The 115,343-nt window shown below is 51.9% G+C and carries 106 protein-coding genes, 2 pseudogenes and 1 riboswitch (1 of these 109 running past the window's edge); of the genes and pseudogenes, 70 read left to right on the plus strand and 38 right to left on the minus strand.

The window, feature by feature from the left end:
• Nucleotides 1–786 (minus strand): annotated as a pseudogene (locus OOT00_RS08770) (hypothetical protein); the annotation flags it as partial.
• 78 nt (nt 787–864) lie between these two features.
• Here OOT00_RS08770 and OOT00_RS08775 point away from each other — a divergent pair.
• The 3 genes from OOT00_RS08775 to OOT00_RS08785 all read left to right on the plus strand — a co-directional run bounded on the left by OOT00_RS08775 (nt 865) and on the right by OOT00_RS08785 (nt 3,643).
• Entirely contained in the window at nt 865–1,584 is a 720-nt protein-coding gene (locus tag OOT00_RS08775; protein WP_265424996.1) for a ParA family protein, read from the plus strand.
• Nucleotides 1,585–1,676: 92 nt separating this feature from the next.
• Nucleotides 1,677–2,111 (plus strand): hypothetical protein, encoded by a 435-nt coding sequence (locus tag OOT00_RS08780; RefSeq protein ID WP_265424997.1) that lies wholly within the window; start codon nt 1,677–1,679, stop codon nt 2,109–2,111.
• Nucleotides 2,112–2,167: 56 nt separating this feature from the next.
• Nucleotides 2,168–3,643, plus strand: a complete 1,476-nt coding sequence (locus tag OOT00_RS08785) for a type I DNA topoisomerase (RefSeq protein WP_265424999.1) — start codon at nt 2,168–2,170, stop codon at nt 3,641–3,643.
• Between the two features lie 127 nt (nt 3,644–3,770).
• On the opposite strand, the gene OOT00_RS08790 is transcribed toward OOT00_RS08785, so the two are convergent.
• From OOT00_RS08790 to OOT00_RS08800, 3 genes are all read right to left on the minus strand, one after another.
• The gene (locus OOT00_RS08790) at nt 3,771–4,172 is read right to left on the minus strand and encodes a PaaI family thioesterase (RefSeq protein WP_265425001.1); all 402 of its coding nucleotides are present in this window, start codon (nt 4,170–4,172) and stop codon (nt 3,771–3,773) included.
• A 402-nt stretch (nt 4,173–4,574) separates the two neighbouring features.
• Nucleotides 4,575–5,825 (minus strand): GAF domain-containing sensor histidine kinase, encoded by a 1,251-nt coding sequence (locus OOT00_RS08795; protein WP_265425003.1) that lies wholly within the window; start codon nt 5,823–5,825, stop codon nt 4,575–4,577.
• Nucleotides 5,826–5,840: 15 nt separating this feature from the next.
• Nucleotides 5,841–6,992 (minus strand): tetratricopeptide repeat protein, encoded by a 1,152-nt coding sequence (locus tag OOT00_RS08800; protein WP_265425004.1) that lies wholly within the window; start codon nt 6,990–6,992, stop codon nt 5,841–5,843.
• A gap of 339 nt (nt 6,993–7,331) precedes the next feature.
• Here OOT00_RS08800 and mqnE point away from each other — a divergent pair, with 339 nt between their 5' ends.
• The 4 genes from mqnE to OOT00_RS08820 are packed head-to-tail and all read left to right on the plus strand — an operon-like array spanning nt 7,332 to nt 11,562.
• The gene (gene mqnE, locus OOT00_RS08805; RefSeq protein ID WP_265425005.1) at nt 7,332–8,438 is read left to right on the plus strand and encodes an aminofutalosine synthase MqnE; all 1,107 of its coding nucleotides are present in this window, start codon (nt 7,332–7,334) and stop codon (nt 8,436–8,438) included.
• Nucleotides 8,422–9,507: a cyclic dehypoxanthinyl futalosine synthase gene (mqnC, locus tag OOT00_RS08810; RefSeq protein ID WP_265425006.1), complete on the plus strand. Its 1,086-nt coding sequence runs from the start codon at nt 8,422–8,424 to the stop codon at nt 9,505–9,507. Before mqnE ends, mqnC begins: the two co-directional genes overlap by 17 nt.
• 16 nt (nt 9,508–9,523) lie before the next feature.
• Nucleotides 9,524–10,690: an amidohydrolase family protein gene (locus tag OOT00_RS08815; RefSeq protein WP_265425007.1), complete on the plus strand. Its 1,167-nt coding sequence runs from the start codon at nt 9,524–9,526 to the stop codon at nt 10,688–10,690.
• Nucleotides 10,687–11,562 carry a menaquinone biosynthetic enzyme MqnA/MqnD family protein gene (locus tag OOT00_RS08820; RefSeq protein ID WP_265425008.1) on the plus strand — a complete coding sequence of 292 codons (876 nt, stop codon included), beginning with the start codon at nt 10,687–10,689 and terminating at the stop codon, nt 11,560–11,562. The genes OOT00_RS08815 and OOT00_RS08820 overlap by 4 nt, the downstream gene beginning before the upstream one ends.
• Here OOT00_RS08820 and OOT00_RS08825 read toward each other — a convergent pair.
• The gene (locus OOT00_RS08825; protein WP_265425009.1) at nt 11,528–12,349 is read right to left on the minus strand and encodes a S1 family peptidase; all 822 of its coding nucleotides are present in this window, start codon (nt 12,347–12,349) and stop codon (nt 11,528–11,530) included. The two genes, OOT00_RS08820 and OOT00_RS08825, sit on opposite strands and share 35 nt — an antisense overlap.
• Nucleotides 12,350–12,463: 114 nt before the next feature.
• Nucleotides 12,464–13,168 carry a TetR/AcrR family transcriptional regulator gene (locus OOT00_RS08830; protein ID WP_265425010.1) on the minus strand — a complete coding sequence of 235 codons (705 nt, stop codon included), beginning with the start codon at nt 13,166–13,168 and terminating at the stop codon, nt 12,464–12,466.
• A gap of 282 nt (nt 13,169–13,450) precedes the next feature.
• Here OOT00_RS08830 and lptF point away from each other — a divergent pair, with 282 nt between their 5' ends.
• From lptF to OOT00_RS08860, 6 genes are read left to right on the plus strand one after another with little or no spacing between them, the layout of a single operon-like run.
• Entirely contained in the window at nt 13,451–14,596 is a 1,146-nt protein-coding gene (gene lptF / locus OOT00_RS08835; RefSeq protein WP_265425011.1) for an LPS export ABC transporter permease LptF, read from the plus strand.
• The gene (lptG, locus tag OOT00_RS08840; RefSeq protein WP_265425012.1) at nt 14,593–15,672 is read left to right on the plus strand and encodes an LPS export ABC transporter permease LptG; all 1,080 of its coding nucleotides are present in this window, start codon (nt 14,593–14,595) and stop codon (nt 15,670–15,672) included. Before lptF ends, lptG begins: the two co-directional genes overlap by 4 nt.
• Nucleotides 15,673–15,685: 13 nt before the next feature.
• Nucleotides 15,686–16,900, plus strand: coding sequence for a 3-deoxy-D-manno-octulosonic acid transferase (locus OOT00_RS08845; protein WP_265425013.1), 1,215 nt, complete (start codon nt 15,686–15,688; stop codon nt 16,898–16,900).
• On the plus strand, nt 16,894–17,985 hold the full coding sequence (lpxK, locus tag OOT00_RS08850) for a tetraacyldisaccharide 4'-kinase (protein WP_265425014.1): 1,092 nt from the start codon (nt 16,894–16,896) through the stop codon (nt 17,983–17,985). The genes OOT00_RS08845 and lpxK overlap by 7 nt, the downstream gene beginning before the upstream one ends.
• Nucleotides 17,982–18,950, plus strand: a complete 969-nt coding sequence (locus OOT00_RS08855; protein ID WP_265425015.1) for an ELM1/GtrOC1 family putative glycosyltransferase — start codon at nt 17,982–17,984, stop codon at nt 18,948–18,950. Before lpxK ends, OOT00_RS08855 begins: the two co-directional genes overlap by 4 nt.
• Complete coding sequence (locus OOT00_RS08860) at nt 18,932–20,104, plus strand: glycosyltransferase family 4 protein (RefSeq protein WP_265425016.1); 1,173 nt, start codon at nt 18,932–18,934, stop codon at nt 20,102–20,104. Before OOT00_RS08855 ends, OOT00_RS08860 begins: the two co-directional genes overlap by 19 nt.
• 40 nt (nt 20,105–20,144) lie before the next feature.
• Here OOT00_RS08860 and OOT00_RS08865 read toward each other — a convergent pair whose 3' ends face one another.
• The 4 genes from OOT00_RS08865 to OOT00_RS08880 all read right to left on the minus strand — a co-directional run bounded on the left by OOT00_RS08865 (nt 20,145) and on the right by OOT00_RS08880 (nt 24,211).
• Nucleotides 20,145–20,942, minus strand: a complete 798-nt coding sequence (locus tag OOT00_RS08865; RefSeq protein WP_265425017.1) for an undecaprenyl-diphosphate phosphatase — start codon at nt 20,940–20,942, stop codon at nt 20,145–20,147.
• Nucleotides 20,943–21,290: 348 nt separating this feature from the next.
• A complete protein-coding gene (locus OOT00_RS08870; RefSeq protein ID WP_265425018.1) occupies nt 21,291–22,148 on the minus strand; it encodes a glycine betaine ABC transporter substrate-binding protein in 858 nt (285 codons plus the stop codon).
• Between the two features lie 19 nt (nt 22,149–22,167).
• Nucleotides 22,168–22,995, minus strand: coding sequence for an ABC transporter permease (locus tag OOT00_RS08875; RefSeq protein ID WP_265425019.1), 828 nt, complete (start codon nt 22,993–22,995; stop codon nt 22,168–22,170).
• Nucleotides 22,988–24,211: a quaternary amine ABC transporter ATP-binding protein gene (locus OOT00_RS08880; RefSeq protein ID WP_265425020.1), complete on the minus strand. Its 1,224-nt coding sequence runs from the start codon at nt 24,209–24,211 to the stop codon at nt 22,988–22,990. Before OOT00_RS08880 ends, OOT00_RS08875 begins: the two co-directional genes overlap by 8 nt.
• 411 nt (nt 24,212–24,622) lie before the next feature.
• Between OOT00_RS08880 and OOT00_RS08885 the strand changes: the two genes are divergently transcribed.
• On the plus strand, nt 24,623–25,693 hold the full coding sequence (locus tag OOT00_RS08885; RefSeq protein WP_265425021.1) for an AI-2E family transporter: 1,071 nt from the start codon (nt 24,623–24,625) through the stop codon (nt 25,691–25,693).
• Nucleotides 25,694–25,892: 199 nt separating this feature from the next.
• Nucleotides 25,893–26,435: a hypothetical protein gene (locus OOT00_RS08890; protein ID WP_265425022.1), complete on the plus strand. Its 543-nt coding sequence runs from the start codon at nt 25,893–25,895 to the stop codon at nt 26,433–26,435.
• A gap of 63 nt (nt 26,436–26,498) precedes the next feature.
• Here OOT00_RS08890 and OOT00_RS08895 read toward each other — a convergent pair whose 3' ends face one another.
• The gene (locus tag OOT00_RS08895) at nt 26,499–27,902 is read right to left on the minus strand and encodes an OmpP1/FadL family transporter (protein WP_265425023.1); all 1,404 of its coding nucleotides are present in this window, start codon (nt 27,900–27,902) and stop codon (nt 26,499–26,501) included.
• Nucleotides 27,903–28,227: 325 nt separating this feature from the next.
• Here OOT00_RS08895 and OOT00_RS08900 point away from each other — a divergent pair, with 325 nt between their 5' ends.
• Nucleotides 28,228–29,001 (plus strand): MBL fold metallo-hydrolase, encoded by a 774-nt coding sequence (locus OOT00_RS08900; RefSeq protein ID WP_265425024.1) that lies wholly within the window; start codon nt 28,228–28,230, stop codon nt 28,999–29,001.
• 82 nt (nt 29,002–29,083) lie between these two features.
• On the opposite strand, the gene OOT00_RS08905 is transcribed toward OOT00_RS08900, so the two are convergent.
• The 3 genes from OOT00_RS08905 to OOT00_RS08915 form a co-directional block, all read right to left on the minus strand.
• Nucleotides 29,084–30,571 (minus strand): leucyl aminopeptidase, encoded by a 1,488-nt coding sequence (locus tag OOT00_RS08905; protein ID WP_265425025.1) that lies wholly within the window; start codon nt 30,569–30,571, stop codon nt 29,084–29,086.
• A gap of 19 nt (nt 30,572–30,590) precedes the next feature.
• On the minus strand, nt 30,591–31,574 hold the full coding sequence (gene glpX / locus OOT00_RS08910) for a class II fructose-bisphosphatase (protein ID WP_265425026.1): 984 nt from the start codon (nt 31,572–31,574) through the stop codon (nt 30,591–30,593).
• Nucleotides 31,575–31,763: 189 nt separating this feature from the next.
• Entirely contained in the window at nt 31,764–32,546 is a 783-nt protein-coding gene (locus OOT00_RS08915) for an alpha/beta hydrolase (protein ID WP_265425027.1), read from the minus strand.
• Between the two features lie 109 nt (nt 32,547–32,655).
• On the opposite strand from OOT00_RS08915, the gene rlmD reads away from it, so the two are divergent.
• Both rlmD and OOT00_RS08925 read left to right on the plus strand, forming a co-directional pair.
• A complete protein-coding gene (rlmD, locus tag OOT00_RS08920) occupies nt 32,656–34,050 on the plus strand; it encodes a 23S rRNA (uracil(1939)-C(5))-methyltransferase RlmD (RefSeq protein WP_265425028.1) in 1,395 nt (464 codons plus the stop codon).
• Nucleotides 34,051–34,216: 166 nt separating this feature from the next.
• Complete coding sequence (locus OOT00_RS08925; protein ID WP_265425029.1) at nt 34,217–36,025, plus strand: ABC-F family ATP-binding cassette domain-containing protein; 1,809 nt, start codon at nt 34,217–34,219, stop codon at nt 36,023–36,025.
• Between the two features lie 70 nt (nt 36,026–36,095).
• Here the strand turns inward: OOT00_RS08925 and OOT00_RS08930 are convergent, their stop codons facing one another.
• Nucleotides 36,096–36,725, minus strand: coding sequence for a LysE family translocator (locus OOT00_RS08930; protein ID WP_265425030.1), 630 nt, complete (start codon nt 36,723–36,725; stop codon nt 36,096–36,098).
• A 14-nt stretch (nt 36,726–36,739) separates the two neighbouring features.
• Nucleotides 36,740–38,728, minus strand: a complete 1,989-nt coding sequence (locus OOT00_RS08935) for an acyl CoA:acetate/3-ketoacid CoA transferase (RefSeq protein ID WP_265425031.1) — start codon at nt 38,726–38,728, stop codon at nt 36,740–36,742.
• A gap of 249 nt (nt 38,729–38,977) precedes the next feature.
• Between OOT00_RS08935 and OOT00_RS08940 the strand changes: the two genes are divergently transcribed.
• On the plus strand, nt 38,978–39,442 hold the full coding sequence (locus OOT00_RS08940; protein ID WP_265425032.1) for a chemotaxis protein CheX: 465 nt from the start codon (nt 38,978–38,980) through the stop codon (nt 39,440–39,442).
• A gap of 6 nt (nt 39,443–39,448) precedes the next feature.
• On the opposite strand, the gene OOT00_RS08945 is transcribed toward OOT00_RS08940, so the two are convergent.
• Nucleotides 39,449–40,219, minus strand: a complete 771-nt coding sequence (locus tag OOT00_RS08945) for a prepilin peptidase (RefSeq protein ID WP_265425033.1) — start codon at nt 40,217–40,219, stop codon at nt 39,449–39,451.
• A gap of 546 nt (nt 40,220–40,765) precedes the next feature.
• Here OOT00_RS08945 and lon point away from each other — a divergent pair.
• Together lon and tsaB are read left to right on the plus strand one after the other, a co-directional pair.
• A complete protein-coding gene (gene lon / locus OOT00_RS08950; protein ID WP_265425034.1) occupies nt 40,766–43,204 on the plus strand; it encodes an endopeptidase La in 2,439 nt (812 codons plus the stop codon).
• Nucleotides 43,201–43,878 carry a tRNA (adenosine(37)-N6)-threonylcarbamoyltransferase complex dimerization subunit type 1 TsaB gene (gene tsaB, locus OOT00_RS08955; RefSeq protein WP_265425035.1) on the plus strand — a complete coding sequence of 226 codons (678 nt, stop codon included), beginning with the start codon at nt 43,201–43,203 and terminating at the stop codon, nt 43,876–43,878. Before lon ends, tsaB begins: the two co-directional genes overlap by 4 nt.
• A gap of 73 nt (nt 43,879–43,951) precedes the next feature.
• Here the strand turns inward: tsaB and OOT00_RS08960 are convergent, their stop codons facing one another.
• Nucleotides 43,952–44,812, minus strand: a complete 861-nt coding sequence (locus tag OOT00_RS08960; RefSeq protein ID WP_265425036.1) for a FecR domain-containing protein — start codon at nt 44,810–44,812, stop codon at nt 43,952–43,954.
• A 565-nt stretch (nt 44,813–45,377) separates the two neighbouring features.
• On the opposite strand from OOT00_RS08960, the gene OOT00_RS08965 reads away from it, so the two are divergent.
• From OOT00_RS08965 to OOT00_RS08980, 4 genes are all read left to right on the plus strand, one after another.
• Nucleotides 45,378–46,490: a YcjF family protein gene (locus OOT00_RS08965; RefSeq protein ID WP_265425037.1), complete on the plus strand. Its 1,113-nt coding sequence runs from the start codon at nt 45,378–45,380 to the stop codon at nt 46,488–46,490.
• Nucleotides 46,474–48,060 (plus strand): GTPase, encoded by a 1,587-nt coding sequence (locus tag OOT00_RS08970; protein WP_265425038.1) that lies wholly within the window; start codon nt 46,474–46,476, stop codon nt 48,058–48,060. The genes OOT00_RS08965 and OOT00_RS08970 overlap by 17 nt, the downstream gene beginning before the upstream one ends.
• Nucleotides 48,061–48,174: 114 nt before the next feature.
• Nucleotides 48,175–48,633, plus strand: a complete 459-nt coding sequence (locus tag OOT00_RS08975; protein ID WP_265425039.1) for a YkvA family protein — start codon at nt 48,175–48,177, stop codon at nt 48,631–48,633.
• Between the two features lie 4 nt (nt 48,634–48,637).
• Nucleotides 48,638–49,738: a tRNA nucleotidyltransferase/poly(A) polymerase-related protein gene (locus OOT00_RS08980; RefSeq protein ID WP_265425040.1), complete on the plus strand. Its 1,101-nt coding sequence runs from the start codon at nt 48,638–48,640 to the stop codon at nt 49,736–49,738.
• On the opposite strand, the gene OOT00_RS08985 is transcribed toward OOT00_RS08980, so the two are convergent.
• Nucleotides 49,714–49,860: a hypothetical protein gene (locus tag OOT00_RS08985; protein ID WP_265425041.1), complete on the minus strand. Its 147-nt coding sequence runs from the start codon at nt 49,858–49,860 to the stop codon at nt 49,714–49,716. The genes OOT00_RS08980 and OOT00_RS08985 overlap by 25 nt on opposite strands.
• Before the next feature lie 42 nt (nt 49,861–49,902).
• Entirely contained in the window at nt 49,903–50,520 is a 618-nt protein-coding gene (locus tag OOT00_RS08990; RefSeq protein ID WP_265425042.1) for a LysE/ArgO family amino acid transporter, read from the minus strand.
• Between the two features lie 158 nt (nt 50,521–50,678).
• On the opposite strand from OOT00_RS08990, the gene OOT00_RS08995 reads away from it, so the two are divergent.
• The 3 genes from OOT00_RS08995 (at nt 50,679) to rsgA (ending at nt 53,916) form a co-directional block, all read left to right on the plus strand.
• Entirely contained in the window at nt 50,679–51,578 is a 900-nt protein-coding gene (locus OOT00_RS08995) for a LysR family transcriptional regulator ArgP (RefSeq protein WP_265425043.1), read from the plus strand.
• A gap of 43 nt (nt 51,579–51,621) precedes the next feature.
• The gene (locus tag OOT00_RS09000; RefSeq protein WP_265425044.1) at nt 51,622–52,728 is read left to right on the plus strand and encodes an SLC13 family permease; all 1,107 of its coding nucleotides are present in this window, start codon (nt 51,622–51,624) and stop codon (nt 52,726–52,728) included.
• Nucleotides 52,729–52,833: 105 nt separating this feature from the next.
• On the plus strand, nt 52,834–53,916 hold the full coding sequence (rsgA, locus tag OOT00_RS09005) for a ribosome small subunit-dependent GTPase A (protein ID WP_265425045.1): 1,083 nt from the start codon (nt 52,834–52,836) through the stop codon (nt 53,914–53,916).
• A gap of 63 nt (nt 53,917–53,979) precedes the next feature.
• Here rsgA and OOT00_RS16550 read toward each other — a convergent pair.
• From OOT00_RS16550 to OOT00_RS09040, 8 genes and pseudogenes are all read right to left on the minus strand, one after another.
• A pseudogene (locus OOT00_RS16550) lies at nt 53,980–54,268 on the minus strand (DUF3024 domain-containing protein).
• A gap of 277 nt (nt 54,269–54,545) precedes the next feature.
• On the minus strand, nt 54,546–55,349 hold the full coding sequence (gene trpA / locus OOT00_RS09010; protein ID WP_265425046.1) for a tryptophan synthase subunit alpha: 804 nt from the start codon (nt 55,347–55,349) through the stop codon (nt 54,546–54,548).
• Nucleotides 55,350–55,360: 11 nt separating this feature from the next.
• Nucleotides 55,361–56,593, minus strand: a complete 1,233-nt coding sequence (gene trpB, locus OOT00_RS09015) for a tryptophan synthase subunit beta (protein ID WP_265425047.1) — start codon at nt 56,591–56,593, stop codon at nt 55,361–55,363.
• A gap of 10 nt (nt 56,594–56,603) precedes the next feature.
• Entirely contained in the window at nt 56,604–57,227 is a 624-nt protein-coding gene (locus OOT00_RS09020) for a phosphoribosylanthranilate isomerase (protein ID WP_265425048.1), read from the minus strand.
• Nucleotides 57,224–58,036 carry an indole-3-glycerol phosphate synthase TrpC gene (gene trpC, locus OOT00_RS09025; RefSeq protein WP_265425049.1) on the minus strand — a complete coding sequence of 271 codons (813 nt, stop codon included), beginning with the start codon at nt 58,034–58,036 and terminating at the stop codon, nt 57,224–57,226. Before trpC ends, OOT00_RS09020 begins: the two co-directional genes overlap by 4 nt.
• On the minus strand, nt 58,026–59,054 hold the full coding sequence (gene trpD / locus OOT00_RS09030) for an anthranilate phosphoribosyltransferase (protein WP_265425050.1): 1,029 nt from the start codon (nt 59,052–59,054) through the stop codon (nt 58,026–58,028). Before trpD ends, trpC begins: the two co-directional genes overlap by 11 nt.
• A gap of 3 nt (nt 59,055–59,057) precedes the next feature.
• Nucleotides 59,058–59,654, minus strand: coding sequence for an anthranilate synthase component II (locus OOT00_RS09035; protein ID WP_265425051.1), 597 nt, complete (start codon nt 59,652–59,654; stop codon nt 59,058–59,060).
• Nucleotides 59,655–59,665: 11 nt separating this feature from the next.
• Nucleotides 59,666–61,153: an anthranilate synthase component I family protein gene (locus OOT00_RS09040; protein WP_265425052.1), complete on the minus strand. Its 1,488-nt coding sequence runs from the start codon at nt 61,151–61,153 to the stop codon at nt 59,666–59,668.
• A 774-nt stretch (nt 61,154–61,927) separates the two neighbouring features.
• Between OOT00_RS09040 and OOT00_RS09045 the strand changes: the two genes are divergently transcribed.
• From OOT00_RS09045 to OOT00_RS09100, 12 genes are all read left to right on the plus strand, one after another.
• A complete protein-coding gene (locus tag OOT00_RS09045) occupies nt 61,928–62,434 on the plus strand; it encodes a CinA family protein (RefSeq protein ID WP_265425053.1) in 507 nt (168 codons plus the stop codon).
• The gene (locus OOT00_RS09050) at nt 62,434–63,324 is read left to right on the plus strand and encodes an ABC transporter ATP-binding protein (RefSeq protein WP_265425054.1); all 891 of its coding nucleotides are present in this window, start codon (nt 62,434–62,436) and stop codon (nt 63,322–63,324) included. The genes OOT00_RS09045 and OOT00_RS09050 overlap by 1 nt, the downstream gene beginning before the upstream one ends.
• A gap of 41 nt (nt 63,325–63,365) precedes the next feature.
• Nucleotides 63,366–64,397, plus strand: a complete 1,032-nt coding sequence (locus tag OOT00_RS09055; RefSeq protein WP_265425055.1) for an ABC transporter permease — start codon at nt 63,366–63,368, stop codon at nt 64,395–64,397.
• A gap of 62 nt (nt 64,398–64,459) precedes the next feature.
• On the plus strand, nt 64,460–66,565 hold the full coding sequence (locus tag OOT00_RS09060) for a response regulator (protein WP_265425056.1): 2,106 nt from the start codon (nt 64,460–64,462) through the stop codon (nt 66,563–66,565).
• A 108-nt stretch (nt 66,566–66,673) separates the two neighbouring features.
• On the plus strand, nt 66,674–67,087 hold the full coding sequence (locus tag OOT00_RS09065; RefSeq protein WP_265425057.1) for an iron-sulfur cluster assembly scaffold protein: 414 nt from the start codon (nt 66,674–66,676) through the stop codon (nt 67,085–67,087).
• Between the two features lie 319 nt (nt 67,088–67,406).
• On the plus strand, nt 67,407–68,060 hold the full coding sequence (locus OOT00_RS09070; protein ID WP_265425058.1) for a TetR/AcrR family transcriptional regulator: 654 nt from the start codon (nt 67,407–67,409) through the stop codon (nt 68,058–68,060).
• Nucleotides 68,061–68,147: 87 nt separating this feature from the next.
• Nucleotides 68,148–68,331, plus strand: a riboswitch (cobalamin riboswitch).
• A 291-nt stretch (nt 68,332–68,622) separates the two neighbouring features.
• Complete coding sequence (locus OOT00_RS09075) at nt 68,623–69,477, plus strand: ABC transporter substrate-binding protein (protein ID WP_265425059.1); 855 nt, start codon at nt 68,623–68,625, stop codon at nt 69,475–69,477.
• Entirely contained in the window at nt 69,465–70,253 is a 789-nt protein-coding gene (locus OOT00_RS09080; protein WP_265425060.1) for an ABC transporter ATP-binding protein, read from the plus strand. The genes OOT00_RS09075 and OOT00_RS09080 overlap by 13 nt, the downstream gene beginning before the upstream one ends.
• A complete protein-coding gene (locus tag OOT00_RS09085; RefSeq protein ID WP_265425061.1) occupies nt 70,250–71,242 on the plus strand; it encodes a FecCD family ABC transporter permease in 993 nt (330 codons plus the stop codon). The genes OOT00_RS09080 and OOT00_RS09085 overlap by 4 nt, the downstream gene beginning before the upstream one ends.
• Nucleotides 71,243–71,288: 46 nt before the next feature.
• The gene (locus OOT00_RS09090) at nt 71,289–72,068 is read left to right on the plus strand and encodes a DUF4465 domain-containing protein (RefSeq protein ID WP_265425062.1); all 780 of its coding nucleotides are present in this window, start codon (nt 71,289–71,291) and stop codon (nt 72,066–72,068) included.
• 1 nt (nt 72,069) lies between these two features.
• Nucleotides 72,070–74,013, plus strand: coding sequence for a TonB-dependent receptor (locus tag OOT00_RS09095; RefSeq protein WP_265425063.1), 1,944 nt, complete (start codon nt 72,070–72,072; stop codon nt 74,011–74,013).
• Nucleotides 74,014–74,078: 65 nt separating this feature from the next.
• On the plus strand, nt 74,079–74,876 hold the full coding sequence (locus OOT00_RS09100; RefSeq protein ID WP_265425064.1) for a hypothetical protein: 798 nt from the start codon (nt 74,079–74,081) through the stop codon (nt 74,874–74,876).
• A 163-nt stretch (nt 74,877–75,039) separates the two neighbouring features.
• On the opposite strand, the gene OOT00_RS16225 is transcribed toward OOT00_RS09100, so the two are convergent.
• Nucleotides 75,040–75,666 carry a peroxiredoxin-like family protein gene (locus OOT00_RS16225; RefSeq protein ID WP_272502270.1) on the minus strand — a complete coding sequence of 209 codons (627 nt, stop codon included), beginning with the start codon at nt 75,664–75,666 and terminating at the stop codon, nt 75,040–75,042.
• A gap of 177 nt (nt 75,667–75,843) precedes the next feature.
• On the opposite strand from OOT00_RS16225, the gene OOT00_RS09115 reads away from it, so the two are divergent.
• Entirely contained in the window at nt 75,844–76,725 is an 882-nt protein-coding gene (locus tag OOT00_RS09115) for an RNA polymerase sigma factor (protein ID WP_265425067.1), read from the plus strand.
• Between the two features lie 138 nt (nt 76,726–76,863).
• Here OOT00_RS09115 and OOT00_RS09120 read toward each other — a convergent pair whose 3' ends face one another.
• The 6 genes from OOT00_RS09120 to OOT00_RS09145 all read right to left on the minus strand — a co-directional run bounded on the left by OOT00_RS09120 (nt 76,864) and on the right by OOT00_RS09145 (nt 82,537).
• The gene (locus OOT00_RS09120) at nt 76,864–78,585 is read right to left on the minus strand and encodes a methyl-accepting chemotaxis protein (protein WP_265425068.1); all 1,722 of its coding nucleotides are present in this window, start codon (nt 78,583–78,585) and stop codon (nt 76,864–76,866) included.
• Nucleotides 78,586–78,942: 357 nt separating this feature from the next.
• The gene (locus OOT00_RS09125; RefSeq protein WP_265425069.1) at nt 78,943–79,695 is read right to left on the minus strand and encodes an MlaA family lipoprotein; all 753 of its coding nucleotides are present in this window, start codon (nt 79,693–79,695) and stop codon (nt 78,943–78,945) included.
• Between the two features lie 32 nt (nt 79,696–79,727).
• Complete coding sequence (locus OOT00_RS09130) at nt 79,728–80,414, minus strand: MlaC/ttg2D family ABC transporter substrate-binding protein (RefSeq protein WP_265425070.1); 687 nt, start codon at nt 80,412–80,414, stop codon at nt 79,728–79,730.
• Between the two features lie 22 nt (nt 80,415–80,436).
• Nucleotides 80,437–80,883 carry an outer membrane lipid asymmetry maintenance protein MlaD gene (gene mlaD / locus OOT00_RS09135; RefSeq protein ID WP_265425071.1) on the minus strand — a complete coding sequence of 149 codons (447 nt, stop codon included), beginning with the start codon at nt 80,881–80,883 and terminating at the stop codon, nt 80,437–80,439.
• A gap of 82 nt (nt 80,884–80,965) precedes the next feature.
• Entirely contained in the window at nt 80,966–81,721 is a 756-nt protein-coding gene (locus OOT00_RS09140; protein ID WP_265425072.1) for an ABC transporter ATP-binding protein, read from the minus strand.
• A gap of 6 nt (nt 81,722–81,727) precedes the next feature.
• Nucleotides 81,728–82,537 (minus strand): MlaE family ABC transporter permease, encoded by an 810-nt coding sequence (locus OOT00_RS09145; protein WP_265425073.1) that lies wholly within the window; start codon nt 82,535–82,537, stop codon nt 81,728–81,730.
• 392 nt (nt 82,538–82,929) lie between these two features.
• Here OOT00_RS09145 and rnhA point away from each other — a divergent pair, with 392 nt between their 5' ends.
• The gene (gene rnhA / locus OOT00_RS09150; RefSeq protein ID WP_265425074.1) at nt 82,930–83,649 is read left to right on the plus strand and encodes a ribonuclease HI; all 720 of its coding nucleotides are present in this window, start codon (nt 82,930–82,932) and stop codon (nt 83,647–83,649) included.
• A 73-nt stretch (nt 83,650–83,722) separates the two neighbouring features.
• On the opposite strand, the gene OOT00_RS09155 is transcribed toward rnhA, so the two are convergent.
• Both OOT00_RS09155 and OOT00_RS09160 read right to left on the minus strand, forming a co-directional pair.
• Nucleotides 83,723–84,976: an AAA family ATPase gene (locus tag OOT00_RS09155; RefSeq protein ID WP_265425075.1), complete on the minus strand. Its 1,254-nt coding sequence runs from the start codon at nt 84,974–84,976 to the stop codon at nt 83,723–83,725.
• A gap of 283 nt (nt 84,977–85,259) precedes the next feature.
• On the minus strand, nt 85,260–86,450 hold the full coding sequence (locus tag OOT00_RS09160) for an exo-beta-N-acetylmuramidase NamZ family protein (RefSeq protein WP_265425076.1): 1,191 nt from the start codon (nt 86,448–86,450) through the stop codon (nt 85,260–85,262).
• A gap of 144 nt (nt 86,451–86,594) precedes the next feature.
• Here OOT00_RS09160 and OOT00_RS09165 point away from each other — a divergent pair, with 144 nt between their 5' ends.
• From OOT00_RS09165 to sppA, 11 genes are all read left to right on the plus strand, one after another.
• Nucleotides 86,595–87,005: a response regulator gene (locus tag OOT00_RS09165; protein WP_265425077.1), complete on the plus strand. Its 411-nt coding sequence runs from the start codon at nt 86,595–86,597 to the stop codon at nt 87,003–87,005.
• An 8-nt stretch (nt 87,006–87,013) separates the two neighbouring features.
• Entirely contained in the window at nt 87,014–87,292 is a 279-nt protein-coding gene (locus tag OOT00_RS09170) for an STAS domain-containing protein (protein WP_265425078.1), read from the plus strand.
• A gap of 15 nt (nt 87,293–87,307) precedes the next feature.
• A complete protein-coding gene (locus OOT00_RS09175) occupies nt 87,308–87,688 on the plus strand; it encodes a response regulator (protein WP_265425079.1) in 381 nt (126 codons plus the stop codon).
• A gap of 1 nt (nt 87,689) precedes the next feature.
• Entirely contained in the window at nt 87,690–89,660 is a 1,971-nt protein-coding gene (locus OOT00_RS09180) for a chemotaxis protein CheA (RefSeq protein WP_265425080.1), read from the plus strand.
• Between the two features lie 33 nt (nt 89,661–89,693).
• Entirely contained in the window at nt 89,694–92,363 is a 2,670-nt protein-coding gene (locus tag OOT00_RS09185) for a methyl-accepting chemotaxis protein (RefSeq protein WP_265425081.1), read from the plus strand.
• Nucleotides 92,356–92,865, plus strand: a complete 510-nt coding sequence (locus tag OOT00_RS09190; RefSeq protein WP_265425082.1) for a chemotaxis protein CheW — start codon at nt 92,356–92,358, stop codon at nt 92,863–92,865. The genes OOT00_RS09185 and OOT00_RS09190 overlap by 8 nt, the downstream gene beginning before the upstream one ends.
• A complete protein-coding gene (locus tag OOT00_RS09195) occupies nt 92,855–93,322 on the plus strand; it encodes a response regulator (RefSeq protein WP_265425083.1) in 468 nt (155 codons plus the stop codon). The genes OOT00_RS09190 and OOT00_RS09195 overlap by 11 nt, the downstream gene beginning before the upstream one ends.
• Before the next feature lie 96 nt (nt 93,323–93,418).
• Nucleotides 93,419–94,522: a histidinol-phosphate transaminase gene (gene hisC, locus OOT00_RS09200; protein ID WP_265425084.1), complete on the plus strand. Its 1,104-nt coding sequence runs from the start codon at nt 93,419–93,421 to the stop codon at nt 94,520–94,522.
• Between the two features lie 58 nt (nt 94,523–94,580).
• A complete protein-coding gene (cmk, locus tag OOT00_RS09205; protein ID WP_265425085.1) occupies nt 94,581–95,264 on the plus strand; it encodes a (d)CMP kinase in 684 nt (227 codons plus the stop codon).
• 150 nt (nt 95,265–95,414) lie between these two features.
• Nucleotides 95,415–97,130, plus strand: a complete 1,716-nt coding sequence (locus OOT00_RS09210) for a 30S ribosomal protein S1 (protein WP_265425139.1) — start codon at nt 95,415–95,417, stop codon at nt 97,128–97,130.
• Between the two features lie 150 nt (nt 97,131–97,280).
• A complete protein-coding gene (gene sppA / locus OOT00_RS09215; protein WP_265425086.1) occupies nt 97,281–98,168 on the plus strand; it encodes a signal peptide peptidase SppA in 888 nt (295 codons plus the stop codon).
• 41 nt (nt 98,169–98,209) lie between these two features.
• Here sppA and OOT00_RS09220 read toward each other — a convergent pair whose 3' ends face one another.
• Nucleotides 98,210–98,818, minus strand: a complete 609-nt coding sequence (locus OOT00_RS09220; protein ID WP_265425087.1) for an L-threonylcarbamoyladenylate synthase — start codon at nt 98,816–98,818, stop codon at nt 98,210–98,212.
• 418 nt (nt 98,819–99,236) lie between these two features.
• On the opposite strand from OOT00_RS09220, the gene guaB reads away from it, so the two are divergent.
• The 17 genes from guaB to rlmB all read left to right on the plus strand — a co-directional run.
• Complete coding sequence (guaB, locus tag OOT00_RS09225) at nt 99,237–100,700, plus strand: IMP dehydrogenase (protein ID WP_265425088.1); 1,464 nt, start codon at nt 99,237–99,239, stop codon at nt 100,698–100,700.
• A 472-nt stretch (nt 100,701–101,172) separates the two neighbouring features.
• The gene (dnaE, locus tag OOT00_RS09230) at nt 101,173–104,727 is read left to right on the plus strand and encodes a DNA polymerase III subunit alpha (RefSeq protein WP_265425089.1); all 3,555 of its coding nucleotides are present in this window, start codon (nt 101,173–101,175) and stop codon (nt 104,725–104,727) included.
• Nucleotides 104,672–105,877, plus strand: coding sequence for an aminotransferase class I/II-fold pyridoxal phosphate-dependent enzyme (locus OOT00_RS09235; RefSeq protein ID WP_265425090.1), 1,206 nt, complete (start codon nt 104,672–104,674; stop codon nt 105,875–105,877). Before dnaE ends, OOT00_RS09235 begins: the two co-directional genes overlap by 56 nt.
• A gap of 289 nt (nt 105,878–106,166) precedes the next feature.
• Entirely contained in the window at nt 106,167–106,844 is a 678-nt protein-coding gene (locus OOT00_RS09240) for an alpha/beta hydrolase (protein ID WP_265425091.1), read from the plus strand.
• Entirely contained in the window at nt 106,841–107,803 is a 963-nt protein-coding gene (locus OOT00_RS09245; RefSeq protein WP_265425092.1) for a methyltransferase domain-containing protein, read from the plus strand. The genes OOT00_RS09240 and OOT00_RS09245 overlap by 4 nt, the downstream gene beginning before the upstream one ends.
• A complete protein-coding gene (gene bioD / locus OOT00_RS09250; protein WP_265425093.1) occupies nt 107,773–108,408 on the plus strand; it encodes a dethiobiotin synthase in 636 nt (211 codons plus the stop codon). The genes OOT00_RS09245 and bioD overlap by 31 nt, the downstream gene beginning before the upstream one ends.
• A 337-nt stretch (nt 108,409–108,745) precedes the next feature.
• Nucleotides 108,746–109,051, plus strand: coding sequence for a hypothetical protein (locus tag OOT00_RS09255; RefSeq protein WP_265425094.1), 306 nt, complete (start codon nt 108,746–108,748; stop codon nt 109,049–109,051).
• A gap of 7 nt (nt 109,052–109,058) precedes the next feature.
• On the plus strand, nt 109,059–109,298 hold the full coding sequence (locus OOT00_RS09260; protein ID WP_265425095.1) for a hypothetical protein: 240 nt from the start codon (nt 109,059–109,061) through the stop codon (nt 109,296–109,298).
• A 6-nt stretch (nt 109,299–109,304) separates the two neighbouring features.
• Nucleotides 109,305–109,967 (plus strand): DEAD/DEAH box helicase, encoded by a 663-nt coding sequence (locus tag OOT00_RS09265; RefSeq protein WP_265425096.1) that lies wholly within the window; start codon nt 109,305–109,307, stop codon nt 109,965–109,967.
• A gap of 1 nt (nt 109,968) precedes the next feature.
• Entirely contained in the window at nt 109,969–110,157 is a 189-nt protein-coding gene (locus tag OOT00_RS09270) for a hypothetical protein (RefSeq protein WP_265425097.1), read from the plus strand.
• A 132-nt stretch (nt 110,158–110,289) separates the two neighbouring features.
• A complete protein-coding gene (bioA, locus tag OOT00_RS09275) occupies nt 110,290–111,588 on the plus strand; it encodes an adenosylmethionine--8-amino-7-oxononanoate transaminase (protein ID WP_265425098.1) in 1,299 nt (432 codons plus the stop codon).
• A gap of 81 nt (nt 111,589–111,669) precedes the next feature.
• Nucleotides 111,670–112,401 carry a 3-oxoacyl-ACP reductase FabG gene (fabG, locus tag OOT00_RS09280; protein WP_265425099.1) on the plus strand — a complete coding sequence of 244 codons (732 nt, stop codon included), beginning with the start codon at nt 111,670–111,672 and terminating at the stop codon, nt 112,399–112,401.
• Nucleotides 112,402–112,731: 330 nt separating this feature from the next.
• Nucleotides 112,732–112,917: a Trm112 family protein gene (locus OOT00_RS09285; protein WP_265425100.1), complete on the plus strand. Its 186-nt coding sequence runs from the start codon at nt 112,732–112,734 to the stop codon at nt 112,915–112,917.
• Nucleotides 112,918–113,805, plus strand: a complete 888-nt coding sequence (locus OOT00_RS09290; protein WP_265425101.1) for a YicC/YloC family endoribonuclease — start codon at nt 112,918–112,920, stop codon at nt 113,803–113,805. It abuts the gene before it with no gap.
• A gap of 91 nt (nt 113,806–113,896) precedes the next feature.
• On the plus strand, nt 113,897–114,196 hold the full coding sequence (locus tag OOT00_RS09295) for a DUF370 domain-containing protein (RefSeq protein ID WP_265425102.1): 300 nt from the start codon (nt 113,897–113,899) through the stop codon (nt 114,194–114,196).
• Entirely contained in the window at nt 114,183–114,812 is a 630-nt protein-coding gene (gene gmk, locus OOT00_RS09300; protein WP_265425103.1) for a guanylate kinase, read from the plus strand. Before OOT00_RS09295 ends, gmk begins: the two co-directional genes overlap by 14 nt.
• 12 nt (nt 114,813–114,824) lie before the next feature.
• A protein-coding gene (gene rlmB, locus OOT00_RS09305; RefSeq protein WP_265425104.1) for a 23S rRNA (guanosine(2251)-2'-O)-methyltransferase RlmB crosses the window boundary here: on the plus strand, nt 114,825–115,343 show its 5' portion. 249 nt of this gene lie beyond the right edge of the window; 519 of the gene's 768 nt are visible here — the first part of the coding sequence; the start codon lies at nt 114,825–114,827; its stop codon lies beyond the right edge, outside the window.

Consider the following 115,343-nt stretch of genomic DNA (forward strand, 5'->3'; position numbering starts at 1 on the left):
CACCAGTTCTTCATCGTCAGCAAGCTCGATGCTTTGTGTTTCTTCCATGTCTTCCTGATCCACCAGTTCTTCATCGTCAGCAAGCTCGATGCTTTGTGTTTCTTCCATGTCTTCCTGATCCACCAGTTCTTCATCGTCAGCAAGCTCGATGCTTTGTGTTTCTTCCATATTTTCCGTGGAATCAGGGATTACTTCTTCTTGATCCTTTGTCTCTGTGCCGCTATGATCTTCGGGTATTTCTTCCGTGGAAGGTTTGTCTGCATTATCGATACTTTCGAGCAGTTTTTTGAGCTCCTGAAGTTCTTTGCCTTCCGGATCGTCAATACCTTTTTCCCGGCGGTTAAGAAAATCCTTCACAAGGCCGAGAAGTTCATACAGATGGGATATGGATATCTGGCTCCCACCTCCAGCAACCATTCCCGAAACGGTCTGAAGTATTTTTTCCCGCATGGTGTCGGCCATTTCAAAGGTGTTGTTTTTCCCTATGATAACGCCTTCGGGATTGCGCCCTTCCTCCATCATCTTTTTTAGATCTGCATTGATGGCTGTGCGGAGACTGGCAAAATTTTTTCTGCGGCTGCGGATATGTTGCTGGTCATTTCCGGTTTCCCAGATGTCCGGTATTAAGGTCTCCATGGCAAGATCTGGTATAAGCGCGAGATCAGCGTCGGATGTAAAGTGTTTACGGATGGTCATGATCAGGCGGTACTTGGGTGTGTTGGGATTGCGGTAGGGAAGATTGTCAAGGGCCTGATCAATACCCTTAAGGGACAGATTCAGATTCATGGAACCCCCGTAAAAAGGGAAAGGGCTTAGAGGCAGAAAAGGGATCTTTATTTTGATGTTTATATAAAGGTGGCTTCTATGGTATCTTCGGTCATGCATTCTGTGTTTTGTTTTATTAATCATAACAGAGATACGGGTAAAACTGCAACGGTGAGAAATATTGCCGCAGCCATGGCTCTTTCCGGAAAGCAGGTGCTTGCCGTTTTTCCTCCGGCTGCCGCTTGCCATGAAGGATGGTCCTCTTCCCTGTCTGTTGGAAATGAAATGGCAGAGGATGAAGTCATCAAGGGTCTTTATTTTTTGACTCCGGATTTTGGATTTCCGGAAGAGGATCTTTCATGGCCCATGATCTGTCAAAAAATAGAAACGATTCTTACGTCGTTGCCTGCGGATATGGTTGTTCTTTTGGATACACCTTCGGCTTTTTCGGCTTTTACCAGAGCTGGCCTCTTCCTCGCCCGTGGAGGGCTGATTCCTTTGCAGCTTGACGCCAGTTCCTTTGACCGTCTGGGACCTACCCTTGGTTTGCTGGAGTGGGTTCGCAGGGAAAAGCAGCAGGCACTGCCACTTCTTGGCATGATACCTGTACGTGTCAGGCCTCAACAGTCTTTGTCCCGCATATTTTCCGGTCCTGCTCTCAGTTTATTTAGAGCCAAAATGGCACCGTTCCCCGTTCCGGAAGATCCTCTGGTATCCAGGGCGGAGTTAAATGGAAAACCTGTTTTTTATGAAGATATCCTGTCTCCTTCCGCAAAATCCTATGGTATGCTTGCGGCGTGGATAGGGAGGTTTCTGTAAAAATAAAGAGAACAGGATGCTGCAAGGATCCCCCCCTGATGTGTGGTATAAGGGATGACGGCCGCTTTCTGTATCAGAAAAGGAGTGGATCTGTGAAAGTCAGTGATACCAGTGTAATTCAAAGCAGTGAACGGGAATTGATGGATACCATTATTGCGGAACTGGACTGGTCCGCCATTGAAACACTTCTGCGTAAAAAACACAGAATCGGTTTGCAGGACGATGTGAATTTCCGTGAAGGAGATATTGTGGTGCATGAAGGAAAGGTTGCCTATAAACTTTCCTTTGACGTGAAAATTACCCTTGATGTTGTTTTTGACCGTAAGGGGGAGTGTATCCACCTTTCTGCTTCGGGAAGTGATGAAGAAGGAACGGAAGAAGAGGATCTGCCGGACATGGAGCCGCGTATCCGATCAGGAGAGGTCCCTTCTGATCTTGTGGATATGCTTGAAGAAATTAACGATGGTGAGGAGAACGAAGAAACAGGATCACAGACTGATTCCCGCCATTCTTCAGAAACTTCCTGATCTGAACACAGGATACCCGGATTCCTTGATGGGGTTCCATGGAACGAGGTTCTTATATGTCTGATTCCACAGATGCTCTTACGGTAGTACGTGCCCACTTTGATGAGGTCCTTGGGGAGCATATTACTACAATTCTGGACATGGATGCCCTGCCGGCGGGGCTTGTTCTGAATATTGCCACCATTGTCTCTTTGGTATTGTTTGTGGAAAGGGAGTCGGAAAGAGATGAGTTTTCTGATTCTCCACCACTGCGGTATACGCGGGATAGTTTTTTTCTTGATATCCGCGAGATTGGTTTGGGAGCCGATTCAGGAGTTATGGGCGGGCTTGAGCCCCTGCTCAACTCCGGTCTTGTTAAGGAGACGGAGGACGGTTTTCTGAAACCCGAGCCTTTGGCTCATAAAATGCTTCAGGTGATCAATACTCTTTTCCCGGGTATGCAGGGAATGAATTTTGTGGCTTATGTGGTGCAGACCATTGACGAGGTGGTGTCAGACCGTAAGGATCTGCATGATGCTAAACGCTTTTTTCTGCAGACTCTGCAAATGCATTCGCTGGCAGGCCAGGTATCGGAGCTCTCCAGGGACAGAGTGGCAAATCCGAAAAAAGGGACCGTCGTTACGAGGGATAAGAGGGCTGTTTCCACGGAGTGGAACCGGAATGTGCTGCAGAAGCTAAGCCGCCTGCGAAGTCAGCGGGGTGCTTCTCGAACTGAAGAGTTGCAGATACGGGAGGTTTTTATTCCAGACAGGAATGAAGATGAGGACCCAGAGGCACCTTCTTCCGGTTCCGGTGAAAAGGAGGAGCTGGTCTCTCCTGTTTCCTCGGAAGTTCATGCTTTTGCAGAAGATTTTTCTGTCCCGTCCCCGGTTATAGAACTTTCAGAAATGGAAGAGTCAGCCGATGAATCGCTGGCAGAAGATTCCGCAGTCCCAGTCCAGACCGGGGTTCTTTTGGCGGATCCTGTTACGGAGGTACCCGATGAGGAAGAGCTTGCCCCATCATCTGAGGAGCCTCCCGCTTCCTCCGATAATGAAGAGGTCGCTGTTCCGGATTTTGACCCAGAGCCGGTTTCTGTGCAGGAGGCTTCCGCACCTTCAGAGGCTTTTCTGCCTCCGGAAACGGATGTCGGAAGACCTGAAGAAGAGAACCAAGAATCTCTTGAAGAAGTTATGGATGATAGAGATATAGAGGCTAGGATTGCGGCTTTTGAAGAAACGCTGGCCCTTACATGCCCTTTGTGCAAAACGGGGAAGTTGCAGGAAAACCAAACCGAAAAAGGGAAAGTTTTCTATGATTGCAGTCAGTCCAGCTGTCATTTTATCAGCTGGTCGCAACCCTTTCATTATCCCTGTCCCACATGTGCCAATCCTTTCCTTATTGCCTTTACTTCGGCCGATGGAAAGGAGGGGCTGAAGTGCCCGAGGGCTACCTGTGACTACTCGCAGGATGAACGGATTAATCCGGAGGAGTATCAGCGTAAAAAGAAGAAAAAGCGTAAGATTGTCCGGAGAGTCAAGCGGAAAGCATGATGCGACAATATATTGTTGCCTGAATGGAATAATAAAGGTTTTTCCGTAAAGGAAAAACCTTTATTGCGTGGCGGGTAACCATTGTGTTCTGGATGGCTGTATGGGATTTCGGTTGCCATTTTTTGGGCTATGCCGGACCGGCTCCATTAGAGAGAACATGTTTTTCCGGTATAAAACAGATAAATGTGCCTGAGAAAACAATTTTGGAAGCCACCCTGAGGGAGACAGCCACCTCATGTTTTTTTCCTTTGGAATGGAGTATTCTGGCTTCTGCTGTGATGCTATCTCCCAGTACAACGGGCTTTAGAAAACGGCATGAGCTTTCTCCGAGTACAACATTGGGGTGGTTGACTGCGAGCATGGCAGCATGATCCGCAAGTCCGAAAAGAAAACCACCATGGATCAGCCCGCTGGAATCAGCCACCATACAGTCCAGTGTCTGCATGGATAAGAGAGAGGTGCCGTTTTCTACCCGTTCGGGAGTACCACAGAGCTGGGTGTTCATGCTCTGATGTGTCTGGATATTCATTGACAATCAAAAACTCCTTTTTCATAAGTTGAGCGTAATGATTTTATGTTACATTGTAATCACAGATTGTACGATGAAGAAAAAGATCCTTTGTCCGGGGTCTTTGTTTTGTGTTCTGTACCTTAAGCGAAAGCGGATCTGCTGTTACGGGCGTCCGGTAAAAGCACTGATCGGTTCAGGGGCGTAGTCCAAGTGAGCGCATGCAGCCTTATGGACTGTAGGGGTAGAATGTTCCTGCTTTGACAAAAAATGGAGTTGCGGTTTCAGAGATATAAAATTCAGCTGCTCTATGGGGCCTTTATGATTCGGACCTTTCCATTGTCATACCATTCTGTCGACGGGTCACCCAAATCATGAAAGCAGAAAAAAGGCAATGGTTTTTACCCCCATCCGCAAAAATAATTAATAAAAATCCTTTATCTCCTGTATCACCGGCAGGGTGAACCGGAAACTGCTGCCTTCTGTTTCACTGGCGACCATAAAAATGGTTCCTTTATGGGCCTTTATGGCGAGATAACAGAAGTTGAGCCCGAGGCCGGTGGAATGGCCCTGGGTTCTGTTTCTGTTACCTATCTGCATATATTTATCAAAAATTTTTTCTCTGTTTTCCGGGGCAATGCCTGGCCCTTCGTCATCAATATAAAAAAGAATGGTGCCGTTTTCTGTCCAGTATCCTGCTGTGATGGTGCTTTGATCTGGAGAATGGGCAATGGCATTGGTAAGCAGGTTCTGAAAAACCCTCAGCAGAAGGCCCCGGTCACCGATAAAGTGAGGAGAGGGAGTCTCCTCGGATTCCATGGCGTTACGGATGGATATCTGTCTGATTCTGGCCTGTCCATGGATCATGGACAGCGCTTCTTTCAGTAGATCGGCTGCCTCCAGGCGTTCTGGAATGAGCTGGATCATTTTGTTTTCAAGCCGGGTAATGTCGAGAAGGTTGGATATCATTCGGAACATGGTTTCACAGCTGGACTGGGCGGCCTCCACAAAGGAGAGGTTGTCTTCTTTTGTGGTGTAGGAAAGGATGTCCAGATTGGCCACAACCTCTGCAATGGGCGCTTTGAGATCATGGACAAGGAGGTTGAAAAATTCCTGGCGGATCCTTTCATATTCCCGCAGCTGTTTATTCTTTTTTTCCAGCTGGCGGCGCTGTTTTTTGAGGCGCTCATTCAGGCGATGATTTTCTATGGCACTGATAATGAGACCGGCAAGCTGAAGAATGATTTCCCTGTCCTTAACGGAAAAGCTGCCGTCTCCTTCTTTATCCGTCATGGAGAGGACTCCCATTACCCTGTTGGCTGAAAAAATGGGTACCAGAAAAAAAACATCGGTTTTATAGCCGCCTTTGAAGGAAATGCCAGGGTTTAGGGTGTCTTTGTCCATGTAGAGGGCTTTTTTATTACGGATAACCCAGCAAGAAGGGCTGTCGGAGCTTACGGGCTGGCGGAGTCCTATGATTTCAGGTCGTGTGGAGGCAACAACTTCCAGAAACCGGTTGCCCCGTTTGAACATGATGGATGCTTTTTCTGTTTTAACCAGAAGGCACAGGGCTTCCAGCAGATGCTGAAGCTTCTGATGATCATCCAGGCTGGCACTGCTAGAGATGCTTGTGATGAGGGCAAGGGTTTCCAATATGTTTTGGTCTTTGTGCATGGAAAACTCCGCAGATCAGAGGTTTTTGGCTATGAGGCGACGAACCTCCTGGTGTTCCGGGTCCATACGCTGCAGTTTTTGCAGTATTTCTTCGGCCCGGAAGGTCTGTTTCATCGTCACATAAATCTTTGCAATGCGTAGATGGAGGTCAAAATCATCGGGCTCTTTTTCCGCGACCTTGAGGAACAGGGCAAGGGCTTCCTCATCATTGCCGGTGCTGCTTTTAGCTATGCCCATCATTTTCATGATGTCAAACCGCTTGGGAAACTGCTTGAGAATCACTTCAAACTGGTTGATGGCTGCATGGAAGGCACATGCATTCAGGCAGGATCTGCCCACATCTTCTCGTAGTTCCATTGGGCTTCCGGAGAGCCGAACGGCATTTTCAAAAACCGTTCCGGCCTTGTCGACTTTTCCTTTCTGTAACAGAACTTTGCCGAAATTGATGGCCCTGTCCACATGGCGAGGGCTGATTTTCATGGCTTTCTCATAAAAACGGAAAGCCTTGTCCAGGTCATTGCGCCGCAGGTAAATGTCGCCAAGATGGTGGAAGGAAAAGACATCCAGATGATTCATCTGCGCAGCTTTGACAAACCAGCGTTCGGCAAGATCAATTTCTTCGTTTTTAAAGAAGATTTCTCCCATAGTACGGATGGGTCGGGATGAGGTTGGGTCAGCCTCAATGGCTTTTCTGCATATAGGAATGGCTTCATCAAACTTCCGGGCCTCCATGAGGTTGCGGACTTCTTTGAGGAGACTCAGGGCCGGGGGAGGGTTATTGGCTCTCTCCACAACCTTTTCGATTTTGGAGCCGAGGGATTTCACCGTAATGGGCTTCAGCAGATAGGCGTCGATGTCGGATTCCGCGGCTTCGGCTACGATTTCACTGTTGGCTTCTGCTGTGATCATAATGACGGGCATATCTCTAAGTTCTTTGTCTGCCCGGATGCTGTCCAGCAGCTCTATGCCGGTCATAACCGGCATGTTCCAGTCTATAATGGCAAGGTTTACGGAAAATTGGCGGAGAAGCTGAAGCGCCTCTTTTCCATTACCGGCAAGGCGGTAACTGCTGCCGTAGTCAAGGATTTTGAGCATGCTCCGGATGGATCGACACATATTATCCATGTCATCCACGATGAGAAAACTCATTTTTTTGAGGTCGATCATGTTCGTCTCCGGTTATCTGGGGGAGCGTGAAACAGATGACAGGGGATGGGCGCCAGCTGTGTGACAGGTTTGTTAACAGACTCTATACGTGTTAACGGTCTTCCATCGGAAAAAACCTGTTTTCAGGTGAAGCATAAATTAAGTAACAGCACTGATATCCTAATTTTTATAAATTAGCAAAAAAGCCAGCATGTATCAATTGGCGAATGTATTTTTTCTGGGAAGAAGACAGTTCAGAAAGGAAAGGTGCTGCGGATCTTTTTCTTGCCACTTGCTGCGGAGTGGCGTATGAGGATGAAAAATATATGACCGACCGGTCACAAAGTGTAAGGAGTCCCCATGCGCCTATCCGATCCTCTTTTGAGGAAAACAGCCGAAAAAATAACAGCCGGTGAGCGCCTTGATTTTGAAGACGCCATGGTTCTTTACCGTAGTTCTGACCTGAATGGAGTTGGGCTTCTGGCCCACAGGGAGCGGTTGCGACGTCATGGCCTTAAGGCTTTTTTTATCCGGAACCAGCACCTCAATTACTCCAATGTATGCAGAAATCGCTGTGTATTCTGCGCCTATGCAAAAAATGAGGGAGATCCGAAAGCCTATACTCTCAGCCTTGAAGAAGTCAGGGACCAGCTGACTTGCCGGGCATCGGAGTCCATACGGGAAATCCATATGGTGGGCGGGCTGAATCCCCGACTTGATTTCCAGTATTTTGAAAATCTGCTTCTTCTTATCAGGGAGGTTCGCCCTGAAGCGGTTATCAAAGCTTTTACGGCTGTAGAGCTGGATTACCTTTCCGGAATAACTGGTTATTCCATAGAGAAAGTTGTGCTGCGTCTGAAAGAGGCCGGTCTTGCCATGATGCCGGGCGGAGGGGCCGAAGTGCTGAATGACCGCATTCATAAAGCCCTTTTTCCTAAAAAAATTACCAGTGAACGCTGGCTGGAAATTATTGAAACTGTTCATGATCAGGGAATCCCCACCAATGCCACCATGTTATACGGCCATCTGGAAACCCATGAGGAACGGGTAGAACACCTGCTGCGCCTTAGGGATTTGCAGGACAGAACAGGGGGGTTCTCTGCTTTTATCCCTCTGGCCTTTCATTCCGCCAATACCCCTCTTGCCCACCTGCCACCCACTTCCGGGGTAGACGATCTTCGCACCATTGCCGTGTCCCGGCTGCTTCTGGATAATTTTGATCATATTAAGGCTTACTGGGTCATGCTGGGTGAAAAGCTTGCCCAGACAGCTCTCTATTTCGGAGCAGATGATATGGACGGAACCATCGTTGAAGAGCGCATCACCCATACGGCAGGAGCTACTTCGCCGAAAGGAATGAGCCGTGAAGCCCTGATGTACCTCATCGAGAGCGCCGGTATGGTTCCGGTCGAAAGAGACAGTTTTTATAACCCGATCAGCGGAGAGAGCCATGGAAACCTTATCTGACAAGCTTTTGGATAAAGCTGTTGCCGGAGATCGTCTTTCAGAAGAGGAGGGGCTTTACCTGCTGCGCCATGCAGCACTTCCTGATCTGGGGGCATCGGCCCATGCGGTACGCAACCTGCGCCATGGGCCAAAGGTCAGTTATGTTGTGGACCGCAACATCAATTATACCAATGTTTGTGTTTCCGGCTGCCGGTTCTGCGCATTCTACAAAGATCGGGCTGAGCAGGGTGCCTATGTGCTGGATGATAAGGCCTTTTTTCAGAAAATTGAGGAAACCTTTGCCATGGGAGGCAGGCAGATTCTTTTGCAGGGTGGCATGCATCCGGATCTTGATATCCGGTGGCAGGAGTCCCTTCTCCGAAAATTGAAGGTGCATTTTCCCCGTCTGCATGTGCATGGATACTCACCCCCGGAGATTGCCTATTACGCGGATAAAGAAGGTATTTCTGATAAAGAATGCATACAGAGACTGGTTAAGGCAGGCCTGGATTCCATACCGGGAGGAGGGGCGGAGATTCTTGTGGATCGGGTCCGTCTGGAAGCTTCTCCCCGCAAATGTCTTACGGACCGCTGGCTTTCCGTAATGAAAGATGCCCATGAAACTGGGCTCAGGACCACTGCCACCATGATGTTTGGTCATTTGGAAACGGATGCGGAAATTATTGAGCACATGGAACGCCTGCGCAGGTTACAGGATGAAACCCAAGGGTTTACGGCGTTTATCCCCTGGACTTTTCAACCTCTTCATACCCGTATGGAAGGCAAATCGGCTACGGCTGTGGAGTATCTGAAGGTTCTGGCTTTATCCCGGCTGTATCTGGATAACATTGACAATATTCAGGCATCCTGGGTGACTCAGGGGGACAAAATTGCCCAGACAGCATTGTTTTTTGGTGCCAATGATATGGGAAGCACAATGATTGAAGAAAATGTTGTGGCAGCAGCGGGTGTTTCCTATCGCTTGCCTCTGACAACCATTCAGAGGCTGATTCGGGATGCCGGATTTGAAGCCGTGGAGAGGGATTGTTTTTATCGCTATGCGGAATGCAATTCGCATGAAACCATCTGATTTTTACAGGTAGATCATGAAAGATGCGGGTAGAAAGGTGCACAGAGCCCGGATAATCGTGCAGAATGGTGGCCGGGTTCTGGAAAATGCCTGGCTGCAGGTGGCCGGTGGCCGGATTCTGGATATGGGACGAGGTCGTACTCCTTCGGGTTGGGATGTACAGGATCATGGAGAAAAAGCTCTTTTCCCATGTTTGGTGAATGCCCATACCCATCTGGAGCTTACGGCTACAGGCCTTGTGGATGCACGGGGAGGGTTTGAGCTCTGGATTAAGCGGCTGATGGCGGCACGCAGTGATTGCACCAGAGACGAACTTCTGATGGGTGTCCGTAAGGGGATTGCTTTCATGAAGGAGCGGGGAACTGCTGCTGTAGGAGACATTGCAACTCTGGGAGTTTCGGAGGCAGAGTGCTGCGCGTCCACACTTGGCGGTGTGGTTTTTCATGAGGCTGTTGGCTGCAGACAGATGGATACAGTACCCGAAAAAAATGTTACCCATGGGCTGAGCCGGAGTGTTGCCGGTCATGCAACCCATAGCACAGCCCCTTCTGTTCTCCAGGCCCTGCACCAAAGAGCCAGAAGAGCGGGGTTGCCCTTTTCCATTCATTTGGCCGAATCCACAGGTGAAACAGCATTTATCTGTGGAGAGAATGCTTCGTGGACAGAATTTCTGGAAAGTCGCGGAGTGGATATTTCTGGCTGGCCTTTACCCGGTATATCCTCTGTCCGTTATGCGGCAAATCTTGGAATCATCGGGCCCGGAACCCTTTGTGTTCATCTTCTGCAGGCAGAAGCCGAAGATATTCGGCTGGTTGCCGATAAAGGTTCATCCGTGTGCCTCTGTCCCAGAAGTAACGTATATCTCCATGGCATGCTGCCGGATCTGGCCACTATGGTGAATGCTGGCCTGAGACCCTGTCTTGGTACGGACAGCCTTGCCAGTACACCCTGTCTGGATATGGTCCATGAACTGGCCTTTGCCGCCAGGCGCTGGTCTTGGCTGGAGCCTGCATTTCTCCTCAATATGGCCAGTCTGTACGGAGCGCAGTCTCTAGGGATTGCAGATGCCTATGGTTCCCTTGAGCCGGGTAAGCGGTCCTGTTTCATGGCTGTGGATACGGACGGTAATGATCCTGTGGGTGATTTTATTGAGGGGAAAGGGGAGCGGGAGGTGTACGGATGACCTCTCCCCTTCGTATCGGCCGTATCGACTATCTGAATGTATGGCCTGTTTATCACGGATTTGATCTCTGGGGTCCGCCGCCGGACACTCTGGTTCATACGGCTCCTCCTGCTGAACTGAACCGGATGCTGGAACAGGGTGAGCTTGATGTGTCGGCCGTATCAGCCTTTGCCTACGGGCAGAATTACCGGCACTGGCTTCTGCTCCCCGGGCTGGGTATCGGTTGCGATGGTCCTGTGATGAGTGTGCTTCTGGTCAGTAAACGGCCCATTCATGAGCTGCACGGTGCCAGGCTGGGGCTGAGTCGGGAATCTGCCTCTGCAGCGCATCTTCTTCGCTATGTTCTCTCCATGGTCGGCGTGCATTGCTTTCTGGACACCATCCGGGTGAGGAGTCAGGAAGATCTTAGGGGCTTGGACGGTGGCCTGGTTATCGGAGACGCCGCACTCTGCGGTCACTGGTCTGCAGTATTCCCATGGGTGTATGATCTGGGCAGTATGTGGAAGGAAATGACGGGCCTTCCTTTTGTTTTTGGTGTATGGGCCGTGCGCCGCAGTGTGCTGGAGGAAAGGCCTGCTGCCGTGCAAAAGGTCATTGCTGCGTTTCTGTCATCCATGGCTCAGGGGGAGAAATCCCTTGCCGCCATAGCCCGGCGTTCCGTTAAGGAAAAGGGTCTGGATCCCGGGGTGGCAGCTGCCTATTTCCGGTGCCTGCAGTATGATCTGCCGCCCTCCCACATTCAGGGATTAAACAGATTTTTTCTTTGCATGACAGAAATGGGAGTGATGGAGGAGTGTCCTGCCCTGGATTTTGTCTGTCTGCGAAGTGCGGATTCCATCAGGCAATGTCCGGATTGTTTTTATGCTCTCTGACTCTGTTGTTGAATGATGGGTGACAGGGCAGCTGGCAGGGAGCCATGGAAAGGGCACTGACAAGGTAGTGGCCGGGTACGGCATAGGTGATGGAGGTGGGCATGGCATAGGTTGCGGTTCCCTGATCCAGAACGCCAACATCCTGCAGGCTTGAGAAAAGGAGCCCCAGGGTTTTACCCGTATGGGGATCAAAAACAGGCGATCCACTGGCTCCGCCGTGGCTCATGACGCTGATGGCGAAAGCCGATGGTTTTGGCTTGGGGAATGGGATGATGGCACTGATGATGCCCTTTTGAAGGGTCGGTCCCAGCTGAATGCCAGCGGGGCTTTCCAGAGCCCTTTTCCCGGAAGGAAACCCTGCGGTGGCTACCGTCATTCCTTCCTGCAGGTCGGCATGTTCCTCAAGGTCGAGAAAGGGCGTTTCCGAAACGGCCATGTGTACAAGGCCGATATCCGGAGCCTGTTTTGTGGAATCAGCATCCTTGGCCAGGGTGTCCATACGGAGGACGGCTGCCACATCAATGCGTAAGGCCATCATTGCCGCCTTATCTCTGACCAGAAAAAGCCCCTGTATGCACCAGTCGCTATCCGGAATGCCGTCAGGCCGGAAAACTTCCCTGAAAGCATTGATAACATGGGCATTGGTCATGGCCAGGCCGTCTTCCCGTACGAGAAAACCCGTTCCGATTATGGGGGGCAGTGGTCCTCTCTGACCGGGTGCCCTGTATTTCGGAATAAAGGCGAAGATGCCGGGTCGAATGCTTGCGTAATGATCCTGCAGGGACATGGAAACTCCGGATATAGTTAGGACATAAGGGTTTCTGCCTTTTTGGATGACTCCACGGCTGATCGGTATCTTGATTATCCTGAATGGGATGGAAGGTAAAGAGTGGTGTGAACTTCAGGCTTTGAAAGCCCGGGAGAGGGCAGGTATGGCAGGATGATTCCGACGTTGTACTGTTGGCTGATGGATCATTTTCTCTCTGGGGAGATCCTGACTGGCAAAGAATATCGTAAGAACGGTTTCTGCTTCTACCGGATTGGGGAGGCTGATTTCTTCTTCGGCACTGAGCAGGGAATTGCAGATTCCGTCCAGAGCAATGGCAAGAACAATGGGTTCCCCCATGGGAGGAAGCAGTTGTTTTTCCATGGCGCCGGCAAAAAGAGCCGCCAGATCTTTACGTAGCCTGTGCTGTTTTTCTTTGAGGAGCATGGAAATCTGAGATCTGACAATGGCATTGATACCAAGGGTTTCGGAAAGAAAAAGCCGAAATATTCCTATGTTTTCTCTGTAAAGGTCAATTTTTTTGGCCACCCACAGGCATATTTTTGTGAAATCATCCAAATCACAGCGGGCCACATCTTCCAGCTGCCGACACATTTCTCCCGTTTTTTCGAGAATCATGGCTTTGTACAGGGCTTCTTTGTTTGGAAAAAAATTATAGAGAGAACCTACAGAGAATTCCGAATCCCTAGCTATTTCACTCATGGACACTTTATGGAAGCCCTTTTTTGCAAAAAGATCCAGAGCTGTATTGAGTATGGATTCCCGCCGTTGTACAAATTCCCTTTCTTTGCGGGATGGGGGCTGGGCAAAAGCCGACATAGGAAATCTCCTGGATAGGGTAATTGGTAGGTACGGTGTTTTTATATATAAAACACATCTTTTTGCGATTTGTCAATTCTATGTTTTGAACGCTGTTCTTGGGGGTTGCGGAAAAATCCATGGAAATAAGGCCGCTGCCTTACTTGTGCGGATCCTGTAAATTCGTTACAAGGTTAGGAACAGGGCCCTCGCCATCTTATCCTGGAGCGGAGGGACTGACAGTTCCAGCTCTTCTAGTTGAAAGGGGTGATGGCATGGATATGGGTGGGAAGGACCTTTTGTATGCGCAGAGTGGATCGTTATTTTTTTTCTCAGATGCTGTTACCATTTGTTCTGAACATTCTTTTTTTCACCTTTATTTTTCTGGTCACACAACTTCTTGAAATAGCCGATCTTGTCGTGAATTATGGAACGGGCCTTGGATCCGTGGCAAGGCTTTTGGCCTATGCGGCTCCTTTTTTCCTCCAGTTTACCATTCCTATGGCTGTAATGATGACAGTTCTTGTTACCTTTCTGCGCATGTCCGGTGACAGGGAAATCCTCGCCCTCAAGGCGGGAGGGTACACCATATGGCGGTTTCTGCCATCTGTGGTTGTGTTTTGTCTGCTTGCGGCCCTTCTTACTGCCCTGATGACACTGTACGGGCTGCCATGGGGTAAGCTTGAGTCCCGGCAGCTGATCACGCGGCTGGCCATGGAGCACGGAAGCATGGCCTTAAAGCCCATGGTTTTTAACGACATGTTTTCAGGGGTAACCCTGTATGCGGGGGAAGTTGATCGCACAGGCGGGAAGCTTGGGAATGTTTTTGTTGAGGATTACAGAGAGGAGGGGGTGGGAACGGTTATGGCCCCTGAGGGCCGTCTGCAGATGGACGGCAACACGGGAGTGGCCCTTCTCCGTTTGGTTAATGGCGTGATTCTCCGGGGGGAGGATGGTGAGAAGGAGGTTCATGTGACCGCCTTTGAAAGCTATGATCTGACATTGGATCTTACCCGTGAAAAAGCAGAGGCCATGGCCCGGAAGCCAAAAGATAAAGAAGAAATGGGTTTTTACGAACTGAGGACCTATACGGCAGGGCTTCCTGAAGGAAGCAAACGATACAATGCGGCTGTGATCAAGATTCATGAAAAATTTTCACTGCCAGCGGCCTGCCTTGTGCTGGGAGTTCTGGTTTTTCCCCTGAGCATCAGTTCCATGGACAGAAAGCGTTCCGCAGGGCTTGGCAGCGGCCTGCTGGTTTTTATGCTGTATTACACGCTGCTGACCATGGGCTGGTCCTTTGGGGAGAGCGGTATGCTGCCTCCCGGATTTGCCATATGGTTGCCCAATATTGTGCTGGGGTGTCTGGCTGTCTGGCTGCTTGTACGGGTGGCGGCTGAAAAACCCCTTCTCCCTGCTGTTCTCCGCTATGGAAGGAGGAAGGCATGACCCGCCTGGACCGGTATATTGCCGGTGAGATATTGCGGTATTTTTTAATGATCCTCCTTGTTATTTCCGTTATTTTTGTTGTGGTGGATTATCTGAGCAATGCGGATAAATTTTTTGCCGCCGGTCTCTCCCTGCCAAGGGCTGTAACCTATATTGCCCTGAGGCTTCCAAGGGAAATTGCCCAGCTCTTACCTCTGTGCTTTTTTTTAAGTGTTCTCGCCGTGCTGGGTCTGGTGAACCGTTCCAATGAGCTGATTGCCCTTAAAGGAGGGGGAATAGGTCCCTGGGTTCTGCTGCGTCCTGTTCTGATTGGATCTGTCGGTATGAGTCTGCTGGGACTTTTCATGGCCGATACGGTGGCGCCCATGGCTGCCTCCGAGGTGAATGCCATACGATTCAACGAACTGAGCCCCGCCAGTATCAAGGTAAAGCGTAAGGAAAACATACGGATCCGTCAGGATGATTTTTTTATTTCCATCCGTCAGGTGGATCTGGACAGAGGGCAGTTGCAGGGGGTGCGCATTCACGAAGTGACAGAAGCCGTATTTTTGCCGAAGCGGCGGATTCTGGCGGAGAGGGGTTTTTTTACGGCTGACGGATGGTTGCTTGAAAAGGTCCTGGTGCAGGAAATGAACCCGGAAACGGGCAGTTTCACCAGCCAGAGTTATGCATCCCTGCATGTTCCGGTTGCACTGACCATAGAAGATTTTGAGCGTATCCGAAAAGCGGCCGAAGAAATGGGGATTCGTTTCCTCTGGGACTATATTCACAAGATCCAGAAGGAAGGCTATGATGTGACAGGGTATCGCGTGGATTTTTTTGGAAAGACCGCCTTTCCTTTTGCCAGTCTGGCCCTGTGTTTCCTTGCTGTATTTATCAGTCTGCGGCCTGCCATGAAGAACAATATGGCCATTGGCATGGGCTATGGTATCGGCATCGCTTTTTTGTACTGGGTCTGTTACAGTTTTTCCCTTTCGCTGGGTCATGGGGGCGTACTTCCGGCTGTTTTTGCGGCCTGGATGCCCAATCTGCTTTTTGGTGCCTTAGGTGTGTACGCCCTTCTGGGTCTGGACTGACAGGATGGAATCAATGCCTTTCTCCTTTTTTTCCCCGCATGTTCAACAGCGAATCTGGCCTTCCCGGGTGAGTCTTCCGACAAAAAAGGGGCCTCTGATCTGGATTCATGCCCTTTCCCTTGGGGAAGTGCTTTCGGTCTTTCCTCTTGTGGACCTTCTGATGGAGAAGAGGCCGGATATGCAGATCTTTTTTACGGTGTCTACCCGAAGTGGCATGGATGCGGCCATGGATTCTTTGGCACAAAAGGTGGCAGATATCCGGTATTTCCCGCTGGATCACCCTCTGGCCGTCAACAGAATGTTGAAGGATGTCGAGCCGGATGTTTTTATTCTGGTGGAAACGGACGTATGGCCCTTTTTCATGCGTGCCATTCAAAAGAGAAATATTCCTTCGCTTTATGTGAATGCCCGAATATCCCAGAAAACCTTTGCCGGTTACCGTCGTCTTGCACCAGTCATGGGACCTGCCCTGAAAGCTTTTCACAGCGTGTTTCCCCAGAGTTCTGTGGATGCAGAACGGCTGCTTGCACTGGGGCTTGATCCGAGAGTGCTGGAAGCCTGCGGAAATATGAAGCATGATCGTTCCCTGCCGGACCCGGAACAGTCTGCCCTTGATCCTGTCCGTACCCTGATAGGCCGTCAATCCCCTTCGTTTGTATGGGTCTGCGGGAGCATCCACCCCGGAGAGGAGCAGGTTGTGGCCGAAGCGCTGCGGCACAGAGCCCTTGAAGGAAGAAAAATTCTGACTTTTCTTGTTCCGAGACACCCGGACAAGGCTGTTCAGTTTTGTGAAAGTTTGCAATCCATGGGTCTGGATGCCTGCCTGTTGTCATCACTCCCGAAGGACAATCAGCGGATTGTGGTGGTGGATTGCATGGGGATTCTGAAGGATCTTTACGGGTTGGGACAGGCTGCACTGGTAGGCGGTAGTTTTCTTCCCCTGAGGGGACATAATCCCCTGGAACCTGCCATGGCCGGGATCCCTGTTGTGATGGGCCCCGGTACGGAAGATTTTCATGAAAGCTGGCAGGGGCTTTGTGAGATTGGGGCGGGTTTTCCTCTGAAAGACGGCGCCAGTCTGGCTGCAAGAATTCTTTTCTGGATGGATCATCCGGAAGAGAGAACCAGAGCAGGCCTGGCAGGAAAATCTTTTGTGATGAGAGGAAGGGGAACAACCTTGCGCATTTTTCAACGGATATGCAGCCTGTCGGGAGGTAGCTGGTGCTGAAACAGAAAATGGCAGACCGACTCCGCCGTTCTGGAAAGAACCGGGACGCGGGCGACTATGTTCTTTCCGGCCTGGCTTCTCTTTATAACGCAGGCCTGACTTTCAGAAACCGGCTTTTGGACAGAAAGAGGGGGGTTCGATATCTGCCTGTACCCGTTATTTCCGTGGGTAATATTGTGGCTGGCGGTACGGGTAAAACTCCCATGGTCCGGACCCTTGCCCGCATGCTGAGTAAAATGGGTCTGAAGGTGGCCATTCTCAGCCGGGGTTACGGGGGAGGACTGGAAAAAAAGGGAGGGCTTGTATCGGACGGAAAGGAGATTATCTGTTCTGTCTCGGAAGCCGGTGATGAGCCTTTTTTGCTTGCCGAGACAAGCTCCGCCATGGTCTATGTGGGAGCGGATCGCTTCAAAAACGGGCTGGATGCCGTGGCAAGGGGAGCGAATATCATTCTGCTGGATGATGGTTTTCAGCACCGCAGGCTTCACAGAGATCTGGATCTTGTTCTGGTGGACAGCCGGTACCCTTTGGGTAATGGCAGGCTCCTTCCCAGAGGAATCCTGCGGGAAGATCCCGTGGGGCTGCTGCGTGCCCATGCCCTGATTTTCACTCACTGGACTTTTTGTGAAACCATACCCAGGGAAAGGGCCGAAGCTCTGTGCGTATGGGCGGAGCAGGCTGAATTGCCCTGCTTTTTCTGCCAGCACAGACAGGTGGACCGGGCCCTTCCTCTCCCCCCCCCTGAAAAGGCAGGAAAGCTCATGGTTTTTTCTGCCATCGCTGATGGAAGGGGCTTTGCCGATACACTTCGCCAGCAGGGACTGACTGTGGTGCTGACCCTTATTTTTCCGGATCATCATTCCTATGGCCCTTCCGCCATGCACCAGCTGGAGGCAAGGGCCAGGGAGGCTGGTGCGGATGCTTTGGTAACCACCGCCAAGGATGCGGTGAAACTACCGGTTCCTTCAGAGTGGTCCATGCCTCTTTACGTGAAAGATGCGGAAGTGAGTTTTCGGGATCATGCGGCTTTTGAGGAATGGCTGGAAGGCCGGATACAGGATTTTCTTGAGGAGGAACAGTCATGATCCCAGATCCACTGCGGGTTCTCTGCATAGGAGATAATCGGCCCGGTCATGAAAAGCAGACACAGGCCATGCTGGATGCTTTCGGAAAAAGGGCTCCCGTAGAGTTTCGATGGTTCCGGGTTCCCGATGGACGACGGTTTGCTTCTGTTTCGAGGCTGCAGGCTCTGGTTGCAGAAATTCTTCCCGTATCAGCGGATGGCATACTGGAAAGCTGGGGTTGGAATACAAAGGCTTTCCATCCCCATCTGGTGATGGCTACGGGCAGCCATACCCATGGTGCTCTACTTGTGCTGGGCCGTTACTACAGGGCCAGAACCCTTGTGTGCATGACTCCGGATTTTTTTGTACGGAAGACAGTGGACCGGATTCTTTCTCCCATGCATGACGGAAAAGAAGAGGACTCCCGCCTGCGTGTTACTCTGGGGCCTCCGTGCAGGCAGATTGTAAGGGATAAAAGGTGTTTGGACAGAGGTCTGATCCTTGTGGGGGGAACGGATGCCTCCAGTCATGTGTGGGATACTGGTCAGCTGATGAAAGCAATTGGAGACGTGCTGAATCAGAGTCCTATGGACAGCTGGGAAATCGGCTCTTCACCCAGAACTCCGGAAGAAACGGAAAGGGTCCTTGCCGAATATGCGCGGGAGCGGCCTGATGTTTCCTTTCAGCCCTTTTCAGTTGCTCCACGTGGATGGGTCGAACAGGCCTATGCCCGGAGCACGGAAGTCTGGATCAGTGCCGACAGTATCTCCATGGTGTATGAAGCCCTTACGGCTGGATGCAGGGTAGGAATTCTTCCTGTGCAGTGGCGTAAGAGGAAAAATAAATTTCAGAAAAGCCTGGATTTTCTGCATGCAAAGGGCTGGGTCGTGTATCCCGGAGAAATGTTCAAGGAGGATATGCCCCTGCTGGATGAAGCTGGAAGGGCGGCAGAGGAGGCCGTGACGGAATGGTGGGGAAAAAAATAACCGTTTTACAGATATTGCCGGATCTGGAAACCGGTGGCGTGGAGCAGGGAACCCTTGAGCTGGGCAACTTTCTCGTAGCCTATGGTCATACATCTCTGGTTATTTCCAGAGGAGGACGCATGGTGGAGGATCTCGTATCCGGAGGAAGCCAGCATATTTTCATGCCTTTTATCGGAGAAAAATCTCCCCGTCCCCTTGGGCATATACCCGCACTGAGAAGACTTCTGCAGAAAGTGGATGTGGTGCACCTGCGTTCCCGCGTTCCCGCATGGGCTGGCTGGCTGGCGTGGAAGAGTCTGCCGGAAAAAAAACGTCCTCTTCTTATCACAACCTTCCATGGGGTGTATTCCGTTAACAGCTACAGCGCCATCATGACAAAGGGAGAGCGTGTCATTGCCGTTTCCGATGCTATCCTGCAACATATCCTTGCCAATTACTCCATGGATCCCGAAAGGCTGATCCGAATTCCAAGGGGTGCGGACAGTCGGCGTTTTGATCCGGGCCTGGTTTCCGCAGAGAAAAGGGAGGCTATCCGGAAAGAATGGGGGTGCGGTCAAGATTCGCCCCTTATTCTTGTTCCTGGGCGTTTTTCCCGGATTAAAGGACAGGATTTTGTCCTTCAGGCCATGGAGGGTTTGAGAGAGCTCCCATGGCAACTGGTTTTTGTGGGGGATCCTGCTGAAAATCCAGCCTATGCGGAAGAACTTGGCAGAATGGCTTCCGGTTTTGGAAAAAGAATAGTTTTGGCTGGCTATCGCAAGGATATGCCGGAGGTCATGGCTGCATCCGATCTGGTTCTGTCTCCTTCCCGGCAGCCGGAATCTTTTGGCCGTGTTCTTGCCGAAGCGGGCATGATGGAAAAGCCTGTTCTGGCTTCTGCCCATGGAGGCAGTCTTGAAATTGTGGAGGATGGCAGGACCGGGTTGCTGTTTTCTCCGGAAGACGAAGATGATTTCAGAAAAAAACTGCAGATACTGCTGCAAAATGATGCGGTGAGGGAATCCATGGGTAAAGAGGCAGGCAGAAGAATTCGGGCGCATTTTACCATCGAAGCCATGTGTTGCAAGACACTGGAACTGTACCTTACCGTGTTGGAAGAAAAAAAGGGGCCGGGCTGGCAGCAGGGGGGGGAGAACCGGAGAATACCCCAGTGAACGCAGGCAGGGTGGCTGGCACCTCTGCCTGTTGTTGTGTTTAGAAGAAAAGAAAAAGACAAAGGCCGATACCCAGGGCGAATCGGTACAGCACAAAGGGCAAGAGCCCCATTTTTTCGATGATTTTCAGGAAGAAATGAATGCACAGAAGGGCGCTGACAAAAGAAAGGGCGGCTCCGGACAGGAGGGCTGCTATGTCATAGATGGCGGGTTCCCGGACAAGTTTATATCCCTGATAGAGGGTAATCAGTGTAATAATGGGAATGGACAGCAGGAAGGAAAAGCGGGCCGCACTTTTGCGGTCAAAGCCCAGCATCAGCCCTGCGGTGATGGTAATGCCGGACCGGGATGTGCCCGGTATAAGGGAGACGGCCTGAGCAAGTCCGATGATCATTGCCTGTTTCAGATTCATACCTTCCATGGCAAGTTTTTTTTGACCCCGCACATCCGCCAGCCAGAGAAGGGCTCCGAAAATAAGGGTGGTTCCGGCAATCACAGCGGCTGATCGCAGGGTTGTTTCAATGAATCCTCCTGCCAGAAGTCCTGCCAGCCCAGCCGGTATGGTGGCAAGAATGAGAAACCAGGCCATTTTCCCATAGGTAGTCATGTTTCCGGAAAAAGAGTTCACCCATCCATGGAAGAGCTGGCGGATATCGTCTTGGAAATAGATGATTACGGCCAGAAGGGTGCCGGTATGCACGGCGATATCAAAGGCCAGGCCCTGATCTTCCCACCCCAGCAGGGCAGCGGGCAGAATGAGGTGGGCAGAGGATGATATGGGCAGAAACTCCGTGAGCCCCTGAATCAGAGATAAAAAAATAATTTCTGCAGCTCCCATGGGCAGGTCCTTTTGAATAGGTAAGAATGAGAAGGGCGGTTTGTTTCCGTCACCCATAGAAAGACCCTCAAGGGCCGGTTTGTCAATGGAAAAAGGCTGTCCGCGATGGCCTTGTCCCTATGGCAGGACGCTTTGGATGAATGCCAGAGTATGCCATAACCCCGAGACAAAAGGCCGCTCCTTCAGGAGTGGCCTTTTGTCATGGATCGTTTCCAGCTTCAGCGAGTATGCAAACAGGGTTGTTTCCCACTCGATATCGTTACGGTGTCAGATTTTTACAGATCGGACTTGCTCAGCCTGGAAGAACAAGCGTTTTCGGTAACGTTTCACACGGCTTCGCATTTTCTGTTACCGGATCCAGCCGTTTACCTGCTCTTCGTTTTCAGCAATGAACCGCTTGGCGTTTTCATAACGGTCGGAGTTGGGTTGCTGGTCCCATGCCATGACCATCTGAAGCTGGTTGGGGTCTTCCCATGCAAAGTTGTTCAGAAGGTTGTATACTTCCGGCATATCTTTTTTCAGTCCTTTGCGGACAATGGTGTGAATGAATTCTTCTTCACCCAGTGAACCCCTGGGGTCGTCAAGATATTTGAGATCCCAGGTTCCGAACATCCAGTGAGGGGACCATGCCGTAACCACAACCCACTCATTCCGGCGGATAGCCGTACTCAGGGCTGCTGTCATGGTGGCACCACTGCCTTCAACAAGCTGGAGTCTGTTCAGCTTGTAATCTTTCATGGCCTGTTCGGACAGGCGCATGAGACCTGCGCCGGGATCAATACCCACGATACGGTTTTTGAACTTGGCAGCATGCTCATTGATTTCTTCTATGGAATCAATGGTTACATAGGATGGAACTGCCCAGCCCAGCTTGGCTCCGCCAACAATGGGACCCAGGTCTTCAATGCGGTTTTGGAAGCTGTTGTAATAATCTGCATGGGTAGCGGGCAGCCAGCCTGTGACCATGCCGTCCACGTTGCCTGTTGCCACAGCCTGCCACATTGCGGCAGCTGCCACGGGAAGAATTTCCACATTATAACCCATTTTTTCCTGAAGCACGGCCTTCACTACGTGGGTGCTGGCTGCTGCGCAGTCCCATTCAACGTAAGCCAGACGGACTTTCTTCTGCGCAAAGGCCATGCCTGTGCCAGACAAGGTAAGAACCAGCACGGATGCCAGAATGGTTAAAGCTGTTTGTTTTTTCATGAAAGGGCTCCTTTTTTGTTTAATGTTTGTTGGCTCCAAGGTGCTGCAGCACCCGGTCCAGAATGATGGCCACAATGACGATACCGATACCCGCTTCAAAACCGCTGCCCATCTGAAGGCGCTGAATGGCTCGCCATACTTCGCCGCCAAGTCCCCTGGCTCCGATCATGGCGGCAATGACCACCATGGAAAGAGCCAGCATTACGGTCTGGTTGACTCCGGCCATGATGGTGGGAGTTGCCATGGGCAGTTGCAGTTTCAAGAGTTTTTGCCACTTGGTGGATCCGAAGGCATCCGCACACTCCACAAGGTCTTTGGGCACCTGCTGAATGCCGAGACAGGTAAGGCGGATGGCCGGAGGCATGGAGAAGATGACAGTGGCAAAAATGGCAGCCACCTTGCCAAGGCCGAAAAATGGTATGGCGGGAATCAGATACACAAAGGCAGGCATGGTCTGCATAACATCCAGAATGGGCTGGACTGCACGATTTACACGGGTGCTCAACGCGGCAACAATGCCGATGGGAATGCCTATGAGAAGTGCTGTAAGGGTGGCGATGAGCACCAGAGTAATGGTGCTGATGGTTGCCGCCCAGAGTTGCATGTTCCAAATGAGCATAAGGCCGGCAAGGGTAAAAATGGAGAGCCCCCGTTTACGGGTGAGCCAGAATACAAGCCCGGCAGCCATGAGAATAAAAAGCCATGGCGGCAGCAGCATGAGGGTGTTTTCCAGAAAGGCAATGACCCTTTCCATGACCCGGGTAAAGGCAATGGTAAGGAATGAAAAATTGGTGACAAAAAAATTAATGGCTCCTTCAATGATCTGTCCCAAGGGAATTCTAGGCATTGTCCGTGCTCCTTCCTCTTTCTGCCAGGGCAGCCAGCAGGGATCCCCGAATAATGATTCCTTTCATTTTTCCATTTTCCAGTACGGGCAGGGGATAGGGGATATCGGCAAGGATGGGGATAAGGTCTGCTGCGGGGGTATCCGGTGCAACATGGAGAAAATCCTGCTGCATGATGGCAAATAAATTTTTTTCACCCCTGGCACTGGCTTCCGATGCCGCTTCGGCAGAGACAATGCCAATGACCTGATGGTTTTTATCGTGAACGAAAATCTGGGAAAAGCCTTCCTTCTGCATGAAGCGAAGGGCTGATTTGGGGCCGTGGGTAGTGGGAGAAACCATGGCTTTGGGTCGTATCATAACGGATTCAGCCGTCAGTACTTTGGTGATATCCACGTTTTCCACGAATCTTGCCACATAATCCGTTGCCGGGTTGGTCAGAATTTCTTCCCCGGTTCCGCTCTGAACTATAACCCCGTCCTTCATCAGTATGATTCTGTCCCCCAGTTTCAGAGCCTCATCCAGATCATGGCTGATGAAAACGATGGTTTTCTGCAATTTTTGCTGGAGACCGATCAGTTCGTCCTGCATATCGGAACGGATCAGCGGATCCAGAGCACTGAACGCTTCGTCCATAAGCAGAATGTCAGGGTCCAGGGCCAGAGCCCTTGCCAGCCCCACCCGCTGCTGCATGCCACCGGACAGGTTGTGGGGGTAATGGTTTTCCCATCCTTTCAGCCCCACCTGTTCCAGTGCGGTCATGGCTTTTTTTTGTCTGGATTCCGGGTCCATTCCCTGAATTTCAAGACCGTATTCGGCATTCTGACAGACGGTTCTGTGGGGGAAGAGGGCAAAGTTCTGAAATACCATCCCCAGCTTGCTGAGCCGTACTCTGCGCAGGGCATCCGGAGTCAGGGCGGTGATATCTTCATCATCAATGAAGATTTTTCCTGATGTGGGGTGGATGAGGCGGTTGATGCAGCGAACAAGGGTGGATTTACCACTTCCGGAAAGACCCATGATCACAACAATTTCACCCTCTGTTACCGTGAAACTGACATTGGAAACCCCAATGCCGCATTTCGTTTTTTTGAGTATGGTTGTCTTGTCTTCCCCCTGCTGCAGCAGGTGAAGTGCTTCCGGTATGCGTGCTCTGGGGCCGAAAACTTTGGTAAGGCCCTCCACACGAATTTTAGATTTCTGTTTGGATTCTGTCATAAATATCCTGTCTTTTCGGGAGCAATACGAGGCCTTTGGCAGGCATGGCCCATCCAAAACCCATGGGGCTCATTTGTTCTAAAGAAAGTACTCTATGCATATTATGTATCGTATGTCAAATTATTGGCGGATATTATTTTTTTCTATCATCCTGTTATTCTTTTTTATTTAATTGTTTATGCTAAAAAATCATGATGTAGAAAGTGTGAGGGTCGTGGTGGAATAGGGGTATTATGATTTGAACACTATGGATATTCGGGAGGGGTGAATGTGACCTTGCCGGTTTCATGAAAAGAGGGTGTGTCTGCAGCACAGCTTGCGGAAATCCCCTGAAATCTGTTAGCAAGTAGAAAGCAGAATGCATCATGTCTGCGGGGAAGCTGATGGATCCATATGTGACAGGAGAGAAACGTGTTCAGAGCAATTGTAAATAAGTGGATGCAGCGCTACTTTTCCGATGAAGAAGCCATTATTTTTACCTTTCTGATGGTGTTGTTTTTTGTCGTGATTATTTTTTTCAGTCGTATGCTGGCTCCTTTTCTGGTTTCTCTGGTTATAGCCTTTCTCCTGCAAAGTGTTGTCAGTGCCATGGAGCGATTACGGCTGCCGCGCATGGTAGCCGTGATTGTTGCATTCAGTTTCTTTCTGGGGTTTCTGATGGCCGTTCTCTTCTGGTTGTTGCCGCTGATCTGGCAACAGCTCCTGAGTCTCACCCGGGAGCTGCCGGGAATGGTAAGGGCGGCTCAGGTATGGTTTGTGGAAATGCAGGCAGCCTATCCACAGTTTTTATCGCAGCAGCATCTGGATCAGCTGTTTACGGAAGCCAGTGGAGAGTTGCGTAAGCTCGGACAATGGCTGGTGGGCCTTTCCCTGTCCAGTATTCCCAGTCTTGTGGCATGGCTGATTTATCTGATTCTTGTTCCTATTCTGGTATTTTTTATGCTCAAGGATAAACAAAAGCTGATTGCCTATGTGTCTTCATTGATGCCGGAAAAAAGATCCCTGATCAGCCGTGTATGGCGGGAGATGGATGAACAGATCACCAATTATATACGAGGAAAATCCATAGAGATTTTTATAGTGGCTTCTGTTACCTGGGCGTCCTTTGTGTGGCTGGGGCTGGGGTATGCCGAACTGCTGGCTCTGCTGGTGGGATTTTCTGTGCTGGTTCCCTATATCGGAGCTGCCGTTGTTACCATTCCCGTAGCTCTGATTGCCCTGTTTCAGTTTGGTATTAGCTCTGATTTTCTCTGGGTAATGGCTGTGTATGGTATCATTCAGGCTTTGGATGGTAATGTTCTGGTTCCGCTTCTTTTCTCCGAAGCGGTAAACCTGCATCCTGTTTCCATCATCCTTGCGGTGCTTGTTTTTGGTGGTCTTTGGGGTTTTTGGGGTGTATTTTTTGCCATTCCACTGGCAACCTTGCTGAAAGCCATTTTCAATGCCTGGCCCAAATTGCATGGGGATGACAGAGGTCTCTGAAGAATTACGGGGAAGGGCGGCTGCTGCGGTCAGCTCGTGTTATCCTGTATGGAATGAATGCCTGACTGACAGTGAGGGGGAGGTTTTTGTGAAGCCTTGGGATAAAGAAGGGTTCTTGCAGGGGGTGCGGGAGAAGCTTTGCATAAGGAAAGCAGGGAAAAAACCTGTAGCGGATAAGAATTGTCCGGACCGCAGGCATATGGAAGCTCTTGTTGCATTGCAGGATCAGGGTGGCAGAGAGCTTGTGCAAAGGATGCTGCAGACAACGGAGCTGCCTGCCTGGGCCACGTTGCTGCAACAGCGTTTTCATGAGGTGCTGGAAGAAAAAGCGAGTTATCTTGCTGACCGGAGCGCCTTGCCCTATCCCGAGTCCTGGATGCGACTGGCATTTAAGGTGCAGGCACTGCGCTGTATTTCAGCGGGGCAGGATTCCCTGCTGGATGCCATAGGGAAGGGACTCGATCATCTTGCCTGCTTTCAGCCCCTGAATCCTCTGGACAGGGAGTCTCTCACCCTTGTGGAACGGTACAGGGATGAAATCCGGCAAGCGGGTGTTTCTCCGGGAGCGGAAGACGGGATATTTCTTTCCGATGGTACTACCCTCCGGGAGGTACTGCAGGGCTATACCAAGGCTCTCCCCGTATTCAATCGCTACCATGATCGGGTGGAGGCTTCCAAAAAAATGTACAGGGAAGAGCTGGGGGCCTTTATTGCTGTTGTACGGGTATCTGTTAGGCCATAAAGGGGATGGCAGGTAAAGGGCAGGTAATGGAACCTGCCTTTTACCATGGCAGAAACATGAATATCAGAAGCGGTAACTCAGGGTCAGGCCGGCACCCAGCAGATGACCGCCTGCTTTGGCGAATACTCGTGGATCGTTTTGTTCAATAACGTCGATATAGCTTTTGTTGAAGTTGTCCGATTCTCCACCGACAATGCGGTCCTGTTCCACGGCGGTGTACTGCAGCACCGTATCCAGAGTGAAGTTGCCGAAATGGAAACCGGCTCCTATGGAGTAGGTTTTTTTATCGGCGTCGGGCCACATCAGATCAAGGGTGTCATCGGGGATGGGGCTGGGGTCGTAGAAATAACCGCAGCGTAGGGTGATCAGCTCACTGAGTACGTACTCTGCGCCAAAGCGGATCTGACGTGTGTTGTCCCAGTTACGATCATAGGCAAGATCGAATGGTGCGCCCGTATGGGGGGTTATATGCTCCACCTGACGCTTGTTGATGCTCCACTCCGTCCATACCAGGTCAAATTCCATGGAGAAACGATCATGGGGAGCATAGCGGATACCGGCCTGTATCTGCTGGGGGTGATTGTAGTCCATGGTGGCCTTACCAATTTTCACGCCATTTCTTTTCAGATCTCCGTCAAAATCCGTACTGGTCTCACTGCGGTAGGTCAGACCGAGGGTGATGGTATCCATGGGCTTGTACATGATGCCGAAATTGAAGGAATAGTTCAGATCGTCGGAAAGCTCCAGTTCAAGAACCTGCCCATGCATTTTGAGAGCGTTGTCTAATCGAATGCGGGCTGCTTCCTGTTGGGGCGTGATTATGTTAGCCGCTTTTAGTGCCTCTAAGTTCGCAAGTGTTCCTTGAGCAACTGGGATGCTACTATTTGAGAAATAATAGGGTATTTTCTTTCCCCCGGCTTCAGACCGGCCTATGGAAACCCCAAAGCCCAGTGATACATGCTCATTGATTTTGTAGGCCAGTGTGGGTGTCACGGTAATGCGTTTGTAATAGGAGTGGTAGGAGGAGTGAACGCCAGGATTTTTTGCCGGATCGTTGGGCCATTCCACTTCGAGACCCCAGGGTGCGTAGGCTGCTACGCCCAGCGCTATCCTGTCTGTGAGCGGCATGGCAAAGCCTATGTGGGGGGCTGCCAGTGTGGGAAAATCATCACTCACAGTAAAGCTTCTGCCCTGAAATGAAGGGTCCTGAGTGCCTTCAATACGCAGTCCCTTGGCTTCAAGGTCCGGTTCGATGACATGAACTCCCATGGCCAAGGTGGGAGAGGTAATCTGTGTCAGGCCTGCGGGATTGTAGTAAACCGCAAAGGGGTCATCGGCATAGGCGGAATAGGCCCCACCCATGGCGGTGGCCTTGGAGCCGATGCCAAAGGTGTCCACACAGCCTGCATAGGCTGTAGTGACGATTAAGACAAGGCCGGCGAAGAGAGCTGTGAGACACTTTTTCACGAATAACCTCCTTGGAAATAAGTGGAAATACGGGGGTAGAAACGAGTGTCTTTTTTTCATGAACCGCTCCCGTCATAAAAGGGAAGGGCAATGAAATGAGCGCTTGGTATGAATGCCGTTTATTATTCGATAGCAGTGTTCGCATTGCATATCGGGGGCTAACCAGGATGTCAAGAAAAAAGACCCTGTTTATGTTTTCATATTCAGCTTTTAGGGCGGACATGATATAAAAATTGTCTGCCCATTCTGCTGTTTCGAGGTTTTTCAAAAAATTTCCGGGTTTTCGGGCAGGCTGGTTGTTGTTTTGTCAAGGGAGGGGCTTCAAATGCGGATTTATGCGGGGGATGGCTATATACAGATGCTATTATTTGCACTGTATCCCGATGGGAGAGTTCTGGCCCTGGATGGAGGGTGTCGTTGCGATATTCCGGTTATGGAGAGAATGCTGGAAGAAGGAATGGGAAGACGGTGGTCGGATGTGGGGCTGCAGATTGTTTCCCACATTCATCCGGACCATGCTGGAGCGGCACCTCTGTTACAGCGTCGTTATGGACTCAGACTGGCGGCCCCGGAGGGGATTAACCGCTGGTATGCGGGAATGGGGGGATTTCTGCAGCATAAAATTGATATTTTTCTAGGGTATTTTGTGGTTTATGTGATGAAGAAACCATGGAAAAATTTATTCTACAGAAGAAAAATATCTATGGACCATGCATTAAGAGATGGTGATCGTCTGCCGGGTTTTCCGGACTGGCAGGCACTTCTCACCCCCGGGCATACGAATCATGATATGGTTTTTTATCATGCAGAGACAAAAACTCTGTACGCGGCGGATGTAATTCTCTATGTAAACCGGCGGTTTCAGCTTCCTTTCCCCGTATCCTTGCCGGATGAAATGGAAGAAAGCCTTCTTCGTATCCGAAACCTGGATGTGAAAACCCTGATTCTGGCTCATGGAGGTATTCTTGAGGTGGAGGGCGTGGCGCCAATTGTGGATATCCTTCTGGCACGGCTCTCGGAAACCACTATAAATCCGATGCTCAGGCGTATCCGGCCCCTGACACGGTTTTCTCCGGCTTTGCGCGATCACCTTCTTTAAAGCCGTTTTTCATGGGAAATCCGGGGCCTGAGCGGCCCCGGACTAGAGATTCACGCGGGTATGGGCTGTGGGCCTTTTTGGGTTACAGCATTTTTGTTTCTTCAAGGTCCGTGAGCAGCCCGTGCAGCAGCCTCACCCCGAAACCGCTTCCTCCAGCAGGGCAGTATGCAGAGGCCTTGGAAAGATAGGCCGGTCCCGCAATATCTATATGTGCCCAGCGGGTTTTCCCCGTAAATTCCTGCAGGAAAAGGGCTGCGGTGATGGCACCGCCGTTTCTTGTTGTGGAAACATTACGCAGATCTGCCAGTTCGCTTTTCAGGAGCTTCTTATAGTCTCTGGGAAGGGGCATGGGCCAGCAGCGTTCAAAGGTTGCTTCTCCTGCTTTTGCCAGCGCCTGGGCCAGGGTGCTATCCTCCGTAAAGCCTCCTGCCATATCCTCTCCCAGAGCCACCATGCAGGCTCCCGTAAGGGTAGCCATATCTATCATCAGATCTGGTTTTTCAACTTCTGCAAGCCATGCAAGGGTGTCGGCCAGAATCAGGCGACCCTCTGCATCGGTGTTCATGACTTCTATGCTTTTACCGTTGTAGGCCCGGAAGACGTCACCCGGCCGGTATGCCGTTGCAGAAGGCATATTTTCTACAATGGGAATAGCGGCAATGAAGCGGAATGATGGCCGGGTTCTGGCAAGGGCAATGGCGGCTCCTGTAACGGCGGCTGCACCTGCCATATCCATTTTCATGCCTTCCATGCCCGCAGGTGGTTTCAGATCCAGTCCGCCGGAATCAAAGGTAACCCCCTTTCCCACAAGGGCAACGGTTTTGTCTGCAGCCTTTTCAGGGTTGTAATGCAGAGTAAGCAGGCAGGGCTCTGCATCGCTACCCTGAGCGACGGCAAGCATGGCACCAAATCCCAGCTGCGTGAGCTCCTTTCTGCCCATGCGCCGAGTTGCAAGCCCCTCGTTCACGGCCGCCTTTTCAAGCATGTCCGCAAGGGCCTGGGGTCGTTTGTCATTGGGGGGGATGGATACCCAGGAGCGGGCGAGGTGGGTGGCCGTACAGACGGCCTGAACTTCCGCAGCCATGGCTGTAAGATGGCGCAGTGATGCCGTGTCCGTCAGAATAAGAATTTCCTGGAGGGCTTTGATTTCGCTTTCTTTTTTATAGGCATCAAAGCGGTAGTTAGCCAGGACGAGGCCCTCAAGCAAGCCTTTTACCAGATGGTTTTCCAGCAGACTTTTTTCCGCATCCGGCAGAAAAACCCCCATCACTTCCTCTTTTGCTTCCATGGCTGCTTTGACAGCAGCAGCGGCAGCTCTGCGGAAGCTTTCGGCGTTCAAATCTTCTTTTTTACCCACACCTGCCAGAATGACCCTGGGGGAGGGCATTCCTTCCGGCATGGAAAGAAAGTAAATTTTTTCAGCTCTGCCACCGAATTCTGGCAGATTTCTGATTTTTTCACAAAGGGTGGCTTTGTCTCCGTCTTTATATAATGGTTTGTCTTCACAGACAAAAAGTATTCTGGTGTAAGGTTTTTCCGTTATGGACGGGTAAGGATGAACAGCAAGCATGGAAGCTCCTTTTTCCTGGTTAGCCGTAGTTTACAGCACTGAACTGCTGTAGTTTTGTGAGATTGTGGATGGAGCGGACATAGCGCATGGTACCCGTACGACCCCGGATCACCAGAGAATCCGTAGTGGCACTGTTCCCAGTGTAGCGAACACCGGGAAGAAAGGTGCCCCCGGAAATACCCGTAGCCGCAAAAAAAACATCATCGCTTTTCACCAGATCCCGGACGGAGCGGATTTTTTTCATATCAATGCCGGCTGCATGCAGAGCTTCCCGTTCTTCGCTGCTCTGGGGATTCAGGCGGGTGAGCATTTCTCCGTTGAGTCCACGTATGGCACAGGCAGCAAGTACACCTTCCGGTGTCCCTCCCGTACCCATCATGATGTCCACTTCGCAGTCCGGGTCAATGGCCATAAGGGCACCGGCCACATCTCCGTCCGTATGCAGCTGAATTCGGGCACCGGCTTTGCGGATGGCTTCAATGAGTGGTTTGTGCCTGGGCTTATCCAGTACAAAAACAACCAGATCTTCCACGTCTTTGCCAAGGGCTCTGGCAATTTTGTGGAGGTTCTCGGGAACGGGTGCGTCCAGGTCTGCCACGTCTTTAGCCGTTTCCGGCACTACGAGCTTTTCCATGTAAAAACTGGGGCCGGGGTTGAACATGGTGTCATAGGGAGCCAGCCCCACAACGGAAATGGCATTGGGTCTGCCAAAGGCAAGAAGGCTTGTACCTTCCACCGGATCCACAGCCACATCCACCATGGGGCCTGTGCCGTTCCCGACCTTTTCTCCGTTATACAGCATGGGGGCTTCATCTTTTTCACCTTCACCGATCACAATGCGGCCTTCCACGGGAACGGCGGCGAAGGAGAGCCGCATGGCATCTACTGCGGCCCGGTCTCCAGATATCTTGTCGCCACGTCCCAGCCAGCGGGCCGAGGCCAGCGCTGCGGATTCCGTAACGCGCATGAGATCCATGGCAAGGTTGCGCTGGGGTATTTCCATGGTACTTCCTTTCTGTTCATTCAGGTGGTTTTGCCTTATCCACCCGGTGTATGATGATCTGTCGGTTTCAGCCATGTGCGGTCAGATTCAGAAAAAGACTGCTGGCAGATTACTCCTGAGGCAGCCGTCACGGGCAGAATACCGGCTGCCCCAGAGATGGGCAATCGACTCAAACAGGCAGTGCGGGATTCACATGCCGCAAGTTCTGGCTTTAAGGGTCAGTTTTTCTTCGAAAAAATCAACAGCCCTTTTTAGCATAATTTTCTGGTGGCCCGGATGGCTGATGCGGTGATCGCCTCCTTCAAAGGCAATGAAGCGTTTGGGTTCTGCTGCCAGCTCATATACTCTGTGCCCTTCTTCCACCGGAACAACTTTGTCATCGGTTCCGTGTACAACAAAAAGATTCCGCATGGCGGGTATGCGTTCTGTCAGGTCGAAATGGAGATTTTTCGTAAAAAAAGTTTCAGGGAGTCCGCTTTCCTGCAGAATGGCGGCCATGTCTGCTGGCTCCTGCTGGGTCAGCACCCGCCCCTTGATCAGGGGGGCAATCAGGAAGGTGGCCGCAGGCCGTATGGTAGACCAGGCACTGATACAGGTGGCCCCGCCCATGCTGCTGCCGAAAAGGCCGAAGGGTCTTCCGAGGTCTTTCCGGAGGGACAGCATTTCCCAGGCAGCAACCATGTCTTCCACCCGGGTGTCCAGGCTGCTTTCTGCAAGATGGCCTTCCGAATTTCCGGAACCTCTGTGATGAAAGCGGAAAAAACCCACGCCACAGGCAAGCAGACTGCTGGCAAGGTCCCGTTGCTTGCTGGAGTCCGCATCACTTAAAAGACCGTGGGATCCAATGACAATGGGTGGGTTTTTGATATCAGGCAGGTGGAGAAAGCCGGAAAGGGAAAAACCGCCGGAGGTAAAGCGAAGAGCTTCGCACGGCTCCTGGCCTGTTATTGTTTTTTCAGATGTTTCTTGCATGATTTCCTCATAGTGTTCATTCTTGAATGCTTGATTTTTCATCAGACAAAAGATTATATAGAAAACTTTTTACCTTGTCACTTCCCGGAACCTTAAATAGCGGAACCCTATGAGCGATATCAGAAAAAAGCAGGAAATAGAACTGGATGTTACGGACATGGCTTTTGGCGGCAGGGGACTTGCCCGTGTGGATGGTCTGGCCGTGTTTGTGGATGATGCTGTGGCAGGAGACAGGGTAAGGGCCAGGGTGGTGAAGAAAAAGAAACGCCATGCTGAGGCAAAAACCCTGGAAGTTCTGTCTCCTTCCGCAGACAGGGTGATACCGGTTTGCTCCTATGCCGCCCATTGCGGAGGCTGTAAGTGGCAGCATCTTCAGTATGAAAAACAGTTGCATTATAAAACTCTTCAGGTGGGGGAAGCCCTTGAGCATATAGGTGGCATAAAAGGAGTTTCCGTTCTTCCTGCTCTGGCTTCTCCACGGTCTTTTCATTACAGAAACAAGATGGAATTTACCTGTACGGACAGCCGGTGGCTTCTGCCGGAAGAACTTGCCAACCCGGATGTGAAGAAGGATGCGGCCATAGGTCTGCATGTACCCGGAGCTTTTGACCGGGTGCTGGATATTCACAAATGTCATATACAGCCTGAAAGGGCCACCCCGCTTTTAGACTTCATTCGTAGAGAAATTCTTGCCTCGGGTCTTCCCATGTACGGGTTGAGAAGCCATGAGGGTTTCTGGCGTTTTGTCATGCTGCGTCATAGTCTGGCGGATGATGTTTTTATGGTCAATCTCGTGACAAAAGACCCGGACGCGGATGTGCTCCTGCCCATGGCAGAGCGTATCCGTCAGGCTTTTCCGGAAGTTGTGAGTGTGGTGAACAATGTGACCCGCCGTAAGGCAGGGGTTGCCATTGGTGAAGAGGAATTTCTTTTGTCAGGGGAACCGGCCATCTATGACGCCATTGGTTCCTTTCGCTTTAAAATTTCAGCCAATTCTTTTTTTCAGACCAATACGGCGGGTGCGGAAAAACTGTACGCTCAGGTGGCCGCCTATGCGGAGCTTCGGGGAGGGGAAAAGGTACTGGATCTCTATTCGGGAACAGGCACCATTCCCATTTTTCTTTCAAAAGCAGCTTCGGAAATTATTGGCATAGAAATTGTTGAAAGTGCTGTGGCCGATGCCAGAATGAATTGCCTTGAAAATGGTGTGGAGAACTGCCGTTTTATTCTGGGAGATATGAAAGATGTCCTGCCCGGTCTGGATGCAAAGCCTGATGTGATGATCATTGATCCGCCCAGAGCGGGCATGCACCCGGATGTGGTGAAGCGCATTCTGGAGCTGGCACCGGAGCGTATGGTCTATGTATCCTGCAACCCTGCCACCATGGCAAGGGACCTGGCCATGATGCAGGGTGCCTATGAAATTCTTGAGGTACAGCCTGTGGACATGTTTCCCCATACCTTTCACATTGAGGCTGTGGCAAAGCTGAGGAGAAAATTGTAGGGAAAGCATGGTGCGGGGGGATGGCTGAAAAGCTTTGAAACGAAATCTGGTTCACCTGATTTTTTAAAAAGACTTGAAAACCATGCAAATCCATCAGCGGTCTCTGCATGGCTACTTTTTTTGATGCCGGCGTTCAACCGGCACAGAATACAGATAAGGATTGTTTATGGCAGCACTGCTTACGTGGAAGGGACTTTCCAAAACCTACGGAGAACAACTTCTTTTTGAAGATCTTCAGATTGCCGTGGAAGAGGGGGAAGCTCTGGGGCTGATCGGTCCCAATGGGTCGGGCAAAAGTACCCTCCTCAGCATCATGGGCGGTCTTGTGAGCCCGGACAGGGGAGACAGGCTCATGCGGAAGGGGTTGAAGGTTGCCTTTCTTTCTCAGGACGACTCCTTTACGGAAAATCACACTGTCCGAAGAGTACTGGAAGAGGCGGCGGCGGCGGGTCCGGAAGATCCGGAGGCTTACGGCCGGATCCGCCGTATCATGGGAGAAGCCGGATTTCCGGATCTGGATGCGGAGGTCGGTACTCTTTCCGGAGGGTGGCGCAAGCGTCTTGCCATTGTCCGTGAGCTGGTGAGGCTTCCGGAGCTGCTGCTGCTGGATGAACCCACCAACCATCTGGACGTGGAGGGGATCCTGTGGCTGGAAGACAGACTGAAGACGGCTGATTTTACCTTTATCAGCGTTTCCCATGACCGTCGTTTTCTGGACAGGGTCTGTCGGCGCATCATGGAACTGGGCCGGTATTACCCGGACGGTTTTTTTTCCGTTATGGGCGGGTATGAACGGTTTACGGAGCAGAGAGAGCTGTTCTTGCAGCAGCAGGAAGAAAGGGAAGCCAGGCTGCAAAACCGTATGCGAAGGGAGACGGAGTGGCTGCGCCGCATGCCCAAAGCCCGGACCACGAAAGCACAGTATCGCATTGATGCAGCAGCCAGACTCGAAGATGAACTGTCTTCCGTTCGTTTTCGCAATCGTCAGCAGACCCGTGTAGAGATAGGGTTTGATACCACTCAGCGCAAAAGCAGAAAGCTGGTGGAGGTCATGGATCTGGGGGGCCGGGTGGAAGGCAGGGAATTGTTTTCCCATATTTCCCTTGTACTTGCACCGGGCATGCGTCTGGGGCTTGCGGGAAAGAATGGTGCGGGAAAATCCACTTTTATGCGTATGCTGGCTGGAGAGCTGAGGCCGGACTCCGGAGAGGTGCGTTGGGCGGAAGGGCTTTCTGTCGTCTATTTTGACCAGAGTCGTGAAAATCTGGATCCGGATATCTCCCTCAAGCAGGCCCTCTGTCCGGATGGTGACAGTGTCATGTATCAGGGCCGTAATTTTCATGTGGCCAGCTGGGCTGCAAAGTTCCTTTTTAAGGCGGATCAGCTGTATCAGCCTGTGGGAAAATTATCCGGCGGAGAAAAAGCAAGGATTCTTCTTGCCAATCTCGTGCGGCGTCCTGCGGATGTACTGCTTCTGGATGAGCCTACCAACGACCTGGATATCCCCTCCCTTGAAGTTCTGGAAGACAGCCTGCAGGAATTTCCCGGAGCCGTTGTGCTGGTCTCCCATGACCGTTATCTCATGGACAGGGTCTGCCAGCGGGTTCTGGGCTTTGACGGTAAGGGCAATACGGGTCTTTTTGCTACCATGGATCAGTGGCTGGCTGATATCCGGCTGAGTGAAAAACCAAAAGAAAAAAAAACGGGGAATCAGACTCCTAAGAAAGAAAAGAAAAAAAGCGGCAAGCTTTCCTATAAACTTCAGCTGGAGCTGGATGGTATGGAACAGCGGATTCTTGAGGCGGAAGCAAGACTTGAGGACTGCAACCATCGTATGGGTGCTGACGAGGTGCTGGCAGATGGGAACGCCCTGCAGTTTCTGTGTGGGGAGCTGGAAGAGGCAGGCCGTGAAGTGGAGGCCCTTTATGCCCGCTGGGAAGAGCTGGAGCAGTTGCGGGAGGAGGCAGAACGCTAAACGGCTCCATGTTCCTGACAGATTGGGTAGGGAGGCAAAGGGCTTTTCAGCGGAAAGGCCCTTTGGTTTGTCAGCGTTCTGAGCGTACAAGCATGAGGGCCAGACCTATAAAAACCGTTCCGGCAAGACGGTTCAGAGTTTTCTGAATACGTTCCGACCGATTCATCCATTGGCCGAGGGTGCCTGCGGTGAGAGCTATGCTCCCGAAAACAAGGAGGGTGGCAAGAATGAATAAAAGACCCAGAACCAGGATCTGTGAAGATACAGAGCCCCCTGCAGGAGAGACAAACTGCGGGAGAAAGGCCAGAAAGAAGATGGCAACTTTGGGGTTGGTGACATTCATGATGATGCCCCGGCAGTAAAGACGGAAAAGTCCGGGCCGGTTCTCCTGATGGATAGGGACATCCGTGCCGGAAGCCCGGAAAGCCTGTATGGCCAGCCAGATAAGATAGGCCCCTCCAATGCATTTAAGCAGGGAAAAGGCCGTGGCCGAGGTCTGAAAGATGACGGCCGCTCCAAAGGCAACAGCCGCGCTGTGGCCTATAAGTCCCGTACAGAGTCCGGCCATGACCATCAGCCCTGCAATCCTTCCATGCAGTGCGGACTGGGTAAGAACAAAAATATTGTCCGGACCCGGTGCCAGTGCGAGGAGAAGGGATGCGGTGAAAAAAGGTAAGAGGATTTCAAGGGAGACGGGCATGTCGTTTTTCCGATTCAGGGTTTCAGTATCTCAAGGGCCTTTCGGGCTTCTTCCGGGCTTTCGTATATGTGGGGAGCCACCTGTCGTCTGATGAGGGCATCGCCCAGCTTCATACGCATGAAGGCACTGGTGGTGTAACGGGTAACGCCCGTGTAGAAGCGTTTTACCAGTCTGTCCACCATTTCGATATAGGTGTCCAGCAGTTCCGGGTGAATGCGGAAATTATCGTAGTTGACAATGGCCGCAACCTTGTGTCCCAGAGGAGCCAGTATGGCGGATGCCGTTTCCTCGATTTCAAGAATATCTTCTTCCCTCCAGATGGAAAAGCCCTCAAAATTGACAAAGAAGGTATTGTCTTCACTTTGATATTGCAGCCTGTGGGCAAGGGGAAGTTCCAGCAGCTCTTTTTTAAGCCCCATGGGTTCCGTCAGGAAGATGCGAGTGTCCATGGTTATGAGCTTTTCTGCGATTTGTGGACGGAAGTCCATCTGGCTGAGGATATCCTTCTCGATGTCCATTCCGGGTGCAATTTCCGTTAGTAGAAGGCCCTGATCCGTAAGCTGAAAAACACATCTCTCCGTAATATACACTACGTGCTGTCCTTTTTTGGCAGCAACCTTACCGCTGAAGGTGATCTGTTCCACATCCCGGACAAATTTTTTGGATTTTCCTTCCTGAAGGATACGCAGCTGACCGTTATCAATGCTTACATCAAGGCCGCCAGCCGTAAACGATCCCAGAAAAACCACCCGTTTGGAGTTCTGGCTGATATTGATGAAGCCGCCTGCTCCTGTGAGACTTTCGCCAAACCGGCTCACGTTGAGGTTGCCGAAGCGATCCGCCTGTGCCAGCCCGAGAAAGGCGATGTCCAGACCGCCCCCGTCATAAAAGTCAAACTGAGAAGGCTGGTCAATGATGGCGTCTGTGTTGATACCCGTTCCGAAATCAAGGCCTCCGGAAGGAATGCCGCCAATGACCCCGGGCTCTGCCGTAAGGGTCAGATAATCCAGCACCTTTTCTTCATGGGCTACGGATGCTACGCCTTCGGGCATACCGATACCGAGGTTCACCACGCTGTTGGCCCTCAGTTCCAGTGCCGCCCTTCGGGCAATCACTTTGCGCAGGCCCATGGGCATGTCTTCCATGGACTGGGAAGGCACACGGATTTCACCGCTGTAGGCGGGGTTGTAAAAGGAGGAAAGGGTCTGCCAGTGATTTTCCGGGCTGGCCTGCACCACACAGTCCACAAGAATTCCGGGTATTTTAACGGCTCTGGGAGACAGGCTGTTGCGCTCGGCAATGCGCTCGACCTGCACAATAACAAAACCGCCTGAGTTGTGGGCTGCCATGGCCATGGCCTGGGCTTCCAGTGTGAGGGCTTCTTTCTCCATGGTGATATTGCCGTCAAGATCCGCCGTTGTTCCCCTCAGTATGGCCACATGGATGGGAAAGGTTTTGTAGGCCAGGTATTCTTTTCCGTCAAATTCTATGAGCTCCACAAGATCTTCCGTGGTGCATGCGTTTACCTTGCCACCTTCCAGCCGTGGATCCACAAAGGTACCCAGCCCCACAGGGCTGATGGTGCGGGGTTTGCCTGCGGCTATATCCCTGTACATATGGGCAATCACTCCCTGGGGGAGGTTGTAGGCCTCAATACGGTTTGCCATGGCAAGTTTCTGCAGCTTCGGTACCAGCCCCCAGTGGCCACCAATCACTCTTTTCAGTAGTCCTTCATGGGCGAGGTGGTTCATTCCCTTGTCTTTCCGGTCTCCGATGCCTGCCGTATAGACAAGGGTCAGGTCCCTCGGCTTGCCAGTTTCCAGAAATTCACACTGAAGAGCCTGTATGATTTCTTCGGGTATTCCCGTTGTGACAAAACCGCTGATGGCCAGCGTATCACCATTGCGTATGACCCGTATGGCTTCTTTTGCGGAAACGATTTTGCCTTTTTTTACCCTGCTGGAAGCAAGGTTGGAAATGATGGGATGGCGGGGCTGTGTCATTCTCGCTCCTTGAAGAATACTGGATGGATAAAAAACTTTGGATGGTACTCAGAACAGACATATTTATAATCCTATACCATCGGAGAGTGGGATGGTATAGGATTATGAATATGGCGGCAGGCAAAAGGGTAAAGGTTTCGGGTTGCAGGGTCTGTCCGGTATTTGTCGGGAGCCGCTGATGGCTGCCATAGGGTCAGAGCGTGGAAGCCCGGTGGAGCTGCTAAGGAAATACAGCAGAAAGGAGGGGGGGTGGAAGCCGCACTGATCAATCCATTTATTGAAGCCAGTCTGAATGTAATGAAAACCACAGCTACCCTTGAGGGGCGGACCCAGGCGCCTTTTATCAAGAAAGACAGCCTGGCTCTGGGGCCTGTAACGGGATGCATACGCCTGACCGGTTCTCCGAAGATATCTTTGACGCTGAGCTTTTCGGAATCCTGTATTTTAACCGCCGTATCCCGTATGTTCGGTGAAGACCTGACGGAACTCAATGATGAGATTCAGGATGCGGTGGGAGAAATGATGAATATGATCTGTGGGCAGGTGAATAATTCCTTTGCTCAGTCCGGTATATCAAGGAAGGCAGCCTTTGACAGGGTGATTGCCGGAGAGAAGCATGTGATCGACCACGGTGGCACAGGATCGGTTCTGGCCGTACCCATTCAGACGGAATCCGGTTCGTTTACCATGGAAGTATTTTTTCAGAAGGCATGATTTTCTTTATCCATGGCCCAGGCTCCTCAGATAGAGCTGAATTATTTCAGGGCCGAAAAAAAGATATAGCAGGGCACCCGATGCAAGGAAAGGACCGAATGGGATGGCAAGGCGCATGCCTTCCTTCTGTTTGATCATGGTCAGAAGACCGATGAGAGTACCCGTAAGGGATGAGGCAAAAATGGTAAAGAGAACCCCTTGCCAGCCGATGAAAGCCCCGATCATGGCCAATAGTTTGATATCCCCTCCACCCATACCGTCCCTGCCGGTAAGAATCCTGTAGCCAAGGGCCACAGCCAGAAGGCTGCCCCCTCCTGCCAGAATGCCGATGGCGGAATCCATAAAACCGATGACAAAATAGCCGCTTGCCAGAAAACCTGCCGGAATGCCGGGAAGGGAAATCACATCGGGAATGATGCGGTGGTCAATGTCAATAAAGGTGATAACCACGAGGGCCGCGGCAAAGAAGAAAAAGAGAATGGCTGCTGGCTGAAGACCGAATTTCCACATCAGCCCGGCAGCCAGTGAGCCTGTCAGCAGTTCCACCAGCATATAGCGTGGGGATACGGGCTCTTTACAGTTCCGGCATTTCCCCCTGAGCAGCAGCCATGAAAGAATGGGAACATTGTCATAAAAGGCTATGGGCCTTTCACAGGCCGGGCATCGGGACGGTGGGTGGACAATGGACAGGCCGACAGGAATCCTCAGGATGCATACATTGAGAAAACTGCCCACAAGAGCACCAAAAATAAAAGCAGAAATTGTCAGAAAGGTCACAGGGTTTTCCTCGGGGGTAAAGAGTCCGCGTCATCTTCAGCCTGTCTATTATGAAAGCAGCTTGGTTAAAAATCAATCCCCTGATTTGCCATGGCGGATTCATGGGTAGAACGGCAGAGTGCATTTTTGAGAAAAATCGGAGGACAGCCCTTGATGTACCTGACTCAGAGCCGGTCACAGGGGCGTAAGGGTTGGACAGGACCGGGAACTTTCCTGGTCTTTCTGTGTGAAAATCTGGTTTTTACGGGAATCTTTTTGGTGTCAGCCCTTGCGCACTGATCATTCTTCACTATAATAAAAGGTTGGTGTCCGGAAGGAAACCGGATAAAAGGCCGGTGGTGGTGCTTCTGGTTTTTTCCGTGGATACCTCCTGTTTTATGGTGAAGGAAGAGGGTGGCATCTCCTTCACTTTCAGGAGTGATAAAGGGCATAGTCAGTTTGTAATTTTTTATTATCATTGCTTTTCTCTGGCATGGTACCCCGGCCAGAGGGGCCTGCTCATACATGTGAGATTCCTTTTTTTAAGGATAAGCGCAAGGAGAATCAATGGCAGAAATCGATAAGGACGATCTTATCAGCATCATAGAAGAAAATCATGATGTGGAGGATGTTCCGGAAACCCTTCCTCTCATGCCCGTACGGGATGTGGTTATTTTTACCGATATGCTGCTGCCGCTGTTTATCGGAAGAGAGCGTTCCATAGAGGCAGTGGATAAGGCCCTTAGCTCCAACCGCTACCTGATGCTGGCTACTCAGAAGGATCCGGCCAGTGAAGAGCCCGGTCCTGATGATATTTACGGTGTGGGTACTGTCTGCCGTGTTCTGCGTATGCTGAAACTGCCCGATGGTCGCATGAAAACGTTGGTTCAGGGGATCTGTAAAGCACGGATTCTTGAATTTGTTGGAGAAGAGGGGCCTCTTTTTGTCCGCATTGAGCGTATGGAGGAGAAGGAGGTCGAAGAGCTTTCCATGGAAGCGGAAGCCCTTGTCCGTACAGTGCGGGATCAGAGTGAAAAGATTCTGGCTTTCCGGGGTGAGTTCTCCGGAGATGTGGGCAGTATTCTGGACAGTATTGAAGAGCCGGGACGGCTTGCGGATCTGGTGGCTTCCAACCTCAGGCTGAAGCTGTCGGAAGCCCAGGAACTTCTGGAAATCGAAGACCCTGTTGCCCGCCTGCGGCGGGTCAGTGATCTTCTGATCCGCGAGGTGGAACTTTCTGCCATGCAGGCCAAGATTCATTCCGAGGTGCGGGATGAGATTTCTAAAAATCAGCGGGATTATTTTCTGCGGGAGCAGGTCCGGGCCATCCACAAGGAGTTGGGAGAAGCGGACGAGCGCACTCAGGAGATCGAGGAATACAGAAAACGTATTAAAAAAGCCAAAATGCCCAAACCCGCCCAGGAGGAGGCCACCAAACAGCTGCGCCGTATGGAGCAGATGCATCCGGATTCATCGGAAACGGCTGTGGTGCGGACCTATCTGGACTGGCTGCTGGATATGCCGTGGAATAAAAGTACAAAAGATGTGCTGGATATCAAAAAGGCCAAGCAGCTTCTGGATAAGGAGCACTTTGGACTGGAGCGGGTGAAGGAAAGAATTCTGGATTATTTGAGCGTGCGCAAGCTCAATCCTTCCATGAAGGGTCCTATTCTCTGCTTTCTCGGACCTCCCGGTGTGGGAAAAACCTCTCTGGGCCGGGCCATTGCGGCGGCCATGGGCCGGAAATTCTACCGTCTTTCTTTGGGCGGAATCCGGGATGAGGCGGAAATCCGGGGACATCGCAGAACTTATATCGGTGCCATGCCCGGCCGGATTTTGCAGGGATTGAAGCAGTGCGAGTCTAAAAATCCCGTTTTCATGATGGACGAGATCGATAAGGTTGGTTCCGATTACAGGGGCGATCCTTCCTCTGCCTTGCTGGAGGCACTGGACCCGGAGCAGAACGCGGAGTTTTCCGATCATTATCTGAACCTTGCCTTTAATCTTTCCTCCGTTATGTTCATTCTCACGGCCAATATGACGGATACCATTCCGTCGGCACTGCTGGATCGCATGGAGATTATTGAAATCCCAGGGTATACACCGGAAGAAAAGCTTGAAATAGCAAGGCGTTATCTTCTGCCCCGTCAGATTAAGGAAAACGGGTTGCAGAAAGACGCCCTGATACTCGGGGATGCGGCTATCAAATTGATTATAGAGGAGTATACGGCAGAAGCCGGTGTGAGGAATCTGGAAAGGGAGATCGGCACCATCTGCCGTAAAGCTGCCCGGAAAACCGCCGAAGGGCATACGGGTAAAATCCGTGTGGACCGGGCCAACCTGTCAAAATTTCTGGGTATTGCCAGATTCCAGCCTGAAATGGATAAGGATGAGAATCAGATTGGCCTTGCTACGGGTCTTGCCTGGACTTCCGTTGGTGGTGAGGTGCTCTACATTGAGGCCTCTTTGCTGCCGGGTAAGGGTGAACTCATCATGACAGGTCAGATTGGTGAGATTATGCAGGAATCGGCCCGGGCTGCCCTGACCTATGTGAAGGCCAATCTGGGGCGTATGGGTAAGGGCGCCTCCTATCTGGATGATCTGGATATCCATATTCATGTGCCTGCGGGAGCCATTCCCAAAGATGGCCCTTCGGCTGGTGTGGCCATGATTACAGCCCTTGCTTCGGCCATTACGGAAAAGCCGGTGAATCAGGATTTTGCCATGACAGGGGAAGTCACCCTCCGGGGCCGTGTGCTGCCCATAGGCGGATTGAAAGAAAAGGCGCTGGGGGCCTTGCGCGGCGGAGTTACGACCATCCTGATTCCTGAAAAAAACCGGAAGGATCTTGCGGAGATACCTTCTTCTCTGAAGCGGAAAATGAACTTTATCGCCGTAAAAGACGTGGAGGAAGTGCTGAAGAAAGCTATTTCCGAGGATGTCCTTGCCGCGACTCCGCCCCCTTCCGTAAAAAAGGTAAAAAGCAAAAAGAAGGCAACTCCATGAAACTTCTGGCTGCGGATACCACAACGGCTGCGGCCAGTGTCTGCATACTGGACGGGCAGAGGGTGCTGGCCGCCTGTTTCCGGAATCCCGGTCAGACCCATTCCCGCCATCTGCTTGTGATGCTGGAGCAGGTCATGGCCGATGCGGGGGTTAGGGCCGGTGAGCTGGATGCGTTGGTTACGACTCTGGGCCCCGGTAGTTTTACGGGACTGCGTATTGGTGTCAGTACTCTGAAAGGTCTGGCCGTATCCTGTGGCCTTCCCATGTTTGGCTTCTCCACCCTGGAGGTGCTTGCCGCCCGGTTTCTATCTTTTTCCCGGCCGGTCTGTGCCATGGTGGATGCCCGGAGGGGGGAAGTTTATGCCCAGTTGTTTGATGTTTCAGGGCCTGTACCCGAGGCCCGGTCGGAGGCCTGCGCCGCTTCTCTCGGAATGGTTTTGGAACAACTGGAAGGCAGCTGTCTTTTTGTGGGGAGCGGGGCTGTTTTTTATAAAGAGCAAATTCAGGAGGTCATGGGGGAGAGGGCATTGTGGCCGGGCTGTTTCAGTCATGATCCCGATGCCAGGGAAGCCGGGCTGCTGGCCAGGATAAAAGGCCCGGAAGGAGCCGTGGACCCCTCTTTCATATTGCCTCTGTATCTCAGAAAGTCTGATGCGGAAATGAACTGGAAGTGATGTACGGATTGAGAAAGCAATATTGTCCGGGCAGACATGGTGACCGCCCGGACAAAAAAAGAGCCAGAATTGTTTAATTCTGTATGGAAGGCATGTCGGGCCGTGTTCGGGTCTGGGATGCCTTTTGTTTCCACAGGTGCAGAGACTGGGCGTTCTCTTGGGTGATCCTGTCCACATCCGCTTCCACAGCTTCAGGGGTTTCTCCACTACCCATGGTCAGTCTTTTACCGGGGGTCAGGTCGATCTCTTTTTTAAAGTCCCTGAATTCTGCGGCCATGGTGGCTTTGTAGTCGGAAAAATCCTGCATGAGTGCCTTGCGGTAATCTCCGAAACTCTGCCTCTGGAAAGTCACATATTCGGAAAAGGTCATGTCCCTTGGGCTTTTGGCCTGATAAAAGGCCATGGGCTGCTGGTCTTCCCTTTCAATTCCCACCCGTCCTTTGAAAAGGGCCACATCTTCACGGTGTTCACCAACTGAAACCATAAAACGGGTTCCTTTGACCCCGATCACCACCAGTGGTGTGCGGGCTGTCACGCGTTTGCCGTCCCTTGCCGTAATTTCATAGAGAGCGGTACCGGACTCCAGCTGTGTGCCTTCGGATTCCAGCACATGGAGCATGCTGTCGCTGTCCAGGATCAGTTCTCCGTCCGGAGAAAAAATCAGGGCTCTGGCGTTGCGCTGGGTCTGCACCCTGTCTCCGGTCTGAAGAATACGGGGCAGTTCTCCAGGTGCCTTGGGAAAGGGAGAGGATGGGTCAAGAATACGGACGGATCCTTCCGTGTGGGTGAGCACGATACCTGCGTGAGATTTGGGTTTCGGTGCTGTCTCCGCCGTGTCGGCAAGGGCAGAAGCGGCGTAAAGAAGGCAGAAAGAGCTAAAAACGCAGCCGATGAACAGTGGTATGGTGCGGATATGAAATGTGGGGAAGGACATGGCGGGCTCCTTTGTGGTTTGCATCCCTGAGATGCCTGGGGGCAGGACGGGTGGAACAGGACATCTCTCTTTCAGATTCTGGTCTTGCTGATTTCTGATCATGGCAGAAATCTGTTTTCCATGCAAGAATAGGAAATGTCAGCACGGAGGCAAAGGCAGGGGGAGGCAGGAAAACAAGGGCATTCCTTTAGGGTGCCGGAGAAGGAAAGGGAGACGGATGCGGTATGGTTTGTATCGTTTTTACGGCAGCATGGCAGGCTGACAGTCTGCCTTTTGTCTATCCCCTGCTTTACCAGCGTTACTTTCCAGCTTCGGGGCATGTCATGAAGCCGGACCAGTTAGTTGTTTTTCAAGCAAGACAAGATTTTTTTATAAAGAAAATGATAGGGTTAATAGGGAGGATCCTTTCCGCAGCCTGCTGATTGAAGTGCAGGCATATCAATGAGGTTTTTCTGTGGTAGTACCCGGACTGAAAAAGATTCTTTCCAACGGGTACGGTTTACAGAGGCCCCCTACGGGCTATAGTCTATTGTAGTAAGCTGAACGCTGATAAGAGGAGGTTGTCATGCTGCTGCAGCAATCTGTACAGAAACTGGCTTCACTGATGTTTCCGGAGAAGAACCCGGAACTGAAACCCGCTTTTCAGTACAGCCGTGAGCACCTGCCCACTCTCTGGCTTCTGGGTAAAACGGGAGCAGGAAAGTCCTCTTTGATTCAGGCTGTGACAGGGCTGGATGGGGTGGAGGTGGGCAATGGATTCCGCCCCTGCACGCCCTCATCCCGGCGTTATGTTTTTCCGCCGGATAAACCCCTCATGGCTTTTCTGGATACCCGTGGTCTGGCCGAGGCCGACTATGATCCTTACGAAGATATCCGGGCCTGCAGTGCTGCCAGCCACGCCCTCATTGTGGTGATGCGGGCGGAGGATCCGGAGCAGAGCGAGGTTCTGCGCGCTCTGGAACAGATTCGTGCATCCGGATCTGTCCGGGACCTGCTTCTGGTGCATACGGGTATTGAACTCGTGGATACGGTGGATGAGAGGCAGCGCTGCATCCGTCATAACCGGGATCAGGTGGAGAGGGTCTGGGGACTGGCGGATCAGGTAGCCGTTGATTTTGTGGGCAGGGAGGGCTTTCCTTCTGGCATTGGAGATCTTGTGGGTAAACTGCAGGAACATCTTCCGGTGATTGCCGCTCTCTTTGAAAAGGAAATGAACGCAGGTGTGGAAGAGGAAAATTTCCTCCGGCTGAAGAAAGACGTGATGTGGTATGCCGGTGCCGCAGCCGCCACCGATGCCGTACCGGGTCTGGGTTTTTTTGCCGTTCCTGCCATTCAGTCCAAGATGCTGCACAGTCTGGCAGGACAGTACGGCCTGGAGTGGAACCGGACTCTTCTCAGGGATTTTTTCGGAGCCATGGGTGCGGGTTTTGCCGTGCAGTATGCGGCGGCCTTCGGTCGCAGGCAGCTTGTGAAACTCATTCCCGTTTACGGTCAGATCATCGGCGGTGTTTCCGCAGGTGTGGCGAGCTATGGGTTTACCTATGCCATGGGCCGGGTTGCCTGTATGTATTTTTACGGCAAAAGCAGCGGAGATCCTCCTTCTCCTGAAGAGATGCGGGAGCGTTTTGACAGGGTCTTTGCCCGCATGACCAAGGTGATGCATGATGAAAATAAGTAAGGGATATAAGGCCATGGCCGGTCTTATGGATCGTTTTTTTCCCTTAATGCTGGCCTCTGCGTTTCTTCCCGTTCTGGTACTGGCTGCTTATGGTCTGTATGCGGTTCTTATGGGTGGGTATATCCTGTACTTTGCCCTGATTCTTCTGGGCTTCAGCCTGTGCATGACCCTTGTCATACTGATCATGGCAAGACGGGACAGACAGACGAAGCAGGCTATGGCTGTGGATCCTGTCATAAACGGTGAGGTGTCTCTGCCCCCCCACTGGCTGCCCGCAGACAGGGATGTCCATGCAGCCATTCTTCCTGAGATCGGGGATCTTCTGAAGGAAAAGCCGGAGTGGATCCGGTTTCACGAACAGGGGCTGGAGGTTCTCCGCCGGGTGGCGCGGCAGTATGGCAGAGAGGGAAGGCACGGAGAATGGTCCTTTACGGTACCGGAAATTCTGTCGGTGGGTGAAACCATCAGCAGGCGTTATCGCAAGGTGCTGAAAGAGCATGTCCCCGGTATTGACCATATCCGGATTTCCTCTTTTTTTCTGATTCATGACCATAAAGAACATTTCCGTAAGGGAAAGCGTCTCTACGATGTGTACCGCGCCCTGCGGCTCCTCACGCCGGAGGGCTGGATCGCCGAGCTGCGCAGTTATATCTTTCGTCAGGTTTTCCGTGATATGAGCGAGGAGGTGCAGCAGAAACTGCGCTATCTTTTTCTGGTGGAAGTACTGCGAACGGGTATTGACCTGTATGGGGGGCATTTTCGGCTGGATTCCGAGGAGTTGGAAGAAAGTAAGGTCGCCCGTAAGGATCAGAAGCGTCTGGCACCGCCTCCAGAGCCTCTGCGCATCTCCATGCTGGGACAGGTCAGTGCCGGTAAATCCACTCTGATCAATGCACTGACGGGAGCCATGCAGGCGGAGGTGGACATCCTTCCCGCTACGGATCGGGGTCAGGTGTACTGCTGCCGCATGGATGACGGTCAGGTCCTTACCATGGTGGATCTGCCCGGTCTGGATGGCAGTGAGGCGGGGCAGAAGTTTCTGCTGGAGGAAGTGATGAGCTCTGATCTCGTGCTGTGGGTACTGAAGGCTAACCAGCCTGCACGGAAACTGGACACGGATTTCAGGGAACGTTTGCGGAAATGGCAGGAGGATGAAAAAAACAGGGGCAGAAGAAGGCCTGTCCTGCTCGGAGTGCTGCATCAGGTGGACAGGCTGGGACTTCCGGGCCGCTGGCAGCCACCGCAGGATCTTGAGGCAGATTCTTTGCTGGCAGCCACCATCAGGGATGCGCTGACATACAACCGCTCACTTATGGATTTGGATGAAATACTGCCCCTTGCCCTGCCTGCAACGGACCCTCCCTTCAATCTGGATTCTCTGAAGGTTGCCATACAGATCCACTGCATGGCGGCGGTTCATGTACAGATGAACAGAAGGCGTATGGATACGGATGTTTTTTCTCTGAAAAAGGAATGGGAGCGGACAAAAAGCGGGTTTGCGCGTATGGTCCATATATGGCGGGATACGGAAGAAGCGGATTCTTCGTCCGAAGAAGAAAAGGAAGGGTAGGGTTCTTCTCTGTGTTGCATTTCAATGGTTTGATTTCTGTATGATGGGCCTCTGCCTGGCAGGTACGGCAGTCGGCAGATAAAAACAGGCCTGACCAGCTTAAAGGAGGGTGAGATGAAGGCACCGGATCAAGAGAAACAGGATGATTTTTACCGGAAAATTCGGATGAAAGTGAAGGCGTGGGCGGAATCCGGCAAGGGGAAACAAAGCCGGTGGTCGGAATATATTCTGCTGGCTCCGGATATGTTTTATCTTCTCTGCAAGCTGGTGGTGGACCCGGATGTCCCGGCAGGAGAAAAGGCCAAGCTTGCCTTTGCCATTGCCTATTTTATTTCTCCGGTGGACCTTCTGCCGGAAGCCATTTTAGGGCCTGTAGGGTATCTGGATGATATTATTCTCGCTACCTATGCTCTGAACAGTGTGGTCAGCCGTACACCGGAGCATGTGGTGCGCAGGCACTGGGCCGGTGATGGGGACATCCTTGAGGTGATGCAGCGCGTTCTGGCTGTGGCCGATGAAATGATCGGTGCCGGTCTGATACGGAAAATAAAAGCTTTGATGGCTGGAAAGTAACCGGGTGAAGATTTACAGCGTGGGTGGTGCCCTGAGGGACAGAATACTGGGACGCAGGGTTACGGATCGGGATTATGTGGTTCTGGGCACGGATGAGCAGTGTTTTATGGCAGCCTTTCCCCGGGCCCGGAAGCAGGGGAGGGAGTATCCCGTATACAGGGTGGGGGCTTCGGAGTATGTACTTTCGCCTTTTGAAAGCATAGAACATGATCTCATGGCAAGAGATCTTACCATCAATGCCCTTGCCGAAGATGAGGAGGGGCGTCTGTTCTCCCATCCCATGGCCCTGCAGGATCTGGCCTCCCGTACCCTCAGGCCCGTTAGCGGGGAAAATTTTCTGAAGGATCCGGTCCGGGTGCTGCGGGCGGCCAGATTTGCCAGTATGATGCCGGAATTCATCCTGTCCGGTGACTTGAAAGAGGCCATGGCTTCCGCCGCAGCCCGGCTGGATGGATGCACGGCGGAGCGGGTGGGCAATGAGCTGGTACGGGCGCTCCATTCCACTCTTCCTTCCCGGTTTTTCCGTACTCTTGCTGATACGGGCTGTCTTGTTCCGTGGTTTGAGGAAATGGAAAAGGCGAGAAAGGTGCCCGCCGGTCCTCCGCCCTGGCATGACGGTTCTCTTTTTGATCATATTCTGGATGTAATGGATGCCCTTCATGGGAAGGTCCTATGGGCGTGGATGGGTCTTTGCCATGATCTTGGCAAACTTGCCAGTCCCCCGGAAAAATGGCCTTCCCATCATGGGCATGATGAGGGGGGAGTGGTGCTGGCTAAGGGGCTGGGACAAAGGCTCCGGCTTCCGAAAAGGTGGGTGGAGGCGGGGATGACCGGGGCGCGTTTTCACATGAAGGCTGGCCTCTATGATAAACTGAGACCGGGAACCCGTGTGGATATCCTTTCCGCCCTGCATCGGCTGGATCTGGTGGAGGCTTTGTTTGCCCTGGTGCGGGCGGACCACGGTGATGACTTCTATGAAATGGCTGCAAGGGATCTCCGGTTAATGCTGGCTGTCCATCTTCCGGCAGGCCACGGCCTGAAGGGCCCGGAAGCGGGACGTCAGCTTCGTAATCTGCGTTGTCAGGCACTGGCCGCAGCAAACTGATGCCATGGTTTTTCGCTTGTCTGGGCGGCAACGGGAGAGTTCGGTACTTTTTCAGGGAAAATCCCAGAACCGATGGCACAGGGGCTGATCCTGCGGGGATCAGTTTTTTTATGTTCCTCCATTTTCTCCTTCAGGGGTAGGGAAAGGGCCATGGAACGTCAGGTTCAGAGGGTCCGGGCCTGCTGTACCAGGGCAGCCGCAATACCCCACATGATGATGCATACACCTGCATCCAGTATGCGCCATGCGGCTGCTTTCCGGAAAAAGGGGGCCAGTCTGCGGGCTCCCAGGGTCAGGGTGATAAACCAGAGGCTCGAGGCCGTGACCGCACCCAGCCAGAATCCCAGTCTCTCTGTTCCCATGAAGGGGGCGGAAAGTCCGCCCATGAGTACAATGGTATCCAGATAGGTGTGGGGGTTGAGGAAGGTGACGCCAAGGGTGGCCAGAATAAGGGAAGACTTTGTCATGTTCCCGCTGTTCGGGGTCTGGAGTGTGCCGCCTCCCCGGATGGAGGAGCAGAAGGCCCGGAATCCGTAGACCATAAGAAAGGCTGCCCCTCCCCATGTGGCCCAGCGGACAAAGTCCGGTCGGGAAACCAGTAGACTGCCCAGCCCTGCCACGCCGATACCGATGAGCAGGCTGTCGCAGAGAATGCAGGTGAAGGCGATGAGAAAGGGACGGTTGTTTTTGATGCCATGATTCAGGACAAAGGCGTTTTGTGCGCCGATGGCGATAATCAGTCCCAGACAAACGGAAAATCCGTAAATGGCAGGTGTCAGCATGGTCAATTCCTCTGTTCTATGCGGTTGCTTCCCTCCCTTTCTTTATCTCTGAATAAGCCAAAAGCAAAATTCATTATTTTTATGATTCATAATTTTTTGTTATAATCCTGTCCGGAGCAGAGACCGGAAAAAAGGCTGCTAAAGGGGGATACCTTGCCATGCTGGACTATAAGCTGTTGGAAGCGCTGGCTTCCGTTGTGGAAGAGGGAGGCTTTGAACGGGCGGCTCAGGCGCTGCACATCACCCAGTCTGCGGTTTCCCAGCGGATTAAACTTTTGGAAAACCAGACAGGTCAGGTACTGCTGGTACGGAGTTACCCGCCACGGGCTACAGAGCCCGGAGTCAGGCTTCTGAAACACTACCGGCAGGTGGCCTCTCTGGAGGCAGACCTGGAAGACGCTCTTCTTCCCAGGGGGCCGGGTGTTTATCGCAGCCTGAAAGTAGGCCTGAACGCAGACAGTCTTACCACGTGGTTTCCTGGGGCTGTGCAGTCCTTTCTGCTTTCCCGTGATATTTTGCTGGATCTCTGTACCGATGATCAGGATGTGACCCACCGCCTGCTGCAGGACGGAGAGGTGATGGGGTGTATCACAAGCAGGGAGAGATCCCTTCAGGGCTGCCGCGTTCAGGCTCTGGGCAGCATGCGCTACCGCATGCTGGCATCGCCAGCCTACATGGAGCGGTGGCTTCCGTCCGGACCGGAGGGTCTGGGGGATTTGCAGGCACCTGTGTTGATCTTCAACCGCAAGGACCGCCTGCAGGATTATTTTTTTACTTCGGTAACAGGGCACACCATTCGCCATCCTGTGCATTATATTCCTTCTGCCAGCAGCTTTCTCCAGTTCATACTGCTGGGGCTGGGCTGTGGCATGGTACCGGATCTGCAGAGTGATCGATATCTTGGGTCCGGTGCCCTTGTGGAGGTGGTGCCGAATAGGCCCATGGATGTTCCCCTGTACTGGCACTGCTGGGATATTGGTTCCGCTTTGCTCAGGGATTTTACGGAAGTGCTGGTGCTGGAAGCGGGCAAAAGGCTGCCGTGTATAGTGGGGCAGTAACAGCGGTCGGGCAGACAGACAGGTAACTTATAAAGGAGCAGGCATGCCGTCGGTCCGGTATGGTTTAAGGATTATTGGGAATAACAAGCTTCTTCTGTTGCTGACGGCGGCACTCATACTGCTGCTGTGGGAGCGGCCCGAAAAGGTAGGGGAACTGGGTACCTTTATACATTGGCCAACCATTGCGGCCCTTACGGGGTTGATGATTCTCAGCAGGGGATTGGAAGACAGCGGTATGCTGGCCAGAGCAGGCCATGTTCTTCTGGGCTGGGCACGTGGTCAGCGGCGGCTGGCCTGTCTGCTGGTTCTGTTTTCAGCCCTGCTGTCGGCCATTGTCACCAATGATGTGGCGCTTTTCATTGTAGTGCCGCTGACACTGGCGCTGCGGACCCTAACGCCGATTCCCATTGGCCGGATGGTGATATTTGAAGCCTTTGCCGTGAATGCGGGCTCTGCCTTGAGTCCTGTGGGCAACCCCCAGAACCTGTTTCTGTGGCAGGCTTCGGAAGTCGGTTTCATGGAATTTCTTTTTGTCATGATGCCGCTGGGCGCCATACTTCTGCTGCTGGTTCTGTTTCTGATTCCCTTTGCCTTTCCAGCACAGTCCATTGAGTCGGCAGACCTTGGCAGCTCCCGGCCCGTGAAGATATCCATGGCCGGTGTTTCCCTGCTGTTTTATCCCCTTTTTCTTGTAATGCTGGAGCAGGGGTGGTCAGTGAGTGCCCTGATTCTGACAGCTCTGGTCTATCTTATTTTCTGGCGTGGAGTGCTGCGTGGGGTGGACTGGCTGCTGCTGCTGGTTTTTGTGCTGATGTTCATGGTAACCGGTCTGCTGGCATCCCTGCCGTGGCTGCATGGTGCTGCCACACTGGCCGAAAGGTTGCCGGGCGGTATCTTTACATCCGCCATGCTCCTTTCTCAGGCAATCTCCAATGTACCGGCTACCCTTTTTCTTCACCATTTTACCCACGACTGGCAGCTTCTGGCCTGGGGAGCCAATGTGGGAGGATTTGGTCTGGCCATAGGATCCATGGCCAACCTTATTGCCCTGCGACTGGCCAGAAATCACCGGCTCTGGTGGTCCTTCCACTTTTGGTCCCTTCCGCTGCTGGTGATGGGGTGGTTGGCGGGTATGGTGTTGATCCGGTGAAATCCCGTAGGGGAATCAGAAAAAGCCTGCTTGACGCTTTGCGTATCGTCCACTAGGAGAAAGATGGCCGGACAGTGGAAATCGTGCAATCGATGGATGGAGCCCATGGTAAAAATGAGAGATCTGGGATTTGACGACTGGTTTCAAGAAAAGTCCGCTGAACTTTGCGGCATGGATAACAGTGTAGCCAGAGTGGCGGCCGTTGATCGCCATTATTTCACCATCAGGAATGAGCACGGTGAGATTCCCGCAGAGCTGGCAGGCAGAATGTATTTTCAGGCTGGTTCACCGAGTGATCTGCCATGCGTGGGAGACTGGGTCTGTGTACAATATCATAGTGATGATACATACGCCATCATTCACGGTGTCTTTCCCAGAAAGAGTTTTGTAAGACGAAAACGGGCCGGATCCGAAGTGGAGTATCAGATGATTGCGGCCAATGTGGATGTGGCTTTCATTGTGCAGTCCTGCCATTTTGATTTCAATCTGGCCCGGTTGAACCGTTATCTGGTCATGGCCGCTGACGGACATGTGGAGCCCGTTGTGATTCTCGCCAAAACCGATCTGATTTCCCATGAAGAACTTCAGGAGAAGCTTGCAGCTGTGAAACAGGCGGGTATCACGGCGAGAATTATTCCCCTCAGCAATGAAACGGGTAAGGGACTGGATGTCTTTCATGAGGTGCTTGTGCCCGGTCGAACCTATTGCCTGCTGGGATCATCCGGAGTGGGCAAAACCACATTGATTAATGGTCTGGCGGGCCGCGATGCTTATGCGACCCGTGCCGTCAGTGCCACGGGAGAGGGTACCCACACCACAACACGACGGCAGCTGATTGTGCTGAATACGGGGGTTCTGTTCATAGACACACCGGGCATGAGGGAGCTGGGTCTGATGGACAGGGGCGAGGGAATCAGAAGGGAGTTTGATGATATTCTTGAGCTTTCCAGAGCCTGTCGTTTTACGGACTGCAGCCATACTCAGGAGTCCGGCTGTGCTGTTCTTGCGGCCATAGCAGATGGGAATATCAGCGAGGAACGTTTTCATTCCTATGCCAAACTCAGAAAAGAGTCGGAGTTCCACGAGATGTCCTATCTGGATAAGCGCAACAAGGATAAGTCCTTCGGGCGTTTTCTGAAAAAGGTCGGGAAAGGTGCCAAACGGCGCGGGAATAAAAGGGAGAGGTAGAAAAAATCCTGCGGGTTTCTGCCCTTCCTCAAACTCCGGCATCGGGGCTCTGCCATCCCGCCGTCATCCCCAGAAGCAGCCGAAAGGCTTCTTATCAATTTCAAGAATTATTTCTTCAAGAGCGCTGAAAGCCCATAGGGGATCATACCGATACCACTTGAAATCGGATCGCATCCAAAAGAGATTCCACTCTTTTTTTTGACAAAAGTTGCTCTGGCTATGGGGTGTTCGCATGAATGCCCGGGACTGACCATGGCTCCCGGATTTCAAAAATCTCAAAGCTCTGGCCGGAAATTCGGAAGAAAAGATCCACCTCGTGTCGGATTCCCACAGGAGGCCGTATTTTTTTAATGAACTAGCCAACTATTTTTTGAATTCGTATGATTTCAAATTCGCGTAAGATCATGATGGTATACCCACCTTTTTTATGTGATTGCAGGGGTTTATGGCTTAAAGCGAGGAAACGTTTGAGGCGGCAGCCTCGTTCCCCTGACCCATCTCCCATGGGTTCTCACCGTTTCTCCCGGAGATATCCAGAAATAAATACGGGCTACTGCGGGTCGGAGAGGGAGCCTGTTCTGTCGAAACTCCGGAGAGCGGGGGAATTACCTGTCTCCGGAGTTTGGTATTCAGCGGGAATGTGTACAGGCTTTTTTGAATTCTTTTGTCATTTTTCCAAGTATGGCAGGAATTTTTTCCCTGTCGGCTGTTTCTCCGATAACCCGGACAAAAGCGGAACCAATGACAATGCCATCGGCATGGGGGACGAGGGCAGCCACCTGAGAAGCTTCGCTGATGCCAAAGCCCAGAGCCACGGGAACGGGGCTTACGGCCCGTACTTTCCGGGCCATGGCTCCGGCCCCGTCGGTATGGAGACCGCCGGAACCGGTGACGCCCGTCATGGAGACCAGATAGATGAAACCCTTGGCATTCCGGCAGATTATCTCCATTCTGTCTTCCGGCGTGGTGGGGGCCACAAGGGGTATGGAAACAAGGCCTGAGGCTTCTAGAAAAGGAAGAAGCTCGCCCGATTCCTCAAGGGGCATATCCACCACCAGCACACCATCTGCCCCGGCCGCGGCAGCATCCTTGCAGAATTTTTCCGGGCCGTGGGCAAGGATGGGGTTCAGGTAGGAAAAGAGTACAATGGGGGTTGGGTAATGCTCCCGGATTTCCTTTACCATTTTTAAAGCGGTGCCAAGGCTCACTCCTGCCTTAAGTGCCCTCTGGGAAGCCAGCTGAATGACAGGACCGTCTGCCGTGGGATCGGAAAAGGGGATGCCGATTTCAAGGAGATCCATGCCATGGTCCAGCATGGAAAAAATAATTTTTCGGCTGGTTTCCATGTCCGGGTCACCAGCGGATACAAAACCGATGAGGGCAGCCTCTTTGCGGTTTCTGCACTGCTCAAACATGTTGCGGATGCGGTTCATGATCCAATTCCTTATGCCTTCAGAAGAAGTTCTGCGTTGATGACGGCAAACTCCGGATGATTGGTGGCATTGGCCATGTCTTTGTCACCTCTGCCGGAAAGATTCACAAGAATACTCTGGGTTTTCGGCCTCTTTTTTGCCTCAAGGATGGCAGCTGCCAGGGCATGGCTGGATTCCAGCGCCGGAAGAATGCCCTCGCTTAGGGTCAGAAGCTTGAAGGCGGAAAGGGCCTGTATGTCCGTAATGGCTGTGTACTGTACCCGTCCGCAGTCCTTGAAAAGGGAATGCTCCGGCCCCACACCGGGATAATCCAGCCCTGCGGATACGCTGTGGGCTTCCAGAATCTGGCCGTCTTCGCTTTGCAGCACATAGGACTTGGACCCATGGAGAACACCCACGCTCCCCTTGAGAAGGGTGGCCGCATGTCGTCCTTCAAGGCCTTCACCGGCGGCTTCCACTCCCAGCATTTCAACCTTCGTGTCCAGAAAGGGAAAGAAAAGCCCCATGGCGTTGGAGCCGCCGCCTACGGCTGCTACCAGGAGGTCGGGCATGCCGCCGGTTCTGGTCAAAAACTGCTCCTTTGCTTCTTCACCAATCACTTTTTGAAATTCCCGCACCATCAGGGGATAGGGATGGGGGCCTGCCACGGAACCAATCACATAAAAAGTGTCTTCCACACAGGCTGTCCAGTGACGGAGTGCGGCGTTCATGGCATCCTTCAGGGTGGCGGTTCCTTCTTCAACGGAAATGATGTCTGCACCGAGAAGTTTCATGCGGGCCACATTGGGAGCCTGCCGTCGGATATCTTCTTTTCCCATAAAAACCGTACACGCCATGCCAAAGCGGGCGGCTGCCGTGGCCGTGGCCACACCGTGCTGACCGGCTCCGGTTTCCGCGATGACCCGGCGTTTTCCCATGCGATGGGCCAGCAGCACCTGCCCAAGGGTATTGTTGATTTTATGGGCACCTGTGTGAGTCAAATCTTCCCGTTTGAGAAAAATCCTTGCTCCTCCGGCCATGTCCGAAAGGCGGTCGGCGGCATAGAGGGCCGTTGGCCGTCCTGCATAATCCTGAAGAAGAATCAAAAGCTCCCTTTGAAAGTCCTTGTCCTTCCGGATGGACTCAAAGTTTTTTTCCAGCTCCAGCAGGGCGGGCATGAGGGTTTCTCCCACATAGCGGCCGCCGAAAATTCCAAAATGGCCCTTTGCATCGGGCAGGGCAGAGAAATCCGGGTAAGCTGTCATGGTTTTCCTTTCATATATAATTGCGAACAGCCTCCACAAAGGCCTTTATTTTTTCATGATCCTTGATACCGGGCGAAGATTCAACGCCGGAGCTTACATCCACGCCAAAGGGCTTTGCTTCGATGAGGGCATTTTTTACATTGTCCGGATGGAGACCACCGGCAAGCAGGGCAGGATAACGCTGGCAGAAATCCTTGGCCGCTGTCCAGTCCCAGCTTTTGGCGTTGCCGCCGGGCATGGTTCCTGCGACCGCTTCCACAAGAAAGCGGTCTGCGGGATAAGCTGCAGCCTCAGCCACCGGAGGTTCCTGAAAGAGATAAAGTCCCTTAATGACATAAAAACCCTCCTGTCGCAGGGATTCCACCAGAAAAGGACTTTCTTTCCCATGGAGCTGTATGGCATTGCAGCCTGCCTTTGTTGCCGTATCCACAGCTATCTTGAAATCGGGATCGACCATGACAGCCACTTTCAGCATGGTTTTAGGTACAGAATCTGTAATTGTTTTTGCCATCTTCACATCAAGGTGCCTCGGGCTTTTGGGAAAAAAGACGCATCCTATGGCATCCACCTTAAGGTCTGCACAGAAACGGGCCGTATCCGGACGGGTGATGCCGCAGATTTTGATGAAGGTCATGGAAGAACCCCGCTTTCCACCATGGCCTTCAGGTCTTTTTCCGGATCATGGCTGAGCACAAGGCTTTCGCCCACAAGAAAGCTGTGCACCCCCAGTTGTCTGGAGACGGCTATGTCCTCAGGTCCCCGGATGCCGGAAAGGGCCACGGGAATCACCCCCCCAGGCAGGAGGGCCGCCATGAGGGGCGCCATACGGATGTCTGTCGTGAAGGTGGCAAGATCCCTGTTGTTGATGCCAACAAATCTGGCCCCTGCATCCAGTGTCTGGGGGATTTCTTCTTCTCCATGAATTTCGTGCAGCACAGCAAGACCCAGCTCAGAAGCCAGAGCCGCCAGTTCCTTGTGGAGTTTTGGCTCAAGAATCCGGGCGATGAGGAGAATGGCATCTGCCCCCAGAACTGCCGATTCCAGCACCTGATAGGGGTGAAAGATAAAATCCTTGCGCAGTACGGGAAGGCGGGTTGCCGTTCGTGCCTCCTTCAGATCCTCAATGCTGCCGCCGAAGAAATCCGGTTCCGTGAGAACGGAAAGGGCTACAGCTCCGCCATTTTCATAGGCCTTTGCAAGGGATGCGGCATCAAGGTCTGGATTAAGATCCCCCTTGGAAGGGGACCTGCGTTTGATTTCAGCCATGATGGCAGCTGGTTTTTCAGGATTTTGGTGCAGACCGGCCCCAAAATCCCGTATTACGGATCTTTGGGAAAGCATATCCGATAAAAGGGCTTCCGGCTGCTTTCTCTGGGCCTGTTCAATGCGGAGTTTTCGTTTTTCAATAATCTTTTTCAAAATGGATGTCATGTTATCGACCACCGGCGGCCTCCTGAGTAAATTGAATCAGGGCCTCCAGTTTTGCCAAGGCTGCACCGGAATCAATGGCTTCTCCGGCAAGTTTGATGCCATCTTTAATGTCTTTTGCCTTGTCACAGGCCACAAGGGCGGCCGCACTGTTGATGAGAACAATGTTGCGTTTTGCTCCCTTTTCACCGGAGAGAACAGCCCGGGTAATGGCCGCATTGTTTGTAGCATCCCCACCTTTCAGGTCTTCAGGATCGGCGGGTTCACCAAAATATATTTCCGGATAAAGATCATAGGTTTTCAGCCTGCCATCGGCTGCCTCCGTCACCCTTGTGGGAGCGCATACGGAAATTTCATCCAGCCCGTCATGGCCGTGCACCACAAAGGCTTTGCGGGTACCCAGATCCAGCAGGGCCTGTCCCATGCTTTCCGTAAGCTCCGGTTTGAACACACCGATCACCTGACAGGATGCCGCCGCAGGGTTGGCCATGGGACCGATGGCATTGAAGAGGGTACGGATGCCAAGGGCTTTTCTGGCAGGCCCTGCATGGCGGACAGCGGCATGGAAGTTCGGGGCAAAGAGAAACCCTATATGGATTTCAAAGAGGGCTTCCTCCACGGCTTCCGCAGGGATGTCGAGCCGAACACCGAGTGTTTCCAGTACATCGGCACTGCCGCATTGGCTGGAAACGGAACGGTTGCCGTGTTTGGCCACCACCGCACCGCAGCCTGCCACCACAAAGGCGGCTGTGGTGGAAATATTGAAGGTATCTGCCCCGTCTCCGCCCGTACCGCAGGTATCCACCGTAAGACTGGCCGGTGTCTGGATGCGCTGCATGTTACGCCTCAGAACACGGGCCGCACCGGTCAGTTCGCTGGCGCTTTCTCCCTTTACCGCAAGGGCGGCAAGAAAACCGGCCACCGTGGCAGGATCGGTTTCTCCGGTGAATATGGCCTCCAGGGCTTCGCCGCATTCCTGTTCCGTGAGATCTTCATGGCGGATGATTTTTTCCATTAGCTTTCTGAACAGCATGATTCACTCCTTTATATGGCCTGCGGCCTGATCCAGAAAATTACGAAGAAAGCGTTTGCCCATGGGGGTCATGATGGATTCGGGATGAAACTGTATTCCTTCGGTGGGGTGTTCCCGATGACGCAGCCCCATGATTTCCCCGTCTTCTGAGCGGGCCGTGATGTCAAGGCAGGCGGGAAGGCTTTCTTCCCGTACGGCCAGAGAATGGTAGCGCATGGCCTTGAAGGGCCGGGTGACACCGGTAAAAACTCCCTTTCCGTCGGCTGTGATTTCAGAAACCTTGCCATGCATGAGCCGCTTTGCATGCACCACTTCCGCATCAAATACCCTTGCAATGCTCTGATGCCCCAGACATACGCCGAGTATGGGTTTTTTCCCGGAAAAGCGGCGGATAAAATCCATGGAAACACCTGCCTTTTCAGGCCGCCCCGGGCCGGGAGAAATGACAAGGCCGTCAATATTCATAGTTTCAATCTCTTCGGCTGTTATATTGTTGTTTCTGAAGGTTAGAACTTCAGCACCCAGCTCTTCAAAATACTGCACCAGATTGAAGGTAAAGGAATCAAAATTATCCACCATGAGAATCCGGGTTTTCTGCATGATTCTTCTCCTTATAGGGGCTTGGGGCCTGCCAGCATGGCAAGGGCCATCTGAAGGGCTCTGGCCTTGTTCAGGGTTTCCTGTCTTTCGGTTTCAGGGTCGGAGTCTGCCACTATACCGGCACCGGCGCGTACGGTGAGGGTTTCACCACGGATGATGGCAGTGCGGATGACAATGGCCAGATCCATGTTGCCGTTGAAGCTGAAATACCCCACAGCTCCGCCATAGGCGTCTCTGGGCTGGTCTTCGTTTTCCGCTATAATTTCCATGGCCCGGATTTTGGGTGCTCCGGAAAGGGTACCGGCGGGGAAGGTGGCTGCCACAAGGTGCAAGGCATCCAGTTCCGGCTTCAGCTGGGCTGTAATGTTGGAAACCAGATGCATGACATGGGAGTAGCGTTCCACCATCATAAGATCTGTTACCTGAACCGAGCCCGTTCGGGCAATGCGGCCAAGGTCGTTGCGGCCAAGATCCACCAGCATGAGGTGTTCCGCCTTTTCCTTTTCATCCTTTAAAAGATCATCTGCAAGGCGGCGGTCTTCCGAAGGATTGAGGCCCCTTGGCCGGGTGCCTGCGATGGGTCTCAGTGTGGCAAGGCCTTCTTCAAGGCGTACCATGGTTTCCGGGGAAGAACCCACAAGGGTCTGGCCCCCGGCCCTGAGAAAGAAAAGATAGGGTGATGGATTGGTGTAACGCACAGCTCGGTACAGAGCTATGGGATCATCCGGAGCCGGACCTTCAAAGGACTGGGAGATGACGGCCTGAATGATATCGCCTTCCATGATATGTTGTTTCACCTTTTCCACCCGCTCCCGGAAGATATCCGGCGGTGTCACGGGCTGGAGAACCGTAGCCGGTCCCTGAAAGATACCTTCTTCAGGGGCAGGCTTTCTGACGGTTTCAAGCAGGGTATCCAGTCTGGCTTCTGCTGTGGTATAGGCGCTGTCCGCACTGGCTCCGTCTTCTGAAAAGGCAAGGCAGATGCAGGTCAGGGTGTGGCGGTGGTTGTCAAAGACCATGAGGGTGTCGGGGATGAGAAAGACTCCCAGTGGCCTTGATGGGGGAAGGCTGTGGGGAATTTTTTCAAAACTGCTTACCGCCTCATAGCTGAGATATCCCACAAGACCGCCGGGGAAGGGGGGCAGGTCTTCCAGCTCTGCCAGCCTGTAGCGCTGGAGAATCTGCCTCAGGGCAGGGGTGAAATCACCCTTGTGGGGAAGGATTTCTGCTGGGCCGGGACCGTGTTTTTCTATGCGGTCCTGATAAATCCGGACTTCAGACCGGAAACTGGTGCCAAGGAAGCTGTACCTTGCCCACCGCTCCCCACCTTCTACGGACTCAAACAGGAAGATGGGATCCTGGGAATTGTGAAAACGGCGCAGCATGGAGACGGGCGTTTCACTGTCCGCAAGGATGCGGGCACATAAAGGAACGACATTACATCCTTCCCTGATTTTTTCGTTGAAAAAGGATTTTTCCGGAAAGCGTTCAAGGAGCATGGTATTGTATCCTTCAGGTTATGGGAATGAAGGGCTTTTGCATCCGGTCCGGAGACGGTTCCGGAGTTCACGCAAATGCCTTACAATAAAAAAAGGGGCCGCGGATTTCCCGCAGCCCCTGATACCATATTGATAAAACTGTTCTGGCCTGCGGTGTCATGGGACACCCACGGGCCATCTGATCTCAGTCAGCCTGTGCCGTGGTGTCCGAGGGATACGGGCCACCACCAGAGTGTAGGAATACATATGGAATGGCAAAGGCTTTGCATGATATTGTCCTGTTTTTTGTCAGTTTGTTATCTGGCCTTGTTTCTGTACATAGAAACATTTTTATGTATTTACCATATGGGAAGGAGCTGTCAAGATTTTTTTGGCTGCGTGGTGGTGCAGCCATGGCAGAGTGTTTTCCGGCAAAGGCGGGGATACGTAACAGTTCATTTTCTGCTCAACGCAGATAAAACGGCCTGATCGTTGTGTTCGGATGGTAAAGAGCGGGTGCTTTGCCGAGAGCGTTTCGATCTTATTCAAATGTTTTACGGTGTGCGGGCTTGCAGCTTGGTAGAAAAAAATAGATTGTGCCGGTATTCGGTGAAAAAGGGGGCTGCTTTGGGCGCCATCCTTGTCAAGGGTCGTTTTTTATGCCAGACAGATAAGCAATTTTGGGTGGATGATGTTGTTCCTTATTTACCCGTTTTGCCGGATACCCCCAGTGCCACTGTCAGCCGGAAATCATGGGGGCCAGAGTCATGGGTAAAGAGGATAAATGGAAAAAGGATGATGATGAATGAACGGCTGGACCCTGATGACTACGCAAAAGAGATTTCCTGTCTTCTGAGGAGGAGAGGCCGGACTCTGGCCCTCGCAGAAAGCTGCACAGGCGGCCTCATGGCCAGCCTGTTTACCTCCTATCCGGGAAGTTCTGATTTTTTCAAGCTTTCGGCGGTAACCTACGCCAATGATGCCAAGCAAAGGATACTGGGCGTACGTTCCGAAACGCTTGTCCGGGAAGGCGCTGTCAGTGAGGCCGTAGCCGCAGAAATGGCAGCAGGAGCCCGTGGAGCAGGTGTGGCGGATTTGGGTCTCGCCACAACGGGTATTGCCGGTCCGGGAGGGGGAAGCAGCGAAAAACCAGTGGGTATGGTCTGTATTGGACTTGCCGATCACAACAGAACGCTTTCCTGGACATTCGTGCGAAATGAAGGAGAGCGGAGATCCAATCAGCGTGTTTTTGCCGCTTTGGCATTGAAACAGCTGTATCATTATCTCCTGGAGGAAAACTGATGGATACTCCGGTTCTTGAGATCCGGGATCTTGTAAAGAATTTTGGTAAGGTGGAAGCGGTAAGGGGCATCAGTTTTGCCATTCGTCCTGGCATCTGTTTCGGTCTTCTGGGGCCCAATGGTGCCGGTAAAACGACTACCATTGAAGTAATAGAAGGGATTCTTTCCCCCACATCCGGCGAAATTCTGTACAAGGGAAAACCCAGGGGCAGGGCATTCCGGGAAGAGGTGGGCATACAGCTGCAGAGCACCGAGCTGCTGCTTCTCCAGACGGTTCGTGAAACCCTTGAGGTTTTTCGCAGACTGTACCGCCGGAGGGCCCCGCTGGAAGAACTGATTCAGACCTGTCAGCTGCAGGATATTCTGGATAAGGACAATGCCCGCATATCCGGAGGACAGAAACAGCGCCTTCTGCTGGCCATGGCCCTTGCCAATGATCCGGATCTGATTTTTCTGGATGAGCCCACCACAGGGCTGGATCCCCAGGCGAGGCGTCATCTCTGGGATATTGTAGGACGAATCAAGAGATCGGGTAAAACCCTGGTACTGACCACCCATTATATGGATGAGGCAGAAATTCTCTGCGATGAAATTGCCATCGTGGATGCCGGCCGCATCATCGCCATGGGCAGGCCCGCTGATATGCTGGCTGCCCATGGCGATGGAACGGTGATGACCCTTGGCCCCGGAGCCCTTGACGGTTGCTTGCCGGATCATTTCCCGTGGACACTGCGTCAGGGTGAGGGCGGAGTCGCTATCCATACCCGTGAACCGGGAGAAACGCTGAAAACTCTGGTATCTCTCGGTGCGGATCTCAACCGGCTTTCTGTCCGGGCTTTTAACCTTGAGGATCTTTTTATAGAGCTGACCGGCCGGGAACTGAGGCCCTGACCCATTCAGTCTTTTTTTGTCGCGTTCTCACAGGAAATCATATGATTCGACGGATTTTTATTATTGCAAGAGCCCGTATTCGAGAATTCTACAGGGATAAAACCAGCCTTGGATGGAATTTTCTTTTTCCTCTGCTGATTATTGCCTCTTTCAGCGTGTTTTTTTCGGCGGATACCCGGAATTTTGCCAGGGTTGGGATTGTGGATCTGCCTGCTGACTCCGCCATTGAAGAGAGCCTTGAACGCTTTCAGAAAAGTCGGCATCTGCATCTTCTTGTTTTTGACAGTCTGGAGAAGGGCAGGCATGCCCTGGAAAGACAGCGTGTTGATTTTTTGCTGAATCCGGCGGATGGCCGGTATTGGGTGGCGGAGGGGGCACCCGGAGGATATGTGGCGGAGCGTTTTCTTATGGCTGCGGAACACCCGGATCCGATATATTTTTTACGGACTCCCGTAGCCGGCGGAAGCCTACCCTATGTAGAATGGCTTTTTCCGGGCATCATCGGCATGAATATCATGTTCGGTTCCCTTTTCGGGGTGGGGTATGCTATTGTGCGGTATCGGAAAAACGGCGTATTAAAACGTTTGAGTGTAACCCCGCTGCGTCCATGGGAGTTTCTGACAGGGCAGGTTGTTTCCAGAATTTTTCTGTTGCTGGTCAGTACCGGTATTGTTCTGGCGATTTGCAGTCTTCTCTTTGGATTTAGGGTAAAAGGGTCCATTTTTGCGCTTTTTATGATCTTTGCCATGGGTAGTTTTGCTCTGGTCAGTCTTTCGGTGATTATTGCATCCCGGACGGAAAGTGAGGAGTTTGCCGAAGGTGTTCTGAATCTCATGGCATGGCCCATGATGTTTTTTTCAGAGGTCTGGTTTTCTCTGGAAGGTGCGGATGAATGGGTGCGGCAGGTGGCATTTTTTCTGCCCCTTACTCATGTCATAACGGCGGCACGTCAGATTATGAACGAGGGGGCCGGTATTCCGGATGTGTATCACCATATGCTGGCCCTTGCAGGGCTTTCCCTGATATTTATGGTTGTGGGAGCCGGTCTTTTCCGGTGGCATCGGGAAAAATAAGAAAAACATCGGGTTTATGCCCGTTTTAGCTGCGGAAGATACTGCCGGAAAGGATAGTCTGAATGAAGGGGAAGTCTTTGCAGGAAGATCCCTGCCTTTTTCAGCCGGAGTGTATGACCGGGGCCTCCGGAGAGGAAAGGGCGAAAGAACGTCTGCTGCCTCCATGGAAGGTTCTTGTGGCCGATGATGACCCGGAAGTGCACCGGCTGACCCGTCTTGTTCTGGCTGATGTGATGTACGAGGGAAGAAGGCTGCAGCTTCTGGAGGCCTCTTCCGCACTCCAGACACTGGAACTTTTGGAGCTCCATAAAGATATGGCCGTATTGGTGCTGGATGTGGTGATGGAAAGTGACACCGCAGGCCTGGACATTGTTCCCATGATTCGGGAGAAAAAAAAGAATGCCTGCCTGCAGATTATTCTGCGGACAGGCCAGCCGGGCATGGCCCCTGAGTCTCTGGTGGTTTCCGACTACGGTATCAATGACTACCAGTGTAAAAGTGAACTGACTTCCCAGCGTTTTGTGAGCTCAGTCATCATGGCTCTGCGGGCATACAGAGACTGTCATGCCCTCCATGATCTGAATACCAGACTGAAGTGCGCACTTCAGGAGAATCTGCGTATCCGCCAGCAGCTTCAGTCTGCCAATGAGGGCCTTGAATGCAAGGTGGCGGAACGAACGGCCGATTTGGAAAAACTGAACCGGGATTTACAGGATGCCATGGAAGCTGCCCGGGAGCTGGCTTGTCGCGCGGAACAGGCCAGCCGGGCTAAAACCATTTTTCTGGCCAATATGAGTCATGAAATCCGGACGCCCATGAATGGTATTCTGGGTATGGCAGATCTCTTGAGAGAAGGTGGGCTTGACCGGGAACAGAAAGAAATGCTGGATGTGATCCGTGGCAGTGGCAGTCATCTTCTCGGAATGATTGATGACCTTCTGGATTATACCACCCTTGAATCCGGAGACCTCCGGCTGGATGCACGTCCTTTTGATCCGGAACGACTTATGGAGTCTGTGCTGGATCTGTTTGCGGAAGCTGCCACTGAAAAAAAAATACGTCTGAAATATATGCCCTGCCCAAAGCTTCCCGCACTCCTTGTGGGAGATGAGGATCGGGTCCGCCAGATGCTGATTCATATCATAGGCAATGGGGTGAAGTTTACGGACAAAGGAGACGTTGTGCTGACGGTGGGAGGCAGGCAGACTTCTGCGGATACCTTTGTTCTGGAACTCTGTATTGCCGATACGGGCAAGGGTATTGCAGAAGAAGATAAAGATCATATCTTTACTCCCTTTTTTCAGGCTGACAGCCGGACCGTAAGACGGCATGGCGGTACGGGCCTTGGCCTTGCCATCTGCAGAAAGCTTGTAACACGTATGAGGGGTGAGATATCTGTTGAAAACAGCCCGGATGGAGGAAGCCGGTTTTTCATAGAAATTCCCTTTGCCATTGCGGCACCTCCTCCGCCCTTTCCCGTGGAGCTCCGGGAAGTGTTTGCAGAAAAAAAACTGGGCATTTGTACAGAAGACAGAAAGGAAGGGCTTCTGCTTGCCAGGTGGATCCGGGATGGGGGTGGCATGCCGGTTTTCCCCGGAGAGAGGGCCATGCATCCTCTTTTGTGGATAATGGACAAGAATCTTGCTCCGCCCACAGGAGCACCGGTTGTGTGGCTTGGTGGCTCCGGTATTCAGGTGCCTTCCTTGCAGAGGCCTTTATTCCGTTCCCGCTTTTTTTCTTTTTTTAAGGAGTTGATGAATCCTGTTGCGGAGCAGAAAATGTCTGTGGAGAAGGCGATACGACGGATTCTTGTGGTGGAAGATCAGGCTGTTAATCGCATGGTTGTGGCAAGAATCCTTGAGCACAAAGGCTTTTGTGTTGAGCTGGCGGAGGATGCTGAAGAGGCTCTCGCAAAGCTGACGCTCAGTCCCTATGATGCTGTTCTTATGGATATGAGAATGCCGGGAATGGATGGGCTGGAAGCAACCAGATCCATTCGTGGGGGGGCTGCCGGCGAGAGAAACCGGAGTGTACCCGTGATTGCCCTGACAGCCAATGCCGCTGTTGAGGACAGAAAGGATTGTCTGGCCGCTGGAATGAATGATTATTTGGCAAAGCCTGTGAAACCCCATACTCTCCTCGGTACCTTGCGCCGCTGGCTTGGCTGATGCGGAACCGGTTCTGAGAAAAAAATTTAAAAAAAGATCGCTGTTTTTTAAAAAAACTGGAAAGAAAATATTCGTTCCTGTATATTGCATAAGTTTGGAGGCTTTGGGATGGAAGAAAAAAATTTCTGGCAGTCACATTCAGAGCATTATCTTGAAATGGCCTTTGATACCCAGAGGCAGGAGAGAATCAGCCATCCGGATGGATATGGCAAAAGGACAGGTGATTGCGGAGATACCATTGAGTTCTTTCTGACCCTTGAAGAGGGGTGTCTTCGTTTTGTATCCTATCAGGTTGATGGCTGCATGAATACCAATGCCTGCGCAGCAACCATTTCCTGCATGGCAGAAGGCAAGGATCTGGATATGGCCTGGCAGATTCTTCCGGAAACGGTGATCCGTTATCTGGAAACCTTACCCGAACATGAGCTCCACTGCGCTGAGCTTGCGGCAGGTGCTTTTTATATGGCCCTTGCCGATGCAGAGAAGAAAGCAAAGGCCGGGAAAACAGCAAAAACGCCATGAACTGCCTTGCTTTAGGGAAAAGTGATGGTGATTTTTGGGATTCCGGAGTGGTCTGAAAAGACTGTTGATTTGTTTTTTGTGTCAGGTGTTATGGAATCCTCACTTTAGTTAATTCCTGTGGGTAACTTTTTACCTCCCTGAAATGGGAACAACGAAACTGTTCCCGGTCTGCTCAGTTCAGTCTCTTATGGTTTCCAGTCCGACAGGCCTGACAAGGCTCCGGGCTTACTTTTTCAGTTCAGTGCATCAGACATGCTGCTGTGATGGCGGCTCCTATGGTTGATCTGCAGGAATGCGGGTTATGAGGAGGTTAAAGGGAATGTCGGATCGGTCCACATTCATGAAGTTAAGGGAAGACGAGCGTGAAGTTCGGAAAAGTCTGATTATAAATGCAGCCATGAAGCTTTTTGAGGAAAAATCTTTCCACGATATCGGTATGCGGGATATCGCATCGGAAGCAGGCGTTTCGGCAGCATCTATCTATCGTTATTTTCCAAGCAGAGATGATCTTTTTGTGGAAGCCCTGATTCAGGACATCAATTCCATAGAAGGACTTCTGGAGCAGCGCTTGTCCAATGGCGGTACCATTGAAGATCTGGCCGTTGCTGTTGTGGATTATCTCATTGATAATGAAGCAACGTTTCAGATGATGTGTCATTTTATGATCCGGGGTGAGGTGAATACACGGGCCTTGAAAAAATTCAATGCCGTGCAGCGTTACTTTTTGAAAATGTTTGATGAGATGGTAAAAAGGGCAGGAGGAGCAGAGAATATCCGTTTTTTCTCCCATGCATTTTTTGCCTCCCTTGCGGGGGTTGTCATGACTTTCCGGAATTATCCCGGCAGGAACCCGGATGAAAGACGCCGGTATATGCATAAGCTGGCTCTTCTCATCATGAGGGAAGGCAACAGCCTGGATGAAGATATTTTTGAAAAGGATCTTGCCGATATCCGTAAAGCCAGACAATCCTGACCGTTTTTTTGTTATCCATGGACAGGGAAAAAAGGGCACCTCTGGGTGTCCTTTTTTTATGCCTTGTGTTTTAAGGGCTTCCGTGTAAAAAAGCTTTTTATTCAGGGTGTGCTTGGCACTTGATAGGGAATCCCGTGCAAATCGGGAACGGGCCCACCGCTGTAACCGGGGATGTTGTTTCAACGATGCCACTGTCTGCAAAAGAGACGGGAAGGCTGGAACAGCAGATGATCCGGAAAGTCAGAAGACCTGCCCTGAATGGTGTACCCCGGCCTCTTGCGGATCAGAGGGCGGAAAGAAAAAGGATGTTCTGCAAACAATGTACTCTGTGCCGGTACTGGCTGATCAGGCCTGTTCTCTGGGTCTCGAGGAGTCGTTGTGGCATGGCTGCTGTGGGGCGGTGGCCCCTGCTGTGCTATGCTTTCTCGTGCTCTGAAAAAGCTTTTGCAGAATCCCGTGGATTTTCCAATACCCCTTCTTTCCTCCCACCTCCGCAAGACCTGTGTATCCTTATTTTTAAAATTCTGAACGGTTGCTTTTTTCCGGTGTGAAAGCAGGATATATGAAAAAAATATGCATGGTTGCCGTGCTGGCTCTGATGGCTTTTGCCGAAATGGGTTCTGCCGGTAGTCAGAGAATTCTGCCCATGGCTCCCAGTCTTGTGGAAGCAGTGTTCGCTCTGGGTGCCGGAGAGCGTGTGGCAGGTATCCCTGAGTATACCTCATGGCCGCCTGAGGCACTGGATCTGCCCTCTGTGGGAGGCTATTTCAATCCCAATCTGGAGCGCATTGCCGTATTGAAGCCGGATCTGGTGATTCTGCAGGGACAGCATGAAAAAGTGGACAGATACTGCCGCAGGCATGGCATTCCCCTGCTTCATGTGGCCATGGAAGACAGGACTTCTATCCGGGAGGGGCTTCATATTCTGGGGCATGCTCTGGGACAGGATGCGGAAGCCCGGATGCTGACCGATGCCATGGAGGCGGAACTGGAAAGGCTGGGCAGAAAATTTTACAGAAGTAAGCCCCCTGCCGTGCTTCTGGTCGTGGGCAGAACACCGGGAACCCTTTCCGGTATCATGACGGCGGGCAGGGATTCCTTTCTTACGGAGCTGACGGAGCTGGCTGGCGGAAGGAATATATTTGATGATCAGTCCCAGCGTTATCCCACCGTTTCCAAGGAAGCGATTCTTGTCCGCCAGCCGGATATTATTCTTGAGTTCATGCCGGGAGACAGGGAACGGGAGGGAAACGGTCTGGTCCATGAGTGGCAGGCCATGGCATCCGTTCCTGCAGTACGTAAAGGCCGGATTCGGGTTCTTACGGATAACCGTCTTCTCATGCCCGGTCCCCGTATTGCCGAGGCCGCTGCCATTCTGGGTGAGACCATCGCAGAGATGATGCCATGGGAGGACTGAAGGCAACGGGACTCTTTTTTGACCGTGGTGGTGATTTTTCTCTGGGACCCCTGGATATAACGGTCCCTCAGAGAGGGCTATGCTCCGTCATCGGGCCCAACGGCGGTGGGAAATCCACTCTGCTGAAACTGCTTGCCGGAGTGCTGCGTCCGGCAAGAGGTACGGTGCTGCTGGAAGGTCGTTTTCTAAGTGATCTGTCACGCAGGGATACGGCCGCCCGGATCGGCTATCTGCCCCAGGAGGTGGGTGCCCTTTATGATTTCTCTGTGGAGGCGATGGTAGCCATGGGAATGTTTGCTCTGGATGGAGGACGCAGACACAGACCCTCAGGGTGTGGGCCTGCTACCTGCGCCATGGAAAAAACCCGTGTCATCCATCTGAAAAACCGGTCTTTCTCCTCCCTATCCGGAGGAGAAAAGCAACGGGTGCTGCTGGCTTCCGTATGGAGTCGTGATCCGGCGTATCTGCTTCTGGATGAGCCCACAAGCGGGCTCGATCCCCATCATGGTGTGACGGTTTTCCGGATGCTGCAAGAGGCAACACGTCATCATTGTGGAGCTCTGGTGGTCAGCCATGATATCAATCTTGCCGCCGCTTTTTCCGACTCCATGATTTTTATGGATCAGGGCCGTATTCTGGCAGAGGGCCTGCCCGATGAAGTACTGGATTCCGAGGCAGTGAGAGAGGCCTATGGTGGATCCATGGGTGTCTGGCCCCATCCCGATGGGAAAAAAGGTCGGGTGCTGCTGCCGGAGCGGGGGAGCCTGTCTGCATGAAAGAGCCAAGCCGCTGGCATGCATGGGCCTACGGAGGTATGGCTCTGGTTGCCCTTTTGATCCTGCCCTTTTTCGGTGCGGAAAGTATTCCCCTTCATACCCTTGGAAGTGTTTTTTCTTCTGCAGAGGATATGCATGCGGAAATTCTTCTGCATCACCGTATGCCCCGGGTGCTGCTGGCCTTTATCTGCGGCATGGGCCTTGCCGCCTGCGGTGCGGCCCTGCAGGTCATGCTGGAAAACCCCCTGGCAGAGCCCTTTGTGCTGGGCATTGCCGGATGCGCTGCGGTGGGTGCCTCCATGGCCCTTTCCTTTCCCGCCTGGCTCATCTGGTGGGGCCCCTTTTCTTCGGTGCAGCTCCTGTCCTTTGCCGGCTCCATGGTTGCGGTGGGTTTTTCACTGAAAATGGCAGCCCGCTTCGGGCAGGCATCGGAAACGGTGATTCTTGCCGGTGTCACCATTAATATTCTCTGCGGTGCACTGATGCTTTTGATCCGCTATGCAGTGGATCCTTCCCGTCTGGTGGTCATGGATCGCTGGCTCATGGGAGGTCTTGATGTGGTAGGCTGGGAAAATATTCTTGCCCTGCTGCCCTTTTTTCTTGCGGGCTCCCTCCTTCTTTTTCCACTGGGTGCACCTCTGAATCTCATGGCCGTGGATCCAGAGCTGGCCCGGGCCCATGGAGTGGCCGTGGGCAGGGTCCGTTTTTCCGTTTGTCTGGCAACGGGCCTTCTGGTGGGGGCGGCGGTGGCCGTTTCCGGCCCCATTGGTTTTGTGGGCCTGATTGTACCTCAGGCTGTGCGGAGTCTGTCCGGCCCGGACATGCGCAGGGGACTCTTTTTTTCTGCTTTGGCAGGAGGATCCTTTCTGGCCTTTTGTGACATGCTGGCAAGAACCCTTGTGGCACCTACGGAAATGCCCGTGGGAATCGTAACCGCTGTGATCGGTGGTCCTGTTTTTTTGCGGATGCTCTGGAAGCGTTCCCCCTGAGGGAACATGGGTAATGATAATAATGATGTCGGAAAGGAAACTGACAATGGTACGAAGACAATCCTGGATGAAGGCTGTGGTTCTGGCTTTTGTGGTGGTGTTCACTCCCCTTTACCTCTGGGCCCAGACCTTTGTTCCGGCCACTTTTGACGATGTGGACCGGGCGAAATTTACGAATGGCTACTGGAACGGCAGTGATGGGAGTGGAGAAATCCGCTCCGGAACCATTCTGTTCAAGAATACCTACATTTCGGCCTGGGACTTTTGGAGTGGCTTTGCCCTTTCCACAAAAAAGGATACTCAGACAAGGGGGTGGCTCAACCAGTACAGTGCCATAACCGGAGAAGGCATTGATGGTTCCAGCACCTATGCTGTGGGGTATTATTCTTCTTTTGCCGGTGAAACGGAGCTGATTCTGGACTCACCCCAGCGTCTTTCCGGTCTGTATGTAACCAATACCACCTATGCTTACTGGTCCATGAAAGAGGGGGATCAGTTTGCTAAAAAATTTGCGGAAGGAGACTGGTTTAAACTGACCATAACAGGCCGTAATGCCAATGGAGATTCCACGGGTAAGAAAGATGTGTATCTGGCGGACTTTCGCAACGGTGCGGCCAGTCCCCCTATTCTTGATTCCTGGAAATGGGTGGATCTGTCTTCTCTGGGAGAAGTGAAGCGGCTGACCTTTTCCATGAAATCTAGTGATAATAGTGCTGATGGCATGAACACTCCCGCCTATTTTGCTCTGGATAATGTGGGCGGTCCCCGCATTATGGAAGCAGAAGATTCGGACAGCAGCTGTTTTATCCAGACTCTGGGCTGGTAAGATGAAAGGATGTCTGCTTTTTGTTGTGTCCGCCGCTTTGATTTTTGCCTGCCCTGTTTTTGCAGAAGCCCCCGCAGCTTTGCAGCTGGAAACCCTTGTGGTGACGGCGGGACGGGAGGATAAGGATGCGGAAAAACTGGCCCGGCCCGTGCGGGTGCTGGAGAAAGAAGACTTCAATCGCATACCCGGAGCCGGGTTGGTGGAGGTACTGGCACGGGAGGCGGGTCTTGTTCCCAGAGAAGGCGTGGGGAAATCCGGAGGGCTGGACATCCGGGGCATGGGAGATACTTTTTCCAGTAATGTGCTGGTGCTGGTGGACGATGTCCCTATGAATGCCAGGGATCTTTCCGGTGTGGATTTTTCTACCATAGCTCTGGAAGATGTGGAACGCATTGAAATAATCCGTGGCAGCGGTGCCGTACACTGGGGCAGCGGGGCCGTGGGGGGGGTAATCCGCATTATCACGAAAAAACCGTCGGAGCTTTCCGCCACCCTTTCCACGGAAACGGGCAGCTTCGGTCACAGAAAAAATCGCATCCAGACCTCCGGCAGTAGCGGAAAGTCAGCCTTTCGTCTGTATGGCGGACACCGGGAAACGAACGGATACCGGGAAAACAGTGCTTTTGATGCAAAGGATGCGGGGCTGGATTTGCAGTATAATCAGAAAGGCCCTTTTTCCTTTGGTCTGTCCGGCCATGTGTACGCAGACAGCTATGGTCTTCCCGGACCGGTGACTCAGGGCAGGTCCCGCAAAAGCGCATCCACGCCCTATGACGGTGGAGAAACCTTTGAAAAACGATTTACGGCACGGGCGGAAGGAAACTTTGATGCCATGGGAACCCTGAAGCTGCAGAGAAGCCTGCGCTACAGGGATCAAAAAATGGACATGACGGGCAGGCAGGTGGCAGACAGTGAAAGCGGCCCTCCGGTGGATACGGGGGTTACGGAAAAAACGGCCCGCATGGATTATCACTTGCCCCTTGAGCGTAATGGCCTTCACCACAGCCTGCATTTCGGTCTGGATCATCTGGAAAGCCATTATGTGCGTACGGATCCCGATGCCAATCTGGCCCGACGCTACAATGGAAGAATTGTGGAGTATGGTGTGTTTTCGGCTGCCGATCTGGGTCTGACGGAGTCTCTGCGTCTGTCTCTGGGAGGACGTCACCATGTTATGGATGCGGATTACCGTTATGACCGGATGAGTCCGGAAGGATGGCGGCAACACAGCTTGCGGAGTGAAACATGGGAAAAACAGGCCTGGGATGCGGGACTTGTCTATGAGATGAGGCCATGGTTGCATGTGTATACTTCTTTTGCCACCAGTTTCCGGGGGCCCAATGTGGATGAACTGGCTCAGGCTTCCGCGGACTTGAAACCTCAGGAAAGCCGTCACCTTGAGCTGGGTTTCCGTTCGTCTTTTCCGGGCTGGTATCGTCTGGAAGCGGGGCTGTTTTCCATGGAGGCTGATGATGAAATTTATTACGACAGTCTTCGGCAGGAAAACCGCAATTATGAAGAGAAAACCCGGAGGCGTGGTCTGGAAACGGCCCTGACGCTCTATCCGGCTCCTGCATGGAGCCTGCGGCTGGACATGACATGGATGCAGGCCCGTTTTGAAAAAAATGACAAGGTGATTCCCCTTGTGCCGGAGCGCCATGCAGGATGGCAGATTTCATGGGAACCCGTGGAAGTGGTGGGGCTCTATCTGGCTGGTCGCTGGTTTGACAGTCGCTATGACGGCAATGATTTTGCTAACCGGGAAAAGAAACTGGATGCCTTTCATGTGTGGGATATGCGGGCCCGTCTGCACAGCTCACCCCTGGATCTTTTTGTGGAAGTTCACAATATTTTCAATGAAGCCTATGCCATGGCAGCCTATTCCGGTGCGTCCTATCCCATGCCGGGAAGATACCTGAAAGCCGGGGTGACCTTTTGTTTCTGACATGGAACGTATTGGCCAAAGGGGTCAGGCCCCTATGGGAAATATGCCAAAGGAGTCTGATTCCTTTGGGTGTTTTGGGTATTATTCTGCTTTTGCCCTTTGTATGTCTTGGGGGTGAAGGTCCCTATGCTCCGGAGGCGGGAAGGCCGGACTCTACAGCCATTCCCATGGACCATGAAAAAATTACAGGCTGGGCTACGGGATGGAGTGAATATGTACCCGGTACGGGTGTGGAAGATCCATGGAGGAATCCGGAAAGAGCCCTTGGCAGGGCCAGCGGCATCACAACGGATGTGGTTTCCCTTGGAATGGGTGGCAGCCTTACACTGACCTTTGATTTTCCTCTGGAGAACAGAGAAGGCTATGACTTTGCGGTGTTTGGCAACAGCTTCAGCGATACCTTTCTGGAGCTTGCCTTTGTGGAGGTTTCCACGGATGGGCATATCTTTGTACGTTTTCCCACCCATTCTCTGACCCAAAATAGGGTGCATGCCTTTGGGCATGTGAATCCCACCCAAATTGATGGTTTTGCGGGAAAGTACAGGGCTGGTTACGGAACGCCCTTTGATCTGGATCAGCTTGAAAAAGAAGATGCAGTGATACAAGGTCTGGTGGACCTCAGCCGTATTCTATATGTACGGCTTGAGGATGTGGTGGGGGACGGAAGCCGGACGGACAGCCATGGCAACCCGGTGTATGCGCCCTATCCGACTCAGATTTCAGCAGGATTTGATCTGGATGGTGTGGCCGTACTGTCCGGTGTGATACTGGCGCCTTCCGGCCGGGAAGATGCCGCTCCTCTGGTGAACGCTGGCATAGGGGATGACAGCGGGTGCTTTATTGGGCAGGTGGCTGCTTTTTGACCATGGGTCGGTATCTCAAATGATTCAGCGGAATCCTTGTATCCTTTGATCTCCGGCCAGTCATGGAGCAAAAAGGTGATAGATCTTTTTCCGGAAACAGACAGCTGATTCAAGAAAGCTGAAAAAACATGAAAAAAGGAGCTGCCTGTGCCGGAAAATGAGCCTAAGGCTGGGAGGCTGCCCGTAAAACCGCATGGAGGTCTGCCTGATCCCCTGCCATGCCGTTGACGTGTTCAAACAGAAGGCTGTTTCCGGGACCGATTACAAAAAGCCCCCCCTGCTGCCAGAGATCTCCGGCACTGCGGCCTTGCCGGAATCCTTCTTTCATGGCTTTCAACCCACGCATCAGGGGAGAAGGCCCCAGAGTCTTCCAGAAGCTGCGTTTCAGATCAAAGGACCGGTATGCCCCCAGTGCCGGATCCAGATACATTTCCCCACGATATGAAAATGTTTCCATGAAGTGCCGGGCATCCTCCGGGGTTCCGCTGCCGATGCTGACCAGTGCCACTCCCGTGCTGTCCAGATCCTCCTTGATTTCCATCAGGGCAGCCACCTGCTGCCGCGCAAAGAGTCAGCCATAGTGACGGAGGAATACCAGAACCACTTTCCTGTCCTGCCATAAAGAGTCCAGCGCTACAGCCTTCCCGTTGAGATCAAAGACAGAAATTGCTGAGACATCAGGAGATGGTTTTCTTTGCATGTTTTCCTCTTTCATACGATGATTGCGGTCTGTGCAGCCTGCCATTCCTATTATTCCAATGCACACAATCCATAGAACGTTATTTTTCATAACAGCTTTCCTTTTCATGCCGGGATATTGCAATGTTTTTTCTGCTTCCTCCTGTCTGATACCGCTGGAAAATCGATCTGTGACAAAAAAAAATTTTTGTCACAGATCAGCATTTTTTTTGTATCAGCAATGAGGAGAACCTGTTGCGGGCAGACGAAAATAAAAGGAGTGCGAGCAGTGAAAAATCCATTTAAAGAGATCAGCAACAGCCCGGAGCCGGATCTGCTGCTGGTGCAGTCCTGTCTGCATGGGGATGGTAAAGCCCTTGAAAGACTCGTTTTACGCCATCAGGCATGGATTTATAATATTGCTTTTAAAATGGTGATGGACCATGAAGATGCAAAGGATATTACTCAAGAGATTCTCATCCGGATGGTGACCCACCTTGGCAGGTATGAACCGGCAAAGGCAGCTTTTCGTACCTGGCTTTATCGTGTGGCTGTAAACCACGTGCTGAACATGAAAAAAAAGAGATTTGAAGTGCGTATCCATGATTTTGATACCTATGTGGGGATCATTGAAGCAATACCCGACGACAGGTCCCATTCCCATCCGGAAACAGCTCTGCTGGCAGAAGAACTGAAAACCGGATGCATGATGGGCATGATCCTCTGTCTGAAACGCCCGGAGAGGCTGGTTTTTCTCCTCGGTGGTGTATTTGGAGTACGGGACAGGCTGGGTGCAGAGCTGATGGAGATTTCCCCTGAAGCCTTTCGTAAAAAACTTTCCAGAGGAAGGCAGAAGGTGAGCCGCCATATGCAGGGTGTCTGCGGTCATGTGGACGCATCCAATCCATGCCGCTGCACGCACAAGGTGAAGCTTTTGTCTGATTTGGGAATGCTGGATCCGGAACATCTGCACTTCCACAGACCCGGGGGAGTACGGGTGAGGGATCTTATGGGAGAGCGTGTGCTGCGTTTTGAGAAGTCCTATTATGATCCGTTTCTGGCCCGGTTTCGGGATCAGCCCTTTTATGATTCTCCTGATATGGCTTTTTGGTTGAACGATATTCTGCAAAAAGATGATTTTTTACATCTGTTCCATCTGAAGGCCTGGTGAGAGAGATGGAATTGGGGCAGGCGTTGCTGAAACAGTCTTTTTACATGGCATACCTGAAGGAGTGACTTTCCGTGCGGCATTCTGCATTAATAGGTGAACGGGGGAATCAGCGGACTTTTTCCCCCGTGGAATCATTTTTTAGAGTCGGAAACGTTTGACCAGTGTTTCCAGTGTTTCTGCCATCTCGGCCACTTCCTCCGCATGGGTGCTGACGGCATCGCCCGTTGCCGTGATATCGGCCGTTGCACTGCGAACGGAATCAATGTCACCGTATATGTCTCCTACCAGCGCATGGAGGGAGGTCATGTTTTCATTGACTTCCTGAATGCCCTTGGAGGCCTGAAGCACGTTACCGGAAATTTCCCTTGTGGCAACGGATTGTTCCTCAACGGCCGTAGCAATGGCGTTGACGATATCATCGATGGCAGAGATGTCTTCTGTCACATGCCCCACATCCTCTCCTACCTCCAGTGAAAGGGTCAGGGCATGATTGATGATGCTGCGGATATTTTCCGTAGCCTTGGCTGTCTGAGTGGCCAGGTCCTTGATTTCCGAGGCCACAACGGCAAAGCCCTTGCCCGCTTCTCCTGCCCTTGCCGCTTCTATGGTGGCGTTCAGGGCCAGCAGATTGGTCTGTGCAGAAATTTCAGAAATGGTTTCCGTTACCTGGCCTACCTCCCGTGAAATATCTCCGAGTTCCTTTGCCTTACGGGACGTCTCCTGCACCCTTTGTACGGTATTTCCGGTGGTCTGACGGGCTTTTTCCGCATTTTTAGCAATTTCATCGATGGTGGCTGTCATTTCTTCCGTTGCCGCTGCAACCATGGATGTGTTGGTTGATGTTTGTTCCATGGCGGAGGCAATGCCTGCCATATTGTTTTTCATGGTAGCGGCTGCATCCGTAAGGGCTTCCGTACCGGAGGCTGCGGTACGGACCCCGTCGGCAAGACTCAGGGATTCATGGTGCATGGAGCCGGAGGCATTGCGGAGGCGTTCCGCATTATCCCGGATACGGGATATGATCCCATGGATCTGTTCGATAAAACGGTTGATCCACCGGGCCATCTCACCGGTTTCATCCTTGCGTTCTTCAGGCATTCGTCGGGTGAGATCGCCTTCTCCGGATGCAAGGTCTTTAAGAAGTCCGGATGTCCGTTGCAGGGAAGAAACCACATCCCTTGTTGTGAAGCCTGCAATGGCAAAGAAGACGAGAGCAAAAAGTCCTGCAATGCTGGCAACGGCAAAGAGATGGTTCCGGACCTGCTGGCCGATGCTCCCGCTGATCCTTGCCTGTTCCGCAGCAATGTTATCAATATAGACACCGGTGCCAATCCACATATTTGTGCCGGGAATGGGAGCGGAATAGGCTAATTTGGGTTGATTGCCAAAGCCGGGTTTGTCAAAAATATATTCTACAAAATCCCCACCCTTTGATGCGGCATCCCTCAGGGCTCTTACATAGTACACCCCATCCGCATCCTGAGCACCGCCCAGATCTTTTCCCACAAGATCGGGGCGGGTGGGCAGAGCCACATTGGTGGTCCCCTCATAAATAAAATAATAACCTGATTCATCTTCTTCAAAGCGGATATCCTGAATCATGGCTCGGAAAAGCCGGATGCGTTCTTCGGGGCTTTTTATTTCTCCGGCAACGGTTCCAAGGGACAGGGCCATGGAATGGGTGGCAACATAAATTTTGGCCTTCTGATCCCTGAACATGACCTGCCCGGTTTCAAGGATTCCCATATCCCTTGCCGTATAGGCCGTTTGAAAGGTTGCCCAGAACATGCCTGCCAGCATGCAGCTTGCAAGTATAAGAATGGTAGCCATGCGTTGGCGTATGGTAATCTTTTGCAGCATAACGGATTTCCTTATGAAAGGGGGGAGGAGTTTTCCCCGTGTCGGATAGAAAAACAGGCCATAGGTCTGGTTTGATGGAAAGGTCTGAAGACTTGTGGCAGCCTGTGTATGGGGGGTTATATAAAAAAGCTTCCCTATCGGCTGGGGATAAGGAAGGCCATTTGCTTTTTCAGAAAGTGGCTTCTGAAAATAAAATTTTTATATATTTTAGAGTATTGAGGAGGATTTGTAAAGATGGAAGTCCTTTGCCTGCCGGATGGCATAGCATTCTTGGCCATAAAACACAGCCATTTCTCAGAACAGGTGAGAAAATCGTTTTGATGCATGAACCCCACAGGATCAATTGGATGGCTGGTCCTATTCGGAAACCGCCTTCATACGCATCTGGATATATCCGTTTTTTATGGCTGTATAGGGATCAAGGGAGGCATCTTTGATGGCTTCATAATCTCCTATGCGAAAGGAAGTGGCGTTGACTGCCTCCGTTGCCTTGATTCCAGCCCAGGCCCGTGCGTCACCACTGGTATAGGTGGTCGGCTGGAGAAAGAAATCACCCACGAGTCCCACACCATCCCTCGCGGTGGTGGGACCAAGAACAGGAAGCACCAGATAGAATCCGTTGCCAATTCCCCAGTGTCCGAGGGTCTGCCCAAAATCCTCCGAAGGGACCTGAAGGGATGGCAGTTGCCGGGAAGCATCAATGAGACCGCCGATGCCCCATATGGTGTTGACAAAAAATTTACCCGTTTCTGCCGTTGCCGCTTTACCTTTCCCCTGAAGGAGCTGGTTCACCACCCGGACAGGTGCCGCCAGATTACGGAAGGCATTCCGGATACCCGTCCGGACAGGGGAGGGTGTTACCTTCTGCCATCCTGTGGCGGTGGGTTTGAGTACCCAGAAGTAGAGTCGGTCATTAACAATGAATATTCCCCGGTTGAGTCTTTCCAGAGGATCGGCAATGTCAGCACCGGGTGCGGATGCATATTCTGCCTCTATTTCAGAAAAAAAGGCATCATCATCTTCATCCCAGTAACTTTCCGCAGAAGCCGGAACCGCCAATGCAAAAAAAACGATAAAAAAAATGACAGGGTATGCACGAAAAAGACGCATGGATTTCCTTGTTCTGGAAGAGAAATAGCCGTTTATAAAAGTTTGAGCATATCTTCTTCGGCATCCGGATCCAGAGGCTTGCCTTCTTTACGTCTCTGTATGCGGTCTTTTTCCAGTTTCGTAATGCGTCCCTGCATCTGCTGGATGAGTTCTGCCGGTTCCCTGCGGAACAGATATTCCTCAAACTGACTGCGATAGTTCTGCACAAGGCTGATTCCTTCTATCTGCACGTCATAAATCCGCCACTCATTCTGGATGTGGCGCAGCCGGTATATCACAGGAACTTCCGAGTTACTGAGCAGTACCCTGGTGCGGACTTCCGAGCGGCCCTCACTGATAATGGACTCTTCATCATACACAACCTGCTCGTTGCGGAAATTTTCCTGCACTTTGCTGATATAGGTATTGGCCAGAAGTTTTGCAAAAAGATCCGCAAATTCCTTTTGCTGCTCTGGTGTGAAACGCCGCCAGTTACGGCCTGTTGCCAGCATGGAGATAGTCCTGAAATCAAAGATATCCTGAACATGTTCAAATAGTTCCTGGTGCTGTTTTTCAGCAAGATCGGGGTCTGGATCTTTGTATCTGGGATCTTTTAAAAGAGAAATGGCTGCGTCAATGCGGGTTTGTATGGTTTTCATGGGCCCCATTCCCGCAGAGGCTGCCATGGGCAGGAGGAACACAGCAAGCAGCCAAACAATAAGACAACGATGGACTGACATGGCAGTCTCCTTTTATTGTAAACTAAATTCCACCGAATACGTATTTTGCAATCATGTCTTCAATATCAAGGGGGGATTCGGTTTCAAAGAGGGTGTCGCCTTCGCTCAGGAGAATATCGGATCCGCCAGGAGACAGACGTATGTATTTGTCACCGATGAGGCCGGAGGTTTTTACGGATGCTATGGTGTCTTCTGAAACGGGGATGTTTTTTTGAATTTTCAGGTGCAGTACGGCCACGAGCCGGTCTGGATCCAGTAAAATCCGGCTGACGCTGCCAACCTGTACACCAGCGATCTCCACTCTGGCTCCGTTGGTCAGACCGGCAACGGAAGCAAAACGGGCTTCTATGGTGTAATAATTACTGCCGATCAGCTCCATTTTGCCTAGCCTGACGGTTAGGTAGGCTGTGCAGAGAATCCCTGCTATGACAAAAAGGCCGATGGTGGTTTCAATGGTGATTTTTTTCATAAAAGACTCCGTTGGGGTCCAGGGCATCAGGCTGATATCAGGTGGCAGCCTGACGGAAAACGTTGGCAGTCCTGAATTGATTTCAGTCGATAAAGGTTGAATGAACTTCGCCGCGGATGAACTGGCTGACCACGGGGGTGGAGCAGGCTTCAATGGTTTGGGATGAACCGGAAAAAACCACCTTTCCTCCGTCAATCATTACAATCTCCTGTGCAATGTGAAAAATATCGGGGATTTCATGGCTGACCACAAGAGCGGTGAATCCCAGCGTTTTCTGATAATGGGAAATCATGGCATGAACAGCATTTTTCCGGATAGGATCCAGCCCTGTGGTTGGTTCATCAAAAAGTACCAGTTCTGGATCGGTGACCAGTGCCCTGGCCATGGCCACCCGTTTCATCATTCCACCTGAAATCTGGGAGGGGTACAGTTTGCCGACATTTCCGAGATCAAGCTGCTCAAGGCGTGTATGAACTTTTTTAGAAATTGCCGCGGTAGAAAGACGGGTGCCTTCTTGCAGGGGAAGGGCGATGTTCTCAAAGACAGTCATGGAATCAAACAGTGCACAGCCCTGAAACATATAGCTCATACGGCTGCGGAAATCCCGCGTTTCCTTGCGGTTCATTTTCAGTATGGGCTGGCCCCGGTAAAGGATTTCTCCCCGGTCAGGTTCCAGCAGGCCGATAATGTGTTTGAGCAGAACGCTTTTACCTTCCCCGCTTTTACCGATGATGGCCGTGGTCCTGCCCTCTGTTATGGTAAGAGAAATACCGCAGAGAACTGGATTACGGCCGAAGTATTTATGGACATTATCAAGTTGGATCAGGGGCGTTTCCATAGTGTCTCACAAAAGAAAGGAGGTGAGGATGTAATCGGTAATAAGAATCAGCACCGAACTTTGGACAACGGCAGATGTGGTGGAAAGCCCAACGCTTTTCGATCCGAATGCGTTTTTACGGCGATGGGTAAAGTACCCCTGATAACAGCAGACCGTTGCCACCACTATGGCAAAAACAATGGATTTTACAATGCCTCCAGTTACATCCTGAAGAAGAATGCTGGATTCCACACGGGCAAAGTAAATGCCGGGATTGATTCCCAGCAGCTTGGATCCTGTTAGATAGCCACCGATAATTCCCACCACATTGAAGATGGATGTCAGCAGGGGGATGCTGATGAGTGCTGCCGCAAGCCTGGGGCTGAATAAAAAACGTACAGGCTGAATATTCATGGTTTTTAAAGCATCAATCTGTTCCGAAATACGAAGGATGCCAATTTCTGCTGTCATGGCGGATCCGGCCCGGGCCGTTACCATGATGGCGGTCAGAACAGGACCCAGTTCCCGTATGAGAGTGAGGGCGACAGCTGAACCCAGATACCCTTCGGAACCAAATTTAATGAGGGTGTAGTAACCCTGAAGTCCGAGAACCATGCCAGTGAACAAAGCTGTGAGAAAAATAACGAGAATGGATTTAACACCGATGAAGTAAACCTGCTGCAGAATTTTTTTTATCTGAATGGGCCATGAAAAAATGTGGACGAACCCTGCACAAAAAAAGAGGGTAAAATGGCCTGCGAGCTGGATTCGTTCCAGCACAATGGCCCCGAAAGTATGCAGAATACCGGATGTCTCTGGTGTGATTTCCTGATTCATGGAATTTTGGATCCTTGGAAAATGTAAAGGAAGCTACACCCCTAAGTGTTGATGTATGGTATAGGGGAAAATCTGCCCGGGTGTCAAGAAAAGCCGCCTTTGCATTCTACTGGTATTTTTCATGAGATGCCAAGGCTGGAGGGTAAAACTGACACCCCGTGTCTGATGGGGGCAGGAGCGGCAGGCTGTCCATGGCTGTTTTTGAGGAAGGCCTGATGGCAGACTTTTTGTCCGGAAATGGCAGGCGGCGGCCTTCTGGCCGCCTATCAATTGTAGGCGGGATGGGTGGGTGGGATTCTGTTGGCAGGTAAGAAGAAAAATATCATATTGTAGTTTATATTGAAACATTTAGTTTTTATGACTCTGTCGTTTTCGTTCAGAAAGGAAATGGTTTGGCTTCCAGAAAAAAATACTATGCGGTTTTACGGGGCAGAAAGCCCGGAGTGTATACGGAGTGGTCGGGTTCAGGCGGAGCCCAGGAGCAGGTGATGGGTTTTCCTGGAGCCCGCTACAAAGGTTTTGAAAGCATAGAGGATGCCAGGTTGTTTATGAATGGCAAGGCAGAACCCCTGAAGAAATCTTCCGCCTCAGGAAGTGTCCGTAATTTTCATGGAGGAGGGGACATGACGGTGGATTTCGATGCATGGCCTGTGCGTGTTTATAGCGATGGAGGTGCCATCGGTAACCCCGGACCCGGGGGGTATGGTACTGTTGTGATACGAAAGGATGGAAGCAGAGAGGAATACAGTCAGGGGTTTTTACTAACTACGAATAATCGTATGGAGCTTCTCGGGGCCATTGTGGGACTGGAGGCTGTACGGGATGAGGAAGTAGCCGTGCTGGTAACATCGGACTCGCGGTATCTGGTCCATGGAATTGAAAAAGGCTGGGCAAAGGGCTGGCGTGCCAGAGGATGGAAGAAGTCTGATGGCAGCCCGGCCTTGAATCCGGATCTGTGGGCCAGGCTGCTTTCTTTGCTGGATGGCAGAAAGGTACAGTTTCAATGGGTGAAAGGCCATAGCGGTCATGAGGAAAATGAACGCTGTGATGCCCTTGCCCAGGCAGCCGCAAGGGGGGATGCCCATATTCCAGACCAGGGCTACAAAGGCTGAAACCATGGGCTGTTAACAGAAAAAGCCCGCTCTCCCAGGGAGGTAGCAGGCTTTCAGGGTATGCGGTGTATTTTCAGGCAGCGGTTTTTTTCACAAAGCCCATAACTGGTCTGGCTGGTTTTCCAGGCCGGTTTTCCAGGGATTGACCTATGTCATCCATGATGGTCTGCAGGGTGATTTGTTTTTTTACGCTGTCAAGGCTGACAAAGTGGCCGGCCGCAAGGGAGTCAAGAAGAGAACCCGTTTCAGCCCGGGCCGTTTCCATGGCAAGTTTTTTTCTGGCAAGGTAATCTTTGCAGAAACGGCTGATGAATGCCCCTTTTTCCATGGGAATGCGATCGGCAAGCTGAAGGGCATTTTCCATGGAAATGTCATCAAGGATGTTGTATTTTTTGATAAAAAACTGCCACATGCCCGCTTTTTCATGGCGCCCCGGAACCGGTATACGAACCGGAGCCAGCCTGCCGTCCCGAATGAGGGTGTCATCAAAGGTTTCGGGATCCGCATTGGTGGTAATGCTGAAAACAAGATCCGGATAGTTGGCGATATATTTTTTCAGTACATCCACAGCTTCCTGATAGTAGTCCGCTCCGGAGCTGTTGTGACTGGCCGTATTCATGACGAGTGATGTCGCCTCGTCCAGAAAAACAAAAGCAGGTTTACCATCTTTGCTACTGGTTTCTACAATGGCGGCAATGGCGGCATCCAGGTTGTGCGCAAGGGAACCTATGTACTTTTCGCTCAAGGCAGCCACATTGAGTTCCGCTGAGTGGGCACCGGCCTTCTGGTAAACATCCGCAATGGCTTTCTGCAGGGCGGTTTTGCCTGTTCCGCCTTCCCCGTAAAGAATGACACCGCTGCTCAGCGGGGGTTCGTTGCGGAGGACCTCGGGTATGCTGGTGCGTATGAGAACTTCGTTGAGTATGGTCGGTTCCATGAAAATTTCAAAAAGAGGTGCAAGAATGTCTCCATATGGGACCGGGTTCCTGCTGACAGTGTGGGTGGCATAACTTGTACTGGTTTTTTTCTGAACAAAGAGTTCTTCATCCAGGCAGATAAAATCAGAATGCCGTTCCAGGTTATGGGATCTGGCTGCAAAGGGTGTGAAGATATCGCTTGTATCCACGTCATAGGCGGTGGGGTGATCTCCCGTTTTCCGGATAAGGGGCGTAAGGTTTCCTGCGTATCGTTTGGAAATCTTGCCATTCAGGTGCAGCCAGATACGGTCCTGTTCATCCCTGAAAATAGCGCCTGCCTGTCCGTATCCTTCTTCTCCTATGGTCATGTGGCGTATGGTTTTGTGTTGTTTGAAGGCTTCCAGCATCATAGTACCCCCTTTCATAAACGCCGCTGGGGATCTTCCCCGTCTGTCTTTTCGGGCGTCTGATGCTATCATCGGCAGAAAGGAAGCACGGGTTTAAAAAAAATGTAATGATCTGGAAAAGATCATGGGTATTGATCCGCAGGAAAAAATACGGGCGGCAGGTAGCCTGGGTGGGGCAAAAAGCAGGGCTGGGTCCTTCGGAACCTTCCCATGGCTAAAGCCAGGGGCCTTACGGCGACAGTCGGTAAAAAAAAGGCAGGCTGTACGGCAGCCTGCCTCAGGATGATCAGGCCGACCAGGTATCTTTGGGACCATAAAGGAGAAAGTCCTTTGTCCGGCTGCGATAATCTGCAAGATCTTTTTGCCATGTCTGCCGGAGTTCGTTCGCACTGACACCGTTTTGAAGAGACTCCCGTATCTTGCTGCTGCCAAGGATCATGTCCATTGGAAGTTTTTCATATTCGTATTCATAGGGAGGCTCTTTCAAGGCAAAGGATGATGGGTGCTGTTCCATCACCGCCTGCAGCAGACAGAGGCTCTGGTAACAGGGGGAATAGCTTGCGGGTTCGTTGATATGAATCTGAAACCCGTGGCAGGGTTCGCCTGCATATTTTCCTGAAGTTGGCTCAAAGACAAGGGGGCGCAGTATGGATCCGGCAAGTGCGTCCTCGGGAAGCCTGCGGAGGATGGCATGGGTATTCAGCCATGGAGCGCCAAAGAATTCAAAGGGTTTGGTTGTACCGCGCCCTTCCGAGAGATTGGTCCCTTCCCAGAGGACCTGTCCGGGGTAAACAAGGGCGGTCTCCGGAGAAGGCATATTGGGGGAGGGTAGTATCCAGGGGAGTCCCGTTTCCCTGAAACCCATGTCCCGCCGCCATCCTGTCATGGGAATCACGGCAAGATCGGCATGAATCTGATGGACCGTATTGATCATGAGGGCGTATTCACCGATGGTGAGGCCATGGCGCATGGGTATGGGATAGAGTCCCACGAAGGAAGCCTGTTCCGGTTCCAGCAGGGGCCCCTCTGCCTTTATGCCGCCGATGGGGTTGGGCCTGTCCAGCACCACGATGGGAATGCCCGCTTTCCGGGTAGCTTCCATGCACAGGGCAAGGGTATGGATAAAGGTGTATACCCGTGTTCCCACGTCCTGAATATCCACAAGCAATATGTCGATATGGCCGAGCATTTCGGGTGTGGGGATTCGGGTCTCTCCGTAAAGACTGAAAACGGGTATGCCCAGAATGGGATCTTCCATGTGGGCCGACTCAATCATGTTATCCTGCTTTTCCGCAAAAAAACCGTGCTGAGGAGAAAAAAGGGCTGTTAGCTGCCCGGGAAATCGTTTTTGGATATGGTCTCTTGTGTGGATGCAGTCCGGCCCCGTGGATGCAGGATTGGCCAGAAGCCCCAGCTTCCTGCCCGATAAAAAAGCAGGAGGATTTTTCAGAATATTATCAAGTCCCGTGCCTGTCATGTGCTCTCCGGATCGAAAGGGGTGGATAAGGATTATGTCTTTGCCTTGCTAGCTGATTGTGCTACAAAACAGGGTAACTTGCAAACCCAGCCCGGACGAGCCGGGAACTACCCTTCCTCATTATGATGCTGTCAGGTGCCCCCCATGACTCCTTGTGTGTTTTTTGTGGATGATGAGCCCCGTATTCTCCAGAGTCTTCGCAGGCTTTTCCGTAACGAGGGCTATACCCTTCATACGTTTGACAGCCCCCTTGAAGCCCTTGAGCTTGTACCTGATCTGCGTCCTGCCGTTGTGGTGGTGGATCAGCGCATGCCCCGGATGACCGGGCTGGAATTGCTTGAGGAAATAAGAAAAATCTCACCGGCAACCGTTCGTATCATGCTGACAGCCTACTCGGATGTGGACGTGGTGGTGGGGGGATTGAATTCCTGGACGGTGAACGTTTTTTTGAAAAAGCCCTGGGATGATGAAGAGCTGCGTACGGAAGTGCGCAATGCCATCCGTTATCACTGTCATCTCACCGAAGGGGGCAGCGAAGCCTGTCGAGGTGTGTAGGAGAAGCCATGAATCCATCCGTGGTTCATCAACTGACCGGTCATGCAACAATCTATGATGTAAAGAGGCTGCGGTCCGAGATGATTGATCTCATGGATAAAAAGACGGGGATTACACTGGATTGCAGTGAAATAGTCCGATGCGATACGGCCTTTTTGCAACTGGTCCTTTCCCTTGCGCAGGCCTGCAAAAAACAGAATATATTTTTTTCGATCATTCCAGGGGCTGCGGTGACGGAGGCAGGACGCAGGGCTGGCATGGATTTTTCCGATATCCTACAGATCTGACGGGATTCTACTGGAATGGATAAAAGGGTTCTTGTGGTCGATGACGCTCCCAGCATTCGGATGCTGGTGCGTTTTTCCCTTACAAAGGCCGGTTATCTTGTGGATGAAGCCTGCGATGGTAAAGAAGCCCTTGAAAAGCTGGTGTCGGGTCTCCATCCTGATTTGGTACTTACGGATTTTCATATGCCCCGCATGGATGGTCTGGAGCTGATTCGGGAAATTCGTGCACAGGGAAACAGCCGTTTTGTTCCTGTTGTCCTTTTTACCAGCCCTCAGGAACCTGAAAAAAGACGGGAAGCCCGTGAGGCTGGTGCTTCCGCCTGGATAGAAAAGCCCTTCAAACCCGATGCCCTTCAGCGTCTGATCCGCCGATTCATCGGCTCTCCCGGAGTCTGATATGAACGATAAGGATGGATCTCTGGAACAGGAACTTGCCGAAGTCTTTCAAGGTGAAGCGGCAGATCTGTTCCGTGAGATAGAATCCGCGGTTCTGGATCTGGAGTCCGGATCCGCCGACTCAGATGGTATCCACCGCCTTTTCAGGGCGGTGCATACCCTGAAGGGTTCGGGAGCCATGTTTGGGCTTACCCGCCTTGCCAGCCTTGCCCATGAGCTGGAAAGTCTGATCGAGAAAGTCCGGGAACTGGATAGTCCCCCCGATCGTACCCTGATTTCACTGGTATTAGAGGTGGCAGATCGTTTACGTCTTCTTGCAGAATCAACAGAGATTACGGAAGAGGATGACGGGGATCTGCTGGCCAAAATGACCGCAGCTGTTGTGGCTTTGGAAGATAAAGAGGAGGAAAAGCTCCCTTGTGAGACGAGGCTGATTTCCATACGATTTAAACCCTTTTCCAAAATTTTTCTTTCTGGAATGGATCCAGCCATGGTTCTGGATGAATTGCGGGCAATGGGTGATCTTACGGTGAGCATTGACCGGAAAGAGCTCCCTGATTTCTGGGATTTTGATCCGGAACAGTCTTATATTGCTTTCAATATGACGCTAAAAACAGCGGTTTCCGATGCGGATATCGAAGATGTGTTTTTATTTGTTGCTGAAGACAGTGAGCTTGTAATTCAGAATCTTTCGGAGGCAGAGCCGAAGGAAAAAGACATTCCTGTGCCTGCGGTGGCCAGAGCCGCATCCTCTGCAAGGCCGGGTGATGCACCCCATGGAGAGAGCGAAGATATACGCATTGCCGCTCCACGCCTGGACAGTCTGATGAATCTTGTCGGTGAGCTGGTCATGCAACAGGCCCGGCTGAATGAGCTGGGTAAGGTGCTGAAGGTGCCGGTTCTGGATGAGTGTCTGGAGGGCCTGGACCGTATTTCCCTGAGCCTCAAGGACTGTGTTCTTAACCTGAGAATGACTCCCATTGCGGGTATTTTTTCCCGTTTTCGCAGGCTTGTACGGGATCTTTGCGCAGAATTGGAAAAGGAAGTGATTTTTGAGGTAGAGGGTGGAGAAACGGAGCTGGATAAAGCATTGATTGATGGTCTTGGGGAGCCTCTCGTGCATCTGGTGCGAAATTCCCTTGACCATGGTATTGAGCATCCCGGAGAAAGGCTGAAACAGGGAAAGTCTGCGGCAGGGTTATTACGGCTCTCTGCGGCTGCTCTGGAAGGTCGGGTGGAAATATGCATAGCCGATGATGGCAGGGGAATTGACAGGGAAGCCGTACTGGCCCGTGCAAGGGAGAGGGGGCTTGTGGATGCGGGGGCTGAACTGGGACCGGCGGAAATTGATTCCCTGATTTTTCATCCGGGCCTGTCCACCTCTGGTGTTGTGGGTAAGGTGTCCGGCCGGGGTGTGGGAATGGATGTGGTGCGGCGTCAGATAGAGTCCCTTGCCGGGCGCATCACTCTTGAGAGCCGGGCGGGTCAGGGTACGCGAATTCGGATGTCCCTCCCTCTCACCCTTGCCATTGTCGAATGTCTGATGGTGCGTGTGGGGCAGGGGCTTTTCGCCCTTCCTATTACACAGGTGGAAACCTGTATGGATTTTTTTCATGAAGAAGATAGCCGTAGACCGGAGCACCTGATTCGATTTCGGGGTAAGGCTTTGTCCTATGTGGTTCTGAGATCTTTTTTCCGAATGCATACAATGGAAAACCTGCAGCAGCAGGTGGTGGTTGTCCGTTCGGAGACGGGATTTTTCGGGCTTGTTGTGGACAGCCTGGCCGGTACCCAGCAGGTAGTCATAAAGTCCATGGGAGCCTGGTATGACAGGCAGGATGGCATTGGTGGTGCAACGGTGATGGGAGACGGAGAAATCGCCTTTATTCTGGATGTGCAGGGACTGTGGCGCTGTGCCTGTACGGATCTGGTTCAAGAAAGAGACAGAGCTTACCGGAAAAACAGGAATTAGCCGGGAACGGGGCAGAAGGGAAAGGGAATGGCCATGCACTGGAAAGATTTCGGTATTGCAACCAAGCTCGGGCTGGCCTTCGGGCTTGTTCTGACGTTTCTTGCGGCGGTAATTCTTGTGGGGTTTCTGGGGGTGGACCGCATGGTGCACCGGGGCAATATGCTGATAGACGGCAGCCGTATGGACAGCATTCTTGCCATTAAGGAAGTGGAACTTCTTCAGGCTGCGAGGAAGGTGGGAGCCCATCTTCTGGGCGGGGAACGTGTACGGGTTTCTGCTGAACGGAACCAGACCCCCTTCGGCGTGTGGCTGGCAGGTGAAGAAAGACGGTGGATGGAAACCCATGTTCCGGATTTGGCATCTCTTTTTTCGAGGCTGGACAGGCAGTATGATGAACTTCATGGTGAGCTGGTTGATGTTTTGCAGAGTTACCAGACAGATCATGCCGATTTTCTGCAGGAGCTACAGTCTTTTAAGCAGCAGAATCAGGTGTGGGGCCAGCAGGTGGCCGAACAGCTTGCTCTGGGCGTTGGATCCTTGTTCCGTTATCAGGATATGCTCCGTAATGTCGGCCTGCAGGCAGAATCCGTTGTGAAGGCCTGCTATGAAGAGCCCGGGCTCAGTGATGAAGCCCGCAGGGAAAAGGCCCTGAAACTTTTGATGTCCATGCGTTATGGGGAAGAAGGTAAAGATTACCTCTGGATTCATGATGCCCGGCCGCGGATGGTGGCCCATCCTTACTTCCCCGAACTGGTGGATTTAGAATTGGGGGAGGAGCACAGGTACCTGCGAAGTCTTTTCGGCCTTATCAACAGCCGGGTCGGAAACCGGGAGGAAGCCTATCTGCTCTATGACTGGCCCCACTATGACAGGGATGTTTACCTGCCTAAGCTTGGATATATACGGTATTTTGAACCATGGGGATGGTACATAGGGACAGGGGTGTATCTTTTTGAGGAAAACTCTGCTCTTTTGCAGAGGGCCAGGGAGTTTTCCGATGGCGTGCCTTTTGTTTTCAGAATTTCAAGGGATATCCGCATGTCAGCTTTTGGCCGCTTTCTTACGGAAGAGGATTTGTGGCCAAAAGGGCTGGGTATTGAGGGACCATTGCGGGCATGTCGGGGTCCTTTGAAAAAGCTGTATGCATCGGCAGGGCATATCGAAAATGCCATTAACGAAGGGCGTGTGGAAACGGCCATGGGGATTTATGAAATTGAAACCATGGGGGCTTTATCGGAACTGGATTTTCATATGAACGAAGTAATCCAGAAGGTAACCAGAAGAAATCGTTCCGCTGCAGAAGCCCGGACTCGTTTTGATACCGCTGTTATGCCAGTATTCGAAGAAATTCTTGCTACCCTTCATGAGCTGAGAATTGTATCCAGATCCCGTATGGAAGGAGTGGAAGCCCTGGCCGAATCGGCGAAGGAAACACGCTGGCTTTTTGGCCTTCTGGGTCTTGTCGCTCTTAGCGCGGGAGTGGGCATGGCTGTTCTCATGATCCGGGTGATCCGGAAGCCCCTTGTCTATCTGGCAAGAGCTGCCCGGAAAATTGAAGCAGGAGACTATACTCTGGCTGTGGCCTTACAGCAGAAAGATGAGCTGGGCCGTCTTTCCATAGCCATGGATCAGATGCTTGCAGGGTTGAGGCGCACAGCTTCTCTGGCCAGTTGTGTTTCAAAAGGAGACCTGAGGCCTTCCTTTGACGGCATGGCTCAGGGAGATGTGATTGGTGCTGCATTACGGGAGATGGTTGAAAATCTGCGGACCGTTGTGGATAAAGTGCACCATACTGCAGATCAGGTGGGGACGGCCAGCAGGGAGTTGAAAGAAACGGCCATGCTGGTTGCTCAGGGTGCTTCCGAGCAGGCCGCCTCAGCGGAACAGAGTTCCGCGTCCATGGAAGAAATGAGTTCCATTATCCGCCAGAATGCAGAAAATGCCCGAGAAACCCGCGCCATAGCCGATAGTGCTGCTCAGGAAGCCCGGAAAACAGGTGGATCCGTTGGTAAAACCGTTATGGATATGCGTGAAATTGCCAGCAGGGTTGGCGTGATTGAGGAAATAGCCCGGCAGACAAATCTTCTTGCACTGAACGCTGCCATAGAGGCAGCAAGGGCCGGGGAACACGGTCGTGGGTTTGCCGTAGTTGCGGCGGAGGTACGCAAGCTGGCGGAACGCAGTCAGAAGGCCGCCGGTGAAATTGGGAGCCTGGCGGCAGCCAGCGTTGTGCAGGCCGATGAGGCGGGTGTGATGCTGGAGCGTCTTGTTCCCAGTATAGAGCGCACGGCTTCTCTGGTGCAGGCCATCGCTGTTGCCAGCCAGGAGCAGAGCGAAGGCGTCAGTCAGGTGAATCAGGCTATTCTTCAGTTGGATGAAATTATTCAGCAGAATGCCCATGTTGCCGAAGAGATGGCCGCATCGGCAGGGCAGATGGAAGCACAATCACTTTATCTGCAAAAGGCCATGGCTTTTTTCAGGGGGAGCGAATTGTCTGTGGAGCCAAGATCCATTGCTCGGGAAATGGAGATATCCTCAGGAGAAAACCAGCAGAAACCGAAGGGATCTTTGAAGAAAAAAGGGAGAGAAATGGGAGGCTCTTCATTTTCCGATTCGTCGAACCGCGTGGTGGATCTGGATGAGGATTGGGGGATGGATGAATATGAGATATCTTCTGTTCCGAAAGGATCCCGTCATGAATGAGGGGCAGAGACAGTGTCTGACTTTTCATCTGAAAAAAACTCTTTTTGCCCTGCCTGTTGAGGTGGTGCAGGAAGTTCTGCAGGATATTCGGGTGACTCCCATCCCAAGAACCCCGAATTTTCTGGAGGGAGTAATGAATCTCAGGGGAAAAATTGTTCCCGTGGTTGATCTGAATGTGAAATTTTCCCTTGGACCCACTCCGGTCACACCGGATACGGCTGTCATTGTGGTGGCTATTCCTTTTGAGGGCAGGGAGCTGTTTGCGGGAGTGCGTGTGGATGGGGTGGACAGTGTGATGGCCTTTGATGAGGCATCCCTGAGCCCCCCGCCGGAAATTGGCACCTGTGTCCCTTTGCAATTTATTGAAGCGATGACAGTGGTAGAGGACAATGTTCTTTTGTTTCTGGATATTGCCAGGGTGTTCACCCGTTCGGAGCTGGGTGCTGTTCACCGTGTCCGCCAGGAGGGTGAAGTCGGTACAATGGGGGTAGATGATGAGTGAGCGAAGCGGAAAGGGACTTCGTGTGCTGGTGGTGGACGATTCAGCCCTTTCCCGGAAGATGTTTTGCACTATTCTTGAAAGTGATCCGGGGATTCTTCATGTGGAGACCGCAGCGGATCCCTATGGGGCCGTAGAGAAAATCCGGAGAGAAGTCCCGGATGTTATTCTGCTGGATGTGGAGATGCCCCGCATGGACGGGCTGAAATTTTTGAAAAGGATTATGGCTCAGCACCCTCTTCCTGTGGTTGTGTGTTCCGCCCTGACCCGGGGTAAAGGAGATGCCATAGCTAAAGAAGCTATGGCTCTCGGAGCTGTAGATATTATTGCCAAACCCACAATAGAAGACCGGGCGGCCATGGATGAGGCATCCAGAAAAATTCTGGATGCCATCTATGCTGCCGCCGGAGTACGGAGGGATCCCATGGCATACATTGACAAAAAGGAAACTTCCTTTTAAGGACTGTTGCAGTTTTTCCGGGTCGTCGCCCTCTTCTCAGGATAGGGGCGGCTGTTTTTTTGATTCCGCTGCAATTGGAGAGTAAAGGATGCTGCCATGGAAATAGCTGTACCGGATTTTATCCGCGCCATTGCCCCCTATGTTCCGGGTAAACCCATTGAGGAACTGGAGCGCGAGCTTGGGCTTTCCAGGGTTGTGAAGCTGGCTTCCAATGAAAATCCTCTGGGGCCGTCACCCATGGCAGTACAGGCCATGCAGAAAGCCATGGTAAAACTGCACCGCTATCCTGACGGTTCGGCTTATTATCTGACGGAAGCCCTGGCAACCCATATGCAGGTTGCTCCGGAGTGCCTTGTGCTGGGGAATGGTTCCGATGACGTGATTGCCATGGCCGTACGGGCCTTTATGCGGACCGGGGAAAAGGCTGTCATGCCCCATCCCGCTTTTCTTATGTACGATATTCTGGTGAAGACCGTAGGAGGTATTTCCGTTCCCGTTCCCCTTCAGGGGATGGATCTCGATCTGGATGGCATGGTCGCTGCCGTGGAAGATGAGACCCGTATGGTTTTTGTCACCAATCCCAATAATCCCACGGGCCGTTTTATCCCCCTTGATCGGATGGTGGCCTTTCTGGATGCCATTCCTTCATCGGTTCTTGTGCTTCTGGATGAAGCCTATATTGAGTTTGTGAATGACGGTGACCGGTATTCCGGTGTTTCCCTGCTGACGACCTATCCCAACCTTGTTGTCCTGAGAACTTTTTCCAAGGCTTATGGCCTTGCGGGTATCCGGGTTGGATACGGAGTGATGGCCAAAGAGGTGGCACTGTGGCTGCACAGGGTTCGTCAACCATTTAATGTTAATCTGCTGGCACAGGCCGGGGCCCTTGCCGCTCTTGAAGATGACGGGTTTTTGCAGGAAACCCGAAAGCTTGTGTCCGATGGAATAAGGTGGCTTTCAGAACAATTGGAAGCCATGGGGCTGATTACCCACCCGAGTGAGGCGAACTTTTTTCTGGTAGATGTAAAAAGAGAAGGGAAAAAGGTGTTTGAAGCCATGCTGGCAAAGGGGATTATTGTGCGGTCCATGCATGGCTATGGGTTTCCACGCTGTATCCGGATTACGGCAGGTCTGCCGGAAGAGAATCGTATGCTGATGGATGCCCTCAGGGAAGTCCTTTGTGAGATTCCAGAAGACTGAATCTCTTGTCAGCAGTCATTACGGCCATTTTATTACCTTATGGAAGTCTGTTTTGTATATGAAATCTCTGGTGATTACCATCGATGGACCTGCGGGTGCAGGGAAAACTACCATTAGTCGCCAATTGGCGGACCGTATGGGATACCGCTATGTGGACACGGGAGCCCTGTACAGGGGAGTGGCACTTTGTGCTTCTCGGGCAGGGGTGGACAGAGGCAATGAGCAGGAGCTGAACACGTTTCTGGAAGGCCTGAATCTTTCCCTGGTTCGGGGTGGAGACGGCTGCCTCAGGCTTTATGCCGGTGAACAGGATATCACGGCAGAAATCAGAACGCCTGCCATATCCATGGCTGCATCCGCTGTTGCTGCATTGCCTGCGGTGAGAAGTTGGCTGTTGGGTGTGCAAAGGAGGCTTGGGGCAGAGAAGGGCGTGGTTTTTGAGGGAAGGGACATGGGATCTGTCGTTTTTCCCGAAGCGGATGTGAAATTTTTTCTTACCGCTGATCTCCGGGTGAGAGCAGAGAGACGCTACGAAGAGCTTCCTCCCGATTCATCCCAAAAACTGGAGGATGTTTTGATGGACATGCAGAGGCGGGATGCCCAGGATTCCGGGCGGGATCTTGCTCCTTTGGTGGCATCCAAGGATGCCACCATTATTGATGCCTCTGCCCTTACCATAGACGAGGTGCTTGTCCAGATGATGGACTGCATACGGGAGAAAAGCGGGCAGGAGCGGAAGTAGATATTTTGTCTTGTATCCATTTTTTGTTTCTGATAAAAAAGAAAGGATATGCCATCTCTGAAAAACAGGGAAGTGCATGAATAACGCTTAGGGGGATAACTTTTAATGGGAAACCGTAACAACATGGACGCTTTCGAAGACAACGAAGAAATGGACGACCTCGGATTTGATGGAGAAGATCTTCCCAGTATGGAAGAGCTTTTGAACGAGTACGAGGAAAGTTTCGGCAAGTTCGCCGAAGGCGAGGTGGTGAAAGGCAAAATCATCTCCGTAGACCGCGAGTACGTTCTGGTGGATGTGGGATATAAATCCGAAGGGATGATTCCTGCCCACGAATTTAAGAACGATGCGGGAGAGGTAGAAGCTGCCGTAGGCGATGAAGTGGAAGTCATGATTGAGCTCTGGGATGAAGAAGAAGAGCGCGTTGTGCTTTCCAAGGAAAAAGCCGAAAAAATCAAGGTTTGGGAAGAAATCAAGAAGATTTACGACGAAGATGGCGTGGTGGAGGGCATTATCACCAACCGCGTGAAAGGTGGTTTCTCCGTCGACATTGGTCTTCAGGCCTTCCTGCCGGGCTCTCAGGCGGACCTCCGTCCTGTGCGCAACCTTGATGAGCTTGTGGGTAAATCCTTCGAGTTCAAGGTGCTTAAGTTCAACAGAAAACGGAGCAATATCGTCCTTTCCCGTCGGGTTATTCTGGAAAATGCCCGGGAAAAGGCCCGTTCCAAAACCCTTTCCGCTCTGGAAGAAGGCAAGGTTATGGACGGTGTGGTCAAAAACATTACCGAGTACGGTGTGTTTGTCGACCTGGGCGGTGTGGATGGACTTCTCCACATCACCGATATTTCCTGGGGACGTGTCAAGCATCCCTCTGAGTTGTTTTCCGTAGGTGATCAGATCAAGGTCAAGGTACTTTCCTTCGACCTGGAGCGTGAGCGTGTGTCGTTGGGCATGAAGCAGCTTACGCCGGATCCCTGGACCATTGCTTCTGAAAAATATCCTGTGAGTACACGGGTGCAGGGCAAGGTTGTTAGCCTTACGGATTATGGCGCTTTTGTGGAACTGGAAGAAGGCATTGAGGGCCTGATTCATGTTTCTGAAATGTCCTGGACTCGTAAAATCCGCCATCCTTCCAAGGTTCTTTCCGTGGGAGAGGTTGTGGATGCCATGGTTCTTGACATCAAGCCCGAAAGCCGTCGTATCTCTCTGGGTATGAAGCAGGTGATGACCAACCCATGGGAAGTAATCAGTGAAAAGTACCCCGTGGGTACCATTATTGAAGGTAAAATTAAGAATATTACGGATTTCGGTCTTTTCATCGGTATTGATGATGACATCGATGGTCTTGTGCATATTTCTGATATTTCCTGGACCAAACGCATCAAACATCCTTCTGAAGTATACAAGAAGGGGGATACGGTTCAGGCCGTGGTTCTGGATATTGATAAAGAAAACGAGCGTTTCTCCCTTGGGATCAAACAGACCCATGACGATCCATGGAAAAGCGTGGAGGAACGTTACGCTGTAGGAACGGAAATACAGGGGTCCATTACCAATATAACGGACTTTGGTATTTTCGTGGAGCTTGAGGAAGGAATAGAAGGTCTTGTTCATATTTCCGAAATCAGCACGGAAAAAGTGAAAACCCCTTCAGAGGCCTTTAAGGTTGCTGAGTCTATCACTGCTAAAGTGATGAACATCAATTCCGAAGAACGCCGTATTGGTCTTTCCATTAAGCGCCTTGATATGGATGATGATGAAGCCATCATGAGCGACTATCTCAAGAATATGGAAGACGCCAAGCCGACCTCGTCCCTTGGTGAAAGCCTCAAAGAAAGTCTTGAGGCAAAGTACAAGGACCAGTAAAACAGATGGAAGCCCGGAATCATCAGAAAGTGATGGTTCCGGGTTTTTTTACAGTTTTGCTAAAAGAGCGTAGGAACGATTGGGGTTTCCCCGGATCGATGACAACGCTCTTTTTTTATCCTGTTTCTGACATACGGAGGAAAGAGCATTATGTTCTCCCGCAGGCATCCCTACCTTTTTTTTATTCTGATCATGACTGCTATGATTACGGGCAGCAGCATGCTGATACGTCTGGGTAGCGTAGTAACAAAATCCGAAGCCAAAGGGGAGAAGATTGGAGTTGTGGAGCTGGTTGGCCCCATCATGGAAAGTTCTCAGGTCCTTGAAGATCTAAGAACTTTTCGGGAGGATCCGAGTATTCGGGCCATTGTTATCAGAGTGGATTCTCCAGGAGGAGGTGTGGGGCCATCACAGGAAATTTTCAGGGCTCTCCAGCGTGCCCGTGAGGATAAAATTGTGATCGCTAGTCTGGGCAGTGTCGCTGCCTCCGGTGGCTACTATGCCGCTGCTGCTACGGATGGTATTATGGCCAATGCCGGGACCGTAACGGGTAGCATCGGTGTTATTCTGGGCTATACCAATTTTCGGCACCTGGTGGAAAGGATTGGTCTTGAACCCGTTGTTATCAAAAGTGGGGATAATAAAGATATGGCCTCGCCCGTAAGGGATCTGACACCGGAACAGCGGGAGATCCTGCAGGCTTTTGTGGATCGCCTGCATGGTCAGTTTGTCAGGGATGTGGCTGAAGGCAGAAGCATGGAAGAAGAGGTTGTTGCCCGGCTTGCCGATGGAAGAATTTATGCCGGTGATGAGGCTATGGGCCTGGGACTGGTGGACCGTATAGGAAACTTTGAAGATGCCCTCTCCTGGGCTGCAGAAAGGGCTGGCATTCCCGCAGGTGCCTGGGTTGCTGTTTATCCGGAGAGGGAAACTTCATGGCTCTGGAATCTTGTGGATGGTGGCGCCCGGTCCCTGGTTGGAGCGATGGAGCGCAGGGCAGGATTGCAAGGTGGTTTCCTGTGGACGCCGGGTATGTAGACGGTGCCGTGTTGAGGATATAAATTCAGCCGTTGGCTTGTTCAGAGAAATTCACTGACATCGCCCAGGCCTTCCCGGAGCACTTCCGGTATCTCGCCCGAAAGGTCAATCACGCTGGAAGGGATACCGGGTACACTGCCACCTCCGATTACCATGTCGACCTGTCCCCCGAAAAGTTCATGGAGGAGGCTGGCATCCGTTTCCAGTTCTTCTCCGGCCCTGGCTGCCGTTGTTGATATGACCGGATTTCCCAGTTCCCGGACAATAGCCAGAGCAATGGCGCAGTCGGGTACACGTATTCCAGCGGTTTTTCGTTTTGTCAGCATCATTTTGGGTACTTCGCGGGTACCTTCCAGAATGAAGGTATAGGGGCCAGGCAGAAATCGTTTCAGGACGCGGTATGCTGCATTGTGTACTTTTGCATAGCGGCTGATATCCGTCAAATCCGGGCAGATAAAACTGAAGGGCTGCTTTTTGTCTTTCTGCCGGATCTGGTAAATACGCTCAATGGCTTTTTTGTTCTGAATATCACAACCCATGCCGTAATGGGTGTCTGTGGGATAAATGATTACCCCGCCGTCTTTCAGACACTCCACAACCTGACGTATCTGCCGTGCATGGGGTGTTTCAGGGTGAATGGTCATGAACATGGTATGCGGTCTCCTGATTACAGAAAAGGGGCAGTTATGGATCTTTTGTCAGCCAACAGATTGATAATGGAATAGCATACGTTTTTTACTTTTGCAGGCACGTTTTTTTCTATATCATAGATTCTGGCTTTCTGGTAATGCGGGCAGTCAAAAGGAAAGGCTGATGATATTTTTTTACAGTGCGCCCTGTTCCGTAGCAGAGAGTTTTTTTACATCTTGCACAAGCCTTCGTTGTTTGTTAGGTATACGCCCACTTTCGGACCGACCTTCTGTATCTGGGTCGGTTTCCCTGTCTTGACGGCCGGTTGGGAGTTAGCCCACCGGCCGCCCCTGTATCCGTATACGTTCGTCATTACCCGTGCCCAGACGTGTTCCTGCGCCACAAACGTTTTGACTCATTGACTCCGGAGGATTCCCCATGGCAATTGCGTCACTTGAAGAAGCTTTTTCCTTTGATGATGTACTTCTTTTACCTAATTATTCCGATGTGGTACCCAGTGACTGTGATGTTTCCACCCGACTGACCCGGGAAATTACCCTTAATGTGCCGGTTATTTCCGCAGCCATGGATACGGTGACAGAATCCCTTACCGCCATCAGTATGGCCCGTACAGGGGGTATGGGGATTATCCACCGCAACCTGACCATTGACGAGCAGATTCGCGAAGTGGATCAGGTAAAAAAATCCGAAAGCGGGATGATTGTAGATCCCGTTACGATTTCACCGGGCGCCCAGATAGGGGATGTGCTGAAGCTGATGAGTCGTTACCGGATTTCCGGTGTTCCCGTGGTGGATGGAGATAAGCTTGTAGGGATTGTGACCAACCGGGATCTGCGTTTTGAGACGGATATGACCCGACTGGTGAATTCGGTAATGACCACAGAAAATCTTGTAACCGTTCATGAAGGCATTACCCTTGAGGAGTCCAAGCAAAAGCTGCATCAGCACCGCATTGAAAAGCTTCTGGTGGTGGATAAGGATGGTCGCCTGACGGGTATGATCACCATCAAGGATATTGAAAAAATAAAAAAATATCCCCATGCCTGTAAAGATGCCATGGGCAGACTTCGCGTCGGAGCAGCTGTAGGCGTGGGTGCGGATATGATGGAGCGCACCGAAGCACTGATCAAGGCTGGTGTGGATGTCCTTTGCATTGATACTTCCCATGGGCATTCCAAAAATGTCATGGATGCTGTCCGGACCATTAAAGCTGCCTTTCCCAAGTGCCAGCTGATCGCAGGAAATGTGGCAACGGGCAAGGGTGCTGAAGCGCTGATTGAAGCGGGTGTGGATGCGGTGAAGGTGGGTATTGGTCCCGGTTCTATCTGTACCACACGCATTGTTGCCGGTGTGGGGGTGCCCCAGCTTTCCGCCATCATGAACTGCTGCGCAGCTGCCAATAAGCACGGTGTGCCTCTCATTGCCGATGGGGGTATCAAGTTTTCCGGTGATCTCATTAAAGCCATTGGTGCGGGAGCCCATTGTGTCATGCTTGGTGGTCTTCTGGCCGGAACCGAGGAAAGCCCTGGAGAAACTATTCTGTATCAGGGTCGGACCTACAAAGTGTACAGGGGCATGGGTTCTCTGGAAGCCATGAAAAAGGGCAGCAAGGATCGCTACTATCTGGGTGATGAAGAAGATGACGATAAGCTGGTCCCCGAGGGAATTGTGGGCAAGGTCCCCTACAGAGGAACGGTTGCAGAAAATATTTACCAGTTGGTAGGTGGCCTTAAGGCCGGTATGGGGTATGTCGGATCCCATAACATTGAAGAACTCAGGGAGAAGGCGCGGTTTATTCGTATGACAGCGGCAGGTCTGCGTGAAAGCCATGTTCATGATGTTATTATTACCAAGGAAGCTCCTAACTATCGCATAGACTGATAAGTGATCGTTTTTTTTAAAAAAAAAGCGATAAAGATGCCCGCCGATGTGCCTTTCAAAGGTACGCGGCGGGTTCTTTTTTCAGAGCGTCAGAGGTCAGTGACAGCGGGTACTCGCTGTGCTATGAAGGGCAGGCAGGTATCTTGTGTACCGATGAGACTTAGCCTGCAATAATGGCACGGAAGTTATTTTGTCCTTATTCAGCCATCTCATTACCACGACTTTGAGTCCTGTGAGCCCTAGGGCATGGGAACTTGCATGGTCAGATCGTTTGCCAGCAGGCATCTGTAAAGGGAGCCTCGGCAAAACAGGGCCGTAAAACCCTTTGCAAGAGCAGCCCCTGCGCCTGCCCGTATCAAAATATCCGCTTGCATTATGGTCTGACAGCAACCTGTGGCTGAGTCAGGATAGCAATCAGATTTCATAATGCCTGTTTGTTTTTTATATGCTTGAAAGAAGAAAGGTTTTTTTCATGGAAACCCCGGTTCCGGATTTTGTCCATCTTCACCTTCATACCCAGTACAGTCTTCTGGATGGGGCCATTCGCCTCGACCCTCTCTTTGCCAGAGCAAAAGAATACGGTATGCATTCCGTTGCCATTACGGACCACGGCACCATGTTCGGGGTAATGGAATTCTATGAAAAAGCGGTGAAAGCCGGAATTAAACCCATCATTGGCTGTGAGTGCTATGTGGCGCCGAGATCCCTGTCGGATAAAAGTACGGAAGATGCCAAAGGGCTTTCCCATCTGGTATTGCTGGCCCGGAACAATGAGGGGTATAAAAATCTCTGCAAGCTTGCCACCATAGCCCAGATGAAGGGGTTTTATTATAAACCCAGAGTGGATGATGAGGTGCTGGCGGCCCACAGCGAAGGCATTATTGCCCTTTCCGCCTGTCTTCAGGGGTCTATCCCCAAGCTTCTGCTCAGAGGGCAGACAGCAGCGGCGGAAGAAAAAGCCCGCTACTATGAAAAAATATTTGGAGAGGGTAATTTTTTCCTGGAAATTCAGGAAAATGGACTCAGACCCCAGAGGGAGGCCAATACTCTGCTTGTGGATATGGCGGAGCGCCTTTCCCTGCCCCTTGTGGCCACCAACGACTGCCACTATCTGGATGCGGAAGATACGAGGGCCCATGAGCTGCTTCTGTGCATACAGACGGGAAAGACCATCCACGATCCCAACCGGTTCCAGTTTGGCACCGATGCCTTGTATTTTAAAAGCCGGGAGATCATGGCCCGTGAGCTGGGTCACTTCAAGGGTGCCCTTGCCAATTCTGTGGATATAGCCAGTCGCTGTGATGTGAGCTTTGATTTCAATACCTATCATTTCCCGAATTTTCCCACAGAAGAAACGGGAACGGCGGATGAACTTTTTGATGCTACGGCCCGCAGGGGTTTTGAAAAGCGTATGGTTTTGATCCGCAAAAATAATCCGGATGTGGATGAAAAACTGTATCTTGATCGTCTCAATTACGAGATAGAGACCATCAATAGCATGGGCTTCCCCGGCTATTTTCTCATCGTGGCAGATTTTATCCGCTATTCCAAGGAAAACGGCATTCCTGTTGGTCCCGGGAGGGGGTCTGCCGCAGGATCCATGGTGGCCTATGCCATGGGGATTACAGACCTCGATCCCATTGAGCATGGCCTGATTTTTGAGCGGTTTCTCAATCCCAGCCGTATTTCCATGCCAGATATAGATGTGGATTTTTGCATTAACGGCAGGGAAAAAGTATACGATTATGTCGTAAGAAAATACGGAGGTGGGGACTATGTGGCCCAGATCATCACCTACGGGAAAATGAAAACCCGCGCTGTGATCCGGGATGTGGGCCGTGCCCTTGGCATTCCCCTGAAGGATGTGGATGAAATAGCCAAGCTTGTTCCGGAAGTCCTGAATATCAGCCTTGAGAAGGCCCTGGAACAGGAACCGGAAATTCTGAAAAGGGCTGCGGAACGATCCGACATCAAGGAATTGCTGGATATTGCCAGAAAGCTTGAAGGTTTGCCTCGTCATGCATCCACCCATGCGGCGGGTGTGGTTATCGGGGATCGCAGGCTGGATGATTATCTGCCACTGTACTGTGGTAAAAAGGGTGAGGTTGTCACCCAGTTTGACATGCATTATGTGGAAAAAATTGGATTGGTGAAGTTTGACTTTCTGGGGCTTCGTAACCTAACGGTCATCAAAGAAGCCCTCGATCTCATTGCCCTTCAGGGACTTGAGGTGCCGGATCTCGACACCATTCCCCTCGATGACCAGCCAAGCTACGATCTTCTTTCCAGAGGAGACACCACAGGTGTTTTTCAGCTGGAAAGTTCCGGTATGAAAGACCTTCTGGTACGCCTCAGGCCTTCCACCTTCGGCGACATTACCGCCCTTGTGGCCCTCTATCGCCCCGGCCCTCTGGAAAGTGGTATGGTGGATGATTTTGTGGAGAGAAAGCATGGCAGGGCCGAAGTTTCCTATGCGCTTCCCCAGCTGGAACCTATCCTGAAGGATACCTATGGCGTAATTCTTTATCAGGAACAGGTCATGAAAATTGCCGGGGTGCTGGCCAGATACACCATGGCCGAAGCCGATGGTCTGCGTAAGGCCATGGGGAAAAAGATAGCTGAAATGATGGTGGCCCAGCGGGAGCGTTTTATGAAGGGGGCCGCTGAAAGTGATGTCGAGCTTGAAAAAGCCGGGCATATTTTCGATCTCATGGAAAAATTCGGCGGTTATGGTTTTAACAAGTCCCATTCCGCAGCTTATGCCCTGATTGCTTATCAGACGGCCTATCTGAAGGCCCATTATCCTTTGGCCTTTATGGCCGCTCTTCTGACCTCAGAAATGAATTCCCTGGATGGTGTGGTAAAGTTTATTGAAGAATGCCGCAGTCATAACATTGAGGTACTCCCTCCGGATGTCAATGCATCGGGTCTTGCTTTCACTGTGGTGGATGACGCCATCCGCTTTGGCCTTGTGGCTGTTAAAAATGTTGGTGAAGGACCTGTTGCCGCCATTCTTGCGGAAAGAGAAGCCAACGGACCCTTTGAAGATCTCTTTGATTTCTGTGAACGCATTGATCTGAGAAAGGTGAATAAACGGGTGCTGGAGGCATTGATCAAGTGCGGCGGCTTCGATAGTACGGGTGTGGAGCGTAGCCGCATGATGGCGGTGCTGGATGAGGCCGTGGATCATGGAGTACGGGCACAGAAGGAAAAAAACGATCCACAGATGGGCCTTTTTGATATGGTGGAAGATCCCGTTGCCGAAGGTCTTAGGCCTGTATTCCCGGACATTCCGGAGTGGGAGGACAGGGACTTGCTGTTTTTGGAAAAGGAGCTTCTGGGGCTGTATCTTTCCGGACATCCCTTACAAAAATACAAAGAGGCCATTGCCCGCTATGCCACAACGGATGCGGAAGGATTGAAGACAGTAGCCAATGGGTCCGCCGTGCGTCTTGGTGGCAGTATCCATGATGTGAAGGTTATTATTACCAAAAAAGGTGATAAAATGGCCTTCATGAACCTGGAGGACATGACCGGAGCATTGGTGGAGGCGGTTATTTTCCCATCCCTTTTTTCTTTGATTACGGATCTTCTGGAAACGGATACGCCCGTTATTGTGGAGGGAGAGGCTCAGGTGGAAGGGTCTTCTGCCAAAATTAAGGCGGAAAAGCTTGTCCATCTGGACAGGGCCGGAGAGGTATGGACCGGTATGCTGCATCTTAATGTGAGTACGGATATCCATAAGAGAGAAGATCTTGTGAAGGTGCAGGAATCCCTGCGCCGTTATCCGGGGAATTGTGCTGTGCAGCTCCATGTACGAATTCCTGAAAAAACGGAAACCCACATTGAATTTCCGGATCTTCTCAAGGTCAGTCCCGGAGCGGAACTCATGGCAGAGCTGCAGGATATTCTCGGGCCGGGGGGTGTTGTCACCTCCTGCACCCCTGCAAAGCTGGAGGACAGGGGAAAGAATGGCAAAAACGGGTATAGAAAAAGGGGAAGCAATGGAAATGCCGCCTCTGCCTGAAGTTTTTTTTCCCATGGAAAAGGCCCTTGAAAAAAGAAGGGAGGCCGGAACTCTGCGCAACCTTCGGTCCATGGAGCCCATGGACGGGGGCAGGGTGCGTGTGGGGGATCGGATTCTGGTAAATTTTTCCGGTAACGATTATCTGGGGCTTTCCAGAGATCCCCTTCTTTTGCAACGGGGAGAAGAGTTTGCAAGGTATTTTGGAGCCGGTGCCACGGCATCCCGCCTGATCTGCGGAAATTTTTCCTGTATGGAGGCAGTGGAAAAAAAAATAGCAAGGATGAAGGGCTTTGAATCGGTACTCATGCTGGCATCGGGTTATCAGGCCAACCTTAGCCTGCTGGCAGCCCTATGTGACAGAAAAACCCTTATTTTTTCCGATCGTCTCAATCATAACAGCCTGATACAGGGAGCAAGACTTTCCGGCGGTAAGATTATCCGTTTTCGGCACAATGACCTCAGTCACCTTGAAAAACTCCTTTGCAATGCGCCAGAAGAAACAAGAAAGTGCATTGTCACGGAATCGGTTTTTTCCATGGACGGTGATGTGCCGGATCTGGAGGGGCTGAGTCGGCTTGCAGCAATCCATCAAGCCCTTCTGCTGGTGGATGAGGCCCATGCCACAGGGGTTTTGGGGGATCAGGGCATGGGGCTGGTGAAGCCCGGTATGGCCCATGCCGTGGTGGGAACCTTTGGCAAGGGGGCAGGGGTGTTCGGAGCCTATGTGGCAGGCCCGGCCCTTCTTAAAGAGTATCTTGTCAATGAGATGGGTGGTTTTGTCTTTTCTACGGCCCTTCCTCCTTCGGTGATAGGCATGGTGGATGCCAGTCTGGACCGCATGGCGGAGATGGATGCGGAAAGGGTGCACCTTACAGCCCTTGGGAATCGGCTTCGTCTGGGATTGCAGAAGCTTGGTTTTGATACCGGAGCTTCATCCACCCAGATTGTGCCTGTCATGATGGGAGATGCAAAAACAGCTCTGGCCCTTTCGGCCCATCTGGAAAAGGAGGGTTTTTTAGGCGTTGCCATCCGTCCGCCCACGGTGCCGGAAGGGGAAAGCCGTATTCGTCTTTCCCTCTGCGCTCTGCACAGTAAAAAAGATGTGGAAGGGCTGATCAGGGCTTTTTCTACTTTTACTGTAATTGCTTAGCATAATTTTTCAGGTACCATACCTGCCAGATGGATGCACAGGCACCCAGGCTATTTGCCCGTGGCGCACTCCGTCACTCAAGCCATAGAACCAAAGCCTGTGATGAAAATAATGGGCTTTTGCAAGCTTGAGTCCCGAAATCTGAAACGATTGCAACGTCACTTGCAAATAAGCCAGTGTGCCTTGCAATAGTATGATACTGCTGCAATTACAGTGTTGGAGTTTTGGAATAAATTGTGCTGAACAGTTACCTTTTGTACATTATCTAGACATAAAATGACGGATATTTATGATGTCTTTTTTCCCCCATTCCATCCTCTGCGTACACGGCTGGGCCCAAAGTCCTGATTTCTGGGCTCCCCTTGGGGTTGTATTGGAAAAACCGGAAGCCCTCTGTCTGCTGGATCGGGGGTATTTTGGCAGTCCGTGCTTGCCTTCTTTGCCCCGGGATGCCGGTATCAAGGGCATTGTCACCCATTCTTTTGGCCTTCACCTTATCCCTGATGTATGGCTAAAGCAGGCAGATTTTATTGTTATTGTAGCCGGTTTTAACAGCTTTCTGCCCGCAGACCGCAGCAGACGGCGCAGATCGGAACGGATTCTTTATCTGATGCAGAAAAAACTTAAAGAAAATCCCGAAGCCCTTGTGGCTCTTTTCCGCCGTCTCTGCGGGCAGAAGGAAAATCTTCGTTCTGGGTTTGTTAATACCGCCCTTATGGCTGAAGACCTGCAAAATCTGGCGCATTCCCGTCTGGATCTGGATCTTTTCCTGAAAATCCCTGTGATTCATATTATCCATGGCAGACAGGATAAGGTGGTGGATGCCAGCAGGGCAGAGGAGCTACAGGCAGCACTTCCCCATGCCCGCCTTCATATGGTGGAGGACGGGGATCATGGTATTCCCCTGACCCATGCTGAAATGCTGGGGGAGCTGGCAGCTTGTGCCATCGGGGAGTGTCGGTCATGAAGGAAAAAGTAGCTGCTGCCTTTTCTGCCAAAGCTCATACCTACAATGAACATGCAAGGGTGCAGCGCAGGGCATCGGAGATTTTTCTGGATTATCTTAAAGATTTTTCAGGCAATCTGCCCGAGGCTCCTGTCCTTGAAATCGGCTGTGGAACAGGTTTTGTTACAAAGGGCCTGATAACGCTTTCAGGGGGCAGACATCATGTGATAACGGATCTTGCTCCTGCCATGGTAGAGCTTTGTGAGGCGAATCTCAGAAGGGATTTTCCTGCGGCATCCATGGATTTTTTGGTGATGGATGGAGAGGTTTTGCGGGAAAACTCCTCTTTTGGACTTGTGGTTTCAGGTTTTACCATACAGTGGTTTACAAACCTTGCACAAAGTCTTGCAAGTCTTGTGGACTCCCTTGTGCCCGGTGGTCTTCTGGCCCTTTCCTTTCAGGGGGAAGGCTCCTTTACGGAGTGGAAAAAAATCTGTGAAAAAGAAAATCTGCCCTTTTCCGCCAATCCTCTGCCGGAGGGGCAAGTGGTGGCGCAGATCCTTCAGAAGACCGGATGCCGTGTAACAATATATAGTGGCCGTATGGTGGAATCCTATCCCTCTCCGAAATATTTTTTCCGCTCTCTGGGGGCCATTGGTGCCGGGACACCCCTTTCGGAAGAAAAAACAGATCCGAGACTCCTTGCCCGCATCATGAAAGCCTGGTCGAGAGAGTGTGAAGGCAGGCCTGCGGAAGTCAGCTACAGGGTGTATTTCGTTTTTGCACAGAAACCTGAAGATGCGGCAGCTACCAGAACGAAGACCATCCTTTATACCCCTCTCCCTCTGGTGGTGGCGGAGACTCTCGAAGCCAGGGGCTGGGGTGAGGGTGCTTTTTTGGGGAATACTCAATCCGTAAAACGGACGGAAGAAAAAAAAGGATGTGTGGAATGGCAGACCTTCCCCGACGTTTTTTTATAAGCGGTACGGACACGGATATCGGCAAAACCTTTGTTTCCGCCCTCTGTGTGGCAGGGCTTTCTGCCATGTACTGGAAACCTGTGCAGACGGGATTCCCGCCCGATCGGGACAGGGATACGGTACAGCGCCTTACGGGTCTGGGTGACGGGCATTTTTTCCCGGAGCGTTTTTGTTTTACGGAGCCCCTCTCTCCCCACAGGGCGGCGGAGAAAGAAGGCCGTTTTATCCGGCTTTCAGATTTTGTATTGCCGGATTCGGGTAGCCGTCATCTGGTGGTGGAGGGGGCAGGGGGGGTGCTGGTTCCCCTGGCAGATGATCTATATATGACGGATCTGATACGGCATCTGGATCTTCCCGTTCTCCTTGTATGCCGCACGGGTCTTGGCACTTTGAACCATACTTTTTTATCCGTGGAAGCCCTGAAAAATCGTGGTATCCCCATTGCAGGAATTGTGGCCAATGGCCCTTTCCACCGGGATAATCTGGAAGATCTCACCCTCATGACGGGTGTTCCCCTGCTTGTCCATGTGCCTTTTGTGGCAAATTTATCGGAAGTGGACATGGCGGTACTGTTTCGGACCTGTTTTTATTCAAGGCAAGTGTGAAACCAGCCTCCGGGAAGCAGGAAATCAGCGCCAAAGCTACCTATGGGGTAATTGTTCAGCACAATGTTTCTTCGTTAAATCGAATGCCTTTAATCAGGTGCATAGATAATCGGACCATTTGTTCGGGACGCAATTTTATTCTTAGAGCTTCTTGCCCTGTGCGGAAGCGGCAAAAACTCCCCGCCACAGGCTTTTTTCTATGACCCCGGTCCTTCATCCCTTGGGGTGCTTTTGAAAAAGACCTTTCCGGAGATCCGGGCTTTGAAAAAAGATTTTCGCACGGCATTCCTTTTTCTGCCCACCCTGAAGGGTTGTCCTTTGCCTTCAAGTCCTCTCATTGGCCAGTCTCCGGAGGGGAGGGGAGGCCCTCAGCCTTCATCCCTGGCTGACATCACCCCTTGCCCTGGATTGGCAGGGATGCCGGGCGCTTTTGGGCTGCTGCATGGGAGGTCCCCTTCTGGAAAAGGGGCTTTTTGCGGGATCGGATCTTCTGTGGTGGGGCCAGAGGCTGCGCTTTGCGGGTTCCCTTGCCGTAAAGGGAGTCTATCTGCCTGCTGTGCAGCGGGGGGAAGGTAAGGATTTTTTATGCCCGGTGGCAGCCCCTGCCCCATGGGGAGGGTTAGGATACCCTGGCCCGTCTTGAAGCAGCCATGCCCGAATCCTGCCGCTGCCTTGCATCGGAGAAGAGTCTTGAAGCGCCTGCCATCCACCCCAGAGAGATCTTCTACGCCTTCACAGCCTTTGCCCTGGATGCTCTGGTGCGGGAAAGCAGTGGTCCCTTTGTGCTTCGCAGGGTCAAAACGGATAGGGAGGTCATCACGGATCTGCCGGATAAACAGGAAATGAAGGTGCTCTGTACCCTCACAAAGGAACAGGCCAGCGATATGTAGGCCGCTTTGGAATCCAGCGATGGAATCCAGCGTAAGGGCATGGTGCTGGCGGCCCTTTCTAAACGGAAGCAGATATGCAACCATCCGGCCCATTTTTTGAGGGATGGCTCTGCGGTGGAAGGCCGTTCGGGCAAGCTGGAACGGTTGACGGAAATGATGGAAGAGGTGCTGGTGGCCGGGGAAAAGGCCCACATTTCTTCCCAGTTCAAAGAGATGGGCGATATCTTGAACACCCACCTGCCGCAGAGTTTCGGTCAGGAGGTGCTTTTTCTCCATGGGGAGACAGTGGTGAAGGACAGGGATACCATGGTAAGCCGCTTTCAGGCAGGAAAATCCGGGCCGAAGATTTTTGTCCTCTCCCCCAAGGCCGGAGGAACGGGCTTAAACCTCACCGAGGCCAGCCATGTGTTTCACTCTGATCGCTGGTGGAACCCGGCCGTGGAAAATCAGGCCACGGACAGGGCCTTTCGCATCGGTCAGAAAATGAATGTGCAGGTGCATAAATTTCTTTGCGCCGGAACCATGGAAGAGCGCATTGACGCCATGCTTGAAAAGAAAAGCGCCCTTTCGGAAAGTATTGTGGGCAGTGGCGAGGGCTGGGTTACGGAACTGTCCACCAGTGCCCTGAAGAAGGTACTGGCCCTTTCTAAAGAGGCCGTGGGAGAGTGAAATGAACAGGTGCTGGAATTCTGGTTTTCCGACCACAAGGCCAAAGGAAGTGAAAGACGCTATCCGTGCAGGCTCCCGAAAAGGGACCATGGCATCGAAATGGTGGGGAAAACGCTGGATTGCTGTGTTGGAAAATATTGGCGGCAGCACCCGCATGGCAAGGGCACCGTGCATGGAGCCTGCAGCTTAGAACAGATTCAATGCGCCGCCTGTGTGCCGGACAGGCAACCCCCTGGCTTCGAGAACCTCAGCTTATGTGGGCCATATCGGGCACCATCAGAAACCTTGATAAGCCATGGACTCTAAAAGGAGTACGGAAAATATGAAAACGGATCAAAAAGACAGGGCTTCTGCCTTCTGGATGCCCTTTACCCCCATTGAAGCAGCAGCCAATCCTTTGCGCGTGGCCTCCGGTCAGGGAAGCTGGCTTGTTCTGGAAGACGGCAGCAGGCTTCTTGACGGTATTTCCAGCTGGTGGGTGAACCTGCACGGCCATGGAAGAAGAGAAATTGCTGAAGCCATTTATCATCAGGCTTTAACCCTTGAGCAGGTGATCCCTGCCGGACTCACCCATGGGCCTGCCGAAGCCCTGGCCGAAGGGGTATTGTCCCACCTGCCCGAAGCCCTCTGCCGGATGTTTTACTCCGATGATGGCTCCACCGCCGTGGAGGTGGCTTTGAAAATGGCGGTGCAGTACTGGTGGAATCAGGGAGAAACCCGGCGCACCCGTTTTCTTGCCTTTGAAGGGGCTTATCATGGCGATACCCTCGGTGCCATGAGTGTGGGAGACAGATCCAGCGGATTTTCCGATCCCTTCAGGCCCCTGATGTTTGATGTCACCTATCTTCCCTGGCCTTCAACCTGGGATGATGATGAGGATGTGGAATTGAAAGAAGCAGCAGCTCTGAAGACACTGGATGAGGCCTTGGAAAACCATGGGGATACCTTTGCAGGGCTTATTATGGAACCTTTGATTCAGGGCGCAGGGGGTATGCGGTTCTGCAGGCCGGAATTTCTTCTGGGTGTTCAGGCCCGCATGAAGGCTGCCGGGCTTCTTATCATCTATGATGAGGTCATGACGGGTTTTGGCCGGACGGGTGAATGGTTTTCCTGTGTGAAAGCAAAAACGTCTCCGGATATTGTCTGCCTTTCCAAGGGAATTACGGGAGGCTTTCTGCCTCTGGGGGCTACGGTGACGACAAAAAAGGTGCAGGATGCTTTTCTGGGAGACGATCCTTCCCGGACCTTCTGGCATGGACATTCCTATACGGCCAATCCCCTGGCATGTGCAGCCGGTCTTGCTTCCCTGGAGCTAATGGAGGAGGAACCCTTCCGGAAATTTGAAAACTGGCACCGGGAGTTGGGAGAAGCCTTGAAAAATCATCCCCGTATCCGTCGGTTCCGGGCCATGGGTACCATTGCGGCCATGGAGCTTTTATCCGATGGCAGCGGCGGATATTTTGATGTTTCGGGACCTTTGCTGCGCAAAGCTTTTCTGGATGCGGGGGTATTGCTCAGGCCCCTTGGTAATGTGATCTATATTCTGCCACCCTATTGTACGACAAGGGAAGAACTTACCCTGATTTATGAAAGCATTCTTCGTGTTCTTTCCACTTTCTGAAGAAGGAAAAGAAGTGAGAACCTTGCAGGTTTCAGGTCTTTGGGGTAAAAAAGCCCTTTAATGGTAATAAGGAGGTTTTGGATGGAAAAGGATGCAGCAGTTGCTTTGGTTACGGGTGCCGGAAAGGGTATAGGGCGCGCCATTGCCCAGATGCTCGGAGAAAAGGGATTTTATGTCTGCCTTGCCTTCCGATCCAGCCGTTCCGGAGCAGAGGAGGCCCTTGAAACCATATGCAGTCTGGGTGGAAGAGGTGAGCTTGTGCAGCTGGATGTAACCGATGCCGCTGCCTGTGAGAGTAACCTTGATGCACTGATTAAGCAGACGGGACGTCTGGATGTACTGGTGAATAATGCGGGTATGCGCAAAGATGGTCTGATGGTATGTATGAAAAACGATGCCTGGGAAGAGGTGATGCGTACCAATCTGGATAGTTTTTTTTATCTTACAAGACCTGTTGCCCGTCAGATGCTGCGCCAACGCTATGGCCGTATCATTTCTATCGGATCTGCGTCCGGTCAGGCCGGTGTGGCCGGTCAGGTGAATTATTCGGCCTCTAAGGCCGGTCTGATGGGAGCCAGCAAAGCGTTGGCCCGCGAGCTGGCCAGCCGGAACATTACGGTGAATGTGGTAGCGCCCGGTTTCATTTCAACGGACATGACAGAAGACTTGAATATGGAAGTTCTGATAAAGGAGATTCCGGCTGGAAGACCGGGCAGGGCAGAGGAAGTGGCTTCGCTGGTAGCCTTTCTTGCTTCTCCGGAAGCCTCCTATGTGACAGGGCAGGTGATTGGTGTGAATGGTGGGTTGTATTAAAATCAAGATGATATTTTGTTGCCAGCTTTATTCGGCCATGGATACTGTCTGAGTTGGGAAAAGACTGTATCGGCATTGTACCTGTCTGACAGATTAAGGGGGCAGAGGTTGGTTTCGTCGGCAGAGCTTGGTCCGGATCATGGGTCCTTATACGGCCGCTAACTTGCAATGCCCTATCGTAGAAAGAACTACGGATATAGACGGATCGTCGGATTTGTTGATATGGAAAAAGAATATGACCTGCCTGTGCACCTTCCGCGTTAAGTGTACAGGCCTTCTGTGGGTCTTTTGGGTTATGCACAGGATTGATTGACTTGAAAGGTAGAAAAAATGGGATTGAACCCTGAATTACTGGAAGTACTGGCCTGTCCCCGTTGCCGGGGCAAGGTGCTGGAGAATGAACAGGCTCAGGAGCTCGTGTGTGAGCCTTGTGCCGTAGCCTATGAAATTCGTGACGGCATTCCCGTGATGCTGCCCGAAGCTGCCCGCACCCTTGGTTCTGAAAGAGGGGCCTGAATGATGAAAAGCATGACAGCCTATGCCAGAGCTTCCCGCACGGAAGGGGAGCTGACGGCAGATGTGGAAATCCGCACTTACAACAGTCGGCACCTCGATCCTATGATTCGGGTACCATCGGGCATGAACGGGCTGGAAGAGCGTATCAAAGCCATGCTGGCGTCCCGGTTGGCACGAGGAAGGGTTGAGGTTCGTCTTCAGATCAGTGATATGCAGCAGGCCATGGATGCTTTTGAAGTGGATATGGCAAGGGCCGCCTCATGTAAATCCGCATTGGAATGCCTTGCCAGAACCCTTGATATCCCAGGCGAGGTAAGTCTTGGAATGATTCTTGACGCGGGTACCGGTATTCTGCGAACGGCTGAAAAAACAGTGGATCCTGAACGTCTGCTCCCGGTGGTGGAAACGGTCATGGGGGAAGCGCTGGATTCCATTGATGCCATGCGCTGTACGGAAGGCCGGTATCTTGCCGATGATTTCAGGCGCAGGCTGGACTGGATTGAAGAGCAGGTCAATGCCATAGAAACGGCGTCCGAGGACCTTGTCACTCTGTATCGGAACCGTCTTATGGAAAGGGTCAGTCTCCTGCTGCAGGATGCGGGGCTTGAGGCAGATCCGGGAAGGCTTTTGCAGGAAGCGGCTATTCTTGCAGACCGCAGTGATATTTCAGAAGAAGTTGTTCGTGCCAGAAGCCATATCCTTCATTTCCGAGATATTATGGATGGTTCGGAGCCCGGTGGGCGGAAGCTGAATTTTCTGCTTCAGGAATTCAACAGGGAGTTTAATACCATGGGTTCGAAAGCCGGAGACAGCAGTGTGGCTCATCGTGTTGTGGCTGTAAAGGCGGAACTGGAAAAGCTTCGTGAGCAGGTTCAGAACATTGAGTAGCGGTACGAGAAAAGAGGCAAAGGGCCTTACAACCAAAAAAGGGCTGGAACCGATCATCTGTATCCGATGACATCCCCGAGAAAGGCTTCCCATGGCAAATTCATTGAAGAGCGGTAAAGGCAGATCGGATCAGAATCTCTTAAGTATTGGTTTCGGCAGCAGTGTGGTCGCGGATCGGGTTGTGGCTATTGTTTCCCCCAATTCGGCCCCCATGAAACGTCTGAAGGATGAAGCGAAAGAAGATAAAAGGCTGGTGGATGCTACCCATGGCAGAAGAACCCGGTCCATTATTGTGCTGGATTCGAATCATGTGGTGCTTTCTGCCATTCAATCAGAAACCATATCCCAGCGTTACGGGGCGCTGAAAGATCATGAGGATGATGCAAGCTAACGAACGTATACAATCAGAAAATGGCGGAAAAAGGGGACGGCTTTTTGTGGTATCTGCCCCTTCGGGAACAGGAAAAACAACGCTGTGCACGGCTTTACGGGAGCGTTTTCCTGATCTCTCCTATTCCATATCCTATACCACCCGTTCTCCCCGCAAAGGAGAGAAAGACGGTAGAGATTATTTTTTTATTTCTCTGGAGGAATTCAGGGCAGGTATAGATCAGGGCCGGTGGGTGGAATGGGCGGAAGTGCATGGAAATTATTATGGCACTTCCGCCTTTGCTTTGGAAAAGACCCTGTCTTCCGGCGGTGATCTTCTGCTGGAAATAGACGTTCAGGGTATGCGCCAGATTCTGGAGCGCTTTCCCGAGGCGGTCACCATTTTTATTCTGCCTCCCTCTGTGGCCAGTCTTCGGGAACGTCTGTTCAAACGAGGAACGGATGCTTCTGAGGTGATTGAACGTCGCATAGCCGATGCCATTCTGGAGATAGCCCGTAAGGATGCCTATCGTTACCGCATTGTGAATGACGATTTTGAGAGGGCCAGAGATGCCCTGCTCTTTCTTATTGATGCCTGCAGGAAATATGAAGATCCGGATACAACGGATTTTCTGTAGAAACGGAATGCAATGAAAAAAAACAAGCCCTCACGGGCTATTTCAGCCAAAGTGAGCTCTGAGGATCTTTATGGTATCCATCCTGTCACCGAAGCCCTGAGGGCAGGTCTGCGTTCCTGCAAGGCACTGTTTCTTTCAGACACGGAAAACCCGCGGTTTTCAGAATTGGTCCGGTTGGCCATGGAAAAGGGGATTGTTCCTCAGGCCTGCAGCATGGAACAGCTGACTTCCATGGTGTCTGGCGCGGTACATCAGGGCGTTGTGCTGAGGGTTTCTCCCTTCAGGTTCCGTGATCCCGATGTCCTGATACGTGGAGATTCTCCACTGGTGATTGTGGCCGATGGTATGGAGGATCCCCGTAACCTGGGTGCCATTGCCCGCACAGCCCTCTGTCTGGGGGCAACGGGAATTGTCATTCCAAAGGATCGTGCCGCTGGCCCTACACCTGCGGCAGTGAAGGCTTCAGCAGGTGCTCTGGAGCACCTGCCTCTGTGTCAGGTGGTGAATATCACACGGTTTCTTGAAGAAGGT

The organism is Desulfobotulus pelophilus (genome assembly GCF_026155325.1).
Lineage (GTDB): Bacteria > Desulfobacterota > Desulfobacteria > Desulfobacterales > ASO4-4 > Desulfobotulus > Desulfobotulus pelophilus.

Coding starts and splice junctions, on each gene's coding strand:
- OOT00_RS08775 (WP_265424996.1), top strand. CDS start 865: ATGGTATCTTCGGTCATGCATTCTGTGTTTTGTTTTATTAATCATAAC.
- OOT00_RS08785 (WP_265424999.1), top strand. CDS start 2,168: ATGTCTGATTCCACAGATGCTCTTACGGTAGTACGTGCCCACTTTGAT.
- OOT00_RS08790 (WP_265425001.1), bottom strand. CDS start 4,172: ATGAATATCCAGACACATCAGAGCATGAACACCCAGCTCTGTGGTACT.
- OOT00_RS08795 (WP_265425003.1), bottom strand. CDS start 5,825: ATGCACAAAGACCAAAACATATTGGAAACCCTTGCCCTCATCACAAGC.
- OOT00_RS08800 (WP_265425004.1), bottom strand. CDS start 6,992: ATGATCGACCTCAAAAAAATGAGTTTTCTCATCGTGGATGACATGGAT.
- mqnE (WP_265425005.1), top strand. CDS start 7,332: ATGCGCCTATCCGATCCTCTTTTGAGGAAAACAGCCGAAAAAATAACA.
- mqnC (WP_265425006.1), top strand. CDS start 8,422: ATGGAAACCTTATCTGACAAGCTTTTGGATAAAGCTGTTGCCGGAGAT.
- OOT00_RS08815 (WP_265425007.1), top strand. CDS start 9,524: ATGAAAGATGCGGGTAGAAAGGTGCACAGAGCCCGGATAATCGTGCAG.
- OOT00_RS08820 (WP_265425008.1), top strand. CDS start 10,687: ATGACCTCTCCCCTTCGTATCGGCCGTATCGACTATCTGAATGTATGG.
- OOT00_RS08825 (WP_265425009.1), bottom strand. CDS start 12,349: ATGTCCCTGCAGGATCATTACGCAAGCATTCGACCCGGCATCTTCGCC.
- OOT00_RS08830 (WP_265425010.1), bottom strand. CDS start 13,168: ATGTCGGCTTTTGCCCAGCCCCCATCCCGCAAAGAAAGGGAATTTGTA.
- lptF (WP_265425011.1), top strand. CDS start 13,451: ATGCGCAGAGTGGATCGTTATTTTTTTTCTCAGATGCTGTTACCATTT.
- lptG (WP_265425012.1), top strand. CDS start 14,593: ATGACCCGCCTGGACCGGTATATTGCCGGTGAGATATTGCGGTATTTT.
- OOT00_RS08845 (WP_265425013.1), top strand. CDS start 15,686: ATGCCTTTCTCCTTTTTTTCCCCGCATGTTCAACAGCGAATCTGGCCT.
- OOT00_RS08855 (WP_265425015.1), top strand. CDS start 17,982: ATGATCCCAGATCCACTGCGGGTTCTCTGCATAGGAGATAATCGGCCC.
- OOT00_RS08860 (WP_265425016.1), top strand. CDS start 18,932: ATGGTGGGGAAAAAAATAACCGTTTTACAGATATTGCCGGATCTGGAA.
- OOT00_RS08865 (WP_265425017.1), bottom strand. CDS start 20,942: ATGGGAGCTGCAGAAATTATTTTTTTATCTCTGATTCAGGGGCTCACG.
- OOT00_RS08870 (WP_265425018.1), bottom strand. CDS start 22,148: ATGAAAAAACAAACAGCTTTAACCATTCTGGCATCCGTGCTGGTTCTT.
- OOT00_RS08875 (WP_265425019.1), bottom strand. CDS start 22,995: ATGCCTAGAATTCCCTTGGGACAGATCATTGAAGGAGCCATTAATTTT.
- OOT00_RS08880 (WP_265425020.1), bottom strand. CDS start 24,211: ATGACAGAATCCAAACAGAAATCTAAAATTCGTGTGGAGGGCCTTACC.
- OOT00_RS08890 (WP_265425022.1), top strand. CDS start 25,893: ATGGAAGCTCTTGTTGCATTGCAGGATCAGGGTGGCAGAGAGCTTGTG.
- OOT00_RS08900 (WP_265425024.1), top strand. CDS start 28,228: ATGCGGATTTATGCGGGGGATGGCTATATACAGATGCTATTATTTGCA.
- OOT00_RS08905 (WP_265425025.1), bottom strand. CDS start 30,571: ATGCTTGCTGTTCATCCTTACCCGTCCATAACGGAAAAACCTTACACC.
- glpX (WP_265425026.1), bottom strand. CDS start 31,574: ATGGAAATACCCCAGCGCAACCTTGCCATGGATCTCATGCGCGTTACG.
- OOT00_RS08915 (WP_265425027.1), bottom strand. CDS start 32,546: ATGCAAGAAACATCTGAAAAAACAATAACAGGCCAGGAGCCGTGCGAA.
- rlmD (WP_265425028.1), top strand. CDS start 32,656: ATGAGCGATATCAGAAAAAAGCAGGAAATAGAACTGGATGTTACGGAC.
- OOT00_RS08925 (WP_265425029.1), top strand. CDS start 34,217: ATGGCAGCACTGCTTACGTGGAAGGGACTTTCCAAAACCTACGGAGAA.
- OOT00_RS08930 (WP_265425030.1), bottom strand. CDS start 36,725: ATGCCCGTCTCCCTTGAAATCCTCTTACCTTTTTTCACCGCATCCCTT.
- OOT00_RS08935 (WP_265425031.1), bottom strand. CDS start 38,728: ATGACACAGCCCCGCCATCCCATCATTTCCAACCTTGCTTCCAGCAGG.
- lon (WP_265425034.1), top strand. CDS start 40,766: ATGGCAGAAATCGATAAGGACGATCTTATCAGCATCATAGAAGAAAAT.
- tsaB (WP_265425035.1), top strand. CDS start 43,201: ATGAAACTTCTGGCTGCGGATACCACAACGGCTGCGGCCAGTGTCTGC.
- OOT00_RS08960 (WP_265425036.1), bottom strand. CDS start 44,812: ATGTCCTTCCCCACATTTCATATCCGCACCATACCACTGTTCATCGGC.
- OOT00_RS08965 (WP_265425037.1), top strand. CDS start 45,378: ATGCTGCTGCAGCAATCTGTACAGAAACTGGCTTCACTGATGTTTCCG.
- OOT00_RS08970 (WP_265425038.1), top strand. CDS start 46,474: ATGATGAAAATAAGTAAGGGATATAAGGCCATGGCCGGTCTTATGGAT.
- OOT00_RS08975 (WP_265425039.1), top strand. CDS start 48,175: ATGAAGGCACCGGATCAAGAGAAACAGGATGATTTTTACCGGAAAATT.
- OOT00_RS08985 (WP_265425041.1), bottom strand. CDS start 49,860: ATGGAGGAACATAAAAAAACTGATCCCCGCAGGATCAGCCCCTGTGCC.
- OOT00_RS08990 (WP_265425042.1), bottom strand. CDS start 50,520: ATGCTGACACCTGCCATTTACGGATTTTCCGTTTGTCTGGGACTGATT.
- OOT00_RS08995 (WP_265425043.1), top strand. CDS start 50,679: ATGCTGGACTATAAGCTGTTGGAAGCGCTGGCTTCCGTTGTGGAAGAG.
- OOT00_RS09000 (WP_265425044.1), top strand. CDS start 51,622: ATGCCGTCGGTCCGGTATGGTTTAAGGATTATTGGGAATAACAAGCTT.
- rsgA (WP_265425045.1), top strand. CDS start 52,834: ATGGTAAAAATGAGAGATCTGGGATTTGACGACTGGTTTCAAGAAAAG.
- trpA (WP_265425046.1), bottom strand. CDS start 55,349: ATGAACCGCATCCGCAACATGTTTGAGCAGTGCAGAAACCGCAAAGAG.
- trpB (WP_265425047.1), bottom strand. CDS start 56,593: ATGACAGCTTACCCGGATTTCTCTGCCCTGCCCGATGCAAAGGGCCAT.
- OOT00_RS09020 (WP_265425048.1), bottom strand. CDS start 57,227: ATGACCTTCATCAAAATCTGCGGCATCACCCGTCCGGATACGGCCCGT.
- trpD (WP_265425050.1), bottom strand. CDS start 59,054: ATGCTGTTCAGAAAGCTAATGGAAAAAATCATCCGCCATGAAGATCTC.
- OOT00_RS09035 (WP_265425051.1), bottom strand. CDS start 59,654: ATGCAGAAAACCCGGATTCTCATGGTGGATAATTTTGATTCCTTTACC.
- OOT00_RS09040 (WP_265425052.1), bottom strand. CDS start 61,153: ATGCTCCTTGAACGCTTTCCGGAAAAATCCTTTTTCAACGAAAAAATC.
- OOT00_RS09045 (WP_265425053.1), top strand. CDS start 61,928: ATGATGATGAATGAACGGCTGGACCCTGATGACTACGCAAAAGAGATT.
- OOT00_RS09050 (WP_265425054.1), top strand. CDS start 62,434: ATGGATACTCCGGTTCTTGAGATCCGGGATCTTGTAAAGAATTTTGGT.
- OOT00_RS09055 (WP_265425055.1), top strand. CDS start 63,366: ATGATTCGACGGATTTTTATTATTGCAAGAGCCCGTATTCGAGAATTC.
- OOT00_RS09060 (WP_265425056.1), top strand. CDS start 64,460: ATGAAGGGGAAGTCTTTGCAGGAAGATCCCTGCCTTTTTCAGCCGGAG.
- OOT00_RS09065 (WP_265425057.1), top strand. CDS start 66,674: ATGGAAGAAAAAAATTTCTGGCAGTCACATTCAGAGCATTATCTTGAA.
- OOT00_RS09070 (WP_265425058.1), top strand. CDS start 67,407: ATGTCGGATCGGTCCACATTCATGAAGTTAAGGGAAGACGAGCGTGAA.
- OOT00_RS09075 (WP_265425059.1), top strand. CDS start 68,623: ATGAAAAAAATATGCATGGTTGCCGTGCTGGCTCTGATGGCTTTTGCC.
- OOT00_RS09080 (WP_265425060.1), top strand. CDS start 69,465: ATGGGAGGACTGAAGGCAACGGGACTCTTTTTTGACCGTGGTGGTGAT.
- OOT00_RS09085 (WP_265425061.1), top strand. CDS start 70,250: ATGAAAGAGCCAAGCCGCTGGCATGCATGGGCCTACGGAGGTATGGCT.
- OOT00_RS09090 (WP_265425062.1), top strand. CDS start 71,289: ATGGTACGAAGACAATCCTGGATGAAGGCTGTGGTTCTGGCTTTTGTG.
- OOT00_RS09095 (WP_265425063.1), top strand. CDS start 72,070: ATGAAAGGATGTCTGCTTTTTGTTGTGTCCGCCGCTTTGATTTTTGCC.
- OOT00_RS09120 (WP_265425068.1), bottom strand. CDS start 78,585: ATGCTGCAAAAGATTACCATACGCCAACGCATGGCTACCATTCTTATA.
- OOT00_RS09125 (WP_265425069.1), bottom strand. CDS start 79,695: ATGCGTCTTTTTCGTGCATACCCTGTCATTTTTTTTATCGTTTTTTTT.
- OOT00_RS09130 (WP_265425070.1), bottom strand. CDS start 80,414: ATGTCAGTCCATCGTTGTCTTATTGTTTGGCTGCTTGCTGTGTTCCTC.
- mlaD (WP_265425071.1), bottom strand. CDS start 80,883: ATGAAAAAAATCACCATTGAAACCACCATCGGCCTTTTTGTCATAGCA.
- OOT00_RS09140 (WP_265425072.1), bottom strand. CDS start 81,721: ATGGAAACGCCCCTGATCCAACTTGATAATGTCCATAAATACTTCGGC.
- OOT00_RS09145 (WP_265425073.1), bottom strand. CDS start 82,537: ATGAATCAGGAAATCACACCAGAGACATCCGGTATTCTGCATACTTTC.
- OOT00_RS09155 (WP_265425075.1), bottom strand. CDS start 84,976: ATGATGCTGGAAGCCTTCAAACAACACAAAACCATACGCCACATGACC.
- OOT00_RS09160 (WP_265425076.1), bottom strand. CDS start 86,450: ATGACAGGCACGGGACTTGATAATATTCTGAAAAATCCTCCTGCTTTT.
- OOT00_RS09165 (WP_265425077.1), top strand. CDS start 86,595: ATGACTCCTTGTGTGTTTTTTGTGGATGATGAGCCCCGTATTCTCCAG.
- OOT00_RS09170 (WP_265425078.1), top strand. CDS start 87,014: ATGAATCCATCCGTGGTTCATCAACTGACCGGTCATGCAACAATCTAT.
- OOT00_RS09175 (WP_265425079.1), top strand. CDS start 87,308: ATGGATAAAAGGGTTCTTGTGGTCGATGACGCTCCCAGCATTCGGATG.
- OOT00_RS09180 (WP_265425080.1), top strand. CDS start 87,690: ATGAACGATAAGGATGGATCTCTGGAACAGGAACTTGCCGAAGTCTTT.
- OOT00_RS09185 (WP_265425081.1), top strand. CDS start 89,694: ATGCACTGGAAAGATTTCGGTATTGCAACCAAGCTCGGGCTGGCCTTC.
- OOT00_RS09190 (WP_265425082.1), top strand. CDS start 92,356: ATGAATGAGGGGCAGAGACAGTGTCTGACTTTTCATCTGAAAAAAACT.
- OOT00_RS09195 (WP_265425083.1), top strand. CDS start 92,855: ATGATGAGTGAGCGAAGCGGAAAGGGACTTCGTGTGCTGGTGGTGGAC.
- hisC (WP_265425084.1), top strand. CDS start 93,419: ATGGAAATAGCTGTACCGGATTTTATCCGCGCCATTGCCCCCTATGTT.
- cmk (WP_265425085.1), top strand. CDS start 94,581: ATGAAATCTCTGGTGATTACCATCGATGGACCTGCGGGTGCAGGGAAA.
- OOT00_RS09210 (WP_265425139.1), top strand. CDS start 95,415: ATGGACGACCTCGGATTTGATGGAGAAGATCTTCCCAGTATGGAAGAG.
- sppA (WP_265425086.1), top strand. CDS start 97,281: ATGTTCTCCCGCAGGCATCCCTACCTTTTTTTTATTCTGATCATGACT.
- OOT00_RS09220 (WP_265425087.1), bottom strand. CDS start 98,818: ATGTTCATGACCATTCACCCTGAAACACCCCATGCACGGCAGATACGT.
- guaB (WP_265425088.1), top strand. CDS start 99,237: ATGGCAATTGCGTCACTTGAAGAAGCTTTTTCCTTTGATGATGTACTT.
- dnaE (WP_265425089.1), top strand. CDS start 101,173: ATGGAAACCCCGGTTCCGGATTTTGTCCATCTTCACCTTCATACCCAG.
- OOT00_RS09235 (WP_265425090.1), top strand. CDS start 104,672: ATGGCAAAAACGGGTATAGAAAAAGGGGAAGCAATGGAAATGCCGCCT.
- OOT00_RS09240 (WP_265425091.1), top strand. CDS start 106,167: ATGATGTCTTTTTTCCCCCATTCCATCCTCTGCGTACACGGCTGGGCC.
- OOT00_RS09245 (WP_265425092.1), top strand. CDS start 106,841: ATGAAGGAAAAAGTAGCTGCTGCCTTTTCTGCCAAAGCTCATACCTAC.
- bioD (WP_265425093.1), top strand. CDS start 107,773: ATGGCAGACCTTCCCCGACGTTTTTTTATAAGCGGTACGGACACGGAT.
- OOT00_RS09260 (WP_265425095.1), top strand. CDS start 109,059: ATGCCCGAATCCTGCCGCTGCCTTGCATCGGAGAAGAGTCTTGAAGCG.
- OOT00_RS09270 (WP_265425097.1), top strand. CDS start 109,969: ATGAACAGGTGCTGGAATTCTGGTTTTCCGACCACAAGGCCAAAGGAA.
- bioA (WP_265425098.1), top strand. CDS start 110,290: ATGAAAACGGATCAAAAAGACAGGGCTTCTGCCTTCTGGATGCCCTTT.
- fabG (WP_265425099.1), top strand. CDS start 111,670: ATGGAAAAGGATGCAGCAGTTGCTTTGGTTACGGGTGCCGGAAAGGGT.
- OOT00_RS09285 (WP_265425100.1), top strand. CDS start 112,732: ATGGGATTGAACCCTGAATTACTGGAAGTACTGGCCTGTCCCCGTTGC.
- OOT00_RS09290 (WP_265425101.1), top strand. CDS start 112,918: ATGATGAAAAGCATGACAGCCTATGCCAGAGCTTCCCGCACGGAAGGG.
- OOT00_RS09295 (WP_265425102.1), top strand. CDS start 113,897: ATGGCAAATTCATTGAAGAGCGGTAAAGGCAGATCGGATCAGAATCTC.
- gmk (WP_265425103.1), top strand. CDS start 114,183: ATGATGCAAGCTAACGAACGTATACAATCAGAAAATGGCGGAAAAAGG.